Source organism: Pigmentiphaga litoralis (genome assembly GCF_014651835.1).
Classification (GTDB): domain Bacteria; phylum Pseudomonadota; class Gammaproteobacteria; order Burkholderiales; family Burkholderiaceae_B; genus Pigmentiphaga; species Pigmentiphaga litoralis.
Map to the genome: position 1 here is coordinate 343314 of NZ_BMXQ01000002.1, position 115343 is coordinate 458656.

The 115343-nt window shown below is 65.9% G+C and carries 93 protein-coding genes and 1 pseudogene (2 of these 94 cut by a window edge); 48 read left to right on the forward strand and 46 right to left on the reverse strand.

All coding sequences use genetic code 11. From position 1 onward, the window contains the following. From IE116_RS20045 to IE116_RS20055, 3 genes are all read left to right on the forward strand, one after another. A protein-coding gene (locus tag IE116_RS20045; protein ID WP_189615022.1) for a membrane-bound PQQ-dependent dehydrogenase, glucose/quinate/shikimate family crosses the window boundary here: on the forward strand, positions 1-1452 show its 3' portion. It extends 1062 nt beyond the left edge of the window; the window shows 1452 of its 2514 coding nt (coding positions 1063-2514); the start codon falls outside the window, past its left edge; its stop codon occupies positions 1450-1452. 285 nt (positions 1453-1737) lie between these two features. Continuing rightward, complete coding sequence (locus IE116_RS20050) at positions 1738-3282, forward strand: DUF1800 domain-containing protein (RefSeq protein WP_189615023.1); 1545 nt, start codon at positions 1738-1740, stop codon at positions 3280-3282. A gap of 98 nt (positions 3283-3380) precedes the next feature. Next, positions 3381-4823, forward strand: a complete 1443-nt coding sequence (locus tag IE116_RS20055; protein ID WP_229828585.1) for a DUF1501 domain-containing protein — start codon at positions 3381-3383, stop codon at positions 4821-4823. Positions 4824-4890: 67 nt separating this feature from the next. Here IE116_RS20055 and IE116_RS20060 read toward each other — a convergent pair whose 3' ends face one another. The 3 genes from IE116_RS20060 to IE116_RS20070 form a co-directional block, all read right to left on the reverse strand. Then, complete coding sequence (locus tag IE116_RS20060) at positions 4891-5709, reverse strand: SDR family NAD(P)-dependent oxidoreductase (protein WP_189615024.1); 819 nt, start codon at positions 5707-5709, stop codon at positions 4891-4893. Between the two features lie 10 nt (positions 5710-5719). Continuing rightward, positions 5720-6697, reverse strand: a complete 978-nt coding sequence (locus IE116_RS20065) for a Bug family tripartite tricarboxylate transporter substrate binding protein (protein ID WP_189615025.1) — start codon at positions 6695-6697, stop codon at positions 5720-5722. A gap of 149 nt (positions 6698-6846) precedes the next feature. Beyond that, positions 6847-8139, reverse strand: coding sequence for a Rieske 2Fe-2S domain-containing protein (locus IE116_RS20070; RefSeq protein WP_189615026.1), 1293 nt, complete (start codon positions 8137-8139; stop codon positions 6847-6849). Positions 8140-8318: 179 nt separating this feature from the next. Here IE116_RS20070 and IE116_RS20075 point away from each other — a divergent pair, with 179 nt between their 5' ends. Next, positions 8319-9083 carry an IclR family transcriptional regulator gene (locus IE116_RS20075; protein ID WP_229828587.1) on the forward strand — a complete coding sequence of 255 codons (765 nt, stop codon included), beginning with the start codon at positions 8319-8321 and terminating at the stop codon, positions 9081-9083. Between the two features lie 270 nt (positions 9084-9353). Here the strand turns inward: IE116_RS20075 and IE116_RS20080 are convergent, their stop codons facing one another. Together IE116_RS20080 and IE116_RS20085 are read right to left on the reverse strand one after the other, a co-directional pair. After that, positions 9354-10295: a DUF808 domain-containing protein gene (locus IE116_RS20080; RefSeq protein WP_189615028.1), complete on the reverse strand. Its 942-nt coding sequence runs from the start codon at positions 10293-10295 to the stop codon at positions 9354-9356. Between the two features lie 115 nt (positions 10296-10410). Continuing rightward, on the reverse strand, positions 10411-11244 hold the full coding sequence (locus IE116_RS20085; RefSeq protein ID WP_189615029.1) for a GntR family transcriptional regulator: 834 nt from the start codon (positions 11242-11244) through the stop codon (positions 10411-10413). A gap of 258 nt (positions 11245-11502) precedes the next feature. Here IE116_RS20085 and IE116_RS20090 point away from each other — a divergent pair, with 258 nt between their 5' ends. From IE116_RS20090 to IE116_RS20125, 8 genes are all read left to right on the forward strand, one after another. Further along, complete coding sequence (locus tag IE116_RS20090) at positions 11503-12288, forward strand: SDR family NAD(P)-dependent oxidoreductase (RefSeq protein ID WP_189615030.1); 786 nt, start codon at positions 11503-11505, stop codon at positions 12286-12288. Beyond that, on the forward strand, positions 12285-13046 hold the full coding sequence (locus IE116_RS20095; RefSeq protein ID WP_189615031.1) for an SDR family oxidoreductase: 762 nt from the start codon (positions 12285-12287) through the stop codon (positions 13044-13046). The genes IE116_RS20090 and IE116_RS20095 overlap by 4 nt, the downstream gene beginning before the upstream one ends. 2 nt (positions 13047-13048) lie before the next feature. Next, positions 13049-13942 (forward strand): beta-keto acid cleavage family enzyme, encoded by an 894-nt coding sequence (locus IE116_RS20100; RefSeq protein ID WP_189615032.1) that lies wholly within the window; start codon positions 13049-13051, stop codon positions 13940-13942. A 71-nt stretch (positions 13943-14013) separates the two neighbouring features. Next, positions 14014-16137, forward strand: a complete 2124-nt coding sequence (locus IE116_RS20105) for a hydantoinase/oxoprolinase family protein (RefSeq protein WP_189615033.1) — start codon at positions 14014-14016, stop codon at positions 16135-16137. A gap of 27 nt (positions 16138-16164) precedes the next feature. Next, a complete protein-coding gene (locus IE116_RS20110; protein WP_189615034.1) occupies positions 16165-18009 on the forward strand; it encodes a hydantoinase B/oxoprolinase family protein in 1845 nt (614 codons plus the stop codon). Between the two features lie 118 nt (positions 18010-18127). Then, positions 18128-19180 carry a porin gene (locus IE116_RS20115; protein ID WP_189615035.1) on the forward strand — a complete coding sequence of 351 codons (1053 nt, stop codon included), beginning with the start codon at positions 18128-18130 and terminating at the stop codon, positions 19178-19180. Between the two features lie 85 nt (positions 19181-19265). Beyond that, positions 19266-20357: a Bug family tripartite tricarboxylate transporter substrate binding protein gene (locus tag IE116_RS20120; RefSeq protein ID WP_189615036.1), complete on the forward strand. Its 1092-nt coding sequence runs from the start codon at positions 19266-19268 to the stop codon at positions 20355-20357. Positions 20358-20402: 45 nt separating this feature from the next. Beyond that, on the forward strand, positions 20403-21590 hold the full coding sequence (locus IE116_RS20125; RefSeq protein WP_189615037.1) for a serine hydrolase domain-containing protein: 1188 nt from the start codon (positions 20403-20405) through the stop codon (positions 21588-21590). Here the strand turns inward: IE116_RS20125 and IE116_RS20130 are convergent. Genes IE116_RS20130 through nirB form a run of 5 tightly spaced genes read right to left on the reverse strand, consistent with a single transcriptional unit; the run spans position 21503 to position 29391 of the window. Further along, positions 21503-22441 (reverse strand): RpnC/YadD family protein, encoded by a 939-nt coding sequence (locus tag IE116_RS20130; RefSeq protein ID WP_189615038.1) that lies wholly within the window; start codon positions 22439-22441, stop codon positions 21503-21505. The two genes, IE116_RS20125 and IE116_RS20130, sit on opposite strands and share 88 nt — an antisense overlap. A 24-nt stretch (positions 22442-22465) precedes the next feature. Beyond that, on the reverse strand, positions 22466-25234 hold the full coding sequence (locus IE116_RS20135) for a nitrate reductase (protein WP_373303069.1): 2769 nt from the start codon (positions 25232-25234) through the stop codon (positions 22466-22468). 16 nt (positions 25235-25250) lie between these two features. Further along, positions 25251-26486 (reverse strand): NAD(P)/FAD-dependent oxidoreductase, encoded by a 1236-nt coding sequence (locus IE116_RS20140; protein ID WP_189615040.1) that lies wholly within the window; start codon positions 26484-26486, stop codon positions 25251-25253. Continuing rightward, positions 26483-26836 carry a nitrite reductase small subunit NirD gene (gene nirD, locus IE116_RS20145; RefSeq protein ID WP_189615041.1) on the reverse strand — a complete coding sequence of 118 codons (354 nt, stop codon included), beginning with the start codon at positions 26834-26836 and terminating at the stop codon, positions 26483-26485. Before nirD ends, IE116_RS20140 begins: the two co-directional genes overlap by 4 nt. Next, positions 26836-29391, reverse strand: a complete 2556-nt coding sequence (gene nirB / locus IE116_RS20150; RefSeq protein WP_189615805.1) for a nitrite reductase large subunit NirB — start codon at positions 29389-29391, stop codon at positions 26836-26838. The genes nirD and nirB overlap by 1 nt, the downstream gene beginning before the upstream one ends. A 380-nt stretch (positions 29392-29771) precedes the next feature. Here nirB and IE116_RS20155 point away from each other — a divergent pair, with 380 nt between their 5' ends. The 3 genes from IE116_RS20155 to IE116_RS20165 are packed head-to-tail and all read left to right on the forward strand — an operon-like array spanning position 29772 to position 32535. Beyond that, entirely contained in the window at positions 29772-30305 is a 534-nt protein-coding gene (locus tag IE116_RS20155) for a MarR family winged helix-turn-helix transcriptional regulator (protein ID WP_189615042.1), read from the forward strand. Beyond that, the gene (locus IE116_RS20160) at positions 30305-32344 is read left to right on the forward strand and encodes an FUSC family protein (protein WP_189615043.1); all 2040 of its coding nucleotides are present in this window, start codon (positions 30305-30307) and stop codon (positions 32342-32344) included. Before IE116_RS20155 ends, IE116_RS20160 begins: the two co-directional genes overlap by 1 nt. A gap of 2 nt (positions 32345-32346) precedes the next feature. Beyond that, complete coding sequence (locus IE116_RS20165; protein ID WP_189615044.1) at positions 32347-32535, forward strand: hypothetical protein; 189 nt, start codon at positions 32347-32349, stop codon at positions 32533-32535. Between the two features lie 60 nt (positions 32536-32595). On the opposite strand, the gene IE116_RS20170 is transcribed toward IE116_RS20165, so the two are convergent. From IE116_RS20170 to IE116_RS20195, 6 genes are all read right to left on the reverse strand, one after another. Further along, entirely contained in the window at positions 32596-33573 is a 978-nt protein-coding gene (locus tag IE116_RS20170) for a Bug family tripartite tricarboxylate transporter substrate binding protein (RefSeq protein WP_189615045.1), read from the reverse strand. Between the two features lie 91 nt (positions 33574-33664). Continuing rightward, entirely contained in the window at positions 33665-35392 is a 1728-nt protein-coding gene (locus IE116_RS20175; RefSeq protein ID WP_308428264.1) for a thiamine pyrophosphate-requiring protein, read from the reverse strand. 40 nt (positions 35393-35432) lie between these two features. Then, positions 35433-36881, reverse strand: a complete 1449-nt coding sequence (locus IE116_RS20180) for an aldehyde dehydrogenase family protein (protein WP_189615047.1) — start codon at positions 36879-36881, stop codon at positions 35433-35435. 13 nt (positions 36882-36894) lie between these two features. Next, positions 36895-37533 carry a maleylacetoacetate isomerase gene (maiA, locus tag IE116_RS20185; RefSeq protein WP_189615048.1) on the reverse strand — a complete coding sequence of 213 codons (639 nt, stop codon included), beginning with the start codon at positions 37531-37533 and terminating at the stop codon, positions 36895-36897. Between the two features lie 218 nt (positions 37534-37751). Beyond that, complete coding sequence (locus tag IE116_RS20190; RefSeq protein ID WP_229828590.1) at positions 37752-38762, reverse strand: tripartite tricarboxylate transporter substrate binding protein; 1011 nt, start codon at positions 38760-38762, stop codon at positions 37752-37754. A gap of 73 nt (positions 38763-38835) precedes the next feature. Further along, positions 38836-39534 (reverse strand): fumarylacetoacetate hydrolase family protein, encoded by a 699-nt coding sequence (locus tag IE116_RS20195; RefSeq protein WP_189615049.1) that lies wholly within the window; start codon positions 39532-39534, stop codon positions 38836-38838. 288 nt (positions 39535-39822) lie between these two features. On the opposite strand from IE116_RS20195, the gene IE116_RS20200 reads away from it, so the two are divergent. Further along, complete coding sequence (locus IE116_RS20200) at positions 39823-40767, forward strand: LysR family transcriptional regulator (RefSeq protein ID WP_189615050.1); 945 nt, start codon at positions 39823-39825, stop codon at positions 40765-40767. Positions 40768-40832: 65 nt separating this feature from the next. Here IE116_RS20200 and IE116_RS20205 read toward each other — a convergent pair whose 3' ends face one another. From IE116_RS20205 to yjgA, 6 genes are all read right to left on the reverse strand, one after another. After that, on the reverse strand, positions 40833-41897 hold the full coding sequence (locus tag IE116_RS20205; RefSeq protein WP_189615051.1) for a serine hydrolase: 1065 nt from the start codon (positions 41895-41897) through the stop codon (positions 40833-40835). Then, positions 41836-42861: a serine hydrolase gene (locus tag IE116_RS20210; RefSeq protein ID WP_229828592.1), complete on the reverse strand. Its 1026-nt coding sequence runs from the start codon at positions 42859-42861 to the stop codon at positions 41836-41838. Before IE116_RS20210 ends, IE116_RS20205 begins: the two co-directional genes overlap by 62 nt. A gap of 484 nt (positions 42862-43345) precedes the next feature. Continuing rightward, positions 43346-43816, reverse strand: a complete 471-nt coding sequence (locus tag IE116_RS20215; RefSeq protein WP_189615052.1) for a universal stress protein — start codon at positions 43814-43816, stop codon at positions 43346-43348. Between the two features lie 58 nt (positions 43817-43874). Further along, positions 43875-44549, reverse strand: a complete 675-nt coding sequence (locus IE116_RS20220; protein ID WP_189615053.1) for an alpha/beta hydrolase — start codon at positions 44547-44549, stop codon at positions 43875-43877. A 42-nt stretch (positions 44550-44591) separates the two neighbouring features. Further along, a complete protein-coding gene (mog, locus tag IE116_RS20225) occupies positions 44592-45257 on the reverse strand; it encodes a molybdopterin adenylyltransferase (protein ID WP_189615054.1) in 666 nt (221 codons plus the stop codon). A 4-nt stretch (positions 45258-45261) separates the two neighbouring features. Continuing rightward, complete coding sequence (yjgA, locus tag IE116_RS20230; protein ID WP_189615055.1) at positions 45262-45888, reverse strand: ribosome biogenesis factor YjgA; 627 nt, start codon at positions 45886-45888, stop codon at positions 45262-45264. A gap of 92 nt (positions 45889-45980) precedes the next feature. Here yjgA and pmbA point away from each other — a divergent pair, with 92 nt between their 5' ends. After that, positions 45981-47417 (forward strand): metalloprotease PmbA, encoded by a 1437-nt coding sequence (pmbA, locus tag IE116_RS20235; protein WP_189615056.1) that lies wholly within the window; start codon positions 45981-45983, stop codon positions 47415-47417. 5 nt (positions 47418-47422) lie between these two features. Next, positions 47423-48727, forward strand: a complete 1305-nt coding sequence (locus IE116_RS20240; protein WP_189615057.1) for an NAD(P)/FAD-dependent oxidoreductase — start codon at positions 47423-47425, stop codon at positions 48725-48727. Between the two features lie 49 nt (positions 48728-48776). On the opposite strand, the gene IE116_RS20245 is transcribed toward IE116_RS20240, so the two are convergent. The 3 genes from IE116_RS20245 to IE116_RS20260 are packed head-to-tail and all read right to left on the reverse strand — an operon-like array spanning position 48777 to position 53479. Continuing rightward, positions 48777-49661 carry a fumarylacetoacetate hydrolase family protein gene (locus IE116_RS20245; protein ID WP_189615058.1) on the reverse strand — a complete coding sequence of 295 codons (885 nt, stop codon included), beginning with the start codon at positions 49659-49661 and terminating at the stop codon, positions 48777-48779. Next, positions 49658-52495, reverse strand: coding sequence for an FAD-dependent monooxygenase (locus tag IE116_RS25995; protein ID WP_229828596.1), 2838 nt, complete (start codon positions 52493-52495; stop codon positions 49658-49660). The genes IE116_RS20245 and IE116_RS25995 overlap by 4 nt, the downstream gene beginning before the upstream one ends. Before the next feature lie 9 nt (positions 52496-52504). Continuing rightward, positions 52505-53479 (reverse strand): Bug family tripartite tricarboxylate transporter substrate binding protein, encoded by a 975-nt coding sequence (locus tag IE116_RS20260; RefSeq protein ID WP_189615059.1) that lies wholly within the window; start codon positions 53477-53479, stop codon positions 52505-52507. 129 nt (positions 53480-53608) lie between these two features. On the opposite strand from IE116_RS20260, the gene IE116_RS20265 reads away from it, so the two are divergent. Further along, entirely contained in the window at positions 53609-54535 is a 927-nt protein-coding gene (locus IE116_RS20265) for a LysR substrate-binding domain-containing protein (RefSeq protein ID WP_189615060.1), read from the forward strand. Here IE116_RS20265 and moaC read toward each other — a convergent pair. Continuing rightward, positions 54509-54988, reverse strand: coding sequence for a cyclic pyranopterin monophosphate synthase MoaC (gene moaC, locus IE116_RS20270; RefSeq protein ID WP_189615061.1), 480 nt, complete (start codon positions 54986-54988; stop codon positions 54509-54511). The genes IE116_RS20265 and moaC overlap by 27 nt on opposite strands. 61 nt (positions 54989-55049) lie before the next feature. Here moaC and IE116_RS20275 point away from each other — a divergent pair, with 61 nt between their 5' ends. Next, positions 55050-56576 (forward strand): M48 family metalloprotease, encoded by a 1527-nt coding sequence (locus tag IE116_RS20275; protein ID WP_229828598.1) that lies wholly within the window; start codon positions 55050-55052, stop codon positions 56574-56576. 37 nt (positions 56577-56613) lie between these two features. Here the strand turns inward: IE116_RS20275 and IE116_RS20280 are convergent, their stop codons facing one another. Further along, positions 56614-57168, reverse strand: a complete 555-nt coding sequence (locus IE116_RS20280) for a sugar O-acetyltransferase (RefSeq protein ID WP_189615062.1) — start codon at positions 57166-57168, stop codon at positions 56614-56616. A 301-nt stretch (positions 57169-57469) separates the two neighbouring features. On the opposite strand from IE116_RS20280, the gene IE116_RS20285 reads away from it, so the two are divergent. After that, positions 57470-58483 (forward strand): Bug family tripartite tricarboxylate transporter substrate binding protein, encoded by a 1014-nt coding sequence (locus tag IE116_RS20285; protein ID WP_229828602.1) that lies wholly within the window; start codon positions 57470-57472, stop codon positions 58481-58483. Positions 58484-58592: 109 nt separating this feature from the next. Here the strand turns inward: IE116_RS20285 and IE116_RS20290 are convergent, their stop codons facing one another. Beyond that, complete coding sequence (locus IE116_RS20290; protein ID WP_189615064.1) at positions 58593-59276, reverse strand: DUF2946 family protein; 684 nt, start codon at positions 59274-59276, stop codon at positions 58593-58595. Between the two features lie 336 nt (positions 59277-59612). Here IE116_RS20290 and IE116_RS20295 point away from each other — a divergent pair, with 336 nt between their 5' ends. Then, positions 59613-60341: a hypothetical protein gene (locus IE116_RS20295; RefSeq protein ID WP_189615065.1), complete on the forward strand. Its 729-nt coding sequence runs from the start codon at positions 59613-59615 to the stop codon at positions 60339-60341. Between the two features lie 10 nt (positions 60342-60351). On the opposite strand, the gene IE116_RS20300 is transcribed toward IE116_RS20295, so the two are convergent. From IE116_RS20300 to IE116_RS20330, 7 genes are all read right to left on the reverse strand, one after another. Further along, on the reverse strand, positions 60352-62061 hold the full coding sequence (locus tag IE116_RS20300; RefSeq protein ID WP_189615066.1) for a thiamine pyrophosphate-binding protein: 1710 nt from the start codon (positions 62059-62061) through the stop codon (positions 60352-60354). 177 nt (positions 62062-62238) lie between these two features. Beyond that, on the reverse strand, positions 62239-63174 hold the full coding sequence (locus IE116_RS20305; protein WP_189615067.1) for a LysR family transcriptional regulator: 936 nt from the start codon (positions 63172-63174) through the stop codon (positions 62239-62241). A 56-nt stretch (positions 63175-63230) separates the two neighbouring features. After that, a complete protein-coding gene (locus tag IE116_RS20310) occupies positions 63231-64265 on the reverse strand; it encodes a YheT family hydrolase (protein WP_189615068.1) in 1035 nt (344 codons plus the stop codon). 17 nt (positions 64266-64282) lie between these two features. Then, the gene (locus tag IE116_RS20315; RefSeq protein WP_189615814.1) at positions 64283-64705 is read right to left on the reverse strand and encodes a YybH family protein; all 423 of its coding nucleotides are present in this window, start codon (positions 64703-64705) and stop codon (positions 64283-64285) included. Between the two features lie 23 nt (positions 64706-64728). Then, positions 64729-65583 carry a formyltetrahydrofolate deformylase gene (purU, locus tag IE116_RS20320; RefSeq protein WP_189615069.1) on the reverse strand — a complete coding sequence of 285 codons (855 nt, stop codon included), beginning with the start codon at positions 65581-65583 and terminating at the stop codon, positions 64729-64731. A 137-nt stretch (positions 65584-65720) separates the two neighbouring features. Further along, positions 65721-65921 (reverse strand): zinc-finger domain-containing protein, encoded by a 201-nt coding sequence (locus IE116_RS20325; protein WP_179589174.1) that lies wholly within the window; start codon positions 65919-65921, stop codon positions 65721-65723. A 13-nt stretch (positions 65922-65934) separates the two neighbouring features. After that, positions 65935-66855 carry a branched-chain amino acid transaminase gene (locus IE116_RS20330; protein WP_189615070.1) on the reverse strand — a complete coding sequence of 307 codons (921 nt, stop codon included), beginning with the start codon at positions 66853-66855 and terminating at the stop codon, positions 65935-65937. A gap of 330 nt (positions 66856-67185) precedes the next feature. On the opposite strand from IE116_RS20330, the gene IE116_RS20335 reads away from it, so the two are divergent. Both IE116_RS20335 and IE116_RS20340 read left to right on the forward strand, forming a co-directional pair. After that, positions 67186-67875, forward strand: a complete 690-nt coding sequence (locus IE116_RS20335) for an AzlC family ABC transporter permease (protein WP_229828807.1) — start codon at positions 67186-67188, stop codon at positions 67873-67875. Then, positions 67872-68222: an AzlD domain-containing protein gene (locus IE116_RS20340; RefSeq protein WP_229828605.1), complete on the forward strand. Its 351-nt coding sequence runs from the start codon at positions 67872-67874 to the stop codon at positions 68220-68222. The genes IE116_RS20335 and IE116_RS20340 overlap by 4 nt, the downstream gene beginning before the upstream one ends. Positions 68223-68254: 32 nt before the next feature. Here IE116_RS20340 and glnE read toward each other — a convergent pair whose 3' ends face one another. Next, positions 68255-71146 (reverse strand): bifunctional [glutamate--ammonia ligase]-adenylyl-L-tyrosine phosphorylase/[glutamate--ammonia-ligase] adenylyltransferase, encoded by a 2892-nt coding sequence (gene glnE / locus IE116_RS20345; RefSeq protein ID WP_189615072.1) that lies wholly within the window; start codon positions 71144-71146, stop codon positions 68255-68257. A gap of 212 nt (positions 71147-71358) precedes the next feature. Here glnE and IE116_RS20350 point away from each other — a divergent pair, with 212 nt between their 5' ends. From IE116_RS20350 to IE116_RS20380, 7 genes are all read left to right on the forward strand, one after another. Continuing rightward, positions 71359-75516, forward strand: coding sequence for a YhdP family protein (locus IE116_RS20350; protein ID WP_189615073.1), 4158 nt, complete (start codon positions 71359-71361; stop codon positions 75514-75516). A gap of 72 nt (positions 75517-75588) precedes the next feature. Then, positions 75589-76413, forward strand: a complete 825-nt coding sequence (locus IE116_RS20355) for a carbon-nitrogen hydrolase family protein (RefSeq protein WP_189615074.1) — start codon at positions 75589-75591, stop codon at positions 76411-76413. Positions 76414-76441: 28 nt separating this feature from the next. Continuing rightward, complete coding sequence (gene tldD / locus IE116_RS20360; RefSeq protein WP_189615075.1) at positions 76442-77902, forward strand: metalloprotease TldD; 1461 nt, start codon at positions 76442-76444, stop codon at positions 77900-77902. Between the two features lie 246 nt (positions 77903-78148). After that, a complete protein-coding gene (locus tag IE116_RS20365; protein ID WP_189615076.1) occupies positions 78149-78784 on the forward strand; it encodes a paraquat-inducible protein A in 636 nt (211 codons plus the stop codon). Next, positions 78772-79509, forward strand: a complete 738-nt coding sequence (locus IE116_RS20370) for a paraquat-inducible protein A (protein WP_229828607.1) — start codon at positions 78772-78774, stop codon at positions 79507-79509. Before IE116_RS20365 ends, IE116_RS20370 begins: the two co-directional genes overlap by 13 nt. Beyond that, positions 79493-81139 carry a PqiB family protein gene (locus IE116_RS20375; RefSeq protein ID WP_189615077.1) on the forward strand — a complete coding sequence of 549 codons (1647 nt, stop codon included), beginning with the start codon at positions 79493-79495 and terminating at the stop codon, positions 81137-81139. Before IE116_RS20370 ends, IE116_RS20375 begins: the two co-directional genes overlap by 17 nt. After that, the gene (locus IE116_RS20380) at positions 81136-81957 is read left to right on the forward strand and encodes a PqiC family protein (protein WP_189615078.1); all 822 of its coding nucleotides are present in this window, start codon (positions 81136-81138) and stop codon (positions 81955-81957) included. The genes IE116_RS20375 and IE116_RS20380 overlap by 4 nt, the downstream gene beginning before the upstream one ends. 69 nt (positions 81958-82026) lie before the next feature. Here the strand turns inward: IE116_RS20380 and IE116_RS20385 are convergent, their stop codons facing one another. Both IE116_RS20385 and IE116_RS20390 read right to left on the reverse strand, forming a co-directional pair. After that, positions 82027-82773: a pseudouridine synthase gene (locus IE116_RS20385; protein WP_189615079.1), complete on the reverse strand. Its 747-nt coding sequence runs from the start codon at positions 82771-82773 to the stop codon at positions 82027-82029. A gap of 65 nt (positions 82774-82838) precedes the next feature. Beyond that, positions 82839-83726: a hypothetical protein gene (locus tag IE116_RS20390; protein ID WP_189615080.1), complete on the reverse strand. Its 888-nt coding sequence runs from the start codon at positions 83724-83726 to the stop codon at positions 82839-82841. 181 nt (positions 83727-83907) lie between these two features. Between IE116_RS20390 and IE116_RS20395 the strand changes: the two genes are divergently transcribed. Further along, complete coding sequence (locus tag IE116_RS20395) at positions 83908-84783, forward strand: alpha/beta fold hydrolase (protein ID WP_229828610.1); 876 nt, start codon at positions 83908-83910, stop codon at positions 84781-84783. Between the two features lie 262 nt (positions 84784-85045). Next, positions 85046-86119, forward strand: coding sequence for a 3-deoxy-7-phosphoheptulonate synthase AroG (gene aroG, locus IE116_RS20400; protein ID WP_189615082.1), 1074 nt, complete (start codon positions 85046-85048; stop codon positions 86117-86119). Between the two features lie 19 nt (positions 86120-86138). Here aroG and IE116_RS20405 read toward each other — a convergent pair whose 3' ends face one another. Continuing rightward, positions 86139-86711, reverse strand: a complete 573-nt coding sequence (locus IE116_RS20405) for a cob(I)yrinic acid a,c-diamide adenosyltransferase (protein ID WP_189615083.1) — start codon at positions 86709-86711, stop codon at positions 86139-86141. A gap of 286 nt (positions 86712-86997) precedes the next feature. Between IE116_RS20405 and IE116_RS20410 the strand changes: the two genes are divergently transcribed. The 7 genes and pseudogenes from IE116_RS20410 (at position 86998) to pdeM (ending at position 98675) form a co-directional block, all read left to right on the forward strand. Then, a complete protein-coding gene (locus tag IE116_RS20410; protein WP_189615084.1) occupies positions 86998-88494 on the forward strand; it encodes an FAD-linked oxidase C-terminal domain-containing protein in 1497 nt (498 codons plus the stop codon). A gap of 63 nt (positions 88495-88557) precedes the next feature. Next, positions 88558-89643 carry a glycolate oxidase subunit GlcE gene (glcE, locus tag IE116_RS20415; RefSeq protein ID WP_189615085.1) on the forward strand — a complete coding sequence of 362 codons (1086 nt, stop codon included), beginning with the start codon at positions 88558-88560 and terminating at the stop codon, positions 89641-89643. Positions 89644-89664: 21 nt separating this feature from the next. Further along, the gene (gene glcF, locus IE116_RS20420) at positions 89665-90906 is read left to right on the forward strand and encodes a glycolate oxidase subunit GlcF (RefSeq protein WP_189615086.1); all 1242 of its coding nucleotides are present in this window, start codon (positions 89665-89667) and stop codon (positions 90904-90906) included. 281 nt (positions 90907-91187) lie between these two features. After that, positions 91188-92237, forward strand: a pseudogene (locus IE116_RS20425) (ligase-associated DNA damage response exonuclease); the annotation flags it as partial. A gap of 230 nt (positions 92238-92467) precedes the next feature. Beyond that, positions 92468-94114 carry an ATP-dependent DNA ligase gene (locus tag IE116_RS20430; protein ID WP_189615088.1) on the forward strand — a complete coding sequence of 549 codons (1647 nt, stop codon included), beginning with the start codon at positions 92468-92470 and terminating at the stop codon, positions 94112-94114. Positions 94115-94278: 164 nt separating this feature from the next. Beyond that, entirely contained in the window at positions 94279-97968 is a 3690-nt protein-coding gene (locus tag IE116_RS20435) for a ligase-associated DNA damage response DEXH box helicase (RefSeq protein WP_189615820.1), read from the forward strand. Between the two features lie 17 nt (positions 97969-97985). Continuing rightward, complete coding sequence (pdeM, locus tag IE116_RS20440; protein ID WP_189615089.1) at positions 97986-98675, forward strand: ligase-associated DNA damage response endonuclease PdeM; 690 nt, start codon at positions 97986-97988, stop codon at positions 98673-98675. A gap of 60 nt (positions 98676-98735) precedes the next feature. Here pdeM and IE116_RS20445 read toward each other — a convergent pair whose 3' ends face one another. The 3 genes from IE116_RS20445 to IE116_RS20455 are packed head-to-tail and all read right to left on the reverse strand — an operon-like array spanning position 98736 to position 101661. After that, entirely contained in the window at positions 98736-100169 is a 1434-nt protein-coding gene (locus IE116_RS20445) for an NAD(P)(+) transhydrogenase (Re/Si-specific) subunit beta (protein ID WP_229828614.1), read from the reverse strand. After that, positions 100169-100537 carry an NAD(P) transhydrogenase subunit alpha part 2 gene (locus IE116_RS20450; protein ID WP_189615090.1) on the reverse strand — a complete coding sequence of 123 codons (369 nt, stop codon included), beginning with the start codon at positions 100535-100537 and terminating at the stop codon, positions 100169-100171. The genes IE116_RS20445 and IE116_RS20450 overlap by 1 nt, the downstream gene beginning before the upstream one ends. Further along, a complete protein-coding gene (locus tag IE116_RS20455) occupies positions 100537-101661 on the reverse strand; it encodes a Re/Si-specific NAD(P)(+) transhydrogenase subunit alpha (protein ID WP_189615091.1) in 1125 nt (374 codons plus the stop codon). Before IE116_RS20455 ends, IE116_RS20450 begins: the two co-directional genes overlap by 1 nt. A 233-nt stretch (positions 101662-101894) precedes the next feature. Here IE116_RS20455 and IE116_RS20460 point away from each other — a divergent pair, with 233 nt between their 5' ends. The 4 genes from IE116_RS20460 to mnmA all read left to right on the forward strand — a co-directional run bounded on the left by IE116_RS20460 (position 101895) and on the right by mnmA (position 105583). After that, positions 101895-102599, forward strand: coding sequence for a FadR/GntR family transcriptional regulator (locus IE116_RS20460; RefSeq protein ID WP_189615092.1), 705 nt, complete (start codon positions 101895-101897; stop codon positions 102597-102599). 184 nt (positions 102600-102783) lie between these two features. Beyond that, the gene (locus IE116_RS20465; protein ID WP_189615093.1) at positions 102784-103710 is read left to right on the forward strand and encodes a dihydrodipicolinate synthase family protein; all 927 of its coding nucleotides are present in this window, start codon (positions 102784-102786) and stop codon (positions 103708-103710) included. Positions 103711-103891: 181 nt separating this feature from the next. Then, positions 103892-104443: an NUDIX hydrolase gene (locus IE116_RS20470; RefSeq protein ID WP_229828616.1), complete on the forward strand. Its 552-nt coding sequence runs from the start codon at positions 103892-103894 to the stop codon at positions 104441-104443. 27 nt (positions 104444-104470) lie between these two features. Continuing rightward, positions 104471-105583 carry a tRNA 2-thiouridine(34) synthase MnmA gene (gene mnmA, locus IE116_RS20475; protein WP_189615095.1) on the forward strand — a complete coding sequence of 371 codons (1113 nt, stop codon included), beginning with the start codon at positions 104471-104473 and terminating at the stop codon, positions 105581-105583. A 234-nt stretch (positions 105584-105817) separates the two neighbouring features. On the opposite strand, the gene IE116_RS20480 is transcribed toward mnmA, so the two are convergent. Together IE116_RS20480 and IE116_RS20485 are read right to left on the reverse strand one after the other, a co-directional pair. Then, positions 105818-107512 (reverse strand): FMN-binding glutamate synthase family protein, encoded by a 1695-nt coding sequence (locus IE116_RS20480; protein ID WP_189615096.1) that lies wholly within the window; start codon positions 107510-107512, stop codon positions 105818-105820. Between the two features lie 114 nt (positions 107513-107626). After that, positions 107627-108241 (reverse strand): glutathione S-transferase N-terminal domain-containing protein, encoded by a 615-nt coding sequence (locus IE116_RS20485; RefSeq protein ID WP_189615097.1) that lies wholly within the window; start codon positions 108239-108241, stop codon positions 107627-107629. Positions 108242-108406: 165 nt separating this feature from the next. Here IE116_RS20485 and purB point away from each other — a divergent pair, with 165 nt between their 5' ends. The 3 genes from purB (at position 108407) to IE116_RS26000 (ending at position 112514) form a co-directional block, all read left to right on the forward strand. Beyond that, complete coding sequence (gene purB, locus IE116_RS20490) at positions 108407-109783, forward strand: adenylosuccinate lyase (protein WP_189615098.1); 1377 nt, start codon at positions 108407-108409, stop codon at positions 109781-109783. Between the two features lie 159 nt (positions 109784-109942). Continuing rightward, positions 109943-110401, forward strand: coding sequence for a c-type cytochrome (locus tag IE116_RS20495; protein WP_189615099.1), 459 nt, complete (start codon positions 109943-109945; stop codon positions 110399-110401). Positions 110402-110612: 211 nt separating this feature from the next. Continuing rightward, on the forward strand, positions 110613-112514 hold the full coding sequence (locus tag IE116_RS26000) for a DUF3300 domain-containing protein (RefSeq protein WP_229828618.1): 1902 nt from the start codon (positions 110613-110615) through the stop codon (positions 112512-112514). Between the two features lie 23 nt (positions 112515-112537). Here the strand turns inward: IE116_RS26000 and IE116_RS20505 are convergent, their stop codons facing one another. Both IE116_RS20505 and IE116_RS20510 read right to left on the reverse strand, forming a co-directional pair. Then, the gene (locus tag IE116_RS20505; RefSeq protein WP_189615100.1) at positions 112538-113221 is read right to left on the reverse strand and encodes a cytochrome b/b6 domain-containing protein; all 684 of its coding nucleotides are present in this window, start codon (positions 113219-113221) and stop codon (positions 112538-112540) included. 93 nt (positions 113222-113314) lie between these two features. Beyond that, positions 113315-114196: a LysR family transcriptional regulator gene (locus tag IE116_RS20510; RefSeq protein ID WP_189615101.1), complete on the reverse strand. Its 882-nt coding sequence runs from the start codon at positions 114194-114196 to the stop codon at positions 113315-113317. A gap of 126 nt (positions 114197-114322) precedes the next feature. Here IE116_RS20510 and argH point away from each other — a divergent pair, with 126 nt between their 5' ends. Further along, positions 114323-115343, forward strand: the 5' portion of a protein-coding gene (gene argH, locus IE116_RS20515; protein WP_189615824.1) for an argininosuccinate lyase. The gene runs 488 nt beyond the window's last position; 1021 of the gene's 1509 nt are visible here — the first part of the coding sequence; the start codon lies at positions 114323-114325; its stop codon lies beyond the right edge, outside the window.

Consider the following 115343-nt stretch of genomic DNA (forward strand, 5'->3'; position numbering starts at 1 on the left):
GGAGAAGGCGGCTATGTCAACCTCCTCAAGGGCCTGACCCACATCCGCAAGTCGACCTACATGCAGACCTCGCCGCCGACCGTGACGCGCGACCTGGCCATCGTGGGCGGCTCGATCATCGACAACGCTTATGTGAACAACCCGTCGGGGGTGACGCGCGCCTTTGACGTGCGGACCGGCAAGCTGGTCTGGAACTTCGATGCGGGCAATCCTTCGGATACACGTCCATTGCCGGAAGGCCGGACCTACACGCCGAACTCGCCCACCAGCTGGACGATCTTTGCGGCGGACGAAGCGCTCGGCCTGGTCTACGTGCCGCTTGGCAACAAGTCGCCCGACCAGCTGGGTATCGACCGCTCGATGGATGACGAGGCCTATACCGACACGGTGGTGGCACTGGACCTGAAGACGGGATCGCCCATCTGGCGTTTCCAGACCTCGCACCATGACCTGTGGGACCGCGACAATCCGTCGCAGCCATCGCTGCTCGACCTGACCGTGCAAGGCGCCCAGGTGCCGTCGCTGGTGTTGCCCACCAAGGGCGGCAACCTGTTCGTGCTGGATCGCCGCAATGGCAAGCCCGTGCTGCCCGTGGAAGAGGTGAAGGTTTCGACCGAGACCGACGTGCCCGGCGAAAAGCCGTCGCCCACGCAACCGGTGTCATCCTTGAACTTCATTCCCCCCGCGCTGAAAGAACGCGACATGTGGGGCACGACGCCGATCGACCAGCTGATGTGCCGGATTACGTTCAACAAGCATCGCTACGACGGCAATCCCTGGACGCCGCCCACCATTGCCGGCTCGCTGATCTACCCGGGCAACATCGGGGTCTTCAACTGGGGCAGCGTCGCCGTGGACCCCGTGCGCCAGGTGCTCATCGGCACGCCGGTGCGTCTGGCCTACCTGTACCACTTCGTGGAACGGCCCGACTACCAGCAGAAGCCTGACGAACGTATGGTCACCAAGGAAGGCAAGCCGGTGTTCAACGAGAACTTCGGCGCGCGTTTCGCCATCAGCATCCAGCACTTCCGGTCCGGCCTGGGCCTGCCGTGCCAGGCACCGCCGTGGGGCACCATGGCCGGCGTCGACCTGAAGAGCGGCGAGACCGCGTGGGTGCGCCGCAACGGCACCGTCAAGGACCAGAAGACGAGCTTCCTGCCCTTCCCGTTCCCGATTCCGCTTCCCATGGGCATCATCAGCCATGGCGGCACGCTGATGACGGGCGGCGGCGTGTCGTTCACCGCGGCCACGCTGGACAACTACCTGCGTGCCTACAACGTCAGCACGGGCGAAGAGCTGTGGAAAGCCCGCCTGCCCGCAGGCGGCCAGGCCACGCCCATGACCTATCGCGGCGCCGACGGCAAGCAGTACGTCGTGCTGGCCGCAGGCGGCCACGGATCGATCGGCACCACGCCGGGTGATTCGGTGCTGGCCTATACGCTGGAAGAGTAGGTTCCCAACACGGCGGTGAAAGCCGTTACGACGAAAAGCCCGTGCCGGTGTGCACGGGCTTTTTTTCCACACGGCACCCGGTGCCGACGTGAAGAACTAGTACCAGGGATGAAGCCGGAAGCAGGACGCCATCCCGGCGGGCGTGTCCTACACTGGGAGTGACTCCTCTAACCGTTGCAGGTGGGCGTCCGACGTGCGGCCCGCCGCTGGCCACTTCCGGACACCATTCCCGCCTGCTGCCGCCTCGCTCGCGCCGGTTTTGCGCGGGCATCAGGACCGCTCACCATGCCACCCGATGTACGCGCCGACTCGGCGTCCACGCCCACGCGCGGCGCGGCCTCGCGTTTTCTTGCCCAAGCCACGTTTGGACCCACGCCCGAAGCGATCGATGCGGTCGTCAAGCAGGGCTATGCGCGCTGGCTCGATACGCAATTGGCCATGCCGCCGTCGATCACGCATTTCGACTGGCTGCTGTCGCAGAAAGTGAATACCGAGGCCTTCAAGGGCAACGGGATCAATGCGCCGCTGGACGCCACGATGTGGCGCGCGTTCATCAGCGCGCCCGACGCGGTGCGGGTGCGGGCGGCGTTTGCCTTGTCGGAAATCTTTGTCGTGAACGTGGCGGCGGTGACGGCGTCGTGGCCGCTGTTTGGCGCGGCGTCGTTCATGGACTTGCTGACCCGGCACGCGTTCGGCACGTTCCGCGAGCTGATCGAAGCGGTGTCGCGCAGCCTGTCGATGGCGGCGATGCTGACGTTTCGCGGCAACCGCAAGGAAGACGCGAAGACGGGCCGGCAGCCGGACGAGAATTACGCGCGCGAGGTAATGCAGCTGTTCACCATCGGCCTGTATCAGCTCAATCCCGATGGCACTCCCAAGCTGGTGAAGGGCAAGCCGGTGGACACCTACACCAATGCCGATGTACAGGGGCTGGCCAAAGTGTTCACGGGCTGGGACCTGAGCGGCGGGGAGGGCGATGTGGAGTTCCATCGCCGGCCCATGGCGCTGGATGCCGCGCAGCATTCGCCGGGCGAAAAGCGCTTTCTGGGCACGACGATCAAGGCGGGCACGGACGGCAACACGGCATTGCGGATGGCCATGGATACGCTGGCCGCGCATCCGAATGTCGGCCCGTTCATCGGGCGGCAGCTGATTCAAAGGTTGGTCACAAGCAACCCGTCGCCGGCCTATGTGCGGCGGATTGCCTCGGTGTTCGATGACGACGGCAAGGGCGTGCGCGGCAACCTGCGCGCGGTGTTCCGCGCCATTTTGCTGGACCAGGAAGCGCGGTCGCCGGACCTGTCATCGCCGACCTGGGGCAAGGTGCGTGAGCCTATCGTGCGTTTTGCGGCATGGGCGCGGGCTTTCAAGGCGACGTCGACCAATGGCAAGTGGTCGATGCCCGACACGTCGGACAATACGATCCGGCTGGCCCAGAGTCCGATGCGCTCGCCGTCGGTCTTCAACTTCTTCCGGCCGGGTTATTCGCCGCCGGGGGACAAGCTGGAACGCAAGGGGCTGGTCGCACCCGAATTGCAGATTACCGATGAGACCAGTGTGGCCGGGTACCTGAATTTCGTTGCCATCTACGTGGACCGGGGGTGGGAAGACCTGCAGACCAGGTATGAGGATGAGGTCAAGCTGGCCGGCGACACGCCCGCGCTGGTCAATCACATCGTCACCTTGCTGGCGGGGGACGCCTACAGCGACAAGACGGCGGGCCGGATCGCGAAAGCGGTCGCCGAGATTCCTGCCGATCGTCCCCAGGACCGGGTGCGCGCGGCCGTCATGCTGGTGGTGGCGAGCCCGGAATACCTGGTGCAGAAATAAGCAAATACGCGTAAGCCAACGCTGAACTTCTGCCTACGCAACCGTCCAATCCGCATCTGTCCAACAATTCCCAGCGCCAAGCACACATCTGGAGCGTCATGTCCGATTCATCCAAGCCATCGCGTCCTTCGCAGTCCTTCCGTGCGGCCAGCCTGGCGGGCGAGGCGCGCCGCACCTTCCTGAAGCAGATGTCGGCGCTGGGAGCCGGCGGCGTTGCCGGACCGTTGATCTCGGGGCTGGGCGCGGCCAGTCCGCTGGCGCTGGGCCTGGGCGCGATGAGCGAAGCGGCCGCGCAGTCGGCGACCGACTACAAGGCGCTGGTCTGCATTTTTCTGTACGGCGGCAACGATCCGTACAACACCATCGTTCCTTATGATGCGGCAGGCCATCGCAAGTACGCGGCCGCGCGTACGGACATTGCCTTGCCGCGCAACAGCCTGGAGGCGACGGCCTTGCGCCCGCAATCGCCCCTGGATGGCGATGCCGAGTTCGCGCTGGCGCCGGGCCTGGCGTCACTGAAGCCGCTGTTCGACAAGGGCCAGCTGGCGGTGCAACTGAACGTCGGGCCGCTGATGGTGCCGACGACGAAGGCGCAGTACATCTCGGGCAGCGTGCCTTTGCCGCCCAAGCTGTTTTCGCACAATGACCAGCAGGCCTACTGGCAGGCGCTGGCGCCGGAAGGCGCATCCACGGGCTGGGGCGGGCGGCTGGCCGATCTGTTTGCATCGGGCAAGGGCAAGAGCACGTTTGCCAACGTAACGGCGGGCGAGGGCGCGGTATTGCTGTCGGGCCGGCACGTGGCGGGCTACCGCGTTGGCATCGACGGGTCGACGCCGATCGAACTGCTGCGGCGGGACACGTATGGATCGAGCACCTGCACCGCCTTGCTGCGCGAGTTGATCACCCAGTCGCAGCAGCACGTGCTGGGCGACCTGCATGCGCAGACGGTGGCGCGGTCGATCGAGGCCGATGCGAAGCTGCGCGCGGCGCTGGAGCCGGTCACGGTGCAAGGCGATTTTGCGACGCCGTTCGCCAAGCAGCTGAAGGTGGTGGCGCGCATGATTGCGGCGCGGCGCAGTCTGGAAGTGAATCGGCAAGTGTTCGTGGTGACGCTCAACGGCTTTGACAATCACGATGGCCTGATGGGCGCGCACAAGGATCTGCTGACGCAGCTGGGGTCCGCCATGGCGGCATTCCAGCAGGCGATCGACGCCATGGGCATGGGCAAGCAGGTGACGACGTTCACGGCGTCGGAATTTGGCCGCACCTTGACGTCGAACGGGAACGGGTCGGACCACGGATGGGGCGGGCATCATCTGGTGATGGGCGGCGCCGTGCGTGGCGGGCGGTTCTATGGATCGCACCCGGATATCGATGTGGCAGGGCCGGGTTTTGTCGATCACGGGCGCATGTTGCCGTCCACGTCGGTGGAAACCTTTGCCGCCACCCTGGGTGGATGGTTTGGCGCAAGCGCCGGGGATCTGGACGACATCTTTCCGGCACTGCGGGAGTTTGGCGCGCGGAAGGCCGGCTTCGTCTGACACAGGCCGGCCGGGTCGTGGGCGGACGCGATCGATGGCCGCGTCCGCCTGCGTGGCCGTCCGTCTGCTACATCGCGGACAGGCCCCCATCGACCATCAGCGTCGCACCCGTGATGAACGACGCTTCATCAGAAGCCAGCCACAAGATCGGCCACGCGATTTCTTCGGGGCTGGCCCAGCGCCCGAGCATGGACGTGTCCTGGCGTTGCGTCTTGAGCACCTCCACCGATTTGCCGCTGGCTTGCGCGCGGCCGACATGGAAGTCGGTCAGCGTGGATCCCGGACACAGTGCATTGGCGCGCACGCCGTGGGCAGCTTCTTCGCATGCCAGGGTGCGTGTCATGGCAAGCAGGCCGGCCTTGGTCGTGTCGTACAGACCCATGCCCTTGCGCCCGGTCACGGCATAACACGACGACACGGTCACCACGCTGCCTTTGCCTGACGCACGCAGTGCGGGCAGGGCGGCCGCAATGTAGTTGGACGGACCAATCAGGTTCACGGCGACCATGGCCTGCCATGCCGCCGGGGTGACGTCGGCCAGCGCATCGTAATTGCGCATGGCCGCGTTGTTGACCAGGATGTCCAGGCCACCGAAACGCTGGATGGCTTGCGCCACGGCGTCGCGTGCGCGATCGGCATCGGATACGTCGGCCACGCAGGTCAGCACGTTGGAGGTCGGGTGCGCATCGCGCAGCGCCGCAGCCGTTCGCGCCAGGCCGTCCTCGCTGGCATCGACCAGCATCACCGATGCGCCTTCGGCGCAGAACACCCGTGCCGTTGCCGCGCCGATCCCACCGCCACCGCCGGTGATGAGCGCGCTTTTTCCGTGCAGCCGTCCACCGCGACGGGCGGGATCGGCAGATGAAGGGTTGTCTTGCTGTTGCATTGCGGGCTCCTCAGTCGGCCTTGGCGCCGGTGTCTTTGATGACCTTGCCCCAGCGCGGGATCTCGGTCTGTATCCAGTCGGCGAACTGACGCGGCGTGCTCGCCACCACATCGAACTCCATCTGTTCCAGCTTGGCCCGGATTTCCGGTTGCTTGAGGATCGCAACCAGTTCGCGGTTGTAGCGGTCGATGACCGGTTGCGGCGTGCCGCCCGGCGCAAAGAATCCGATCCACGACAGTGCGACAAAGCCGGGGTAGCCGGACTCGATCATGGTCGGGATGTTGGGCGTCGAGGCAAAACGTTTTTCGCCGGTGGACGCGATCAGGTGGATGCGGCCTTCTTTCGCGAATTGCTGCACGTTGCCGGGCACCATGAAGGCGGCATCGACCTGCCCGCCGACCAGGTCGACCACGGCCGGGCCGGCGCCTTTGTAGGGCACGTGCGCGATGTCGATCTTGGCTGCGGACTTGAGCATTTCCATGGTCAGGTGCGACGCGCTGCCGGTCGACACCGATGCGTAGGCCATGTTCCTGGTCTTGCTCAGCGCCACCAGCTCTGCCACGGTCTTGACCGGGACGTTGGCGTTGACCGCCAGGAACTGCGGCGACGTGACGGCCAGGGTGATGGGCGACAGGTCCTTGACCGGGTCGTAGGGCAGCTTGCTGTACAGGGTCGGGTTGATGGCGATCGGGCCATTGAAGCCGACCAGCAAGGTGTGGCCGTCGGGCGCGGACCGCGCGACTTCGGCCGTGCCGATATTGCCGCCGGCGCCGCCCTTGTTTTCAACGATCACGGTCTGGCCCAGCACGCGCTGCAGTTCGGGCGCGACCAGGCGAGCCAGCACGTCGTTGGTGCTGCCGACGATCGGCACCACGATGCGGACAAGTTTGGTGGGCGCCCAGTCGGCGGCCTGCGCGGCGGTCACCGGAAGCGTACAGGACAGCAGGGCGGCGGCCAGCAGCGCGCGGCGGAAGGGGAAGCGGGGCATGAAGGTGTCTCCGTAGGGGAAAGGCCGGGCGTCTGCGCGCCCGGTCCGGACGTCGTGCCAAGGCGCGGGTGCACCCTGGCAGAGGTGAGTCGCGGCGCCCGAAACCCCTGACCGGTGGCTACCGGTGGGGCTTTCGGGCGGGTAGGGGCCTAGATCGTGTAGACCGGCTGGTCCTTGCCGTCCGCCAGGTGGATGGCGGCCCAGTCCTGCGGGTCCTGATCGCGTGGCAGCAGCACGCCGGCGGCGCGCACCCGTTGCTTGTCGGCAGCCAGCGCGGGCGGGTCGGCCTGCTCCTGGGCCAGCGCGTTCGCGGCCTCAAACAACATGCGGCGCGCCATGACGATGGCGCGGTCGGTGGGCAACAGCTTTTCGTCGCTGAGATTCTGGATCAGTCCCATGCTTTCCTGCAGCGAAGAGTCCTGCACCGCGAAACCGAATACGCCGCTGTAGGCGCGCTTGTCTTTCTGCGCCTGGCGGTCCATCAGGTAGTCGTTGTCTTTGTTCGCCTTGGGCCGGAAGGTGCCGCCCGGCTGGTTGGTGCCTGCTTCGTACTCGCAGTGGATGCCCTTGCCGGCTTCCAGGTCGGCCATCTCTTCGTCGCTGAGCGGGCGTTCCGGGCGGAAATTGATGCTCCAGGCCCAGCAGGAATGGTCGTCGATGGGTACCCACACATGGCCTGCCAGCGAGTGGTCGCCGAACGGGGGGATCAGGGTGTACCAGGGGAACAGGAACTGCGTGATCCGCCAGTAGAAGGTATCGGCGTCGCCGTTGCGGCGGCCGAACAGGGTCAGCCCGAACGGTGTCTTTTCGATGTCGAAGATGACGTTGCCGTCGGCCTTGATGTAGTCGAGGGCCTTGGTGCCCTGGTGCATGGGGTCGGTATCGACTTCGTAACGGTGGACGTAAGACACATGGCTGGTATCGATGCCGCCTTCCATGGCCTGCAGGTAATTGCATTCCTGCAGGCGTTTGGACACAAAGACGTGACTGGGGGGCAGGGTGCACCACTCCACATCGGGTGGCGCGGGCATCTTGTCTTTCGGACCCATGTAGGCCCACACCAGGCCGGCCATTTCCATACAGGGATAGGCCGTAATGCCCATCGACTTGCAGGCCTGCGGGGCCGACGGCACGTCGACGCAATTGCCGTCACGGTCGAACTTCAGGCCGTGGTAGGCGCAGCGGATGCCGTTTTCTTCATTGCGGCCAAAGTACAGCGACACGCCGCGGTGCGAGCAGAACTCGCTGATCAAGGCGGCCTTGCCTTCGGTGTCGCGAAACGCCAGCAGCTTTTCACCCAGGATCTGCACCTTGACGGGTGGGCAGTCCGGCTCGGCAATTTCATTGGCCTGCAGCACGGGCACCCAGTAGCGCCGCATGACGTTGCCCATCGGGGTGCCCGGGCCGGTGCGAACCAGGGTCTCTGCCATCGTTTTGTCCATCGTGTCTCCTCAACCTGACCGCAGGTTGTCCGCTAAGTGATAATGGTGTCCATTGTACGGACAGATTTACCGGTGTCAATATCGACTCAGGTGGAGCCGGCGGACAGGGCGCGCGTCGCATGCAACGGGGCTGCGGCACGGGTTCAGTAACATGCAGGTTTTGCGGATGGCGGGGCGGCGTGGAAAACGACAAGGGGCAGGACAGCGTCCGGGCAGTGGACCGGGCCCTGGAAATTCTTTCGGCCTGGCGGCCCGGAGACGAAGGGCTGACGGTGGCCGAGCTGCTCAAGCGGGTCAAGCTGAGCCGGCCGACGCTGTATCGGCTGCTGGCGACGCTGGAGCAGAACCACTTCCTGGTGTCGTCGGGCGATCCGCAGCGCTTTCGCCTGGGAAGCGCTGTCGCGCGGCTGGCGCACGTGTGGCGCGCGAGTCTGAGCATCCACACCATCGCCGAACCCATGCTGACGCGGCTATGGGAAGCGACCGGCGAGACCGTCGCCCTGTTCGTGCCGGAGGGCGTGTACCGGCTGTGTGTCGAAGAGTTGCCCAGTGCGCAGCCCTTGAGCTTCAAGCGGGGCGTGGGGTATCGCGAGCGGCTGGTGCTGGGCGCCAGCGGCCGCTGCATCCTGGCCAACATGCCTTTGTCGGCGGAAGCGCTGGCGACCTATGCCGCGAGCATCGACATGGATCTGGCGACCTACCCGGCCCTGCTGGACGAGGTGCGCAAGCGGGGCTATGCCATGAGCCGCGACGAGTTGATCACCGGCGCGGTGGCGGTCGCAGCGCCGTTCTTTGATGGGTCGGACCGGGTGGCCGGATCGATCTGCATCTTCGGCCCTGGCGTGCGGCTGGATGCCGACGATGTGGCGTGCTTCGGCGCGCTGCTGATTGCCGAGGCGGCGGTGCTGTCCCGGGAACTGGGGCAGCAGCCGGCGAGCCGCTAAGACATCGGCAGCACGTCGTTCCGCAGTCGCCGCACGAGTCCAAGCGAGGGCCGTTCCGCCGCCAGCGCCGAATACCTGGGGCAGGGACGACGCGGCGTCGCTGATCTGTCCAAGGTGCCCGATGGGGCCGAATTCGGCTTCGGGCAGCGAGGTCATGATCGTGTGCATCAGGGCATCGAGATGGCCCGGATCGGTATGCAGCAGCAGCGTGCTGCGGCCACCCCGCCCATCGGAGCGTCAAGATGCCAGGGCGAACGCGTCAAGAAGGTGTCAATGCGCGGCCGTCTTGTTCTTCTTGAACAGCTTCTTGACGCCTTCCACCACCAGCATCACCGCGCCGCCCGCAACGATACCGAACAAGGCATTGCACACCGTCGGCAGACTGGCCTGAAGCAGCCAGCCGATGCCACCGATCGTGCCGGCCGCCGCCGCCCAGCCTTCAATGGTGTGCGCGACCACCGGAATGCCGTGGGTCAGGATCGATCCGCCCACCATGAACATGGCCGCCGTCCCGACGATGGACAGCGTCTTCATGAGCACCGGCGCTGCGCGCACGATGCCAGCGCCAACGGCCTTGGCCGTCGACGACGCTTTTTGCGTCAGGTACAGACCCAGGTCGTCGAGCTTGACGATACCGGCCACCAGCCCATACACCCCCACGGTCATCAGGATCGCAATGCCCGACAGCACGACCACCTGCTCGGTAAACGTGCCGGTGGCCACCGCGCCCAGGGTGATCGCGATGATTTCCGCGGACAGGATGAAGTCGGTGCGCACGGCGCCTTTGATCTTCTCCTTCTCGAACGCGACCATGTCGACCTGCGGATTCTTGAGCGCCTCGGCACGTTCCGCATGCGCGTGGTGACCGTTGCTGTCGGGCAGGAAACGGTGCGCCAGTTTTTCCGCGCCCTCGAAGCACAGATACGCGCCGCCCACCATCAGCAAGGGCGTGACGAGCCAGGGCGCAAAGGCGCTGATCGCCAGGGCCGACGGCACCAGGATCAGCTTGTTGATGAAGGATCCTCTTGCCACCGCCCACACCACGGGCAATTCGCGGTTCACGGGCACGCCGGTGACCTGCTGCGCGTTCAGGGCCAGGTCGTCACCCAGCACCCCGGCGGTCTTCTTCAATGCCACCTTCGTCATGATGGAGACGTCATCGAGCATCGTGGCGATGTCATCGAGCAAAGCGAAAAAACTGCTGCCGGCCATGGAAAGGCTTCCTGTTCAGGTGATCGTCAGGAGTCTACCTGGGTGCAATGACGACCGGTGCGCCGGTCAGCATGGCGTTACGGCTTGCTTACTGAAGAGACGTGCATGCAACGATTCAGGGCTGGTCATCGCCGTAGCGTGACAGGGCGCCGGGGTGGGTCAGATCCGCTCGGATCTCGGCGCGTGCCGCGGCGGCGTCATGGTTCTGGAAGGCCTTGATGATCCGGCCGTGGTGATCCCCGCTGCCTGCCGAAGTCAATTCGTGGTTCCCGGCCATGGCCGCCAGATTGACGGCCACCACGGGCGCCATGCGCAGCCACAACGCCTCGATCAGGGCCAGCAGCGGTTCGTTGTCGGCCACGCGGTAGATCAGGAAGTGGAATTCCATGTTCAGCGTGACATAAGCCGACAGATCCCCCGTTCGCAGCGCGTGCTGCATGGCCTTGTCGAGCGCCTGCAGCTGGTCGATGTGCCGCTTGGTCATGTTCTCGGCGGCCTGGGCTGCGGCCAGGCTTTCCAGTTCGACCCGCAATTCCAGGATCTGGCGGACCACTGCCTTCGACAGCACCGGAATGCGAGGGGAGCGGTTCGGCAGCGCTTCGAACGCGCCTTCTGCGGTCAGGCGCTTGAGGGCTTCGCGGATCGGCATGTCGCTGGTGCCCAGCATTTCGGACAGCTTGGCCAGCGTGACCGGCGTTCCGGGATAGAACTTGCCGCCCAGGATGGCCTTCTTCAAGGCCAGATAGGCCAGGTTCTGGGTCGTGTCGGGCGAGTCGTTGGTAAGGGGCGCAAGGGTGTACGCAGCCGGCGTGGCGCGTTTGCGGCGACGCGCCGGCGCGGCGGGGATGGACGCCGTGGCGGACGCAGCAGTGCCCGCCGCTGCCGGGTCGGGCGCGGTGTCGGACGTGCCGCGTGGCGCGTCGGCGCGCGGGGAAAGGACGTGCTTCATGGCATGGGTCTAGGGATGACAGGCGTGCGGACCGCGGGGCGAACCGCGGAGTCGACACAACGCGGGCGCAACCCGGTTGGCACGCCCTCGAAAATACCATTGATACAAAAATGCATCTGTGATTCAATTCTTCACGGCGCAATATTTGATCAAATATAGGTTATATGATCATAACATGCGCGTTTTCCCTAGGGCGGGTCACGCTGCAGTGATGCGCTCGACCGTCTTGTCGTCGAACTCTTCTGGGTCGAATCCTTCATGAAGCTGCTCAAGCACGTTGTCATCGTCACCGGAGGCTCGCAAGGCATTGGCGAAGCCATCGCCCTGCGATTCGCGCAGGAAGGCGCCGCGGTAGCCGTGGTCGCATCGTCCGACCTCGGCAAGGCGCGCGGCGTGTGTGACCGCATCACCAACGCCGGCGGCACCGCGCGGCCTTATGTCTGCGACGTGCGCAATGCCGCGTCGATGGCATCGCTGGTCGCTGATGTCGAACGGGACCTGGGTCCGGTCACGACGGCGCTGAGCGCAGCCGGCATGTTCTATCCGACCCCGGCCGGCGCCACGCCCGATGACGACTTCGACCGCATGATAGGCGTGAACCTGAAGGGCACGTGGAATCTGATCGGCGGCGTGGTGCCGGGCATGAAGGCGCGTGGCGCCGGCAGGATCATCTGCATTGCGTCGGTCGCGGCCGTGTATGGCGTCGCGCCCTTCTCGGTGTACTGCGCAACCAAGGCGGCCATCGTCCAGATGGTGCGTGCGCTGGCGCTCGAACTGGCGCCGGTCGGCATCCAGATCAACGCCATTGCCCCGGGCAATACCGCGACGCCCATGAACGCCGGCCTGCGCGCCGATCCCCGCGCCATGGCAGCGATTTCGGCGTCGACCCCCAGCGGCCGGCCCTTTTCCGCCGTGGAAGACATCGCCGCGATCGCGCTCTTTCTGGCGAGCGACGACAGCCGCGCCATGCACGGCAGCTGTCTGCTGGCCGATGAAGGCGTGTCGGCCGGGCTGGCCAGTTCGCTGAGCCAGGACGAGGCATGAGCGCCAACGTCCTGATCACCGGGGGCGCCGACAGTGTCGGCAAGGTCATGGCCCTGGCCTTCGCGGCCCGGGGCGACCGTGTCCACATCTGCGACGCCAATGCCGATGCGCTGGCCGCCACCCTGGCCGACTACCCCGGACTGCATGGCACCGTGTGTGATGTGGGCTCGCCCGATGACGTGGCGCGCCTGTTCCTGGAGGCGCGTGCCTGGATGGGCGACATCGACGTGCTGGTCAACAACGTGGGCATTGCGGGTCCGCGCGCGCTGATCGAAGACATTGCCGTCGCCGACTGGCAGCAGTCCATGAACGTGAACGTTGGGGGGATGCTGTATTGCATGCAGCAGGCCATCCCCTCGATGAAAGCCCGCCAGCACGGCGCGATCATTAATTTTTCGACTGGATCTACCCGCACCCGGCTGCCGCGGCGCACGGCCTATGTGGCGTCCAAATTCGCGGTGGAAGGACTGACCCTGAATGCGGCGCGCGAGCTCGGCCCCTTCAACGTGCGGTGCAACGCGATCCTGCCGGGCGCCATCAACAACGCACGCATGCGCAAGATCATCGGCGACCGCGCCGAAGAAGTGGGCCAACCGGTCGAGGCCGTCACCCGCGACATGCTGCGCTTCATTTCGATGCGGACCACCGTGGAACCGGAAGAGATCGCCGACATGGTGCTGTTCCTGGCGTCGGACGGCGCACAAAAAGTCACCGGGGAACTGATCTCCGTCAGCGGCAATGTGGAGTGGGAAGACTGAGCATGGACACCAAAACGATTCTGACCTGCGCGGTCAGCGGCAACGCGCCGTTCAACCGCAAGCACCCGAACTTTCCGGTCACGCCGGCGCAGATCGCGGCCAGCTGCCTGGAAGCGGCCGCGGCGGGGGCATCGGTCGTGCACATCCATGTGCGGGATCCGGAAACAGGCGAAGGCTCGCGCGATCCGGCCCTGTTCCGCGAAGTCGTCGACCGCATCCGCGACAGCGGTGTCGACATCCTGATCAACCTGACCTGTGGCCTGGGTGCGTTCTTTTTGCCCGACCCCGAGAACGAGGCACGCGGGCTGCCGGGCAGCGACATGCTGACTGCCAGCGAACGTGTGCGCCACCTGGCCGATTGCCTGCCGGACATCGCGTCCATGGACATCACCACGGGCAATCAGGAAGAAGGCGACACGCAGTTCGTCTACCTGAACACCACGCGCACCTTGCGCCAGATGGCCAGGCTGTTTCAGCAGCATGGGGTCAAGCCCGAGCTGGAAGTGTTCAGTGCCGGCGACATCCTGTTCGGCAATCAGATGGTGGCCGAAGGCCTGATCGACGATGCGCCGCTGTACCAGATGGTGCTGGGCGTGAAGTGGGCCGCGCCAAGCACGGTCGAGACCATCCTGTATCAGAAGAGCCTGCTCCCCGCGAATGCGCATTGGGCGGCCTTCGGGATAGGCCGCCAGCAGATGCCCATGGTGGCGCAGGCGGCGCTGCTGGGCGGCAACGTGCGGGTGGGCCTGGAAGACAACCTGTACCTGTCGCGCGGCGTATTCGCATCCAACGGCCAGCTGGTGGAGCGCGCCGTGACCATCATCGAGATGATCGGCAAGCAGGTGGCGACACCGGCCGAAGCCCGCATCCAGCTGGGCCTGGCGCCGCGCCGGTAAGGCGTGGTTTTCTGAAGGCTGGCTTGTCGTTCGATCCCTGCCGTCTTGTGTTGTCCCATTAGGAAGTCGCCATGCGCCTGGCTGTAGATACCGGCGGTACCTTCACCGACCTGCTTGTCGAAGATGACGCGCAGGTACTGCATATGTTCAAGGCGTCGACCACGCCCAGCGATCCCATGTGCGGCGTGATGGATGCCCTGGCCCTGGCCAGCACGCAGTTCGGCATGAGCCTGCAGACGCTGCTGGGCCGGTGCAGCATGTTCATCTATGGCACGACGCATGCGCTCAATGCCGTGGTGACAGGCAACACCGCACGTACCGCTTTCCTGACCTCGGTCGGCCATCCTGACGTGCTGACCCTTCGGGAAGGCGGCCGCGCCGATGCCTTCGATTTTACGGTAGCGTCGCCACCGCCGTATGTGCCGCGCGCGCTCACCTGGGAAATTCCGGGCCGCATGCTGGCCGACGGGCAGGAACACGCGCCCTTCGAAGAAGCCGTCGTGCTGCAGCTCCTTGATCAAATGCGCCAGAAGAAGGTGGAAGCGGTGGCGGTCTGCCTGTTGTGGTCCATCGTCAACCCGGCTCACGAACGCCGGCTGGGCGCCCTGTTGGCCGAGCATCTGCCCGGTGTGCCGTTCACGCTGTCGCATGAACTGAATCCGGCCTTGCGCGAATACCGGCGGGCGTCCTCCACGTGTATCGATGCGTCGCTCAAGCCGATGATGACGGCGTATCTGGAAACCTTGTCGCGGCGCCTGACCGACAACGGCTTTACCGGCCGCACCCTGGTCGTCACCTCGCAGGGCAGCGTGATGGACAGCGCCGATGTGGCGCGTGCACCGATCTATCTGATCAACTCCGGCCCGTCGATGGCGCCGGTGTCGGGCCGGCATTTTGCGCTGGCCGATGAAGGCACCGATACCGTCATCGTGGCCGATACCGGCGGCACCACCTACGACGTCAGCCTGGTGCGCAAGGGCGAAATCCCGTGGACGCGCGATTCGTGGATCGGCCTGCCGTACCGGGGCCACCTGAGTGGCTTTGCGTCGGTTGACGTGGTGAGCGTGGGCGCCGGCGGCGGATCGATTGCGTGGGTCGATGCGGGCGGCATGCTGCATGTCGGTCCGCAGAGCGCCGGTTCGCAGCCGGGCCCTGCGTGTTATGGCCGCGGCGGCGCCTTGCCGACCGTGACCGACGCGTCGGTCGTGCTTGGTCATCTGGATCCCGACTTCTTTCTGGGCGGCACCATGCAGCTGGACCGCGAGGCCGCACGGCGCGCGATTCAGGACCATGTGGCCCAGCCTCTGTCCCTGGGCGTGGAACAGGCCGCATCGGCCATTCTGCAACTGGCGACCGAGGCCATGGTGCAGGCCATCCTGGACACGTCGGTGGCCCAAGGAGTCGACCCGGTGGGCGCCGTGCTGATCGGCGGGGGCGGCGCGGCGGGTTTGAATTCGGTGTTGATCGCGCGGCGGCTGGGATCGCGCCGCCTGCTAATTCCCCAGGTGGGCGCGGCGTTGTCCGCGGCCGGCGCCTTGCTGTCCGACCTGTCGGCCCGCTTCCAGAGCATGGTCTACGCCCGCAGTGGCGACTTCGCCTATGACAAGGTGAACGCCGCGCTGGCCGATCTGGAAGGGCGGTGCCGCGACTTCATTGCGCGGCAGGGCGAGTCCGTGTCGGCCCCCACGCTGACCTTCTGGGCCGAGGCGCGCTACGTCGAGCAGGCGTGGGAAGTGCAGGTGGTGCTGCCGTCGCCCCGCATCGACGGGCCTCAGGCCCTGGCTGCGTTGCTCGACGCATTCCATGCGGCCCACGAAACGCTGTTTGCGGTGCGCGACGAAGGGTCCGAAGTCGAGGTGGTCGGGTGGGGGGCAACGTTGGCGTGTCCCGTCACGGGCGCAAGCCGGCAGGTGTTGCCCAATGGGGCGCCGTCTGCCGAAGGCCGGTCCGGTACCGGCCCTCCGGCGGAGGGGACCGCTTCGGCTGCCGTCACCGGCAAGACGCGCAAGGCCTGGTTCGATGCGCTCGGCCATGTCGATGCCGACGTCCATCGTTTCGAGACCCTGTCGCCCGCGCACGTCGTGCATGGGCCGGCGCTGATCGAATCGTCATTCACGACCGTGGTGCTGCATCCGGGCGCGAGCGCCCAGCGGCGGCCGTCGGGCAGTCTTGCCATCACGCCCGGTTCGGCCTGATCCGGCACCGCGCATAGGAAAGCGATCATGACGTCTGCGACTCCCGCCCTGTCCAAGCCTGCATCCGTCCCCGCCGCCGATGGCGTGCGGCTTGCCTTGCTGTCGAACCGCTTCGAAGGCATCGCCCGCAAGATGTCGAACACGCTGATGCGCTCGTCACGGTCAGGCGTGATCAACATTGCACGGGATTTCTCATGCTGCATCGTGACGGCCGACGACCAGCTGCTGGCCGCCGCGGAAAGCCTGCCAATCCACGTGCTGTCGGGTCCCGACCTGATGGCCCAGGCCATGCGCAGCTTCCATCCGGACCTGCGGCGGGGCGACGCCTTCCTGCACAACTCGCCGTATCACGGGTGTTCGCATGCAGCGGATCACACCATCCTGGTGCCGGTGATTGATGACGACGGGCGGCACCGCTACACCGTAGTCGCCAAGGCGCATCAGGCGGACTGCGGCAACTCGCAGCCCACCACCTATATGGGCATGGCCAGGGATGTGTACGAAGAAGGCGCGCTGATTTTTCCCGCCGTCAAGGTGCAGCAAAATTACCGCGACATCGACGACGTGCTGCGCATGTGCCGCATGCGCATCCGCGTACCCGCCCAGTGGCAGGGCGATTACCTGGCCATGGTGGGCGCGGCGCGTATCGGCGAGCGCGAACTGCAGGCCTTGGGGCGGGAGCTGGGATGGGATTTTCTGGCGGCATATGCCGACGAATATTTCGACTACAGCGAAGCGCGCATGGCGGCTGCGCTGGCCGCGATTCCGTCGGGGCGCATGTCGGAAACGAGTGTGCACGATGCCTTGCCGGGCATGCCGGCTGGGGGCATTCCGATACGCGTCGACATCCACGTCGATGCCGAGGCCGGCCGGGTCGAAATCGATGTGCGCCACAACCCTGACTGCATGCCCAATGGATTGAATCTGTCCGAAGCCTGCGCGCGCACGGCGGCGATGCTAGGCGTGTTCAACAGCATTGACCACAGCGTGCCCAAGAACGCCGGCAGCTTTCGCCGGCTGGACGTGGTGCTGCGCGACAACTGCATTGCCGGACGCCCGGTGCACCCGGCCTCGTGTTCGGCGGCGACGACCAACATCGCGGACCGCGTGGCCAACGCCGTGCAAAGCGCGATGGCGGGTCTGGCCGACGGAATCGGACTGGCCGAATGCGGAGGCGTGATTCCGGCATCGGGCGGGGTGGTGTCGGGAGTGCATCCGGTCACCGGCCGGCCCTTCGTCAACCAAGTGATCCTGGGCGTGTCGGGCGGCGCGGGCGCGCCATCGGCCGATGCGTGGCAACTGATCGGACACGTCGGCAACGCTGGCAAGATGTTCATCGACAGCATCGAGTTGGACGAGCTGCGCCAGCCCCTGCTGGTGCACCAACGGCGCTATGTGGCCGACAGCGAGGGCGCGGGCCGGCATGTCGGCGCGTCCAGCATCTATGTGGAATTCGGACCGGTGGGCGACGCGTCCATTGACGTGGCCTATGGCTGTGATGGGGTCGTGCATGCGCCGAAGGGCGTGCGCGGCGGCCATGCGGGCGCAACGGCGCAGCATGCGGTGCGGCGCGCCGACGGCCGGGTGCGTGGCCTGGAGGCCTGGGGTCAGGTCGCCCTGGCGCCGGGCGACCGGGTGCTGGTCGGCTCGTGCGGCGGCGGGGGGTATGGCGCGCCGGCCGAACGCGATCCGGGAGCGGTGGCACGCGATGTCGCCGAAGGACGCATCAGTGCCGCCCGCGCAAGGGAGGTATACCGCGTGGCCCTGCAGGCCGATGGAAAGGTGGACGCGGTGCAGACGCATGCGCTGCGCGAGCAGTGCGCCGGGCAGGACGAGCGCGCGCCAGCTGCGGTGCGCGGCAACGATATCTAGACGGGTCGTGGCGAGGCGTAGCGCTGCGAGCGGCGGCGCCGCCTCACGACTCGCAGTCCGGTCCGGCGCCCGCGGTTGCCGGGCATGTTCCCCCGTTTTTCCACCCACAGGAAATATCGTGAACCCATCGTGTCGCAAGCTCTTACGCCGTCATTCCCGCGTCCGTCAGGTCATGTTGTCGGCGGCGGTTGCTTCTACCTGCAGCAGCGCCTTCGCGCAGTCCGCCGTGTCGGTGTCCGGCGCGGTTGACGCCGGCATTGCCTACGTCAAGACCGACAGCGCTTCGCAGATGCAGTTGGCAACCGGCAGCATCGCGGCCAGCAGCCTGGTGTTCCAGGGCACCGAAAACCTGGGGCGAGGCTACAACGCCTTCTTCTTGCTGCGCACCCTGTTCTTTACCGATACCGGCGAAGTCAGCGCCAACCGCCTGTACGGTTCCGAGTCGAAGGTGGGCCTGTCGGGCCCGCAAGGCCGCATCGAAGCCGGGCGACTGTTCAACCCGACCCATCAGGCGCTGGTGTTCAAGTCGCCATCGCAGTCGAACTTTGCCGGCGCCTTCAACATGGCGATTGGCGGTTACCAGCCCTACTGGAACGACTCGCTGCGCTACACCACGCCCAATTTCCATGGCGCGACGCTGGCCGTGCAGCACAGCTTCGGCGACACGGGCGTCTCGGGCAACAACAATGCGGCCGGCACGGCCTACGCCATCAATTACGACCTGGGGAAGTTGTCGCTGTCGGGGATCTACGAGACGGTATCGACCGTGGCGCTGCCGGCCGTCAATTACCGCGCGAAGCGCAGCACCGTCATGGGGGTGTATGACTTTGGCTTCATGAAAGCCCACGCCGGCTTCTTCAATGAGAACCACGGCGGTGTGGGGGCGCCGCTCGAGTTCAACCTGGCCATCCTGGGCGTGAGCAAGGTGGTGACCGGCGCGCTGCGCGTCACTGCCGAATACGGGCACAAGGACTTCAAGAATTCGTCGAACCAGGCCAATTACGTTGGCCTGGCGGCGTTCTATTCGCTGTCCAAGCGCACCACGCTGTACTCGCAGATCAACCTGATCCACAACGGGGGCGCTGCGCAGCAGGGCGTGTACCGGGGCATCGTGCCGCGGCCCGGAGAAAATACCTCGGGGTACCTGGTCGGGATGCGGCATACGTTCTGACGTCCGTGTGCTCGAGCGCCGGCTTGCGTCCTTGGCCTTATTGCCCTGTCCGTTTCTGTTGTTTCCAGCCTAGCGAGGCCGCTTCATGATTCCGAATCGACGTTCCTTGATCCGTACAGCCTGTGTCTGGCTCGCCGCCGCGGCGGTCAGCCCGTGGGCCGTGCAGGCGCAATCCCCGGCGGGGTCGGGCTCCGCAGGCACGACTGCGGGCGCGGCGGCCACTGGGGCGGGCAGTGCCGGACCTGCTGGCGCGGCACCTGGGGGTGCTTCCGCCGGCGCCTGGCCGACGCGCCCCGTGCGCATCATCGCGCCGTTCGCTGCGGGCGGAACTGCCGATGTGTATGCCCGGCTGCTGGCCCAGCATCTGCAGACGGCGCTGGCGCAACCGGTTGTCGTCGACAATCGCCCGGGTGGCAACTTCGGCATTGGCACCGAAGCGGCCGCCCGTTCGGCGCCGGACGGCTACACCTTCGTCATGATCACCAGCTCGCATTCACTGATCGAGGCTTTCGGCGCCAACCGCCAGAAGTACCAGCTGATGCGCGACCTGGTACCGGTTGGCACGCTGACATCGGCGCAAAGCGTGCTGGTTGTGCATCCTTCCGTTCCGGCCCAGACGCTGGGCGAATTCATCACGCTGCTGCGCGCCCGGCCCGATCAACTGAGCTACGGGTCCACCGGCACCGGCGGCATGCTGCATGTGGCCGGCGAGCTGTTCAAATCCATGACGCGGACGCGCATGGTGCACGTGCCCTACAAGGTCGGCAGCACGGCGCGGGTCGATCTGCTCGAAGGGCGCGTCCAGGCCATGTTCGATACCCTGGGCGGCGCGGCGCCGTTCGTGCGCAGCGGCAAATTGCGCGCGCTTGGCGTGACGGGCCAGCAGCGGTCGCCGGCCTTGCCCGACGTGCCGACGATTGCCGACGCGGGCGTGCCAGGGTACGACGTGCAGGTGGTGATCGGCATCATGGCGCCGGCCGGCACCCCGCCCGCCATCATCGATCGTGTGAATCGCGAAATGGCCGCCATGGTGGCTTTGCCCGACGTGCGCGAGACCTTTACCAAGACCGATGGCGACCCGCTGGTCATGTCGCCGGCGGACTACGGCAAACTGCTCCATGCCGAGATCGCGAAGTGGACGTCGGTGATCGAGACGGCGCAGATCAAGATGGAATGACGCGGGTGTCCCGGTCATCTGGAAAGTTTCGTACAAGGAAGAGTCATGCACGGTCCCCTTTCATCGTCTGAGCCAGTGTCAGCCAAATCGTCGGCTGTGGCGCGATTACCGTCGTCCATTCCGCTGTCGGGCGAATGCGACCCGCGCTTTGACAAGGTGCGCGACGTGCTGGCGCGCAACATGGCTGCCGGCGACGAAGTCGGCTGCGCCGTCGCGGTCACGATCGATGGCCGCCCGGTAGTCGACCTGTGGGCCGGCTATCGCGACGCCGCCCGCACCTTGCCTTGGGAAGCCCACACGATCACCGACATGAAGTCGGTCGGCAAATCCATATTTGCGTTGAGCGTGCTGCGCCTGGTGGGCCAGGGAGTCATCGAGCTGGATGCCCCGGTGGCCCGCTATTGGCCCGACTTCGCCCAAGGCGGAAAAGCCGATCTGCCAGTACGCGTGCTGCTCGGCCACCTGGCAGGTTTGCCGTATGCCGATGCCGCGCCAATCGGCTCGCTGTACACCCCCGGCGTGCTGTCGGCCGCGCTGGCGGCGCAGACACCCGAATGGCCGCCCGGCACGCAGCACTGCTATCACTCGTTCACCTTTCCGCCGTTGTGCGCGGAACTGGTGCGGCATGCCAGCGGCCGCAGTGCGCACGACTTCCACCGTGACGAGATCGCGACCCCGCTGGGCGCCGAATACTGGCTGGGCCTGGACGATGCGCAGCACGCGTTGTGCGCCCAGTACATCGAAACGCCCGGCACGCCCAGCCTGGAAGGCATGAAGCGCATCACCACGTCGCCCTTGTATCGCGCGTGGCGTCCGCTGCCGCGTGACGAGGACTACAACTCGGCAGCCTGGCGGCGGTATGCCGGTCATGGCAACGCCCGGGGCATGGCGCGTATCTATGCGGCGCTGGCGATGGGCGGCACGATCGACGGCTACGAGGTGGTGTCGGCCGACGTGTTGCGCGAAGCCACCGCAGCCACCTGGCAAGGCCAGGACTTCATGACCAAGCGGCCGTTCAGCATGGGCCTGGGATTCATGCTGCCGGGCCCGTCATTTGCGATCGGCCAGGGCGCGCGCAACTTCGGGCACCCGGGCATGGGCGGCGCCATTGCGTTCGCCGATCCCGATCGCCGCATGAGCTTTGCCTACTCGCCCAACCGCATGTCGCCGGTGTCCGACATCGGACCCTGGGCCACGGCGTTGATCGAGGCGGTATACACCTGCGTGGACTGAGGCTCTGACGGTGCAGTGAACACCGCGTCCAGCGTAGGCGCGTCGATGGCCTTGTCCAGCCAGAGGTTCAGGGTGTCGAGCGGCGCCGTGGAGAGCCGGTCGTTAATGCCGGGGGGCAGCGGGGCGAAGCGGCGGGCGAGCAGGCGCTGCAGGATGGCGGACTGGTTGCGGCGAAGGGCGTCGCGCTCCAGTTCGCGGCCTTGCTCCAGCCCCTTGGCCACCCCTCGGGCTTCACCCAGCCGTTCAAACGTCGTCACGAATGGCACTTTCAATTCCTCTTCGATAGCCAGCCCGGCCTGCGCAAATCGCGTCTCGAGTCCAGGCGGCAGGGTGATCATCCAATCGACCAGTCGGATCAGCGCGCGGATGTCGTCGCGCGCATAACCGCTGCGGTACAGCAGGCGCAGAAGCTGGATCTTGCCGTCCAGCCGGCGCTCGGCGTCGTGGTCGTGCAGCGCCTGCAGTTGGGCCATCACAATGACCGCGAAAGGGTTGGTGGCTGTGAGGGTGATGAGTTCAGGCACGCGGGCGCGCCAGCGGCCCAGCGCCACGACGGGGAATGTGAATTCGGTGATGCAGGCGAGGCCTTCGTCACGGTAGCGCATCCACTCGGGCCCGGCGTCGTGACCTGTCAGAACTGCCAGGCTGTCAACGACCGGGCTGCCCCGGGCGTCCTTCAACAGCGCGTTGTAGCGGTACATGCGCGCCGGGAAGCGGGCGTCGGCGCGACCCTGGATCTCGATGTGGATCAGCACGCGGCGGGTGCCATGGCGGAAGGTGGCGACCTCGACCAGCTTGTCGACGTAGCTGCGGCCGGCCTCATCGCACAGCCGCCAAGCTCTCGGAGCCACCGCTTCAACAGAGAACCCGCTCCCTCAAGCCGCCACCTCGATCCGCGTCTCGTGGATCAGCTTCTTGATTTCGGGCACGCACGACCCGCAGTTGCCGCCGGCCTTCAGGCATGCGGTGACTTGCGCGGGCGTGGTCAGGCCGCCATCCACGATCGCGTTGCGCAGGGTGGTGCGCCCCACACCAAAGCACGAGCAGACAATGGGGCCCACATCCGCGCCGGGCGTCATGGCCTGGCCTGCGAGCAGGCCGATCCGGTCGATGTCGGCCAGCACATCCTGGTCGAACAAGGTGGCCAGCCACGCGCGTGAAGGCAGGGACGGGCGCGGCGACAGGAAGACGCAGGCTTCGATCCTGTCATCGACGACATAGGCGGCGCGGTAGACCCCGCCCGCCTGGTCGCGGTAGTCGAGCCAGTCGGCTTCGGGGTCGGTCGCGCCGAACAAGGCACGCGCCCAGGCCCGGGGGTCTTCCAGCACGGCGCGTCCGGCCAGTTCCAGCCGGGTGAACTGCTTGCCCTGGATGCGGGTCCAGTGGGCGGCGGGGTCGGGCGCGACGGCTGCGCGGCTCAACACGAAGCCGTACCAGGCCACCGGAAAATCTTCGATGCGGACCGGTGTGTGCTTGAACTCGGGCTCGCCGGATACGGGATCGACCACGGGGTTGACGACGGCGCCGATCCGCGCGTCGGATGCGAACTGGTCGTTCCAGTGGATCGGCACGAAGACGCTGCCGCGTGTCATGCCCCCGCCATGCTGCACCCGGGCCACCATGGCGCCCCACCGGCTTTCGATGCGCGCCAGGCCGCCTTCCCGCACGCCGTACCGCAAGGCGTCTTGCGGATGGATGTCGATGAAGGCTTCGGCAATGTGGCTGGCCAGGGTCGCCGATTTGCCCGTGCGCGTCATGGTGTGCCACTGATCGCGGACACGGCCCGTATTCAGCGTGAGCGGATATGCGTCATCGACGGGATGCTGCGGCGCGCGGGGCGGGGTCGGCACGAACCGCGCGCGGCCATCCGGAAAGGAAAACACATGATCGGCCAGCACGGGTGGCGCATCGGCCGACCCCGCGTCCCGTGCGGTGGGCACCGGCCATTGCACCGGCGCCAGCGCATCGAACTGCGCAGCCCCCATGCCACTCAACCCGTTCAGGTTCAGGACGCGTCTGATCGCTTGCGGACTCTCGACCTCATTGCGGTACCCGGTCAGCCGGACATGTTCATCAAAGATTTCGTGTGGTCCTGCAAAGTCGAAACCGTCGTAGCCCATCCGCGTGGCCACGTCGCACAGCACCTGCCAGTCGGCCCGCGCCTCACCCGGGGCGGGCAAAAAGGCGCGCTGGCGCGAGACGCGGCGTTCGGAACTCGTGACCGTGCCGTCCTTTTCGCCCCAGCCCAGCGCGGGGAGCAGCACATCGGCAAAGGCGCTGGTGTCAGTCTCGGCCATGATGTCCGACACGATCACCAGCTCGCACGTGGCCAGCGCGCGTTTGACTTGGTCGGCGTCTGGCAGGCTGACCACGGGATTGGTCGCGATGATCCACACGGCCTTGACGGTGCCCGCTTCGATCGCATGGAACAGATCCACCGCCTTCAAACCCGGCCGGCTCGCCATGGCGGGGGACGACCAGAAGGTCTGCACCAGATCCCGGTGATCGGCCTTGTCCAGGTCCAGGTGGGCCGCCAGCATGTTGGCCAGGCCGCCGACTTCGCGCCCGCCCATGGCATTGGGTTGCCCGGTGATGGAAAACGGCCCCGCACCCGGCCGGCCGATGCGGCCTGTCGCCAGATGGCAATTGATGATGGCGTTGACCTTGTCGGTGCCGGCCGACGACTGGTTCACGCCTTGCGAAAACGCGGTGATCGTGCGGTCGGTGTCGGCGAACATCCGGTAAAAATCAAGCAGCACGTCAAGGTCGATCTCGCACATGCGGGCGATCTTGGCCGGGTCTGAACCGTCCACGTCGGCGGCAGCCAACGCGTCCTTCCAGCCTGCCGTGTGCGCGTCCACAAACGCCGTGTCGACCGCCCCGGACCGTGTCAGATAACTGAGCAGCCCATTGAACAACCAGACATCGGTGCCGGCCTTGATCGGCAGGTGCACATCCGCGAGCTCGCAGGTGGCGGTACGCCGGGGGTCGATCACCACCAGCCGGGCCGACGGCCGCGCCTCGCGCATCTTGGCAATCCGCTGGAACAGGATGGGATGGCACCAGGCCGTGTTCGAGCCCACCAGCACGATCAGGTCTGCTACTTCCAGGTCGGCATAGGACACCGGGACCAGGTCTTCGCCAAACGCGCGCTTGTGCCCCGCGACCGCCGACGACATGCACAGCCGCGAATTGGTATCGATGTTGGCCGACCCGACATAGCCCTTCATCAGCTTGTTGGCGACGTAATAGTCTTCGGTCAGCAACTGGCCCGACACATACAAGGCCACGGCGTCGGGCCCATGGGTGTCGATGATGCGGCGCAGGCCGCCGGCCGCCGTCTCCAGCGCGGTGTCCCACGACACACGTTGCAGGCCATCGTCGGTGCGCTGCATGGGGTGCAGCAGCCGGCCTTCCAGGCCCACCGTTTCGCCCAGCGCCGATCCCTTCACGCAAAGGCGGCCAAAGTTGGACGGGTGCGCCGGATCGCCCGCCACGGTCACCGTGCCGTCGGACGCCACGCTGGCCTGCACGCCACAACCCACGCCGCAATAGGGGCAGGTGGTGGAGGTGACCGCCGATGCCGTCGACGTAGGCACGGACTTGGTCAGGACAGGGGCAGAAAAAATAGGAACGACGTTCACGATGGATTCCAGTCGATCAGGCGGCAAGCGCCTCGCAAAAGGTTCGGCCGAACAGCAGACGGTCACGCAGGGACGCCACGTCGGTCCGCTGCTGAATGAGGTCGAAGTACCACGGGCCATCGGCCACGTCGCCATAAAGCACCGCGCCCACCAGCACATGGCCGTCCAGGACGAGCCGCTTGTAGACGCCGCGCCGCGCATCGCGCAGCACGAGATCGGTGGTGCCGGCCGCACCAAGGATGTCGCCAGCCGAATACAGGTCGACCCCGGTCACCTTGAGCTTGGTGGCCGTGGCCTGCTGCACATAGCGTCGGTGGCCGGCGCCGGCCAGATGGGCCGCGCACACCCGCGCCTGTTCCCAGATCGGCGCGACCAGGCCGAAGGTGGCCGAACGATGCTGCACGCATTCGCCAACGGCATAGACGCGCGGGTCGAAGGTCTGCAGCGTGTCGTCGACCACGATGGCGCATTCGCAGTACAAACCGGCTTTTGCGGCCAGTTCGATATTGGGACGCACGCCCGCCGTCATCACGACCAGGTCAGCCGGCACCGTACTGCCGTCCTTGAAGCGCACGCCTTCAACGCGCGTGCTGCCGACGATTGCTTGCGTATGGGCTTCCAGCAAGAAGCGCAGGCCGCGGCGTTCCAGCGCGTGTTTCAGCAAGGCGGCCGCGGGCGCATCCAGTTGCCGGTTCATCAAGGCACCGGCCACATGCACCACCGTGACGGACATGCCCTGGCGCATCAGGCCGTTGGCCGCTTCCAGCCCGAGCAGTCCACCGCCGATCACGACGGCATGACGATGGTCGCGCGCCGCAGCCAGCATGGTGTCCACATCCTGGATGTCACGGAAGGCAATGACGCCGTCCAGGTCGTGGCCGGGCACGGGCAGGATCACCGGCTTGGATCCGGTTGCGATCAACAACCGGTCGTAGTGCACATCGACACCCGCGGCCGACCGCACGCGCCGCCGCGCACGATCGATGGCAATGACCGGGTCGCCGGCATGCAGCATGATGTCGTGCCGCGCATACCATTCGCGCGAGTTGAGCATGATGTCATCCAGCTGCTTTTCGCCCGACAGCAGCGGCGACAGCAGGATGCGGTTGTAATTGCCGTGCGGTTCCGCGCCGAACACCGTAATGTCGTAGCGGTCGGGCGCCAGCTTGAACAGCTCTTCGATGGTGCGCATGCCGGCCATGCCATTGCCGATCACGACCAGCGAAGGGCGTCGCGTGGGCGCGGCAGTCATGCGCCGATCCAGACCTGTCCGTCACGCACGTCGGCCGGCCAGGTCGACACGGAGTTCTCGGGCGCTTCCAGGCATTCGCCGGTGTTCAGGTCGAAGTGCTGCTTGTAGATCGGCGACGCAACCACGATGCGGTCGCCGAGATTGCCGACCAGCCCGCGCGACAGCACCGCGGCGTTCGAGTTCGGATCATAGTTGTCGATTGCAAATACTTTGTCGTCCAGCCTGGCCAGCCTGAAGATGGCCACCTGCCTGCCCGCCACCAGGGCGCACACGCCGGTGTCGGGCACGATGTCGGCCAGGGCGCAGACAGGCGTCCAGTGCAGGGGAAGGGTGTCGAGTTGGGCGGACATCAGACAAGCTCCTTGGCGGATTCGGTCACCACGGGAATATCGATCAGGCGCGCGCGGGGCCGCTCGGCCGGCGTGGCGGGGCGGATCTGGCCGCGTTCCTCCACGAACATCACGGTCGAATCCGCCTGGTCGCTGTTCACGAAATGGCGGAAGCGGCGGCGTGTTTCCGGATCGGTCACGGCACGCTTCCATTCGCATTCGTAGGCGTCGACCACGCGCTGCATGTCGGCTTCCAGTTCGTTGCCGATGCCCAGCGAGTCTTCCAGCACGACGCGCTTCAGGTAGTCCAGACCGCCTTCCAGGTTGTCGCGCCAGGTGCTGGTGCGCTGCAGGCGGTCGGCCGTGCGCACGTAAAACATCAGGAAGCGATCGATCATGCGGATCAGGGTGTCGCGATCCAGGTCGATCGCCAGCAGTTCGGCATGACGCGGCTTCATGCCGCCGTTGCCGCACACGTACAGGTTCCAGCCCTTTTCGGTCGCGATGATGCCGACGTCCTTGCTTTGCGCTTCGGCGCATTCGCGGGTGCAGCCCGACACGCCAAACTTGATCTTGTGGGGCGATCGCAGGCCCTTGTAGCGATTTTCGAGCTGGATCGCCATGCCGACACTGTCGTCCACGCCAAAGCGGCACCAGGTCGACCCCACGCAGGACTTCACGGTGCGCAGCGATTTGCCGTAGGCGTGGCCGGTCTCGAAACCGGCGGCGATCAGCTCTTCCCAGATTAGCGGCAGTTGCTCGACGCGCGCGCCGAACAGGTCCACCCGCTGACCGCCGGTGATCTTGGTGTACAGGCCATATTTCTTGGCCACCTGGCCCACCGCGATCAGGCCGTCGGGCGTAACTTCGCCGCCGGTCATGCGGGGCACGACTGAATAGGTGCCGTCTTTCTGGATGTTGCCCAGAAAGTAGTCGTTGCTGTCCTGAAGCGACGCATGTTCCTTCTTCAGCACGAAGTCATTCCAGCACGATGCCAGGATGCTGCTGGCGGTAGGCTTGCAGATGTCGCAGCCCAGTCCCTTGCCATGCTTGTCCAGCAGGTCGGCAAACGTGCGGATGTCGCCGACGCGCACCAGGTGGAACAGCTCCTGGCGGGAGTACGGAAAGTGTTCGCAGATATGGTTGTTGACGGCCATGCCCTGCTTTTTCATCTCGGCCTTCATCACCTGGGTGACGAGCGGCACGCAGCCGCCGCAGGTCGTGCCGGCCTGCGTGCAGGACTTGAGCGCGCCGATGGTCACGGCGCCGTCGGCCACGGCCTGGCACAGCTGGCCCTTCGAGACGTCGTTGCACGAGCAGATCTGCGCGGAGTCGGGCAGGGCGTCCACGCCCAGGCCAGGTCGCGCCGCGCCATCGCTTTGCGGCAGGATCAGAAACTCCGGGGACGCCGGCAGTTCGATGCGGTTCAACATCATCTGCAGCAGCGTGCCGTACTCGGTCGCATCGCCAATCATGACGCCCCCCAGCAGATACTTGCCGCAATCCGACACCACCAGCTTCTTGTAGACCTGCTTGCGTTCATCCGTGTACTGATAGGAACGGCAGCCCGGTGACGTGGCGTGCGGGTCGCCCAGGCTGGCGACGTCCACGCCCATCAGCTTGAGCTTGGTGCTCATGTCGGCGCCGGTGAAGGCGGCCGTCTGCCCGCGCAATTGCGCGGCCACGGTGCGGGCCATGTCGTAGCCCGGGGCCACCAGGCCAAAGATCTTGCCTTCCCACAGCGCGCATTCGCCAATCGCAAAAATGTCCGGGTCCGACGTGACACAAGCGTTGTCGATGACGATGCCGCCGCGCGCGCCGACCGTCAGGCCGCTGTGGCGCGCCAGGTCATCCCGCGGACGGATGCCCGCCGAGAACACGATCATGTCTGTGTCCAGGTGCGTGCCGTCGGCAAACTCCAGGCGATGCGTTCCGCTTTCGCCATCCACGATCCGCAGCGTGTTCTTCTGCGTGTGCACGGTCACGCCCAGCGCCTCGATCTTGCTGCGCAGCACCCGGCCACCGGCCTCGTCGATCTGCACGGCCATCAGGCGCGGCGCAAATTCGACCACATGCGTCTGCAGGCCCAGGTCGCGCAGCGCCTTGGCGCACTCCAGTCCCAGCAGTCCGCCGCCGATCACCACGCCCGTGCGCGACCGCGCGCCGCATTCACGCATCGCCTCCAGGTCCTCGATCGTGCGGTAGACAAAACAGTCCTTGCGATCGTTGCCCGGCACGGGCGGCACGAACGGCACCGATCCGGTCGCCATCACCAGCTTGTCGTAATGCAGCGTTTCGCCAGTCGACACCGTCACCGTCTTGTGGGCGGCGTCGATGGCCGTGGCACGCGCGTTCAGGCGCAGCAGCATGTTGCCGCGGTCGAAGAAGCCGGCCTTGACCAGCGACAGGTCTTCGGCCGTGCGTCCGGCGAAGAATTCGGACAGGTGCACGCGGTCATAGGCAGGCCGCGACTCTTCGCACAGCACGGTCACGTCGAGGCGATCGTCGCCCGCGTCAGCCAGCGACTCGAGCAGCTTGTGGCCCACCATGCCGTGGCCGATGACGATCAGTTTCATGGTGTCGCGCTCCTGGGGCAGTGCAGCCGGATGGTCCGGCGCGGATTGGGCAAGCGGTGTCGAACGTGTCATGTCGGATCCGTGAAAAACAAACGGCGTCCCGTGAGGAGGTCATTGACCACTTCAGGGGACGCCGTTGTCCGTAGCACCCGTTGGCCGGGCACTCGATAAATTGGGACGAATCTTCGTTGACTCGCGATCTTCTCGATGCAAAGACTGTGCCAATCGCAGAAATCGTTATGGATCAATGACTTGCGTCGGCGCTGCGCCGCGCGCCGCACCAGGATGATTCGAGGAAGGAGGCCGCTGCGGTGCGTGGGCACAACGCTGGTGCGAGGGATAATTGGTGACATACAAATAGATGGTATATCATCTAATTCATGAACTCAGCACCATCCAAAGCTTCCACCGCCCTGCCGGAATCGACAGCCAGGCCGGCTGCCGCGTCTGACCTTCCCTCAGACATCGCTTCCCGGCGCGAGCAGTTCGGCCGCCGCCTGTCGGCGCTGGCTCGACACTGGCGCCGCGCGATCGATCACGAGCTGGCCTCGCTGAACCTGACCGACGCCACCTGGCGCCCCCTGATTCACCTGCACCTTGTCGACCATCCCATCCGCCAGAAAGACCTGGCCGCCCGCCTGGGCCTGGACGGGTCGAGCGTGGTGCGCCTGCTCGACATCCTGTGCGCCGACGGTCTGGTCGAACGCACCGATGACGCCGCTGATCGCCGCGCCAAGCTGCTTAGCCTGACCGATGCCGGCCACGCCCTGGCGCGGCGTGTGCACGTGCGTATCCAGGCCTTTGAACACGACCTGCTGCGCGATATCGACGACAGCGACATTGCGCGGTTCAGCAAGGTGTTCGATCAGCTCGAGGCGGAACTGGAGCCCGAGCGCAACAAGGGCGCGGCGTGATGACGTTCGTTTCCAACGCCGTGCGGGGCGTGATCGACGGCTTCGACCGCCAACGGGTCCGCGCCACCCTGCGCACGGCCCTGGCTGCCCTCGTGGCACTGGTGCTGGCCAACGCCCTGGGCATCGACAGTCCGGGGTGGGCCGCCATGACCGTCTTTCTGGTCAGCCAGCCCACGCGCGGCCTGCTCAAGGCCCGCAGCTTCTATCGCGTTGCCGGCACGGTGGTTGGCGCCCTGGTCGGGGCGGGACTGATCGTAGTGACCGGCGGGTCGCCGTCATGGCTGGTGCTGTCGCTGGCGGCCTGGCTGGGCCTGTGCTGCTGGGCGGGCAATCTTGCGCGGCCCCTGCAGGCCTACGGCTACATGCTGTCGGGCTACACGGCGGGCATCGTCGCCTTGCTGTCGCTCAGTCACCATGGCAGCGTCGCGCATCTGGCCTTCGACCGGGTCGAAGGCGTGCTGCTGGGCGCGCTGGTGGCCGTGCTGGCCAATGGCTTGCTCACGCCTCGTTCCGGCACCTTGGCCCGGCTCGACAGCGTGCCGTTGCTGGTCAGCCAGACCCTGGGCTGGGCCGCCCGCGTCATTGCCGACGGTCCGACACCGGCCTTGATCGCCGAAGAACAAGCCCGCGTGCGGCAGATGGCCGACATCGAATTCGGCCTGGACGAAGCCGCCTTTGGTTCGCTGCGCAAGCGCCGCCGCATGGTGCAGGTGCGCCGCGTGTTCTCGGCGCTGCTGGCGCTGGCGACTGCCACGCGCACGGTCGTGGGTCACCTGGATCGTCTGGAAAGCGACGCGGCGCTGCGCACCTGGCGCGACGACCTGGATCACGGACTGCGGGCGGTGCAGGCCGCGCTGGATGCCGGGCAAGCAGCATCCGCCGCCCTTGCCCCGCTGCGCCAGCTGGTGGCGACGGCGCCGGCAAACAGCCGCCTGGCCGTGGCCCTGGCGGAACTGGAAACGGCGCTGGACGCGATGCTGCACGACGTGTCCGCCGGCGCGGTGCGCAATGACGACAGCTTCACGCTGCACCCGCACCGCGACTGGGTCGGCGCGCGCCAGGCCGCGTTCCGGACCGTGCTCGCCGTTTTGCTGGTGGGCGGCGTGTGGGTCGCAACGGGCTGGCACTACGGCCCGTACATGGTGCTGGGCACTGCCGTGTTCCTACCCCTGTTCTCGACCATGGAAACGCCGAGCGCCCTGATGCGCAACGTCGCCCTGGGATCGATCGCCGGCGTAAGCATGGCGGTGCTGTTCACCTGGCTCGTCCTGCCTTATGTCCACAGCGAAATCGCGCTGCTTGCCGCGGTGGGGGCAGTGCTGGCCATCGGCGCGCTGGCACTGGCCCATCGCACCACCGTGCCGTATGCGCTCGATTACTGCATGGGCTTTCTGCTGGTGCTGCATCCGTCCTGGCCCGTACACACCACGTTGGACGACTCCATCGGCGGCGCCCAGGCCATGGCCCTGGGCCTGACCGCGGCCTGGCTCGCCTTCCGCTACATCGCGCCGGTCGATCCGGCGCAGCGCCTGCGCGCGCTGGTCCGCCACATCGTCGGCGACATCGAAAGCATGGCGCGGTCGCGCACCCGCCTTCCGGAATGGAAGTGGCGCGCACGCATGCACCACCGCATTCTGCGGCTGGTGGCGCGAACCAATGATGCGCAATCGAGCCAGGTGGTGGGCGACGGGATGGCAGCCCTGCAAGTCGGCCATGCCGTGCTGCGCCTGCAATCCCTGCTGCGGGCCGACGACACGCCCTTCGACGTTCGTACCTCGATCCGGGGCGCCATTCACGCCATGGCGCGGGTGTCGCATCATCCGAACAATGCCGTCGCAGCCTTGCAGGAAGCGGCGCGCCAGATCGTTATGGCCGCGACGGCTTCGAATGGGACATCCCTGCATGACGTGCCCCGGGGGCACGACGCCGACCTGCTGCGCGATGCGGCAGCCAGCCTGATGGCCCATCGGACCTTCTTTGCGCTGGCCGCACGTGCAAAGCGGGAGGATGCGCAGTTGGGGGACCGGGTCAGGGCATGATCGTGCAGGCGGGCAGAGGCGTGGGGGGTGGGGTGGGTGGGATCACGCTGCTGCCCCATCGCCTGGCCCGCGTCTTTGTGCCGACATGGGGAGACGCCGAGTTTGCGAAGATCGACCGCCAGCTGGCCGAAGCTGTCCGTCTCGGGCTGCTGGCAAAGAAGCCGGACCGCCCCGTTTACACCCGTGTGTGACGGGGGGCCGGCAGTCAATCAGGCCCCGTGATGCCGAGGCAGCCACAGGGCGGGTCGGCCTCAGTCCGCGCTGATGTTGTTCTCTTTCGCGACCTTCTTCCAGAGCGGCACTTCTTGCTGGATGATCTTGGTGAACTCCGCCGACGTATTGCTGGTCGGGACCATGCCCAGCGCCTGGATGCGCTTCTTGACTTCGGGATCGGCCACGGCCCGGGCGATTTCCTGTTCCAGCTTGCGGATGATCGGCTCAGGCGTGCCCGCCGGCGCCAGCACGCCGCTCCACAACTCGACCTTCAGGTCGATGCCCAGCTCGCTCAACGTCGGCACATTCGGGTAGTCGGCCATGCGCTCGGCCGACGTCACGGCCAATGCCTTGGCGCGGTTGCCCTGCAACGCGGTCGATGCGGGACCCGGATCGACCAGCGTCATCGTGACGTCGCCTGCCATGACCGCGGCGACCGACTCGTTGCTGCCCTTGTACGGAATGCGGGTGAACTTGCCCCCCGTCTTGCTGTTGAACAGTTCGGACACCAGCTGGAAAGAAGCGGCGCTGGCGCCGTAGTTGGCTTTTTCGGGCGACTTGATGGAAAAGTCGACGAGTTCCTTGACGGTCTTGGCCGGATTGTTTGCCTGCGTCAGCAACACCAGCGGAAAGGTGGCCGCCAGCGACACCGGCGTGAAATCCTCCGGTTTGTAGCTGAGCTTGGAATAGAGCGCGGGATTGAACGAGATGGGGCCGCTTGCTCCCCATAGCAGCGTGTAGCCATCCGGTTTCGCCTTGGCCACGACGTTGGCGCCGATAATCGACGCGACGCCCGGCCGATTCTCGATGATCACGGGCTGGCCCATGTTGGAGGCCATGCGTTCGCCCACCACGCGCGCCAGCACGTCGTTACCGCCACCGGCGGCGTAGCCGACGATGATGGTGATGGGTTTGGTCGGAAACGCGGCCGGCGCGCTGGCCGAGTGCGCCAGTCCGAAAGGCGCCGCACAGATCAGGGCGGCGGTGGCAACGTGCCAGGCATGCTTCGTATACATATGTCTTCCTCCGGTACTGAAAAGATCGTTGTCTTTCCATGTCGTTGTGAGAACTGCTGCAAAGCGGATAAAGCGTCCCGGCGAGTACGGATCAGATGGACCCGATGCGCACGTTGAGTACGGCGGCCTGCCCGGCATCCACGGCTTGCAGGCAGCGGGCAATCGCGGCTTCGACCTCGGCCGGATCGTCGATGCACTCGCCATAGGCGCCGAACGCAGCGCCCACCTGTTCGAAGGCGCGAACGTTGTCGCCCACACCCAGCCTCGCCTGGAAGTCATTGCTGTCGGCCGCCGCGCCATCGGGGTAGACGCGCAGCACGGCTTCCTTGACGGCCTGCCAGCCACTGTTGTCGAGCACGATGGTGAAGATGGGAATGCCATAACGCTGCGCGGTCGCATAGACCGATGTGGGCGTCGAAAAATGGAAGCCGCCGTCGCCAACGATCTGGACCACGCGTGCATCCGGCTTCGCCAGCTTGGCGCCCAGCGCAATGCCGGCGCTGTATCCCAGGCCGCCGCCGGCGCAGCCGAGCAAGGACAAGGGTTCCGTGCGGGGGATCTGATTCAGTACCGCGAAGGTATTGCGCACGGCCTCGTTCACGACGATGTCCGTTGGCGCGATCAACTTGCCGAGCGTGGCGCACACGTGGGCTGGCGAAATTGCGCCCTTCGTGCCGATGTCCTGCGCGACGTTGGCAACGGCCAGTCGCCGCTGCGTATTGGCGCCTTCCCATCCTTCGATACGCGCGGCAACCGTCTGGCGAAACGCATCATCGGCGCGCTGTTCGACGATCTCGCTCACCTGCTGCAGGACGGTGGCGCAATCGGCCTGGATCCGCATGTCGGTGCGAAAGCCCCACATCGGAAAGTCTTTCTTGATGGTGTCGACGTCGACATGGATCCACTCGGTGGACGGATCTTCGTGCGCATACTTGGGCAGCCACGGCACGTCGACATCCAGCAGCAGGCCCAGGTCTGCGCCCGCCAGCGCCTTGCCCGGATCAAAGCCGCCGAAGCAGGGTGATTCGCGCGATACGCTGATCGTCGTCGGGCTGAACTCGTACACCTTGATGCCGCACAACATGGCCAGCTTCTCAAGGGCATGCACCGCCTCGGCTTTACGTCCCACGTACGACGTGATGACGATGGGTTCACGCGCCGCCATCAGGCGCGACGCAATGGCCTCGGCCACGGCGGGGGTCACGCCACCCGCCTGCACGGCACCGTAATGTTCGCCGCTGAAGTCGCGGATGCGATCCGCTTCCCATTCTTCGGCCAGCACTTCGCGCGGCAGCGTGAGATACACCGGGCCCGGTGGATCGCTCTGCATGACCGAGTGCGCGCGGCGCAGCACTTCCTTGGCGACCACGCCCGTGGGGAGCGAGTAGTCCCACTTCACATACGGGCGCACCAGGCTGGCGATGTCGAACGGGTCCTGCACGAAGTGGACATAGTTGTCGCGTGAACCGGGCAGCTCGCCGCGCAAGGTGTAGGGCGAACGTCCCGCCATCAGCATGACCGGGATCCGCGTGCGGAACATGTTGTGCATGCCCATCGCGGCGTTGGCCGTCCCTGCGTCGACGTGCACCATGACCGCCTGGCCCTTGCCGGTGACCGCGGCGTACCCCATGGCCATATGCATCGCGACGTTTTCATGTGGAACGAGCATGACGGTCGGATGCGCGCGGCCTTCTTTCTTCCACTGCGCAAAAGCTTCGATCAGCGACACATGGTCGGTGCCGAAGTTGGAGAAGATGTAATCGATGCCGAGGCCGGTCAGGCCTTCGACAAAGTAGTGGGCGCTGCTGCGCATGGACACGCTCCGCGAGGATGTTCAGGGTCGGTCAGGGGTGTGTCGATCAGACGCCCGTTTCGAAATAGAAGTGCTTGGTCTGCATGAAGTCGTTCAGGCCTTCCACGCCGTGCAGCTTGCCGTAGCCACTGTCGCGATAGCCGCCCGTCTCGATCTCGGCAAACAGCCGGTTATGGGTGTTGGACCACACGGTGCCCGACCGGATGCGCGTGGCGACCCGGCGCGCCTTGCGCATGTCGGTCGTCCAGACGCTGGCGGCCAGGCTGAAGCGCGTGGCGTTGGCGCGGTGCACGGCTTCGTCTTCGGTCGAAAAGCGCTCGATCACCAGCAGCGGGCCAAACAGTTCGTTCTGCACGAAGTTGCTGGTCAGGTCTTCGACTTCGACCAGACTGGGGGTGATGAACGCGCCACGTCCCAACGCACCTTCGGGGATGGCGCCGCGCAGCAGCACCTTTTGCGTGCGTTCAGCCGTTTCGACCAAGCCTGCAATACGGTCGCGGTTGGCGTTGTCGATCAGGCAGGCCATCTGTGACGAAGGATCATTGCCCGGCCCGACTTTCACTGCCTTCAAGGCTTGCGCAAGCCGGGCGGAAAAGTCGGTGTACACGCTGTCTTCGACCAGCACGCGTGCAACCGCGGTGCATTGCTGCCCTGCCATCACAAGACCACCGGCCACGATGCCTGCGATCGTCTTGTCGAGGTCGCAATCCTTGAACACCACGGCCGGCGCCTTGCCGCCCAGCTCAAGCGACAGCTTCTTGAGCGTGTCTGACGTCGCGCTGGCAATCTTCTTGCCGACGCCCGACGAACCGGTAAAGCTGATCACGTCCACATCCGGCGACTCGCACAGCCACCGCGATACCTCGGTGCCCGACTCGATGACGGAATTGATCACGCCCTTGGGCACGCGCGTGTCACTGACCAGACATTCGAGCACCAGGTTGTTCACCAGCGAGGTCTGATGCGCAGGCTTGATGACCACGGTGCATCCGGCGGCCAGGGCCGGCGCAAGCGAACGCACCAGCAGGGTGACAGGTGCATTCCACGGCAGGATGATGGCGGCGACCCCTGAAGGTTCGCGATCGAGCGACGAGAAGCAGCCCGGTTCGATTTCCAGGATGCGCCCGAACAGATTGCGCGCCAGGCCGGCGTAATAACGCAGCTCGGACACACCCGCGCCGATCTCGCCCAGGGCTTCGCGGCGCAGCTTGCCGTTCAGCGTGACGAGCCAGTCGGCAATGGTTTCTTTCTGTGCGTCCAGGCGGTCGGCAAACCCGAGCAGCACCTCGGCACGCAGCTTGGCCGAGTGTTTCCAGGGCGTGCCGTCAAAGGCGCGGACCGCAGCGGCGATGGCCGCTTCCGCTTCGGCCTTGCGACCATCCGCGAACTTTGCGGCGACTTCTGCGGTGGCGGGGTTGTAGCTTGGCGCGAGGGTCTCGCTGCCGCTGACGGAACCCAGCCACTCTCCGTCGATGTAATGTCGGGCGATTTGCATATTGGCTCCTGGATCAGGCGATGTAATCGGGTTGACGTGCCGGCTCGGCTGCCACGAACGCGGGCTGCGCCGAGGCGTGGGCATGGATGGCCATCACGCGGGCATAAGGGGAAAGGTCGCACTTCATGCGCAAGGCGTTGGCCACCTGCGGAACCAGGCAGCAATCGGCCAGGGTCGGCGCGTCGCCAAAGCAGTAAGGGCCGTCGCCATGACGCTCCAGCAGGGCGTTGACCCCGGAAAGGCCTTCGGCCACCCAGTGCCGGTACCACGCGTTGCGGCCGTCTTCGTCGACATTGAACTGGTCTTTCAGGTATCGAAGGATGCGCAGGTTGTTGACCGGGTGGATGTCGCATGCAATGGCGTTGGACACTTCCAGCACCCGCGCGCGCTGCACCGGATCGGCCGGAATCAGGCGGGGTTCGGGAAAGCGCGTGTCGAGGTAATCGATGATGGCCAGCGATTGCGACAAGGTCACCTCGTCGTCGACCAGCGACGGCACCACACCCGACGGATTGACCTCGAGATAGGCGGCGTCACGCTGCTGGCCGCTGCGCAGATTCACGCCTTGCGTGTCGTAGGTCTGGCCCTTGATGGCAAGCGCGATACGCACGCGGTAAGACGTGGAGCTGTTGAAGAAACTGTAGAGCTGCATGAAAGGGACACTCCGTGGAATACGGGCCGTGGAACGCAGGGCGCAGGCCGCGACGCGGCCAGAAAATGAGCAAGTTCAGACTTGAGCGAGTATCAACCCTTGCCGGGCATCCGTCCAGATGACGATTTTGTCCAATGGACGGAAGCAACCGATGGACCAAAACATCCATCGGTCGAAGTCCCATTGGACGTCTCCAGGCGAGTGCGCCCCTGCCGTTCTCACTCCGCGGTAATGTTGGATTTCTTGACGACGTCCGCCCAACGCTGCGCGTCTTTGCCAATCAGGTCACGGAACTGCGCCGGTGTCGACGTGGCGGGAACCATGCCTTGGGCCTCGAATGCGGTCGCCAAGTCTGGCGCCTTGAGGACTGCGGCGATTTCGCGATTCATGCGTTCGATGATGGCGGGCGGCGTTCCCTTGGGCGCCAGCACGCCGTACCACATGTCCACGTCGCCGCCCTTCAGGCCGGCTTCGGCCAGGGTGGGAACGTCGGGCAGTTGGGACAGGCGTTTGGCGCTGCCGGTAGCGATCACTTTGAGTTTGCCGGCCTTGATCTGCGGGAGGGCCACATGCACGGGAAGGAACATGTAGTTGATGCGGCCGCCAAGGAGGTCCGTCACGGCGCCGGCCGTGCCCTTGTAGGGCACCTGCATCATGTCTGCGCCGGTCTGCTGCAGGAACAGCGCCATCGACAGATGATGCGGCGTGCCCACTCCGGGCGTGCCGTAGTTGAGCTTGCCGGGCGCTGCCTTGGCCGCCGCCACGACTTCGGCAACGGTATTGGGCGCTTGCGACGGATTGGCCACCAGCAGCAGCGTGCCCCAGGACGTCAGCCCCACCGCGTCGAAGTCATTGACCGGGTCGTAAGGCAGCGATTTGTACAGGCTCCGGTTCATGACCAGGGTGTTGACCTGGACCATGAAGGTGTAGCCGTCGGGCTGCGCGCGGGCAGCGCGTTCGCTGCCGATGTTGCCGCTGGCGCCGGCCACGTTCTCGACCACCACGGTCTGCCCCAGCGTCTTGGGCAGGTGCGCGGCGAGCTGACGGGCCACCAGGTCGATGCCGGTCGCGGGGGTGTACGGCACGATGAAGGTAATCGGGCGCTCGGGCCACGCGGCCGATGCGGTCAGGCTGGCAAGCGCCAGCGCGACGCCCGCCAGCGGACGGGCCAGAGAAGCCAGGGGGCGGCCGGTCCACGCGAGCGGTCCGAACATGCGGTGAAGGTTCATGATGTCTCCGAATAGTTGTTATGAAGTCCAGCCGGACGGGCGGCCGGCCCGGGCGGGCCGCCGCCGCGCCGCGTCAAACGATCTTGACGGACAGACTGCCCAGGCCGTCGACCGTGGCCGTCATCGTCTCGCCCGGCTTGACCGCGCCCACGCCTTCGGGCGTGCCGGTAAAGATGATGTCGCCGGGTTCGAGCCGGAAATAGCGGGACAGGTCGGCCACGGTTTCCGCCACCGACCAGATCAGCATCGAGGTGCGGCTGTGCTGGCGCTGCGCGCCGTCGACATGCAGCGACAAGGCCGCGTCATGCGGATTGCCTGCAGCGGCGACCGGGCGCAGCGGGCCGACAGGCGCCGATGCGTCAAAGGCCTTCCCGATCTCCCAGGGGCGGCCCATTTCGCGCATCTTCATCTGCAGGTCCCGCCGGGTCATGTCCAGGCCGACGCCATAGCCCCAGACATGCTCCAGCGCCGATTCCACCGGAATGTTTTCGCCGCCCTTGCCTATGGCCGCCACCAGTTCGACTTCGAAGTGGTAGTTGCCGGTCAGGCTGGGATACGGAATCGACAGCGTGTCGCCCTCGGCCACGGGAATCACCGCGTCGGCCGGCTTGCAGAAGAAGAAGGGCGGCTCGCGATCGGGATCGAACCCCATTTCGCGCGCATGCGCACCGTAGTTGCGGCCCACGCAGTACACGCGGCGGACGGGAAAAAGGTCTTGCGACCCCACGACAGGGATGCTGACGGTGGGCGGCGGAGCGACGACGAAAGCCATGCGGGTGTCCTTGAAAGTGATCGGCGCAATGCGCCGCCAGCCTCGGGGACAGAAGGAGCGCCACCTTGGATTGCAAGGTGGCGGCCGACCGTGTCGGCATCGACAGGGGCCTGCATGCACGTGGAAGCCTGTCGGGCACCACGCTGTCTCCATCTGGCCACCGTGCATCGGCGGGCGCATTTTTCAGCAGTATGGCCAAACAGATATGCCAAAAACAATGATTGTTTATGATTATCTATACTGTGGAACGTATACCTAGACGTATGCCTATTTCGGAAGGGCCGCCTCATGGACTGGACTCACCGCCTGCGCCTGCGCAACCTGCAGATGCTGATCAGCCTGGCGAACACGCGGAACATCAGCCACTCCGCGGCCGCGCTCAATACCACGCAGCCCGGGCTGTCGAAGTGGCTCAAAGACCTGGAAGACGACATCGGTCTGCCGCTGTTCGAGCGGCACGCGCGTGGCCTGCGGCCCACCCCCCATGGCGAGGCCCTTATCGCCCATGCGAAGCGGCTCGACATGCAACTGGACCGCGCCCGTGCCGAAATGGATGCGCTGCGCGAAGGCGGAAGTGGGCAGGTGATGATCGGCACCTCGGGCGCGTCAGCGCCAGGTACCGTACCGCATGCGGTGCTGATGCTGCTGGAGCGGATGCCGCAAGTGCATGTGAAGCTGGTCGAGGGCACGCTGGATACCCTGCTCGAACAGCTGGCGCGCGGAGATCTGGATGTGGTGGTCGGCCGCAGTGCAACCGAGCATCTGGACCCGGCCATCCTTACCGAACGGCTGTATCGCGAGTCGATCCACTTCATTGCCCGGCCGGATCACCCGCTGTTCGATCTGGGCACCATGGATTGGGACGACGTTCTGGCCTATCGCTGGATCATGTGGCCGCGCGGCACCCCGATCCGCAACGCCCTGGACGCGGCCCTGGCTGCCGCGGGACGGGCGCCGCGCAACGACCTGGAGTCGGCATCGGCGACGCTGAACGTGACGCTGCTGTCGCACAGCGACATGATCGGGGTGGCGTCGCATGGCGCGGCGATACGGCACATGATGCTGAAGGCCCTGCGCATCCTGCCCATTCCACTGGAAGGCTACGGGTCGGTGTCGATGTATTGGCGAAACGACCCGTACCGGTCGGCGGCGGTGGACGAATTGGTCGATTGCGTGCGCAAGGCCGCGCAGGAACACGGCGAGCACCCGGTCGTGAACGCCGGCGAGGAATAAGCAGGACGACCGCTCGAGGCAGCCAGCCTGGCATCAGGCGGCGTGCCCGGCTGCCGCCCCGCGCATCACTTGCGGCTGGTCTGCTCTCCCAGCACCGTCTGCGTGATTGCGCGACCGACCTGCTCGAAGGCCTTGGCGGCGACCTTGGATTCGTCCATGTCTTCTGCGCAGGCCACGACCACGATGGCGTTGCGGCCGTTGTCCTGCGGATTGATCACGCCGGCATGGCATGCGCGTTCATGCTGCGTGCCGGTCTTGTGGATGAAACGCACGGTACGTGGCAGGCCTGCTTCCAGCCGGTAGGCATCGTAGCTGTCGTATTTCATATTCTTGTACAGCGCCGTCAGATTCTGCGGCTGCTTCAGGACCTTGCCGGTCACCAGCTTTTCCAGCATCTCGCCGTACGCGGTCAGCGTCACCGCGTTCATGTCTTTGGCGTAATACCGGTCATAGGCATCGTCCATGCTCGTCGCCTTGAGTTCGCCCGGCTCCAGCGACAGCGCACGACGGAAGGCCGTGACGCGTTCGGCCCCCATCGTCGCGCCCGCGACTTCCACCATTTGAATGTTGGTGAGCTTGCTGGCATCCGGATGCAGTTCGCCGTAGACGTCGTACCGGACCTGCGTGAAGTTGGTGATCTGCTTGAAGCCGCGCGAACCCAGATAGTCGCGCGCCCGGCGGTTGACCGTGTCTTCCCCGATGGTGCGCACCAGCATGTTTGCCGCGGTGTTGTCGCTTTCCATCAGCATCTTCTTCAGAAGCTGGTCCAGCGTGTAACGCGTGCCGCTCTTTTGCCACACCACGTTGCCCGACCCGTCGATCTTGTCGGTGTCCTGCAAGGTCAGGGATTCGTTCAGCCGGTGCGTGCCCGCTTCGACTTCCTGCAGTACGGCCAGGGCAATCGGCAGCTTGACGGCGGACCCCAGATACCAGAGGCGATCCGCTTCGTACTTCAGGGTTTTGCCGTCGTCCAGTCGCTTGACGTAGACGCCGATCTTGCCGGGCGTATCCTGGTCGATGCGCTCGATGCGCGATTCGAGGGCGTCGGTCCAGTCCGCATGGGCGGGCTCAAGGGCGAGCAGCCCCAGTGCGAGGGACAGCGACCGGAATAAGGTCTTCGGTGGGATCATGAAACCCTTCGATAGTGAGTAGCCCGGATGTCCGTAATGCCTGACCCACTTCTTTCAACGCCCGGTCCGAACGCGCCACCGAGATGTCCCCCCGTGTGCAGGCGGCGATGACGATCCGCTTGCCGGGATACGCCGTCGGCTCGGTAATGATTCCCGAGTCACAGGTACGCGCGCGCTGGGTGCCGGTCTTGTGTGCAAACACAGCAGGAGGCGCAAGGCCGGCCTTGATCCGATGCTGGCCGGTCTGCACCCGCCGCATGACGTCAAGCAGGTAGGCAGTGGACGTCGGAGCAAGAATCTTTCCCGCCATCAGCTTGGCCAGCAATTCCCCATAGGCATCGAGCCGCGCCGAGTTCAGGTGCGTCGCGTAATACGCTTCGAAGGCCGCGCCGACGGTTTTGACCTGAAACTGTTTGGGCGGCGTCTGGTAAAGATCGGCCAGGATTCCAAGGCGCGCTGAATCGGTGCGCTGTTTCTTGAGCAACAGGAAATCCGACCCCGACAGCTGCATGGCAGACGGCACGATCTGGCTGTAGGCATGCCGGCGCACGTCCGCCAGCGACGTAATGCGCTGAAAGCCTTTCGGAATGATTGCGCGCACCAGGGCATTGACTTCGTTGATGCCGACCATGTCGATCAGCATATCGCTGGCCGTGTTGTCGCTGTACACGATCATCTGTTCGATCAGATATCCCAGCGTCAGCTGGGTGCCGGGGGGATGACTGTTCGTTTCCCCTGTCCCGTCGACATAATCCGTCGCACGCAGGGTCAGCGTGCTGTCCAGGGTATGTTCGCCGCGCTCGATCGTGCGCAAAACGGTCAAGGCGATGGGAATCTTTACCGTCGACGCCAGGTACCAGGTTTCTTCGGCGTGATAGGACGCATCCACCCCCGTGTCCAGATCCCGCACGTAGACCCCGATGGCGCCGGGAAAGCGCGCATCGACGCGAGCCAGCTCGGTCACCAGCCGCGCCGGCCAGTCTGCCGTGGCGGCGGCTGTGGATGCGGCGGGTCCTGCAGGGATTGCCGGAGATCGGGGCAATGCCTGTGGCGCCGAGGGCACGGCTGGAGGCGCGACGGGCAGCGCAGTTGCCGCGGCGGGCGCCGGCGCTGCGGCAGCGTGCACGGTCGCCGCATGCGCAACATTCCACGTCAGGGCAAGCCCGACGCCAGACGCCGCAAGGGCACGTTGCAAGGCCCGCACGCGATGAAGACGACGGATACGAAGGGGCAAGGAATGGCGTTTCAGTGCAGGTCCTGTCAGCTGGGGAAAGAAGCTGTATATGACCCGAATGCTGCTCAGGCGTGCAGGGCCGCGCGTAAGCAGTTGTGACGACAGTCGAGTAAGGGCTGGAACAGGGGTCGGCTAGGCTTCGATGAAAACGGGGCCGACGAATCATTTCGTCGACCCCGCCTGACCCGCTGCCGCTCAATGCACCTGCCGCAGCCTACTTCTTGTCTTTCTCGTCCTTGACGCGATACACCAGCACGGCAGTACCCGCCAGCGACAGCACCTTGGCGGTCACGCTGCCGAGCAGCAGGCGCGAGAGGCCGCTGCGGCCGTGGCTGCCAATGAAGATCAGGTCGGCGCCGCATTCGGTGGCGGCCTGGACGATGCCATCGGCCACGTTGAAATTGGATACGGACAGGGACGTCGCCTTGACGTCCGCCGTATCGGCGCGGCTCATGACCGCGTCGATGTACTTGGCGGCCTGTTCGGACGAGGCCTTTTCATAGGCGTCATCCGTGATCGCGTAGGCAGCGGCCATGCCGTCGAAACCGATGGTGGCGGCAAAGGGCTGCGTGACGTGCAGCGCGACGACTTCGGCATTGACCGAGCGGGCGAACATCACGCCGGCATTGGCGGCTTGCGAGGACAGCGGCGAGCCGTCGGTGGGAATCAGGATCTTTTTGAACATGGTGCTACTCCTCACGGTGACTCATCAGGTGCAGGATACCCCGTTTGCGCTGCCCGCCCTAGGCAAGCACCTTGCGCAGGAACGCCGAGATGTCCGCCAGTTCCGGCACGCACACCGAATGCGGCATCGGATAGGTATGCCACTCTACCGGGTACCCCAGCGCGGTCAGGCGATCGCGCGACGCTTCGGCCCGTGCCAGGGGCACGACCGGATCGCTGGTGCCGTGGCCCATGAACACGGGCGTGGCGGCGTTGGCCGGGCTGCGTTCGGCGTCCAGCATGTCGGCGATCGGCAGGTAGCCCGACAGCGCGACCAGGCCCGCCAGCTTGTCCGGATGGCGCAGGCCGGTATGCAGCGTCATGGCGCAGCCTTGCGAAAAGCCGGCCAGCGCGATGTGTTCGGTGGCGATGCCGCGGGCGTTCTCGCGCGCGATCAGGCGTTCCACGTGCTGCTGCGACACCCGGATGCCGGCTTCGTCTTCGCGGCGCGTCAGGTCGGCCTGCTTGATGTCGTACCAGGACCGCATCGACATGCCGCCATTGATGGTGACGGGCTGGATCGTGGCGTGCGGAAACACGAAACGCACGGCGGGAATGCCCTGCAGCTTCAGTTCCGGGACGACCGGAAAGAAGTCATTGCCGTCGGCGCCCAGGCCGTGCAGGAAGATCACTGCACGGGTTGGCTCCGGGCCGGTCGTGGTTTCAATCGAATCGAGAAGCGGGGTATCGGTCATGGCGGATGCTGAAAAAAGGGGACGTGGAGGGCACGCGGCCCGTCAAGCCGGCCGCACGGCCGTCTTGGGGCGAAAGGCCTTGCACACCGCGGGATCGGTCTCGATGTACGGGCCGCTTATCAGCTGGATGCAGTAAGGCACCGCGGCGAAAATGCCGGCCGCGACCAGCGCCTGGTGGGCATCGCGCAGGCCTTCCAGCGTTTCGCGGATCGCCTTGGGCTGGCCCGGCAGGTTGATGATCAGCGTGGCGCCATCGGCGTCGGACGTGCCACGTTCGCGGATCACGGCCACCTGTCGCGACAGGATCGCCGTTGGCACGAAGCGCAGGGAGATCTGGCGCATCTGTTCGCCAAAGCCCGGCATTTCTTTCGTGCCCACCGCCAGCGTGGCTTCGGGGGTGACGTCGCGGCGCGACGGGCCGGTGCCGCCCGTGGTCAGGATCAGGTCGCAGCCCACGGTGTCGGCCAGTTCGGTCAGCGTGGCCGAGATGCCGGGCGCTTCATCGGGGATCAGCCGCTCGACAAACCGCACCGGCGTCGTCAGCGCGCCCTGCAGCCAGGTCTTGAGCGCCGGAATGCCTTGATCTTCATACACACCGCCCGATGCGCGATCGCTGATCGACACGAGGCCGCAGATCAGCTCATCGGGGTGCGAGCGCTCGATGCGCGCGGCGGTCGTGTCCTGGGGTTCATGCTGGGGGAAGGACATGGGGTCAATCGTCCTCGTCATCGTCGATGTCGGCGTCGGTGTCACGGCCGGTGTCGCCCTGCGCGTCGGCCTGCAGCCGCTTGATTTCCTGGAACAGCACGCGGAAATGCTTGCGCTGCGGCTCGTGGCCCTGCAGCAGCGCCTTGTTCGCAGCTTGCTCCTTGCGCGCGGCGCGGATCAGCGCGCGCATCTGCTGCGCGTCGGCGGCCGGATACAGATTCATGAATTTGGTGAAATGCTCGTCGTCCAGCAGCTTGTCGCGCCACAGCTCCAGTTGGTGGAACGCCGCGATTTCATCTTGCGAATCGCCTTCCCACTTGGCCAATTGAGCCTGGATCGGGTCGATCTGCGCGTCGCGCATCAGCTTGCCGACCAGCTGCATCTGCCGCCTCTTGGCTTCGTGCGACGTGATTTTTTGGGCCTCACGGATCGCCTGGTAGAGCAATTCGGCCAGCGGCAGCTGCTTGAGCCGCGCGGGCGACAGTTTCGTCAGCCTGACCCCGAGCTCCTGCAGCCGGGTCGAGTCGCGCTTGAGCTGCGACTTGCTGGGCGGGCGAAGGTCGGGATTGCCGTCCTCGTCGATGCGGACGGGCGGGTTGGTATCGATCGGAACGAAACTTTTGCGGGACATGGAAAGCCAATGGACAAAGAGAGGGTGTCACTTGTTGGCTATGATAACTGTCTCGCTCCGATGCCGGGGCCGCCTCCTTTGCAAAGACACCGATGGTCAAATCCTCCTCCCGCACCGACGCTTCGTCCCGTCCGGCCCGCAACGCGCCTCGCAGCGCCGCCCGCAGTGAACCGGTCCGCGAGCCGCTGATCGCCAACCATGCGCAGTTCCGCGACCTGGTCGCCCGTGTGCTGGACGAGTCCCGGCGCGTCGGCGCAACCGACGCCGCGGCTGAAGTGTCGGAAAGCCAGGGCCTGGCCGTGAACGTGCGCCAGGGCGATCTGGAAACGGTCGAACAAACGCGTGACCGCTCGCTCGACGTAACGGTGTACGTGGGTCAGCGCCGCGGATCGGCATCGACGTCGGACTTTTCGGACAAGGCCGTGCGCGATACGGTAGAAGCCGCTTTCCACATCGCCCGCCACACCGCCGAAGACCCGATGGCCGGCCTGCCCGATGACGACATGATGGCGACCGAGGCCGACATTCGCGACCTGGACCTGCATCACCCGTGGGACATTACGGCCGAAGAGGCCACTGAACTCGCGATCCGCGCCGAACGCGCCGCGCTGTCCACCGACAAGCGCGTCACCAATTCGGATGGTGCGTCGGTCTCGACTTACGAAGGCCACTTTGTCCTGGGCAACACGCGGGGCTTTCTGCACGGCTATCCGTATTCGCGTCACAGCCTGTCGGTGGCGCCTATCGCCGGCCGGGGCAATAACATGCAGCGCGACGACTGGTACACCAGCGATCGCCGCGCCGACCGTCTGGCCGATCCCGAAGCGGTGGGCCGGTATGCCGCCGAACGCGCGCTGTCGCGCCTGGGCGCCCGCCGCATCAAGACCGGCAAATTCCCGGTGCTGTTCGAAGCGCCCCTGGCTGCAGGCCTGCTGGGTTCGCTCACCCAGGCGCTGAGCGGCGGCGCGCTGTATCGCAAGTCCACCTTCCTGGTCGACAGCATGGGGCGGCAGATCCTGCCTGACCACATCGACGTCAACGAAGATCCGCATGTGCCCGGCGCACAGGGCAGCTCGCCCTTCGACGACGAAGGCGTGCGCACATCAGCCCGCAAGGTGATCAGCGGCGGTGTGGTCGAAGGCTATTTCCTGTCCACTTATACCGCGCGCAAGCTGGGCATGAAGACCACCGGCAACGCGGGCGGCTCGCACAACCTGACGCTGTCGTCGCGGCTCACGCGCCCCGAAGACGACTTTCGCGCCATGCTCAAGAAGATGGGCACCGGCCTGCTGGTGACCGAACTGATCGGGCAGGGCGTCAACTATGTGAGCGGCGATTACTCGCGCGGCGCCTTTGGTTACTGGGTCGAGAACGGCGAGATCCAGTACGCGGTGCAGGAAATCACGATCGCGGGGAATCTGAACGAGATGTACCGGGACCTGGTCGCCGTCGGCGCCGATACGCTGGTGCGCGGCACGAAACAGACCGGTTCGATCCTGCTCGCCAGCATGTCCATCGCCGGGAACTGACAGGTATGCGCAGCACGTCGCACCGTGTGGTTATCGTGGGCGGAGGCGCCGGGGGCCTGGAACTGGCGGTCCGTCTGGGACGTCGGTATGGCCGGGACAATGTGGTCCTTATCGATGCCAATCCCTTCCATATCTGGAAGCCGTCCCTGCACGAAGTCGCCGCCGGCACCCTGGACATCCATCGCGAAGGCCTGTCGTACGCCATGCTGGCCCACGATTCGGGCTTCCAGTTCCTGATCGGCCGCGTGGCCGGCGTGGACCGCGCGGCGCGCACTGTTGCCGTCGACGCCTTTGCCGACGCGCAAGGCGATCCCATCTTGCCCGCGCGCACGGTGCCCTATGACACCCTGGTGCTGGCGCTGGGCAGCTACGGCAACTTCTTCAACACGCCCGGCGCAGAGCTGCATGCCATCTCGCTGGATTCGACCGACTCTGCCGAGTTTTTCCGGATCGAATTGTTGAAGGCCATGGCGCGCGCCGATGCCGACGCGCAGGCGGGCGCACCGCGACAGGTCAATGTGGTGATCGTGGGCGGCGGTGCAACTGGCGTGGAACTGGCCGCCGAATTGCACGAGGCCGGACGCCGCATCTCGGACTACGGGCTGTCGCGCGACCGCGCGGCCGACGCCCTCAAGATCACCCTGATCGAAGGCGGGCCGCGCATCCTGGGCCCGCTGCCCGAACGGGTGTCCGACGCGGCACGCACGCTCCTGGTCCAGCGCGGCATCCAGGTCGAAACGAGCTGCCGGGTGTCCGAAGTCACCCAGCATGCCGTGCGTACGGCCGACCGTGAATTTCCGTCCGACCTGTGCGTGTGGGCGGCGGGCATCAAGGCTCCGGGGCTGCTCGAGACGCTGGGCCTGCCGTTGACGCCGCAACACATGATCCAGGTCGACGACCACCTGGTGACGTCCGACCCCAATGTGTACGCGCTGGGCGACTGCGCGGCGGCGCCCTGGGCCGGGACCGACAAGACCGTGCCGGCCCGCGCGCAGGCGGCGCACCAGCAGGCTTCGTATCTGTTCAAGGTGCTGTCGGCCCGCATGGACCAGTCGGCGCCGGTGGCAGAAGGGTTCCGGTTCCGCGACTTCGGTTCCCTGGTGTCGCTCGGGCATTCCGAAGGCGTGGGCAGCCTGATGGGCGGCTTGTCGGGCCCGAATCTGCAGGTGGAAGGCTGGGTCGCCCGGGTCATGTATGCCAGCTCGCACTGGACCCACTATGCGGCGGTGCTGGGCATCTGGGGCGCCACGATGCGGTCGCTGGCGCGGGTGCTGACGCGGCGGTCGCGGCCGCGCGTCAAGCTGCATTGAACGACGCCCGGACCCTGCGCAGCGTTTGCGTGTGGCCCGGGCGCGAGCTTCAGCGCATCACGGTGGATTCCGGCTCGGCCACCACGCGATTTTCGATGTGGCCAATGCCTTCCAGTTCCACCCGCATCACGTCCCCCACCTTCAGCCACGTGGGGGGCTGCATGGCCAGGCCCACGCCCGACGGCGTGCCGGTCGCGATGATGTCGCCCGGCTCCAGCGTCATCACGGTCGACAGGTGCGCAATCTGTTCCCACACATTGGCCAGCATCTGATCGGTCGTGATGTCCTGGCGGACTTCGCCATTGACCCGCATGCGCAGTCGCAGGCCGTGCGGATCGGGCAGCTCGTCCGCCGTGACGATCCACGGGCCGATCGGTCCATGCGTGTCCCACGACTTGCCCAGGGTGAAGGTGCTGGACCGCAACTGCCAGTCGCGCACCGACACGTCATTGGCGATCGTGTAGCCGAATACCACGTCTTTCGCGTGTTCCACCGGCACGTGGCGACAGCGGCGGCCGATCACCACCGCCAGTTCCGCTTCGTAATCCAGATGGTCCGATGCGCGCGGTTTGTGCACGTCGTCGAACGGGCCATTGATGCAGGACACCTGTTTGTTGAACCACACCTGCGTGTCGGGCACCTGCACACCCTTGCTCAGGGCTTCTTTGACATGGGCGCGGTAGTTCATGCCGATCGCCAGGTACTTGGACGGGGTCAGCACCGGGGCGTCCAGGTGCACGTCGGCCAACGCGAAAGACGGGGCGGTGCCGGTATCGATGGCGCGGATCCGGGCCAGGGCCTGATCGCCCGCGCGGATCAGGGCAATCATGTCCGTGGGCAGGGACGGGTCGGCTGCCGCCAGATCGATGACACGGTCGCCGGCAACCAGGCCGATCGTCTGGGCGCCGCGGTGGGTAAAGGTCACAAGTTTCATGCAGGGTCCTTGATGGGATGGAAGGTGTCGGCGGCTTGGGCAGTGCCCTGCTCGGCGGCCTCGGTGGCGGCATCGGCAATGCTGTCGGCAAGTGTGTCGGCGCCGGACGCCGTCGTGCCCAGGGCTGTCTGCGCATCCGGCCCATTGGCGTCGTCCACCTCGAAATTGGTGATGAAGTCGTGCGGCACGTCGGGCCCCCACACGTGCAGCGAGTCGGCCAAGGCATGGTCGCCGGCGGGCCAGCCCCTGTCGGCCGACACGTAGTCGATGTCGAACGAATATTCGGCGTAGCTTCCCCAGGGGTCGCGCACGTAGTAGAAATAGTTGGATCCCAGGAAGTGCCGGCCGACGCCCCAGCCGCGGTCATGGCCCGCGGCTTTCATGCGTTCGGCGCCCCAGCCGACATCGTCCACGCTGCCGACGTCCCAGCTGGTGTGATGCAGCCCCGGGTGCGAGGCCTTGGCAAAGGCCACCAGATGGTGGTCGCTGCCGTGCGGCGTGTGGATGAAGGCAATGACATCGGCGGCGCGGTCCGACAGCCGCAGGCCCAGCACGTCTTCGCTGAACCGCGTCATGCGCGGCACGTCGGGCGAAAAGCGCAGCACGTGCGACAGGCGGCGGGGGCGCACGACCGGGCCGCCGCTGCGGTTGTGGGCGCCGCGTCCGTCCGCATCCAGCACCTGCGGCGTCGGCACCGATTTGCTGTCGGGTGAACTCTTGGGTGCAACGACCAGTTGGACCGGCAGGCCGTCCGGGTCGCGCAGCCACAGGCCGCCGGGGTCGCCCAGAGGGTGGGGCGGGCAGGCAATGCCAAGGTCGTGGATGCGCCGGGCGAACGCTTCAACATCGTCTTCGAAGATACCGTAGACCACCGTCTGCAGGCGCTTGGGCTGCCCATTGGCATGAAGGGTGGCCCAGCACTGCGCATGGCCATAGGTGTAGAGGTCGAGCCGGTCATGAGATCGCCTGACGTCCAGGCCGAACGCGACATAAAAACGTTCGGCTTCGTCCAGATCGGGCACGGTGGTGACGACACGGTGCACGGAGTGCACGGCCAGGGCGCTGCGATGGCGCGCGGCGGCGCCGACAGCCTTGGAATCCGCTGCATCGGCGGCAGTGACGACGTTAACGACGGCGGCACGGCCGTCGGCATCACCCGCCGTCACCGCGCTGCCTAGCAACGAGTCTGCGCCGTGCCCCGTCGCACGCTTCAAGACGGCAGCCGCGTCTGCATCCACCGCTCCTCGCCACGCCACATGATGGTCCGGGCGAATCAGCACCGCCTCGGCGTCATACACCTGCCGCACGGCCGGATCGGACAGTCGAAGCACCCGCAGCGGCACGCCAAGCCCATCGGCCGCGGCCTGCCACCGCGCCGCATCCACGTCCGCCATCACCAGCAACGTAAGGTCCGGCCCGAAACGGTCGAACAGCGGGCCTCCAGGCAACGCGACATGCGGCGCCCGCGCCCCCGGGTAGGCCGACGGAACGTAGTGATTCGGTTCGTCCGGCGGCGGCGCGGTGACCTCCGTGGCAACCAGCGGACTGTCGCCATAACGCACCCCCAGCTGCAAGCCAGGAATATTGAATTCCGCGGCCACGTGCCGGGCCAGCGCCGTGCCCAGCGCAGCCCTTGCGGCATCGGCGTGGGCGCCGCCGGCTTCGACCAACGGGTCCACCGGCACCGTGCCGATGCTGTCGGCCATGCGCCGTGCAAACGCGGTGTTGCGCAAGGCAATCGGCCGCCGCTCCATGTCATAACTTGCAAGCAGTTGCGGACCGCCCCAGCCCTGTACCGCGCCGGCCAGCTTCCAGCCCAGGTTCACCACGTCGTCGATGCTGGTGTTGTAGCCCATGCCCCCGGTGGGGGTGAACAGATGCGCGGCGTCACCGGCCAGGAACAGGCGGCCCTTGGCCAGCGTGTCGGCCACCAGCGCATAGCCGGCGCTCCAGGGCATCGTGGCGATCGGCCGGAAATCGTGCGGCGCGCCCACCACCGCGCGAGACAGCGCGGCGCCATCCATGTCGGCCGCGGTCTTGCCGGGCGGCACCTGGACCAGCAACAGCCAGGTGTCGGCGCCATCGATCGATACCAGCAGGCCGCGCTGCTCCGGGTTGACGGCCCAATATTGCCAGGCGGGCCGTTTGCCCATCACCTGCGCCAGGTCACCGGACCGGAAATAGAAGGACAGCATCTGCCCGCCAAAAAAGTCGCGCGCTTCCTGGCTCTGGCCGCTGTAGGCAATGCCCATGGACTTGCGCACCAGGCTGCGCGGGCCGTCGCAGCCCACGGCGTAGCGGGCGCTCACCTGCCAGGCCGGTCCGCCGTCGGCAGGCGTCACCGTGACACGCACATGGTCGCCGCGATCCTCGACCGCCGTGGCGCGTTCGCCATACCGCGCATCCACGCTGGCATACCGCGCCGCCTGCTTGCGCAGGATGGGCTCGATCACCATCTGCTGCACCCGGTGCGGCAGCTCGGGCGTGGGCCAGGCCTGCTCGCCATAGTCGCCAAAGGACACGCCTGCCGCCGCGTCGGCTCGTGACGGGATCCGGAAGCGCGCCAGCTCATGCCCGGCCAGGCGCGTGCAATACACCACGTCTTGCGGGTAGTCCGGCGGCAGGCCCAGCGCGCGAATCTCGGCCGAAAAGCCCCGGCGCCGATAGTGCTCCATGGTGCGTGACGACGTGGCATTGGCCTTGGGAAAATCCGGCCCGTCCACGTCTTCTTCCAGCAGCACGCAGCGCACGCCGCGGCATCCCAGTTCGATCGCCAGCATCAGCCCGGCCGGTCCGCCGCCCACGATGGCGACATCGGTCATTACGGTGTCCATCACCGCTCCTCAGTCGGCCTGCGCACCGGTGCGCTTGATCATGTCGGCGTAGCGCGGCGTATCGGTGCGCATCCACGACATGACCTGCGCCCCCGTGCTGCCGGCTGGCGCAAATCCGAAGGTCGTCATGCGATCGCGCACTTCCCGCGAATCCAGTGCGGCGCGAAAGTGGGTGCTCAATGTCTCGGCGACGGCGGGGGGCAGGTCGCGCGGCCCCAGGAAGGTCACCCAGGTGGTGGCTTCGACGCCGGCTGGCCCGCCGCTCTGTTCCACTGTGGGCACCTCGGGCATGGCGGCCGACCGGTCCTTGTCGGCCACGGCCAGCAGGCGCAGCTTGGCGGCCTGCAGCAAGGGTCCGGCCGTGGCCAGGCTGCCCATCGCCCAGGTCACGTCGCCGGTGGCCACCGCGTTGTAGACCGCCGCCGTTTCCTTGAAGGGGACATGCAGCATCTGTACGCCTGCCGCCGTTTCGAGCTGGACGGCGCCCAGATGCAGCGGGCCGCCCACCGAGTTGGACCCGTAGGTGACCTTGCCGGGGTGCTGGCGCGCTTCGGCAACCAGGCCGCGAATGTCGCGTATCGGACTGTTCTGGCCAACGAACACAAAAAAGGCGGTGCGGTACACGCCGCTGATCTGCGTGAAGTCCGCCTCGGCGTCGTAGGGCAGCTTCTTGAACAGGGACGGATTGATGGCCAGGTGGCCCACGTCGGCCAGGCCCAGCTCGTAGCCGGTGGGCGCCGCGCGTTTGACGGCGTCCAGCGCGATGAAGCCATTGCCGCCCGGGCGAGCCTCGATGATGACGGTCTGGCCCAGCGATCGGGTCATTTTTTCCGCCGCGACGCGCACCACCACGTCCGGACCGCTGCCGGTCGGAAACGGGCTGATCACCCGGATCGGCCGGGAAGGGAAGGGCTGTTGCGCGTGCAGCGGGGCGCTAATTGCGGCCAGGCTGAGCAGCCCGGCCGCAAGGTGTCGCAGGTTCATGTCTCCACCTCTTGTTATGTCTATCCAGGGATCCTGGGCATCCTGGTTCGGATAGCCGGATAGTAGGCAGCGCGACTGCCCGCTGTGAGATGGCAAAATGACCCCAGCGATAACAACCAGGTATCAGCAATGAAACTGCACCACTTGCGGGATTTCGTGGCGATCGCCCAGACGCGCAGCCTGCGCGCGGCCGCCCGCAGCCTGGGCCTGGCGCAGCCGGCGCTGACACGCAGCCTGCGCGAACTGGAAGCCGAACTGGGCGCGGCGCTGGTGGAACGGCACGCGCGGGGCGTGCATCTGACCGAAGTCGGCGAGATCTATCTGGTGCGCGCGCAGGCCGCCATGGCGGAACTGCGGCGGGGCCGGGACGAAGTGGCGCAGCGCCAGGGTGAACTGACAGGCACCGTCGCACTGGGCGTATCGTCGGCCGCCTGCATGGCGCTGATGCCGCAGGTGTACGACGCCTTTCGCAGGCGTTTCCCGGGCGTGCGGCTGCAGATCGTGGAAGGATTCTTTCGAACGCTGGGGCAGCGCCTGGATGACGGGTCGCTCGACTTTCTGGTCGGCCCGCGTCCGGATCGGCCCACCGGCAAGCAGTTCCACATCGAACTGCTGTTCGAAAACGAACGGTACGTGGTGGGGCGGCACGATCACCCCTTGCGCCATGCCCGGCGCCTGGCGGACCTGGTCGGCGCGGAATGGCTGCTGACGGGCGTGCGGGATCAGGTCGGCAACGAGTTCGAGGAAGTCTTTACCGACAATGGCCTGACGCCGCCCGTCGCCTTGACGCAGTCGGACTCGATGATCGGTGTGGCGTCGCTGCTGTCCACGACCGATATGCTGGCGGTGCTGCCGCACCAGTGGGTGGACTCGCCCGTGCTGCGGCACGTGATCGAAACCATTCCGATCCAGGAACGTTTTCCCGGGCCGGATATTGTGCGCATCACCCGCGCCAACCTGCCGTTGACGCCGGCGGCCGAAGCCTTGTCGACCCTGATGGAGCGCGAGGCCGTCGCCAGTGCGGGGCGCTTACTCCTGCCGCAGCCACACCCCTGATTTGCCGCCGCGTTTTTCCAGCAGCCGCACGTTGTCGATGACCATGCCGCGGTCCACGGCCTTGCACATGTCGTAGATGGTCAGCAGCGCGACGTTCACGGCCGTCAGCGCTTCCATCTCGACGCCCGTGCCGCCGACCGTTTCAGCCTGCACCGTGCAGTGGACGGCCAAGGCAGCTTCGTCGATGTCGAAGTCGCAGGACACGTGCGTCAGCGGAATCGGGTGGCACAACGGAATCAGGTCCGACGTGCGTTTGGCCGCCATGATGGCGGCAATGCGGGCAATGCCCAGCACGTCGCCTTTCGTGGCATTGCCGTCGCGGATGCGTTCCAGGGTGGGCGCTTCCATGCGGATGCTGCCCCCGGCGCGCGCCACGCGGGCGGTGGCGGGCTTGGCGCCCACGTCTACCATATGGGCCTGTCCGGCGGCGTCGAAATGTGTCAGTCCTGACATACGCGGTCCAAATTAGATGCCCGGCGGGGAACCCGTCGGCGAAGCTGGCTATCATACTTGCATGGTGACACCGACCCGCTTCCCCATCCTTGCGCGCAATGCCATTGCATGCGCGCTGTTGCCCATGCTGCTGGCCATGCCGGCGCCTGCCTGGCTGCCCGGCGCAACTGTTGCGCACGCGCAGCCGGCGGGCCTGCCCGACCTGGGCGAGTCGTCGGCCGACGAATTGTCACCGCGCCTGGAACGCCGCCTGGGCGAGGCCATCATGGCGCAGTCATTGAGCGACCCGGATTACATCGACGATCCGGACATCTCCCAATACCTGAACGCCATGGCGTCGAACCTGTCGGCGCATGCCCCCTCGGACACCCAGCAGATCCATGTCTTCCCGGTGCGCGACGCCAGCGTCAACGCGTTCGCCATGCCCGGCGGATTCATCGGGATCAACGCGGGCCTGGTCGTGGCTGCGCAGTCCGAATCGGAACTGGCAGGCGTGATGGCCCATGAAATCGGCCACGTGGTGCAACGGCACGTGGCGCGCGGCCTGGTGCAGCAAAAGCAGACCAGCATCATCATGGTGGCTGCCTTGCTGGCCGCACTGGTGGCGGCGCGCGGCAATTCCCAGGCCCCGGAAGCGGCCATGGCCTTTGGTCAGGCCGCTGCGATCGACGCGCAGCTGGGCTTTTCGCGCGAGGCCGAGCGCGAGGCCGATCGCACCGGTTTCCAGATGCTGAGCGCGTCCGGCTATGACGTGAACGGCATGGCCAGCTTCTTTGGCCGGCTGATGGCCCTGTCGTCGGTCAACGAACGCACCAGCACCTCGTTCACGCGGACGCACCCGCTGTCGCTCGAGCGGATGTCGGACATGCAGAACCGCGCGCGCTCCCTCTCCACGGGCGCGGCGCCGCCGCCCAGTCCACCCGACTTCTACTTTGTTCGCGCGAAGCTGCGCGTGCTGCAGGCGGCCAGCGGGCAGGACACCATCGATGCGATCCGCTTGCTCGAAAGCCGGGCGATGGAGGCCACCGGTGTCGAGAAGGCGGCCGCCTATTACGGCGCGGGCGTAGGGTATCTGCGCCGCCGCGATTACGCCAAGGCCCAGGAAGCCTACGACCTGGCCACGTCGGGCGCGCGCGACCACGTCATGCTGGCCGGCCTGGCGATCGACATTGCGATGGCGCAAGGCAACGCCGACAAGGCGCTGACCTTGAGCAGAGCCGCGCGCGAGCGCTGGCCCCTGCAGACCAGCCTGGCCTATGACTATGCCGACGCCTTGCAACGCACGGGCCGCCATAGCGACGCGGTGGTTTTTCTGAACGAGCAGATTGCTCGCTACCCCGACCAGCCGCGTTTTCGCCAGATGCTGGCGACCAGCTACGGCGGCCTGCAGCAACCGGTGGCCGAGCGCCGCGCCATGGCCGAGTTCTATTCGCGCACGGGCGCCATGTCAGCCGCGGTTGAGTTGCTGACGCAGGCGCGCGCCCTGTCCAGGGACTTTTATGAACAGTCGCAGATCGACGCGCAACTGCGTGAACTGCAGCGGCGTGTCAAAGAAGAAAACGACATGTTGAAGCGCTTCAAGAGCTGAGCGTCGCGGTTCAAAAGCTCAGCCGGCCACAGGCGCATCACGCGCGTACGCGCGCTGGATTGCCCATGACGGTGGCGCCCGCGGGCACGTCCTTGGTGACCACACTGCCGGCGCCGATCAAGGCGTCATCCCCGATCGTCACGCCCGGCATGATCAGCGCGCCGCCGCCGATCCACACATTCCTGCCGATCACGATGGGACGGCCGAACTCCAGCATCTGCGCGCGCAGCGCGGGGTCGCGCGGATGGTCCGCGGTCAGGATCTGCGCCCCCGGTCCGATCTGCGTGTTGTCGCCGATCGTCACCTGCACCACGTCCAGAATGATGCAGTTGAAGTTCATGAACACGCCGTCGCCCAGCCGGATGTTGTAGCCATAGTCGCAGTGGAAGGGGGGCCGGATGTTCACGTGGTGGCCAACGGCGCCCAGCATTTCCTTGAGCAGCGCGTGGCGTTCGGCAGGCGGCAGGGCGATCGCCGCGTTATACCGTGCCATCCATTCCGACACGCGGCGATTGTCGGCCGCCAGTTCCGGGCAGTCCGCCACATACAGCTCGCCGGCCAGCATCTTCTGTTTTTCGGTGCGGTGGGACATGGGGTTTCCTGTTCGTGAATGCATGCCCTCATTGTCACTCCGGAAAATGGCCGGCCACGGCGCTTGTCACAGCTTTTACCTGGCCGGTTTTCCCGTCGTTCGAGGTCGACCGGGTCAGCCATTTGCTCAAGCTTGAGCGTGCTCAGCGGCGATTTTGTTCCCTTGATGAAACGTCTTGTGATGACGTGTCGTTATCGTGTCAAGTTTGCAGCTTTTCAGGCTGAATCCGGCATCAAATCGGGCCATTTCGGCGCGGAGTGCTGCTATGCTGCGGACGTACAAACACTTACCAGCAGCCGTCATGTCCCTCTGTAAAGCAGTGTCGAACAAACGCCATTTCCTGAAATTGGGTGCCGTTGCCGTCCTGGGCGCCGTAGGTCTGACCAGTGCCTTGCCGGCACTCGCGGCCGCGGCCTACCCGACGCAGCCTGTCACCATCGTGGTGGCCTACGCCGTGGGTGGCGACACCGACGCCATGGCCCGTCTGTTCGGCGAAAAGCTCGCGCAGAAACTGGGACAGCCGGTCATCATCGAAAACCGCGGCGGCGCCAGCGGCATCATCGGCAGCAACTTCGTGTCGCGCGCCAAACCCGACGGCTACACGCTGCTGCTCGCGCCCAACACCTTTGCGCTGGCCACCCTGGTGGTCAAGAGCAACGCCGCGACGACGTACAACCCGATCCGCGACTTCACGCCGATCACGCAGACCGCTACGCAGCCCCTGCTGCTGGTCGCCAGCCAGGGTTCGGGCTACACGTCGGTGCCGCAAGTCGTCAAAGACGCGCAGGCCGGCAAGGCGATCACCTACGCCACGCCAGGTTCGGGCTCGCCCATGCACATCCTGGGTGAAGTGTTCAACCGCGCTGCCGGCGTCAAGCTTGCGCACATTCCGTACAAGGGCGTCGCGCCTGCGGTAAACGACCTGCTGGGCGGCCACGTGGCGCTGAGCTGGATGACCTACGGTCCGGTCGAACCGCACCTGCAGTCCGGCAAGATCCGCATCCTGGCCAACGGCGCCGCCGAACGCACGCCGCTGGCGCCCGACGCACCGTCGATGCGCGAGCTGGGCTACAAGGACGTGGACGTGGCCGCATGGCAAGGCCTGTACGCGCCGAAGGGCACGCCCGACGCCATCGTGCAGCAGCTGAACGCCGCCATGGCCGACATCCTGAAGATGCCTGACGTGGTGTCGAAGATGCGCGTGTTCGGCGCGTTCGCCAAGAGCAGCACGCCTGACGCACTGGGCAAGTTGACGGCCGACGACCACGCGTATTACGCCAAGATCGTCAAAGAGTTCAACATCGAAGCCGACTGATCGGCTGATCGGTTGCTATAGACGATGAATGTAAAAAAACGCGGCCTTGGCCGCGTTTTTTATGGGTGCCGGCTGGGTTTGGCGAGTGCAGTCCAGACCCATGCCTGGCTTAGTGTGACCTTCCCGTCGCGTCGCCGCCGATCCCCTCGGTCAGCATGCTGGGCTGGCCATCCTTGCCGTCCAGCGCAGGCACCGCCACAAACCCCAGCACCTGTTCCCGATCCGCTTCGGCCAGCGGCTGCAAGAACGCCGCGCCATACGGTTCGGTATGAATCGCCAGCGGCGCGCTGCTGCGCATCGTGGCCGCGTCCGCTGCATCCAGCCAATCCGGCGGCGCATCCAGCACGCTGCGGCCATCGGCCAGTTCGAACGCCGCCAGCAGCGCCGCCATGTCCCGGTCATCGACCACGCCGGGGCCATGCTCGGTCGCCGCATACAGCCGGCCCGCCTCATCGACGTACCACTGCGCCACCTGCGTCACGTCCTGCCCGGAATGCGTCGTCAGCTGCGCGCCCTGGCCCGTCGCGCGCAATACCAACGGCGCGACGTCGATCCGCACGAACACCCGCTGCGGCCCGTTCTGGAAATACCAGCGACCCGTCACGTCCCGCACGTAATTGCGGTCCATGAACGCCAGGATCTGCGGATTCGAGATCGGCTCGCCCGGCCCGCCCTGGTCCGCATCCCCCAGCGGATGCAGCCGCCACCGGCCGCGCCGGTCCAACGAGAGCCACCCGCACACTGCGGGCACATTCGGCCAGCGGGCCATCGCGGCGATGACGTCGTCATCCATGATAAGAATCCGTCGAGTGGAGAGGGATCCAGCTTACCGTAAGGGTCTGTCCAGGCCTTCGTGTGCAGGTTGCCAAATCTGTAGGACAGTCACGGGATGTTGCTCCGCCTGACGGTACTGACAGTGTGCGGCGCATCGATCCCGTCGATACAGTAGAACGTTGCGCGTTGGGGATGCCTGCCCGGCGCCGCTGTTGAGGAAAACTTCGACCATCAAGGAATGTTAATGGTGTCTGCCAGAGCAGGTTGGATCGCAAGCATCGTGGCGCTGAGCCTGTCAGCGAGTTCATCGTTACGACCCGCCCGCGTGATGGTTGGGCCGCCAGAACGGGACTCGTTGGCCAAGGTGATCTGGAACGAGGCATCCGAGGCAATGACGCTGGCGGTGTTAGTGCTGCCCGGGCAGGTGAGCGTCGACATGCTGATTGCAGTGTTCAAGACGCGGTGGCTGAGCCCGGCAAATCAGGCCGTGATCGTAAGTGCCATCGGCGATGCGTATCGACCCGATTACAGCCTGGTGTCGCCCGCACCGGTGCAAACCACCGCCGACCGCAGTGCCAGCCCAGAATTTGGCTTGCCCGATGGGCGGGTGTCAATGGAAGGTCCCTACGCCCACGTGACGCGGCGCAATGCAAGAATCGTTGCCCTCTTGATGTCTGCCGCTGAGGACCCGGACGATCTCATCGCAACGGCCGCCGTGTGGTCGTATTCAGAGTTTGCGGAGGCCAGCGATGCCCTGCGGCTGGCTCGCCGTGCGTTTTACCGTGGCGGACTGTCAACCGGAACATTCATTCGACACGCGTTTGCCCTCCTTCCGAATCTGGACACGGCAAACCAGGAAGCGCTGATCGATGAAGTGATCAGCGCTGAACGCGCCGATCCGGAACGCACCGGCGACCCGTCGCTGCGGACTGCCATGATGGCGTTTTTCGGCCCGGATCAGGCGGGCATGGCATCCCTGAGTCCGGCAGGCCGGGCGTCGTTCCGGCGTTACCTCGACTCCGTAGGCCCCGATCCGCTCGCCGTCGAGTTCCTAAGGATGCAGGCCGCGCCTGCCTACCCGTGAACAGTCGGCCTCAGTCCACCGACCCCAACCGAACCGCCGGCGTGATCTGCTTCGGATCCACCCGCAATTCCAGCAGCGCCGGCCGGCCCGCCTTGCGTGCTCGCTCGAAAGCGGCCGGAAAATCTTCGGTCTTCTCAACCAACTCCGCATGCGCGCCAAACGCCGACGCCATCGCCACAAAATCCGGGTTCTGCAGTTTGGTGGCGCTGATGCGGCCGGGGAAGCGTTTTTCCTGGTGCATGCGGATCGTGCCGTACATGCCGTTGTTGACCACGATCGTCACGACATTGGCGCCGAATTGCAGGGCGGTGGCGAGTTCCTGCGGGTACATCAAAAAGCAGCCGTCACCGGCGAAGGCAATCACGTCACGTTCGGGGTAGCGCAGCTTGGCGGCGATGGCGGCAGGGAAGCCGTAGCCCATGGCGCCGCAGACGGGGGCCAGGCTGGTGCGGGGCTGGCGGAATTGGTAGAAGCGGTGGACCCATACCGTGTAGTTGCCCGCGCCGTTGGCCAGGATGGCGTCGTCAGGCAGCGTGGCGTTCAGGTGCGCCATGACGTCGGCCATGACCACGCCTTGATAGTCGTCTGCGGGCTTGGGTGCGGCGCTGAAGGCGACGTGGGCGGCGTGCGCGGCTTCGGTCCAGCCGGCCCATGGGGTGCTGCCCGCGGCGGCGGGGGCGTCCAGCGCACGCAGCATGGCGGCGGCGGGCGCCGGGGCGGCCTGCACGGCCAGAGTGGGACGGTAGACGCGGCCCAGCTCGGCGGCATCGACGTGGATGTGGATCAGTTGCTGCTTGGGCGTCGGCACCTCAAGCAGGGTGTAGGCGGCGGTGTTGATTTCGCCCAGCCGGGTGCCGACGGCCAGAATGACGTCGGCGGTCTGCACGCGTTCGGCCAGGGCGGGGTTCATGCCCAGGCTCAGGTGGCCCACGTACTGCGCGTCGCGGTTGTCGAACAGGTCCTGGCGGCGGAAGGATGCGGCAACGGGCAGGTTCCAGGCCTGCACAAAGGCCTTGAAGTCGGCGGCGGCCTGCGCGGGCCAGTTGGCGCCGCCCACGATCACCAGCGGCTGTTTGGCGGACGCCAGCAGCTTGGCAATGTCGGCGGCCTGGTCGGCGGTGGGCGCGGGCGACAGCACCCGGTAGGGCAGGGTGTCGGGAACGGTGGCGGTGTTGCCCAGCACGTCTTCCGGCAGGGCCAGCACGACCGGGCCCGGACGGCCGGACGTGGCGACCTGGAAAGCGCGGGCGATCATTTCCGGGATGCGCGCCGTGTCTTCGATCTGACCGGCCCATTTGGCCATCGAGCCGAAGGTGGCGGCGTAGTCGACTTCCTGGAAGGCTTCGCGGCCCAGGTGTTCGCGCGGCGCCTGGCCGACGAACAGGATCATGGGCGTGGAGTCCTGCTGCGCGATGTGGACGCCGATGGCGGCATGCGTCGCGCCGGGGCCGCGGGTCACGAAGCAGATGCCGGGGCGGCCCATGAGCTTGCCATCGGCCTCGGCCATGTTGGCGGCGGCGCCTTCATGTTTGGTGACGATGGTTTCGATGTCGGGATGGGCGTACAGCGCGTCCAGCACGTCCAGGTAGCTTTCTCCCGGTACGCAGAACACGCGGTCGACGCCTTGCACGGCAAGCGCATCGACCAGCAGTTGGCCGCCAGAGCGGGCAGTGGTGGCGTCAGAGGCGGCGGAACGGGATGCGGCGGAAGAGGCGGTCATGAAGGGGCGTCCAGCAAGGCAGGGTAGAGGCGCAGTGCGCCGACAGCCGCCATTGTGGACAGGGTTGGCGTCCGCCGCCATGATTCTGGCGCAGATCAGGTATGCGCTGGATGCATCCCGCGGCAAGTAGGCGGCTCTGGCGTGGGACAAGCGCACCCTGATCGACCGCAAGTGTGTCTACTTCTGCTCGATCAACGTCGCCCCGGGCCAACCACCATTCGCCACGATGGTCTGCACTTCGCGCCGGATGATCCGGGTGATGTCCCACTGTTCCGCCACGGGCGGCCGGTTGCGGGATGTCGCGAGCGCGACGTCCCGCTGCGGCGCCGGATCCGCCAGCGAGACCGCGGTGAGCCTGCCGGACGCCAATTCATCACTGACCGCGGCCAGCGGCAGCAGCGTGTAGCCGCAGCCTTCCTGCACCAGCCGTTTGGTCACGCTGGTGGACGCATCACACTCCAGCGCCACGTTCAGCGTGATGCCCAGCCGGCTTGCCAGCGATTCGGCCAGCAAGCGCAAGCCGTGCGGCGTGCCGGGCAGGATCAGCGGCACGTCGGCCAGGGCACGCAGCGGCCATTCGCCCGTCATGGCAGGGTCCCCGGGCGGCCCGACCAGACATAACTGTTCGTGCAGCAGCAGATCCACTTCCAGCCCGCCGGCGTGCGCGGGCAGGTACAGGATCGCGATGTCGATCTCGCCCGACGCCAGCCAGCCCACCATATGCGTCCCCAGCCCTTCAACGAAACGCAGGCGCGTGCGCGGAAACTGCCGCAGCAGCGCCTTGCCCACGGCGGCAAAGGTGGTGTTGGCGATGGTGGGTTGCGCCGCAATCACGATCTGCGCGGGGCCGTCGTCGGCGCAAGCCTGTAGCGTGCGCTGCGCGTCATCGAGCGCGGCGGCCACGCGTTGCGCGTGGGCCAGCAGCAGGCGGCCAGGTTCGGTCAGTTCGACCCCGCGGCCGCTGCGGTGGAACAGGCGGGTGCGTGCCTGGGTTTCCAGCCGCGCCATCTGCCGGCTGATGGTGGACTGGTCGCTGCCCAGTTCCACCGCCGCACGCGAAAAACTGCCGCAGGCAACGACGCGGGCAAAGCAGGCAAGGTCATCGGAGTTCATGTGGGGCTCCGGGATGGCGGGCGGCGGGACGTGGCTGTGCTGGCACAGGACAGCGCCTACGCGCCGGTACGAAAATACGTGGCAATGCGCTGCGGCAACCAGTTCAGGTTGCCAGGAAAGCGGCCGCTGGAAAAGCCGACATGGCCGCCCTGGGCCGGCTGGTGCAGCAGGACCTGGTTCGACGCTTCGTGCGTGCCCGGCAGGTAACGACCGGGCAGGAAGGGATCGTTGCGCGCGTTCAGCACCAGGGTCGGCACGGCAATATCGACCAGCACGGGCTTGCTCGACGCCCGCGTCCAGTAGTCGGCCGCGCCCGCAAAGCCGTGCACGGGGGCGGTGTAGGCGTCGTCGAACTCGTACAGATCACGTGCATTGGCCACCCGCAGGATATCGATCGTGCCGGGAAACATCTGCGACTTCTGCAGCGTCTTGGTCTTGAGCGTGCGCAGGAACATTTGCGTGTACACCTGCCGGTTGACGAAGCCCGTGCCCAGCGTCGTCCCCCCCGCCATCAGGTCCACGGGCGCGGAGATGCCTGCCGCCGCCGTCAGCCAGCGGGCCGCGGCGCCCGCTTCGCCCAGGTGCTTGAGCAGGGCATTGCCGCCCAGCGACACGCCCACGGCATGCCAGCGTGCGTCGGGCAGCCGGCGGCGCACGGTGTCCAGCATGAAACCGATCTCTTTGGAGTCGCCGGAATGGTAGGCGCGCGGCAAGCGGTTGGGCTCGCCCGAACACCCGCGAAAATGCGGCACGACCACCGTCCAGCCGCGGGATCGGAAGTACTGCGTCATGGCTTGCGCGTAGGGACTGCGGCTGCTGCCTTCCAGTCCGTGGAACAAGACCAGTGCGTTATCGGTCGGCTGCGGCAGGGGGTCGGGCAGGCGGGCGCCCGACGCGGCGGCCGCGGCAGGCACCAGGCCCGGCGCGGTCCAGTCCAGATCGATGAAGTCGCCATCGGGCGTGTCGACACGTTCGCGCACGAACGATGCATGATGGTGACGGGCAAACAGCGCCGCGAAGATCGTCTGACTGTGACCTTCGGGCAACCAGCGGGGGCTAGGGCAGGGCGCGGTGTCCAGGAGCGCGGGCATGCGTCGCGATCGGCTGCTCAGTGCAGCAGGTCGGGCATGTCCTGACGATCGGTGGGGCCAAGATCGTCCGGGGCCTGCGACGAATGATGCAGCACCAGCCGCCAGCCCGCCGTGCCCTTGTGGAACACGTTGGTCGCATAACAATTGACGATCTGCTGGCCCTGTTCCGTGTCGACGGTCAGTTGCTCGACCACGGTATGGACCGCATTCATCATGCTCTGCATGGCGTGCTGGCGCGTCGGCCGGATCGGCACCGGCGCGTTGCTCAGGATTTCCTGCCAGGAGCTCTGCACGGCGTCATGGCCGATCAGGCGCTGGCCGCCCGGGTGGATGCAGACGACTTCGTCGTCATCCGACCAGACTTCCATCAGCTGGGCCAGATCGCCCTTTTCGAGCGCTTCGTAAAAAGCGTGCTCGGCTTCGTCGGGGGTGGCGAACAGATTGGTTTTGCGTGGCGTCATGATCAGCGGAACACGATGGTCTTGTGACCGTTCAACAGGATACGGTGCTCGACATGCCAGCGTACCGCACGCGAGAGCACCAGGCATTCGACGTCGCGGCCGACGGCAGTGAGCGTTTCGGGCGACATGCTGTGATCCACCCGGGCAATGTCCTGCTCGATGATCGGACCTTCGTCCAGGTCGGCCGTCACGTAATGCGCCGTGGCGCCGATCAGCTTCACGCCGCGTTCATGCGCCTGGTAGTACGGGCGCGCGCCCTTGAAGCTGGGCAAGAAGCTGTGATGGATGTTGATGGCGCGGCCCGACAGCGCCTCGCACATCTCGCTCGACAAAATCTGCATGTAGCGCGCCAGCACCACCAGGTCGATCTTTTCGCGTTCCGCGATCTGCAGCACCTGGCGTTCCTGTTGCGCCTTGTCGCCATTGACGACGGGCAGGTGATAGAACGGGATGCCATAGGACGCCGACAGCAGCGCAAAGTCGGGATGGTTGGATACGATCGCCGGGATCTCGATCGGCAACTGGCCGCTCTTGACCCGGAACAGCAGGTCGTTCAGGCAATGCCCATGCTTGCTGACCATGAGCATGACGCGCGACTTGCGCTGCGCATCGCGGATCTGCCACTGCATGCTGAAGCGCGTCGCGACGGTCACGAACTGCGCCTGGATGTCGGCCGCCGTCATGGCGGCGGGCATCTCGAAGTGCACTCGCAGGAAGAACAGCCCCGTATCCTTGTCGCCGAACTGCTGCGAATCCAGGATGTTGCAGCCACGTTCAAACAGGAATTCCGAAACGTGAAAGACGATCCCGATCGAGTCCGGGCAAGCGAGCGTCAGGATATGGTCGTTTTGCTGCACGAAAGATTCCTGTAGAGATGAAGCGCGTCCGGCAAGCCGGAGGGGCGCCGATGAAACGACAAGCCCCGGAAGTCCGGGGCTGGCCGTTGCGGTCGGGCTGAGCGGTGGGCGCAAGCCCGTGCCAGGAGCGTCAGGCCTCAGTGGCCGTGGACCTTGGCGCCTGGCTTGAGCCGGTATTCCTGGCCACAGTACGAGCACATGGCCGCGCCGGTGGTCGCAACGTCAAGGAACACCTTGGGGTGCATGTTCCAGAGTGGCGTGTGCGGGCCGGGGCAGGAAATGGGCAGATCCTCGGCATCGACTTCGATGACGCCGGTGGGCGCATTCACATCAGACATGGTTGACTCCTGGTCAGACCTGCGTGAGCCAGTGTTGGTACTTGGGATTGCGGCCCGCGACCAGTTCGAAGAAGGCGCTTTGCAGGCGTTCGGTGACGGGACCGCGGCGGCCTTCGCCGATCGTGCGGTTATCCAGTTCGCGGATCGGCGTGATTTCGGCGGCGGTACCGCTGAAGAACGCTTCGTCGGCAATGTAGATGTCATCGCGCGTCAGGCGCTTGCTGACGATCTTCAGGCCCAGGTCTTCGGCCAGCGAATACACCGTCGCGCGGGTGATGCCCGACAGCGCCGATGCGATTTCCGGTTCGTAGATCACGCCGTCACGCACGATGAAGACGTTCTCGCCGGCGCCTTCGGCCACGAAGCCGTCGGTGTCCAGCAGCAGGGCTTCGTCGTAGCCGTTCTCGGTCGCTTCCATGTTGGCCAGGATCGAGTTGGCGTAGGTCGAGGCGAGCTTGGCGCGCGGCATCGTCACGTTCACGTGATGGCGGGCGAACGACGAAGTCTTGACGCGAATGCCCTTTTCGAGGCCTTCGGCGCCCAGGTAGGCACCCCATTCCCAGGCGGCGATCGCAACGTGGACCTTCGCGCCCTTGGGCGAGACACCCATCTTTTCGGAGCCGTAGAAGGCAATCGGACGCAGATAGCAGGACTCGAGCTTGTTCGCGCGGATCACTTCCTTCTGGGCTTCGATCAGCTGTTCCTTGCTGTAGGGCAGGGCCATCTGATAGATGCGGCCAGAGTTGACCAGGCGGTCGGTATGTTCCTTGACACGGAAAATCGAGGTGCCCGATTCCGTCTTGTACGCACGTACACCCTCGAATACCGCCAACCCATAGTGCAGGGAGTGTGTGAGCACGTGGGTATTGGCTTCACGCCAGGGTACGAGCTTGCCGTCGTACCAGATGAAGCCGTCGCGGTCTGCCATCGACATGTTGGATCTCCGAAATTAGCCGAGTATTGTAGCAACCAAGGCGGCAATTTGCTTTTTCGGGGCACAGCCGCTAGGGCGACCGTGGTTTTGCCGACAGGTCGGCCCTGCAGTGCCCAGTACACCGCCTAGTACAATCTGCTGCGCCCACCCCCCGCTGCACCCATCATGCCTTCCCCAGATTTGCACAAGAACGACAGCGCATCGCCCGCTGCCGGCCGAGACCCTTCCACGCTTTCCCCGTTGTCGGACGCCGCGGGTTCCCCGCATCCGGACGCTGCCCGGACGCCCGACGAGATCCGTCAGGTGCAGCGCGCCGCGTTCAAGGACGGCGTGCGCGCGCTGGCCCCCGCGTCGCTGGCGATCGGCGTGTGGGGCCTGGTGACCGGCGTCGCCATGGTCAAGGTGGGGCTCACGCAATCCCTGGCGCTGGGCATGACCCTGGTGGTGTATGCCGGATCCGCGCAGTTGACCTCGCTGCCGCTGATTCTGGCCGGCGCGCCGATCTGGCTGATCTTCCTGGCCTCGTTCGTGGTCAATCTGCGCTTCGTGATCTTTTCGGCTGCCTTCCATCCCTTCTTCCGACGCTATGGCGCCTGGAAGCGGCTGGTCATGGGCTACTTTTCGAGCGACATCGGCTTCGTGCTGTTCATGCCCCGCTACAGCGACGCACCCGTCAAGGGCACGGCGGAACAGACCGGCTTCTTCTGGGGCGTGGCGGTGGGCAACTGGCTGGTCTGGCAGGTCTCGTCGATCGTCGGGGTGGTGGTAGGGGCGCTGATTCCGGCGGCATGGTCGCTTGAATTCGCGGCCGTGCTGGCGCTGATGTCGATCGTGGTGCCGATGGCCAAGGGCCGGCCGGTGCTGGCCGCGATCGTTGCGGCTGCCGTGGTCGGGTGGGCCGGGCAACCGTTGCCGCTGCGGCTGGGGCTCGTCGCGGCGGTAATCGCCGGCGTGACGGCCGGCATGCTGGTGGAACGGGCAGAAGCCCGCAGCGCCGGGCGCACCGGAGCCGCATCATGACCCCGGCCATCTTTCCGCCGATCAACGACACCTTTTACGTGTGGCTCGCGATCATCGCTCTCGGCCTGTGCACGGCCGTGACGCGGGCCAGCTTCATGCTGCTGGGCGACCGGCTGCCCTTGCCCGACGTGGTGCGCCGCGCCTTGCGCTACGCCCCGGCCGCGGCCCTGGTCGCCATCATCGTGCCCGACCTGCTGCCGTGGTCGCCGGTGACCGGCCCGATGTTCGACATCAAGGTGATCGCGGCCGCGTTTGGCGTGGTCGCCATGGTCATGACGCGCAGCACGGTCGCCATGATCGTGGCGGGGATGCTGGCGCTGTGGGCGCTTCGGGCGATGCTGGGGTAGCAGGCCGCTCTGGCTGCGGCCTCGTCAACGCCTCAAGGCGTCGCCGCCTGCCGCGGCCCCATCACCGTCTCCCATAGTTCGATGACTGCGGCGCGTTCCACCGTCAGCATGTCCTGCGGCACCCGTGCCTTGTCCAGCCCCTGCAACCGCAGCGCGTGCTGCTCGCGCCGCAAGGTGCGGTAGGCGTCGCCGGCGCGCATGGCCAGCGGCTGCGGCAGCAGGCCGGCCTCGGCGGCCAGGCGCAGCAGCGTGATGTTGCCCAGGTTTTCCAGCAGGCGCGGGTGGTCGGCCGCGTAGCGCAGCACCAGGTATTGCGTCACGAATTCGACATCCACCATGCCGCCCGGATCGTGCTTCAGATCGAACAGGGGCGTGCGGTTCACGTGCCCTTCGTTCATCTTCTTGCGCATGTCGATCACGTCGCGCGCCAGCTTGTCGGGATCGCGCGGCATCAGCATCACTTGCCGGCGGATTGCTTCGAAGCGAGCACCCACATGCGGATCACCCACTGCGAAGCGGGCCCGTGTGATGGCCTGGTGTTCCCACGGCCACGCGTGTTCCTTCTGATAGCGCTCGAAGGCCTCGGTAGAAATCACCATCAGCCCGGCCTGGCCGTCGGGCCGCAGCCGCAGGTCGATTTCATACAGCCGGCCCGACGCAGTCAGGGACCCCAGCCACGACAGAATGCGCTGGCCGAAGCGGGCGTAGACCTCGCCGGCGTCTTCCCGGCTGTCTTCGAACAGGAACACCAGGTCCAGGTCCGACGCATAGCCCATTTCCTTGCCGCCATGCTTGCCGTAGGCGATCACGGCAAAGCGTGCGGGCGACGCGCCGCCATCGCGCGACACCTGCGGCCAAACGCGCTTCAGGGTCTCGCGCAGCAGCAAGTCGGCCAGCATGGACAGGAAGTCGCCCAGGCGTTCCACCGTCAGCTTGCCTTCCAGGTCCTGCGCCAGCAAGTGGAAGCCCCACTGGCGCTGCACGTCGCGCATGATGTTCATCTGCCGTTCGATATCCGGCGTGGGCGGCGTGCCTTCGATCACGCAGCGGTCCAGGTCGTTGCTCAGGGCCTGGGCGATCTGGTCGAAATTCGGCGGGGCCAGCAAGGTGCGCCAGTCCAGCAGTTCGTCCAGCAGGATGGGGTGACGGATCAGATACTGCGCCGCCCATTCGCTGGCAGCCATGATGCGTGCGACCCGGGCCAGGGTGTCGGGAAATTCCGTCAACAAGGCCATGTAGGCGCTGCGCTGCGCAATGTTTTCAATCAGGTCGGACATCCGCAAGAACGCGGGGCCCGGCGCCTTGGTGAGCGCCGCGGCCTGGATCACGGCCGGAAGCAGGGCGGACAGCCGGCGGCGGCTGGCGTCCGACAGGGTGCGGATGCGGCTGCCATTGAGCATGGCCAGCCCCCGCGGAAGCAGGTCGGCTTCCAGCGCCGGCAGGTGCAGGCGCAAATGCATGGCCAGTACCGTTTCGGGGTCGGAATCGGCCGCAGAGGGATCGCAGGCCAGCAGCGGAACGCCGTCGTTGTCGGGCGGGTAGTTACCGTTGGCGTCAGCGCAGGCCGGGCCTGATGGCGCCGGGTCGCCATTGGGCACTACCCCGGCCACCACGCCCTGGCGCCCGAACACATCCCTGAAGGTCTGTTCGACGAACTGCCGGTGCCCGGCCAGTTCCGCCTCGAAGGCATCCAGCGTCTCGAAGCCCATCGCGCGGGCCAGGTCCAGGCGGCGATCGGGCTCGTGCGGCAGCAGGTGGGTCTGCTGATCTTCCCGGTATTGCAGGGCGTGTTCGGTCCGGCGCAAAAAGCGGTAGGCCGCTTCCAGGCGCGCCGAATCCCCGTGCGACACCAGTCCGGTATCGGTTTCGACGCGCAGGGCCGCCAGCAGCCCCCGCGTCTGCAGCGACGGCTGTCGCCCGCCGCGTATCAGCTGCGACAGTTGCACCACGAACTCGATTTCGCGGATGCCGCCTTCGCCCAGCTTGATATTGTCGGCCTGCGTGGTGTCCGGCCCCGACCCCTTGAACGCCCGCCGGTTCCAGTCTTCGCGAATGCGTTCGCGCAGGCCGCGCAGGGCCGCCAACGCGTCAAAGTCGAAATACTTGCGGTAGACAAACGGCCGGCGCAGCGCTTCCAGCTGGGCCGCCTGGGACGACACGTCGCTGCCCTCGAACGCCGACACCTCGATCCGCCGCGCCTTCAGCCACGCATACCGTTCCCACTCCCGGCCCTGCGAGACCAGATAGTTCTCGAACGCATCCAGGCTCCAGGCCAGCGGTCCGGAATCGCCATCGGGCCGCAGCCGCAGGTCGGTCCGGAACACGTGCCCGTCGGCGTCGATCTCGGAAATCACCGGCATCATCCGCCGAGTCAGCCGGCCGTAGAACTCGTGATGCGAGATGGGCCGGCGGCCATCGGTTTCGCCTTCGTCCCCATACAGCATGACCAGGTCGATGTCGGACGACACATTCAACTCTTCGCCGCCCAGCTTGCCCATGCCGACGATCAGCATCTCCTGGGGCAGGCCGCTGGCGATCTCGCGCGGAATGCCGTGCACCTCGGCCAGTTCGGCGGCCACGCTGCGGTAGGCCTGCGTAATGGCCAGATCCGCCAGGCGCGTCATGGCCGTCACGACTTCTTCCAGCGGCGCCAGGCCGCCCAGGTCGCGAATCATGATCGTGCAGAACACCCGTTCGCGCAGTTGGCGCAGCACGGCCCGGCAATCGGCCACGGGCAGCGGGCCGGCCGGCGCGACGCCCCGGCGCGCGCACAGTTCTTCGAACCAGGTGGTCAGCGTCTCGCCGGTGAGCGGGTCCTGCGCGCCGTCGGCCAGGCCGTCCGCCCACTTGGGCTGCGCGTTCAGGCGCCGCCGCAGGTGGCCGGACCAGGCCAGGGCGGGAGCAAGAAGGGAAGAATCTGACATGGGCGGTCTCGTCAAAAGCATAAATAGACTGGCGTGAACAGACGGTCATGGCGGAAGTGGCCGCTTCGGTGTGGCCTATCCGCTGACACGATTGTCTCTCGTTACGCTGTTTTTGATCTGTAGCAGCATAAGCCAGGTTCTACGCGGTAAGCTTCGCCTCAGCCTCCGATCCGGCCTGCCCGGACCGCCGCATCCTCCCCTGTCCTTCCTACGTGCGTCTGTCTCCTCTGTACCGTCTCGTCGTTCGACCCGCCCTGTTGTTGCTGCTGGCCGGCTACTTCCTGTTCGCGTTCGCCGTGATCGCGCTCCGGTACGTGGTGCTGCCCGCGATCGACGACTACCGGCCGACGCTCGAGCGGCTGGTCAGCCGGCAGGCCGGCGTGCCGGTACGCATTGGCGCCATCGACGCCAACTGGATGGGACTGCACCCCCGGCTGGTGCTGCGCGATGTCGACGTGCTCGATGCCCAAGGGCGGGTCGCCCTGGCCTTGCCGCGCATCGCCACCCTGTTTTCGTGGCGCAGCCTGCTGGTCTTCGAACCGCGTCTGCTGCAATTGCAGCTCGAGGCGCCCCACATCGATATCCGGCGCGATAGCGGCGGCCGCATCTGGGTTGCGGGGGTGTCGTTCGACCCGCATGAACCCGGATCGCATGAGGCCAGCCGATGGCTGCTGGCGCAGCGCGACGTGTCCATGCGTGGCGGCACCGTACGCTGGCTGGACGAAATGGCCGACGCGCCGGCGCTGGACTTTCACGACGTCGCGTTCAGGCTGCGCAACAACGGCCGGCGGCACCGTGCGGCGCTGCTCGCCACGCCGCCGCCGGCCCTGGCCTCCACCATCGACGTGCGCGCCGAGTTTTCCCACCGCCTGTTCGAAACCCAGCCGACTGACATGACGCGCTGGCGCGGCACGATCTACGGCAACGCCGATTTCATCGACCTGCTGGAATGGCGGTCGTGGTTGCCGCTGTCGCAGACGGTGCTCAATGGCTACGGCGCGCTGCGTGGGTGGGCCGATTTTCGCGATGGGCGGGTGCACCATGTGCTGGCCGACGTGGCCCTGCATGATCTCGACCTGCAACTGGTGCACGGCCAGCCCGCCTTGCCCTTGCGGGATCTGGTGGCCCGGGTGGACGCCGGCAAGGATGCCTCCGGCCACCGCGTGACCCTGACCCACCCGCGCATGCAGATCGGCGCGGGCGAGGCCATGACGCCGGGCACGGTCACGGCCAGCTACGCCGCCGACACCGATGCCGGGGAGTTGCGGATGCCGATGCTGTCGCTGGGCGCGCTCCGCGACATGGCGCCTAGCCTGCCCTTGCCCGAGACGACCCGCACGCGCATTGCGCAGGCCCAGCCCGCGGGGCGGCTGGATGACGTGATCCTGACATGGCAGGGAGACCCGCTGAAGGTGCTGCCGGCTGCCGGCGGGGCCTCGCCAACCGCATCGGCGCCCGCTGTTGCATCTCCGCCCGCTGTCGCGTCGGCGCCTGCAAGTCGCGCCGGCGATTTCCCTTTGCACACGTTTCACCTGCAGACCCGCTTTTCCGGCCTGTCCCTGACGGCCGCGCCGGTGCCGACCGGCAAAGACGTCCACCACGCGCAGCGCCCGGGCGTCACCAACCTGAGCGGCACGCTGGACGCCGGTCCGCGCGCCGCCACGCTGTCCATCGACGCGTCCGACCTCACCCTGACCCTGCCAGGCGTGTTTGCAGCGCCCCTTGTACCCGTGCAGCGGCTGGTCGGCGACATTCGGATCGACCGGCCCGAACAGGGGCCCATGACCGTCACGATGTCCAAGGTCGAATTCGAGCAGGCACGCAATCGGGGCCATGTGCAGGCGACCTGGACCGCGCGCGGCCGCACCCCGGCAGGCTCGCTGGACCTGAGCGGGCAGCTGACCCGCGCCGATCCACGCGACGTGCATCGTTTCATACCCACAGTCGTGCCCGACGACGTGCGCGTCTGGCTCAGGAACGCCTTGCTGGCTGGCACCGCGTCCGACGTCGACTTCCGCGTCAAGGGCGACCTGGCCGATTTTCCGTATGGAGACGGCAAGGCGGGCGAATTCCATGTGGCCGGCAAGTTCCAGGGCGTGACGCTGGAAGCGGCCGGTTCCGCGATGGGCAAGCCCGATATCTGGCCGCCCATCGACGACATCGCCGGGGATTTCGTGTTCGATCGCGTATCGATGGCGCTGCGCACGCGGGGCGGCAAGGTGCGGACGGCGCCGGATTCCTCGGTCATCCTGGGCGAGTCCGACGTTCGTATCGCCCATCTGGAAAAAGCCCCGCTGCTCGAGCTCGATACCGAGGCGCGGGGTACGGCCACCGACTTCCTGCGCTTCGTGCGCGAGACGCCTCTGGCGCGTACGGGCGGCCAGGTTCTGAACGACGCCAGCGCGACCGGCAACCTGGTGGTGCCGCTCAGCCTGCGGCTGCCACTCGAGCACGTCGATTTTGTGCGCGTCGAAGGCGACATCCAGCTGGCCGGCAACACCTTCCGCTTCAATGCGGACAGTCCGCCCCTGAGCCGGCTTGCCGGCACGCTGCATTTTTCCAATGATGGGATTTCCCCCAAGGACGTGACCGGCACGCTGCTTGAAGGCCCGGTCACGCTGTCGGGCGGGCCAGGCGCCAATGGCGTCAATGAACTGGTGGCGAGCGGCACGGTGCCGGCGCGCGGCCTGCAGACCTTGTGGCCCGCGCCGGGCATGACGCGCCTGAGCGGGCAGGCGGCCTACCGCGCCACCGTGCAGGTTGCGACCGGCAAGCCGCCGCGCGCCGTGATCGAGTCCACCCTGCAGGGCCTGGGCCTGGACTTGCCCGTGCCGCTGCGCAAGGCGCCTGCCGACTCGTTGCCCTTGCGCGCCGAATGGGGCCCGCAAGAGCAGGCCGGCGCCAACGGCGACTGGCTGGCGGCCAGTGTGGGCGGCAGCCTGGTCAATCTGCACATTGAACGGGACCTGACCCTAGGCAGTGGCCAGTTGCGAGGGTTGCGCGGCGCACTGGGTGTGAACCGCGCGGCCACCCTGTCGGGACCGGGCTTCGGGCTGGCCATCGATCTGCCCGTGCTGGATGTGGATCGCTGGCGCACGGTTATGGCCGAATTCGTGTCGCCCGCGCCTGCGCCGGTAGCGACCGCCCTGGATCCCGCCACCGCCCGGCTGTTCAGCCTGAATCGCGTCAACCTCAAGACCGGGTCCCTGCAACTGCACGGCCGGCACCTGGACAACGTCACCCTGTACGCCGCCCGCCAGGGCGCGGCCCCGCCCCGGCTGCCGCCGACCGCCTTGCCCGCCGCCCAGCCCGCGCAGGTCGAAACCGGCGACTGGCGTGTCGACATCGACTCTGACCAGGTGGCGGGCCGCCTGTCGTGGAATGAAGGCCCGGACGGCATCGCCGGCAAACTGACCGCGCGCCTGCGCCGACTGGTGGTGCAAGACGAACCGGGCGCGGGTGACGGCAGCGACATCGTGGCCGACCCCAAGCCGGTCGACGTGCCCGAAGTGGACCTGATCGCCGACCGGTTCGACCTGTATGGCAAGTCGCTGGGCCGGCTCGAAGTCCAGGCGCAGACGGTCGACCGCGGGCTGGAATGGCAGCTGCGCCACCTGACCGTCAAGAATGACGATGCGACGCTGGACGGTTCGGGCGTCTGGCGCGTGGAGCCGGGCGATAACCGCACCACGCGCCGCCGCATGACGCTCGATGCGTCTCTGGACCTGGTCGATACCGGCAAATTCCTGGACCGCATGGGCCTGCCGGCCACCATCGCCGGCGGAGCGGGCAGGGTCAACTCGAAAGTGTCGTGGCTGGGCATGCCCTACTCGATCGACATGCCCACCCTGAGCGGCACGGTTGAACTCGACATCGGCAAGGGCCAATTCCTGAAAGCGGACCCGGGTATTGCCAAGCTGCTGGGCGTGCTGTCGCTGCAGTCGCTGCCGCGCCGCGTCAGCCTGGACTTTCGCGACGTCTTCAGTGAAGGCTTTGCGTTCGACAGCCTGCGCGGCAATGCGGCCATCCGCAGCGGCGTCGCGCATACCGAAGACTTCCGCATGAACGGCATTTCGGCCACCGTCATGATGGCCGGCGACACCGACCTTGTGCATGAAACGCAAAAGCTGCGCGTGGTCGTGGTGCCCAAGCTGGACGCGGGCGGTGCGACGCTGCTGTACGGCCTGATCAATCCCGTGTTGGGCTTGAGCATGTTCGTGGCGCAACTGCTGCTGCGCGAACCGCTCGGCGCGGCGTTCACCTATCAGTACGGAATTTCCGGCAGTTGGGCCGATCCGGTCATCGCACGCATTTCCAACGCCACCCCGCGGCCCGGGCCGGTAGTCGACGAACCGGTTCCGGCGCCGTGATCGCGGCGCCATCGGTTGCCACCCCCGTTCTGCGTCACAATACCGTTTTCGACCGCCGGATCGCCGCCTGCCATGCCAGAACCCGCTGACGTTTCCTCGCTCACGCGCGTCGCCGCGCTGCAAATGGTGTCCACGCCCGACGTCCAGGAAAACCTGGACACGGCGGCCGAACTCATCGCCCAGGCGGTGGGGCGGGGCGCCAGGCTCGTGGCGCTGCCCGAATACTTCTGCTTCATGGGCCGGGCCGACCGGGAAAAAGTCGCGATCCGCGAGCCCGAAGGCCATGGACCCATCCAGGACTTCCTGGCGGGCCAGGCCAGCCAGCACGGCATCATCCTGGCAGGCGGCACCTTGCCGCTGGCCTGTCCCGACCCCGACCGCGTGTTCAACACGGCCTTTGTCTACGGCCCCGACGGCGCGGTACTGGCGCGCTACGACAAGATCCACCTTTTCAGTTTCAAGCGCGAGGACGAGTCCTACGACGAGTCCATCAGCATCCGTCCGGGCGGCCAGCCGGTCGCGTTCGACGCGCCGTTCGGCCGGGTCGGCATGTCCACCTGCTACGACCTGCGCTTTCCCGAGCTGTACCGGGCGTTGGGCGATACGGCCTTGATTTTGGTGCCCGCCGCCTTCACCTACACCACAGGCAAGGCCCATTGGGAACTGCTGCTGCGCGCCCGCGCGGTCGAAAACCAGTGTTACGTGCTGGCGCCGGCGCAGGGCGGCCGGCACCCCAATGGCCGCAGTACCTGGGGCCACGCCATGCTGGTCGATCCCTGGGGCACGGTGATCGATGTCTTGCCGGAAGGGCCCGGCGTGGTCTGTGGCAACATCGATCCTGCCCGCATTGCCGACGTCCGCAGTTCCTTGCCCGCCTTGCGTCACCGCGTGATGTAACCGTCACGCATTCATCAGAGCTTCCTTCATGCACATCGTAGAACCCAATATCCAGGCCTTTGCGACCGCCAAGTCCTTGCTGCTCGACCCCTGGGGCCTGACCGAGGCTGACCTGTCGCGCGCGATCGGCGAGATTTTCACGCACAAGGTGGACTATGCCGACCTGTACTTCCAGTACACCCGCAGCGAAGGCTGGAGCCTGGAAGAAGGCATCGTCAAGACCGGCAGTTTTTCGATCGGGCAGGGCGTGGGAGTGCGCGCGCTGAGCGGCGAAAAAACGGCCTTTGCCTATTCCGACACCCTGTCGCCCGAAGCCCTGATGTCGTCGTCCCGCGCGGTGCGTACCATCGCGCGCCAGGGCGCCGGCAAGATCAAGGTCCCGAACCGGTATGCGCAGGGCGACTCGCGCTCGCTGTATTCGGCGCTGGATCCCATCGGTTCACTCGAAGCCGCCGACAAGGTGGCCTTGCTTGAACGTTTCGAAAAGATGGCGCGTGCCAAGGACCCCCGCATCGTGCAGGTCATGGCCAGCCTGGGCGCCGAATACGACGTGGTGCTGGTCGCAGGCAGCGACGGGCGCCTGGCGGCCGACGTGCGCCCACTGGTGCGCCTGTCGCTCACGGTGATCGCCGAGCAGAACGGCCGGCGTGAAATGGGCCATGGCGGCGGCGGTGGCCGCACCGGCTTCGAATACTTTACCGACGACGTGCTGGAAGGCTATGTGGAACGCGCCGTGCACGAAGCGCTGATCAATCTCGAAGCCCGCCCCGCGCCGGCGGGTGAGATGACCGTCGTGCTGGGTTCGGGCTGGCCCGGCATCCTGCTGCACGAAGCGGTCGGCCACGGTCTGGAAGGCGACTTCAACCGCAAGGGGTCCAGCGTGTTCTCGGGCCGTATCGGTGAACGCGTCGCGTCCAAGGGCGTGACCGTGGTCGATGACGGCACGCTGCCCGATCGCCGCGGCTCGCTCAATGTCGACGACGAAGGCAATGTCTCGCAGCGCAATGTGCTGATCGAAGACGGCATCTTGAAGGGTTACATGCAGGACTCGCTCAATGCGCGGCTGATGAAGACCCCGGTGACCGGCAACGGCCGCCGCGAATCCTTCGCGCACCTGCCCATGCCCCGCATGACCAACACCTACATGATGAACGGCGACAAAGACCCCGAAGAGATCATCAAGTCGGTCAAACGCGGCCTGTACGCCGTCAACTTCGGCGGCGGCCAGGTCGACATCACCAACGGCAAGTTCGTATTCTCGACGTCCGAGGCCTACATGATCGAAGACGGCAAGATCTCGTATCCGGTCAAGGGCGCGACGCTGATCGGCAGCGGTCCGGAAGCCATGACCCAGGTCAGCATGATCGGCAACGACATGCGTCTGGACTCGGGCGTCGGCACCTGCGGCAAGGATGGCCAGAGCGTGCCCGTCGGTGTAGGCCAGCCGACGCTGCGCATGGACGGCCTGACGGTGGGCGGCACCGCGTAAACCCTCTCCGCCACCCGGATACCACCACCGGATGAGGAAAATGTCGCGCCCTGTTGCCATTTCGCGGGCGCGGCGCCTGCGGGCGCCACAGCTTCTGGCACGCCTTGGGATATGATTGGACGGCTTTACATACACTGTTGTTTGTAAATAGCCCCTGGTCGGGCGCGGCGCGATAGCCGCCCCTGCCGGCCCCGTTCCACGAATCACTCCCTCCGGGTCCGTCTCTTTGGCACCCGGGCTTGCGCGATGACCGAAACCGGTTTGCCCGATGCGCCCGATGGCGCTGCATTGAAGGTATGTGAACATTGCGATGCGGTCTATCGCAGGGTTCCCCTCGCGCGTAAAGAAGTGGCCTATTGCGAGCGCTGCGGCACCGAGCTCTATCACGACACGGAACGCCAGTATCAGCGGCTGCTGCCCATCGTCATCGCCTGCCTGATCGTCTTCTGCATATGTAACGCCTTTCCCATCGTCTCGATGGAAATCCAGGGCATCCGCGCCCAGACGACCGCATGGGAATCCGTGCTGGTGCTGCTGGATGAAGACATGTTCCTGGTGGCGACGCTGGTCTTTGCCACCACCATCTTCTTTCCCTTCCTTGAACTGGCCCTGCTGCTGTACGTGCTGGCGCCCCTGGCGGCCGGCCACGTGCCGCCGGGGTTCGGGCTGGTCATTCGCGCGATTCGTATGGGAAGGCCCTGGGGCATGATCGAAGTGTTCATGCTGGGGATCGTCGCTGCGCTGGTGAAGTTGTCGACCATGGCGACCATCGTGCCAGGCATCTCCTTGTGGTCGTTCGCGTTGCTGACGCTGCTGCTCACGTCCGTGCTCAGCTACGACCCCGCCGAACTGTGGGACCGGGCGGATCGATGCCAGAACTGACCATCCCGCATCCGCCGCCCATGCGTCCGGACGCCTCGGGTCCCGCGCCTTCCGGCACGCCCGCCGTCACCCCTCACAGCACCCCCGTGGACGACCACGCGCCGGTGCGCACGGCGGCCGAAGCGGGCGTGGTCGAGTGCACGCACTGCGGCGCCGTGCATCCGGCCGCCGTGGTGGAAACGCCCTGCGGCCGTTGCGGCGCGCAGGTCCACGCGCGCAAGGTGGCCAGCATCGAGCGCACCTGGGCCTTCCTGATTGCTGCGCTGATCCTCTATATCCCCGCCAACCTGCTGCCGATCATGACGACCGGGACGCTCCTCAGCTCCCAGACCAACACGATCATGAGCGGCGTCGTCTATCTGTGGCTGGATGGCTCGTATTTCGTGGCGGCGGTGGTGTTCATCGCCAGTATCGTGGTCCCTGTTTTCAAGCTCGCGGTGCTGACCATGCTGGTCATCACCACGCAGCGTCGCTCGACCTGGCGTCCGTACGAACGCACGCGGCTGTACCGCATGGTCGAAGCCGTCGGCCGCTGGTCGATGGTCGATATTTTCGTGGTGGCGCTGCTGGCGTCGCTGGTGCGGCTCGATGCGCTGGCCATGGTGACGCCGGAACCCGGCGCCCTGGCATTCGGCGCGGTCGTCGTCCTCACCATGTTCGCTTCGCTCAGCTTCGACCCACGCCTTATTTGGGACCCGGTGGATACGCATGACACAACAGACTGAACCGCAAACGACCCGCCCGGTGCCCGAGCCCGCGCGCCGCCCCCGCAAGGGCTGGCTGCCTTCGCTGGTATGGCTGATCCCGATCGTCGCGGCCGTGGCCGGCCTGTCGTTCATGTTCAACATCCTGTCCAAGCACGGGCCGTCGGTGGACATCACCTTCCGCACGGCCGAAGGCCTGGAAGCCGGCAAGACCAAGATCCGCTACAAGGACGTGGACATTGGCCAGGTGCAATCGATCCGCCTGGTGCGCGACCGCACCCACGTCATCGTCAATGTCGAACTGACCAAGGACGCGGAAACCTTCGCGGTCGAAGGATCGCGCTTCTGGGTCGTCAAGCCGCGCGTCGCAGCCAGCGGCGTGACCGGCTTGAACACTCTGTTATCGGGCGCCTACATCGGCGTGGACCCGGGCAAATCCGAAGAACGCGTGACGGATTTCACGGGCCTGGAAGTCCCACCCATCGTGACTACCGACACCCCGGGCAAGCAGTTCGTGCTGCGCGCAACCGACCTGGGTTCGCTGGACCTGGGTTCCCCGGTGTACTACCGCCGCATCAATGTGGGGCAGGTCGTTGCGTATGACCTCGATCCCGACGGCACAGGCATCACGTTGCGTGTCTTCGTCAACGCGCCGTATGACAAGTTTGTCACGGCCAACACCCGCTTCTGGCACGCCAGCGGCGTCAACGTCCAGCTCAATGCCGATGGCCTGAAGCTGCAGACACAGTCGCTTGCCACCGTGGTGCTGGGGGGCGTGTCCTTCCAGGCCTCGCCCTTCCTGCCCGCGTCCGATCCGGCGCCCGACGACGCGACCTTTGCGCTGTTCGGCGACCAGGACATGGCCCTCAAGCCCGAAGACGGCGCGCCGACCAGTGTTGTCATGTACTTCGAGCAGTCGGTCCGCGGCCTGTCGCCGGGCGCCCCGGTGGACTTCCGCGGCGTCGTGATCGGCCAGGTCCGCTCCATCGGCATCGAGTTCCGGCGCGACAAACGGGCCTTCGTCTTGCCTGTGGTGGTGGACCTGTACCCGCAACGCCTGGGCCTGGGCAGCCGATCGCAGGGCGGCAAGACCGCCAACGACATGGACCAGAAGCAGATCTACGAAGGCCTCGTCAGGAATGGCATGCGGGCGCAACTGCGCAACGGCAACTTGCTGACCGGCCAGATGTACGTGGCGATCGACTTCTTCCCGGGCACCAAGGCGCCGACGCTGAACCCGAACGGCAAGTCGACCTTGCCTGAATTCCCGACCGTGCCAGGTACGTTCAACGAACTGCAGACGCGTATTGCCGAAATCGTCGACAAGATCGGCAAGTTCCCGTTCGACACCATGGGCCAGGACATTGCCGCGACACTGGCCAGCCTGCGCACCACCATGGCCACGACGGAGCAACTGGTCAGCACACTGAACGGCAAGGTTGCGCCGGAAATCACGGCCACCATGCAGGATGCCCGCAACACGCTGCGCGCCGCCGAGCAGACCTTCTCGTCCGACGCGCCGCTGCAGCAGGACGTGCGCCGCGCCATGCAGGAACTGATGCGCACCTCGAACTCGCTGCGTCAGCTGACCGATTATCTTGAACAGAATCCCCAGTCGCTGATCCGGGGCAAACCGAAGGACGAACGATGACACCAGTAGCTGCACCACGCCGGACGAACACGGAACTGGCGTCTTCGAGCTGGGACGCATGTCGTCGCAAGGCTTTGCGTGTCGGGGCGGCGGGTGCCGCGTCCGGGGCTACCGGGGCGCAGCCGGCCGGAAGGGGTCGCCTGCGGTCGGGCCTGGCCGTCTTGGCCCTGGGCGTATCTGCCCTTGGCCTGGCGGCATGCGCCGGTCCTTCCGCGCCGCGCATCTACACGCTGCAGGATTCGTCTGCCATCCAGGGCGGTGCGCAGATGGCGCCAGGTACCGACCGCATGGCCTCGTCCGCCCTGGTTGGCGGCGCGTCCACCGCGGGCCCGACCCGCTTCATCGACGTCGCCCCCGTCATCATTCCGGAACGCCTGCGCCGCCGCCAGGTCGTGCTGCGCACCGACGCCACGCAGTTGCGGGTGCTGGAAGAAGACCGTTGGTCCGCATCGCTGGCCGACGAACTGCACGACGCGATTTCGTTCGGTTTGCAATCCCAGCTGAACGCCGCCGACGTCTCGCAGACCGGCCTGGCCGGCAAGGCGCCGTCTTACCGCATCTCGATCGAGTTCAATCAGATCGACGCGCAACAGGGTGGGGCGGTGCGGGCCAACGTGTCATGGCTCGTCAAGCAGGTATCCGGCCCCAACGGCCGGGTATGCCAGGCCCGCTTCGAAGCCCCCGCCGGCGCGCAGGTCGCCGATGTGATCGTGGCGCATCAGCGTGTTGTTGGGCAGGTGGTCGAGGCCGTCGCGGCAAGCCAGCGCGCGCTGGAAAGCGGCGGCGCCGCGCCGTATTGCTCGGCGTCGGTGGGGTAGCGTCGGTGCAGTGAACGAAAAAAATGCCGCGCAGTGCGCGGCATTTTTCATGGGCTGGTCAAGACCAGCCTAGAAGCTTTCGTCCGCCCCCAGATACCGCCATTCGCCCGTGGGCAGATCCCCCAGCGTCACCTTGCCGATCCGCACGCGTTTCAGCCCGACCACACGCAAGCCCACGGCTTCGCACATGCGGCGGATCTGGCGCTTCTTGCCTTCGCGCAAGGTAAAGCTCAACTGATCTTCGTTTTGCCAGTAGACCTTGGCTTCCTTAAGCGGCTTGCCGTCCATCGTCAATCCGTGATTGAGCAACGCCAGATCCGATTCCGGCAGGCGTCCGGCCTTGTGGTACTGCACACGCACCAAATATTCCTTGTCCACGTCGGACGTTTCGCCAATCAGATGCTTGGCGATGCGGCCGTCTTGCGTCAGCACCAGCAACCCGACCGAATCGATGTCCAGCCGGCCCGCGGGCACCAGATTGCGCAGCTGGTTGGGCTGGAATTGCGTCGGTGACCGATCCATCTTCCAGCGCGTGCGCGAACTGATCAGCGACACGGCGGGCCGATACCCGTCTTCGGCCTGACCGCTGACAAAGCCCACGGGCTTGTTGATCAGGATGGTGACGCGGCGCGCCTGCTCGTTGCTGGCCTGCCGCTCCACGGTGATCTTCTGCTCGGGCAACACCTTGCTGCCCAGAGTCGACACGACGACGCCATCTACGCGCACCCACCCCCGTTCGATCCATTCATCGGCTTCGCGGCGGGAGCACAGGCCGAGTTCGGACATGCGTTTGGACAGGCGTAGGGGTTCGGACATGCTCAACAGATCAAAGAGGGGTAACGGGGCATTTTAGTCGCATAAGCCGTGGCACACCCGCGGCATTACGCCCGACGCTTCATGAACCAGCCTGCGGCCGCGCACAACAGCAGGAACAGGATGCCGGCGATCCACACTGACTGGGTCGCCTGATACGCCAACACAGTGGGCACGCCCACGGCCACCGCAACCAGCCAACCGACCAGCTTGTTCTCGCGCCTGGCGGGTGGCTCGGACCGGATGGGCGCAGCGGGGGCGTCGGCAACCGGAGCCGCGCGCGCAGTCTCCGCGCGATTCACCCTGGCCGGCTCAGCCACCTCGGCATCCACCGGCAGCTCCACTGCCGTGACCTCGGGCTCCGGCTCGGCCTGCGTGAAGTCGTGGCCGTGGCCGGTCAGCAGGTGCATGCGGTCAGGGCGCAGCAGGCCCCGCGTATGGTTGATATCTGCAACGATCGCGTTATCGGGCCCGGCGTCGCCCGACCGCGTCAACGTATCAAAGTCTTCCAGGGCCTTCTGCAGTTCCGGACCGAATTCCTCGACATCAGGCAGGCCGCTGGTCCGGCAGAGCACGTACGGGCCGTAGTGAAGACGCAGGTGCCGCGCAAAGTTGTCGACGATGGGGGCAACGTCCGCCCCCAGGCGCGCCACCAGCAAGGGCGCGCGCTGCCCCAATGTCGCGAGCGCCCGTTCCAGCGACGTCACCAGATAGGGATACTGCGTGTCGCCATACTCCATCATGTCTTCGCGCGCGTCGCTGTCCAGGTCCTCGTCATCGATCAGCCGCGCCCAGTGCAGGTCCATCGGCGTGAACAGCGCCATCCACAAGATCGGAATGTGCGCGTTGGCCTCCAGCTCCGGGCCGCCCTCCAGGAAAAACGCCTCCCACTCGCGGCTGCTGCCATCGGGCATGCGGGGATGGGACGTGGCGTTGAGAAAGACGGGATGGCTCATGGCAAAGGTCGGTAAAGGAACAGGTGTTCCTTATACGCTATGCCGACAGGCCCTTGGAACCCACGGGTGCCTCGGCCGCGCGATATTGCCAGCGCCGGCAAGGCGACCAGGATCGAAACCCCGATGGTACGATTCCCGCGTCCCCCACCCACCGCGCGGGTCTTTGTCACCCGCCTTGCCCGTGTCCCTGCCTGCCCAATTGTCGCCCCCAACCCCCGTCACCGACTTTGCCGAAGCCGCCGCGATCATCGCGCGCCTGGAATCCCTGACCACCCGCCACGACGTCCACGCCTTGGGCGAGCATGTCACCTGGCGCAGCCTGGGCAGCGGCACGCCGCTGGTGCTGATCCACGGCGGCCATGGCAGCTGGCTGCATTGGGTGCGCAACATCGAAACGCTTGCGCAGCAGCACACCGTGTACGTTCCGGACCTGCCCGGCTATGGCGCATCGGGCCCGATGACGGCGTCGCCGGACGACCTTGATCACCTGGTGCGCGTGACCATCGCCAGCCTGGACCAACTGATAGGCGAATCAACACCCCTGCACCTTGCCGGCTTTTCTTTCGGTGGCCTGGTGGCCTCGCACATCGCCGCGCAACGTGGCCAGGTGCGCAAGCTGGCCTTGCTCGGCTCGGCCGGCCACGGCACGCCTCGGCGCCAGACCCTGGCCATGGTGAACTGGCGGCGGTCGACCGACGAGGCGGCCATGCTGGACGACCTGCGCCACAACCTGCAGGCGCTGATGATTCACGATCCGGCGCAGATCGATGCATTGGCATTGACGGTGCATCGCGATGCCTGCGTGAACACGCATTTCCGGTCCAAGAAACTGTCGCAGTCGGCGTCGGTGCCGGCCGTGCTGGCGCCGCTGACCGTGCCGATGCGGTGTGTGTGGGGCGAGTTCGATGCGACGGCGCAGGCGGACCTGGCGGGGCCGGTGCTGCAGGACGGGCGCTCGGAAAGGGCCTGGGACGCCATGCCGGGCGCCGGGCACTGGCTGATGTTCGAACGGCCCGACGCGGTCAATTCCCTGATGCTTGCGTGGTTTACGGATTGACCCATGCGCGAAAAAACGACAGGATTCTCGGTTGCTCGGCCGCAAAGGGCCTGCTAGTATCAATCCCATGAACGCCGCTTCCCGCCATTTTTATTTTTACTTTTTTGGATTTCCAATGCCGCTGGCGGAGGAAAGGAAGCGTCGTACGTAACGAATTCCTGCCCCAAAAAAGCCGCCAGCTACCCTGGCGGCTTTTTTTATGCGCCGCCAGATCGCACACCCCCTTCAAAACAAGATCCGCCGCCCCTCCAGGAGAACACCCGTGTCGCACAATACCGATGACTTGCGCATTCGTGAAGTCAAGGAACTCGCTCCCCCCTCGCACCTGATGCGCGAGTTGCCGTGCAGCACCGACGTCGCCACCACGGTGTACAACGCCCGTCAGGCGTCGCACCGCATCCTGCACGGCATGGACGACCGGCTGATCGTGGTGATTGGCCCCTGCTCGATCCACGACACCCAGGCCGCGCTTGATTACGCCAGGCGTCTGAAGGTCCAGCGCGACCTGTATGAAGGCGAACTCGAAATCATCATGCGGGTGTATTTCGAAAAGCCGCGCACCACGGTGGGCTGGAAGGGGCTGATCAACGATCCGGATCTGGATGGCAGCTTCGCCATCAACCGCGGCCTGCGCACGGCGCGCCAGGTGCTGCTCGAAATCAATGAGCTGGGACTATCGGCAGGGTGCGAATACCTGGACATGATCACGCCGCAGTACATTGCCGACCTGGTGGCGTGGGGCGCGATTGGCGCACGCACGACCGAGAGCCAGGTGCATCGCGAACTGGCATCGGGACTGTCGTGCCCGGTGGGCTTCAAGAACGGCACCGACGGCAACGTCAAGATTGCCGTCGACGCCATCAAGGCCGCCTCGCAGCCGCATCATTTCCTGTCGGTCACCAAGGGCGGCGTGTCGGCCATCGTGTCGACCAATGGCAATGAAGACTGCCACCTCATTTTGCGCGGCGGCAAGGCGCCGAACTTCGACGCCGCCAGTGTCGAAGCCGCGTCCATGGACATGGCCAAGGCCGGTCTGGCGCCGCGCATCATGATCGATGCCAGCCATGCCAACAGCAGCAAGAAACCGGAAAACCAGCCGCAGGTGATCGACGACGTCGCGCGCCAGATGGAAGCTGGCGACACCCGCATCGTGGGCGTGATGGTGGAAAGCCACCTGGTGGCAGGTCGCCAGGACCTGATCCCGGGCCAGCCGCTGATGTATGGCCAGAGCATTACCGACGGCTGCATCGACTGGGACAGTTCGGTGCAGGTGCTGCAACGCCTGTCGCAAGCAGTCAAGGCGCGCCGGCTGGCCGTGGGTCAGTCCGGCAAATAGTCAGCCCACGCCGACCGGGTCAGTCCTGCTCGGCGGCGGCACGCGCGTTGCGTTCCGACCGCCACAGCACATCGTTGCCGCCGTTCATCCGGTTCAGGGTGCGCGCCAGCACGAACATCAGGTCCGACAGGCGGTTCAGGTAGTGACGCAGGGTGTCGTTGATGGGCTCGTTGGCCTCCAGCGATACCACGCTGCGTTCAGCACGCCGGCACACGGTGCGCGCCACGTGGGCCATGGCCGCCGCGCGTGAACCGCCGGGCAGGATGAATTCACGCAAGGCCGGCAGCGGCGCGTTGTAACGCGCCAGCCATTCGTCCAGACGCACCACCTGCTCGGGCTTGAGCAGCGTGAACCCCGGAATGCTGAGCTCGCCGCCCAGATCGAACAGGTCGTGCTGGATGTCGAACAGATCGCGCGCCACGTCGTCGGGCAGGTCTTCGGTCAACAGCAGGCCGATTGTGCTGTTGAGTTCGTCGACATCTCCCATGGCCTGTACGCGCAGGGCGTCCTTGACGGTGCGCGACCCGTCGCCAAGTCCGGTCGTGCCGTCGTCGCCCGTGCGTGTGGCGATGGCGGAGAGTCGGTTACCCATGCAGTACTCCAATCAGATGGCGCGTCCAACGCGCAAGCAGCGATTTTGGCACTGTTTGCCGATGCAACGGTTACCGGTTGTTGGGACGACCATGAATCGGCCGCCAGCCAATCGGAAGATGCCGCCTATCACCGCTTGGAACGGCGCTCATCGTTAACCCAGGGCCATCGGCCCGTGGCCTGCGTCCTGTCACGTTTTGTGGCGCACACGCCGCAAATCCTGCGGGTTTATCCGCTGTGCGTTCCAGGGCGCGCAAGCTATCTTCAAGGGGTCATGGAGATTGCGGATGAACGCCCCTTTGGACGTTGGGCATACCCTGGGCATAGCCGCCCGTCAGGCAGAAGTCGTGGAAGCGTTGCGGCGGGTCGTTCCCCCGCATTGCGTGCTCTACCGCGAAGAGCAGACACGCCCCTACGAATGTGATGGCCTTGCGCTGTTCCGGCAGTTGCCGATGGTGGTCGTCCTGCCCGAAACCGAAGCGCAAGTGCAAGACGTCTTGCGTCTGTGCAAACGGCTGGCCGTGCCCGTCGTGGCGCGCGGTGCGGGCACCGGGCTGTCGGGCGGGTCGATGCCGCATGCCGAAGGCGTGCTGCTCGGTCTGGCCAAGTTCAATCGCATCAAACGGATCGACCCCACGGCACGGCTGGCGGTGGTCGAACCTGGCGTGCGCAACATTGCCATTTCCGAAGCGGCCGCGCCCCACAAGCTCTATTACGCGCCCGACCCATCAAGCCAGATCGCCTGCACCATTGGCGGCAACGTGGCCGAGAACTCGGGCGGCGTGCACTGCCTCAAATACGGTCTGACTGTTCATAACGTGATGGCGGTCCGTGTCGTCACCATCGATGGCGACGTGGTCCAATTCGGATCCGAAGCGCTCGATGCGCCCGGCCTGGATCTGCTGTCCGTGTTCATCGGGTCCGAAGGCATGCTGGGTGTCGTGACCGAAGTGACCGTCAAGCTCGTGCCCAAGCCTGCACTGGCGCAAGTGATCATGGCCAGCTTTCCCACGGTCGAAGCCGCCGGCGATGCGGTCGCCAACATCATCGGGGCCGGCATCATTCCGGCAGGCCTGGAGATGATGGACAAGCGCGCGACCGGCATGGTGGAACCCTTCGTGCAGGCGGGCTATGACCTGGACGCGGCCAGCATTCTGCTGTGCGAATCCGATGGCACGCCTGAAGAAGTCGCGCACGAAATCGCCCACATGATTGCGGTTTTCGAAGGCAGTGGCGCAACGCGCATCCAGGTGTCGCGCAACGAGACCGAACGCCTGCTGTTCTGGGCGGGCCGCAAGAACGCCTTTCCGGCCGCCGGCCGCATCTCGCCCGACTACTATTGCATGGACGGCACCATTCCGCGACGTCACCTGAGCCGGGTGCTGTCGGCGATCGAAGCGATGGAAGAAAAATATGCCTTGCGCTGCGCCAACGTGTTTCACGCGGGCGACGGCAATCTGCATCCGCTGATCCTGTTCGATGCGAACGATCCGGACGAGGTCCAGCGCGCCGAGCAGTTCGGCGCCGAGATCCTCGAGCTGTGCGTGGAAGTCGGTGGCACGGTTACCGGCGAGCATGGCGTCGGCATGGAAAAGATCAACCAGATGTGCGTCCAGTTCGCGCGTGAAGAACTCGATGTCTTCTTTTCGGTAAAGCATGCCTTCGACGCCAGCGGGCTGCTCAATCCGGGCAAGGCCATTCCCACCCTGGCGCGTTGCAACGAGTACGGCCGCAGTCACACCCATTCCGCAAACGTCCGGTTTCCCGAGATCCCGCGTTTCTGAATCTTTCGTCTACTGCAGCGTGCCGGTGCGTGGGCGCTGCTTTCTTTTTGGCCACGCGTTGCTATGGATGTCTTGTTATCGGATGTGCGGGCAAGGGTGATCCTTGCGAATGCGGCAAGCAAGCCGCTGACGATCCGCGGGGGCGGCACGAAGTCCTTCTACGGCAATCCGCCGCCCAGGGGGGCCAGCGTGCTGGACATGTCCAGCTATGCCGGCATCATCAGCTACGAGCCCACTGAACTGGTCATTACCGCGCGTGCAGGCACGCGGCTTGCCGACCTCGAAGCCGAACTGGCCAGCCGCCATCAGATGCTGGCGTTCGAACCCCCGCATTTCGCGGTGGGCGCCACGCTGGGGGGGTGTGTTGCGGCGGCGCTGGCCGGACCGCGGCGGGCCACCTCGGGCGGCGTGCGGGACTACGTGCTTGGTGTAAGGATGATGGATGCACAGGGCAGGGTGCTGCGCTTTGGCGGCGAGGTCATCAAGAACGTGGCGGGCTACGACGTGTCGCGCTTGCTGACCGGATCGCTCGGCACCTTGGGGATCCTGCTTGATGTGTCGCTGAAGGTGCTGCCGCGGCCGGCGATCGAAACGACCTTGTGTCTGCCGATGACCGAGTCCCAGGCCCTGCACGCCATGAACCAATGGGCCGGGCAGCCCGTGCCCATCAGCGCCACGGCATGGGTGGGAGAAGGCACTGAAGGGGGCACGTTGCACGTGCGGCTGTCGGGTTCGACCGCGGCGGTCACGGCGGCGCGGGCCCGGATCGGCGGCGATGTGATGGATGATGGCGACGTGCTGTGGCGGTCCTTGCGGGACCATCGCCATCCGTTCCTGACGGCCTGTCCGCTGTGGCGCGTGTCGGTACCGTCGACGACACCTGCCCTGAACCTCGGGCCGACGTTGATCGAATGGGGTGGGGCGCAGCGATGGCTGACCGGCCCGCATCTGGCCCGGCCGCTGCGCGCGCAGGCGCGCGACCTGGGCGGGCATGTGACGCTGTTTCGCGCGGCGTCGGAAGCGCAAGCGCAGGAAGTGGGCGTGTTCCAGCCGCTGACGGCGGGCCTGGCGGCGATCCACCATCGCCTGAAAAACGAATTCGATCCCTCGGGGGTGTTCAACCCGGGGCGGATGTATCCCGGCCTGTAGGCCGAAGGCGTACCCACTGTCATGCAGACCCAGCTTGCCGAATCCCTGAAAGACACCGCCGACGGCCAGGAAGCCGACGCGATCCTGCGCAAGTGCGTCCATTGCGGCTTCTGCACGGCCACCTGCCCGACCTACCAGGTCACGGGCAATGAACTCGACAGTCCGCGCGGGCGCATCTACCTGATCAAGCAGATGCTGGAAGGCGAGCCCGTCACTGCCGAAACGCAAGGCCATCTGGACAGTTGCCTGACCTGCCGCAATTGCGAATCGACCTGCCCGTCGGGCGTGCAGTACGGCCATCTGGTCGACATCGGTCGCAAGATCGTCAATGAACGCGTGCCCCGCTCGCGTACCGATCGGTTCAAACGCGCCGTGCTCAAAGAGGTGATCGGATCGCCTGCGTTCAACCTGGCGATGCAGGCCGGGCAGGCGTTGCGGCCCATGCTGCCGGCGGTGCTCGCCGCCAAGGTGCCGACGCGGCGCCCTGCAGGCAATGTCCGCGTGGCCAGACATGCCAGCAACGTGCTCATGCTGGCCGGCTGCGTGCAGCCCGCCATGATCCCGGCTATCGACGCCGCGACCATCCGGGTGCTCGACGCCATCGGGCTGGGCGTGCGGGTGGCGGCGGGATCGGGCTGTTGCGGCGCGGTGCGTTTCCACCTGGACGACCAGGAGGGCGCCCGGACGCAGATGCGCGCGAACATCGACGCATGGTGGCCCGATATCGAGGCGGGCACCATCGACGCGATCGTCATGAATGCATCGGGCTGCGGCGCCATGGTGCGCGAGTATGCGCATCACCTGCGTCACGACCCGGTCTATTCGGGCAAGGCGATCCGGGTGTCGGACATGGTTCGCGACATCGCCGAGATCCTTGCCCCCCACGCCGAGGCTCTGCGCCCGCGCGTGACGGCAGGCCTGCCGGCCGGATCGACCGGGCGGGTGGCTTTTCATCCGCCGTGCACCCTGCAGCACTGGCAGCGCCTGCGGCCTGTCACTGAAAAGCTGCTGGTCGACCTGGGCCTGACCTTGCAGCCGTTTGCCGACAGCCACCTCTGCTGCGGGTCGGCCGGGACGTATTCGGTGTTGCAGCCAGCCATGGCGGGCGAACTGCGGCGCAGAAAGCTCGACGCCATCGAGGCCGGCGATCCCGAGATGATCCTGTCATCCAATATCGGTTGCCTGACCCACCTCCAGGGCGGCACGAAGATTCCGGTGCGGCACTGGGTCGAACTGGTGGACACCGCGTTGGCCGCGGGCTAACTCCGGGCTGACTCCACGGGCCAAGTCCGAGCGCAATTCAACCGCGCCGTTCCGATTTCACACCATGATGCGCCCCCGGGCGCATTTCCTGCTGAGCCAACGTAGTACCTGGGCAGGCACTGGCGCCGCAGCTTGTTTTGCCGCCAGCCGCACCCACGTAGATCAGGCGCAAAAGCAGCAACACAGCGCATGTTTTCAACAAGAGCACCGCGGATCTGGCTTTGCCAGTCCGCCAGTGCTGCCCCTGGGGGAGGCGCGCAGCGCCCCGGGGGGGAGAGTTCATGAATCTCGTTATTGCGACCCCGCAAGGCCTGTATTGCCCACCCGGCGATTTCTACATCGACCCGTGGCGGCCGGTTGACCGTGCCGTGATCACGCATGCCCATGCCGACCATGCACGGCGTGGGCACCGTCACTATCTGGCCGCGGCGCCGGGTGAGGGGGTACTGCGGTCCCGCATGGGCGAGATCTCGCTGGATGCCTTGCCCTATGGTCAGAAGGTCGTGCACAACGGCGTGACCATCTCGCTGCACCCGGCCGGCCACGTGCTGGGATCGTCGCAGGTGCGCATTGAATACCGCGGTGAAGTCTGGGTCGCATCGGGCGACTACAAGATCGGCACCGATCCCACCTGCCTGCCGTTCGAGCCGGTGCGCTGCCACACCTTCATCACCGAATCGACCTTTGGCCTGCCCATCTACCGGTGGCAAAGCGACGACGACCTGTTTGCCGAGATCAACGCCTGGTGGCGCGACAACGCCGACGCCGGGCGTGCCTCCGTGGTGTATGCGTACGCCTTTGGCAAGGCGCAGCGGGTGATCGCGGGCGTGGACCCATCGATCGGCACGATTGTGATCCATGGCGCGGTGGATCCCCTCAACACGGCCTATCGCGCCGCGGGCGTGCCGCTGCCGCCTGCGTTCAAGGTGACGGATATCGAGGACAAGGCACTGCTGCGGCGTTGCCTGGTTGTTGCGCCGCCGTCGGCCCAGGGCACGCCGTGGCTGCGGCGGTTTGGTGAATATTCCGATGGTTTTGCCAGCGGCTGGATGCAGGTGCGCGGCGCGCAGCGGCGGCGCGGGGTCGATCGTGGCTTTGTCATGTCGGATCACGCGGACTGGCCCGGGCTGCAGTACGCCATCAAGGAAAGCGGCGCCGACACGGTGTATGTGACGCACGGCAGCGTGGGGCCGATGGTGCGGTGGCTGACCGAGCAAGGCTATGAGGCGCTGTCCTTCACAACGGAATACGGCGATGAGGAAGACGACGCGCAGGCCGGTGGGGATGCGGCACCGGCTGAACCAGAAGCCGAGCCGGCCGGGGGCGCGGCGTCGGATACGGCGGAGGTGGATGCTGCAAATGCGGATGCCGCAGGGGTTGATACCGCAGGGGTTGATACCGCAGGGGTTGTTGCCGCAGCGGGCAGTGCGGCGTCCATCGTGGATGCTGGCAAGCAGCCTGAAGCCACTTTGAACGCGCCGTCCGACGTGCTTGAAGCGGTGACCGAACTGAAGGCGCCCATGGCGAAGGATGCCGCGCCCAACGAGCCTGGCACCTCGTCATGAAAGCGTTTGTCGACCTCTATACGGCGCTTGACAGCACGACGTCGAGCAAGAACAAGCTCAAGGCGCTGACCGACTACTTCCGCGCCGTCCCGCCCGAAGACGGCGCCTGGGCAGTCTACTTTCTGGCCGGCGGCAAGCCGCGGCAGATCATCCCGGTCAAGTTCCTGCGCGAATTCGCGCGCGAAGCGGCCGGCATTCCTGAATGGCTGTTTGACGAGAGCTATCACGCCGTCGGCGACCTGGCCGAAACCATTGCATTGCTGCTGCCCGAGTCGGAACATGGCGAAGACCGTGGCCTGGCGCAATGGATGTCCGAAGCCCTGTTGCCGCTGCGCGGCATGGCGCCCGATGTGGCCCGTCCGTTGCTGCTCGACATGTGGTCGCGGCTCGACGCGCGGGGCCGTCTGGTCGGCACCAAGCTCATCACCGGCAGCTTTCGGGTGGGCGTATCGAAGCTGCTCGTGACCCGCGCCCTGGCCGAAGTCAGTGGCGTGGACGCCAAGCGTATTGCGCAGCGGCTGGTCGGCTACACCGATCTGTCGGCGCGGCCCGATGCCGACATGTTCCGTGCATTGATTGCCGAAGAAACCGGCGACGAATCGCTGCGCCAGCACAGCGGCCACCCGTATCCCTTCTTCCTTGCGCATCCCCTGCAGGCCGACGTGGCGACGTTTCCCACCGTGTTGGGGCCACCCGCCAACTGGCAGATTGAATGGAAGTGGGACGGCATTCGCGGCCAGCTCGTCAAACGTGCGGGCCAGACGTGGATCTGGTCGCGGGGGGAAGACCTCGTCACCGACCGGTTTCCAGAACTCGTCGCCATTGGCGAATCGCTGCCAGACGGCACAGTGATCGATGGCGAAATCGTCGTCTGGCAGGACGGCAAGGTGCAGCCCTTTGCGATCCTGCAGCAGCGCATCGGCCGCAAGACACTCGGCCCGAAAATCCTGCGCGATGCGCCGGTCGGCCTGCTTGCCTACGACGTGCTGGAATGGAAGGGCGTCGACTGGCGCACCCAGCCGCAACATGCGCGGCGCGCCCAGCTCGATCGCATTGTCGAATCGCATCCGCACCCGGCCCTGCACGCCAGCCCTTTGCTCAGTGGCGCGGAATGGTCCGACCTGGCCACGCTGCGCGAGCAGTCGCGCGACCTGGGTGTGGAAGGCATGATGCTCAAGGCACGCGATGCCCACTACGGCGTGGGCCGCACCAAGGATGTGGGCGTGTGGTGGAAATGGAAGATCGACCCCTTCACCATCGACGCCGTCCTGATCTATGGGCAGCGCGGCCACGGTCGCCGCGCCAGCCTGTATTCCGACTACACGTTTGCCGTGTGGGACGGCGAGCCCGGCGACCCCGATCGCAAGCTCGTGCCCTTTGCCAAGGCGTACTCAGGACTGACTGACGAAGAGATCGGCAAGGTCGACAACATTATCCGCAAGACCACCATTGAAAGCTTCGGTCCCGTGCGCAGCGTCAAGCCGACCATGGTGTTTGAACTCGGCTTTGAAGGCATCGCGCGCAGCACGCGTCACAAAAGTGGCATCGCCGTGCGCTTTCCGCGCATGCTGCGCTGGCGCACCGACAAGCCGGTGGAAGAAGCGGATACGCTGACGACGCTATCGGCGCTGCTGCCGTCATGACAAAGAAGGTGGACGCGCCAGTTGCTCGGCCGGCGAAGGTGGATGCGCCGGCTGCCCGCCCGGCTAAGGACGGTGGGACGCGGCCAACGCGCGCCGCTGCGGGCCCTGCCACGGCTCGCCCCCGCGCACGCCGGCGCGTGGTGCCCAAGCTGCTTGCGCCCTGGATGGCGGCGCGGGGCTGGTCGCCATTCCGTTTCCAGCAGGACGCATGGGACGCGATCATCGGCGGCCAGTCCGGTCTGCTGCATGCCACGACCGGCGCGGGCAAGACCTATGCAATCTGGCTGGGAGCCTTGCTGGCATTTGGCGCGAAAGCCGTGCATCCGCCAGTGCTGGATGCGACGGGCGATGCGGCATCGCATGCTGCAACCACTGCATCGGGCGATGACGATGCAGTGGCCGCAGACGAGACCGCGCCGCGCAAGCGGCCACGCGCCACGCATTTTGACGCGGTGGCCGGGCTCGATGACGATGATGTGGAGGAAGAGGGGGACGCCGGACCGGGCGGCGACGGCGGGCAGGATCCACCTATCGTCGGCCAGGCCGATGGCGGTCGACCCGGGCGCGGCAACGCCGGGCGCTCGCACGTCGACCACGATCCGGCCGATGACGATCTGGACGACGGCGATCCAGGTCAGGGCAGCGGCGCTTCGTCAGCGTTATCGGGCGCCCCGCCCGAGCCTCGGCGTGTGCCACGCGATCGCCGTCGCGGCTCGCAAGCCACACGTCGCCGCGCGCTGGATGCGGCGCTCGGGCTGAGCGCGCCCAACCCGGCGTTTGAACGCGGAACGCTTGAATCCCAGGACAGGGCAGGCACCCCCGCCACCGCACAAGGCCCCGGCAGCTACGCCGCCTGGGCGCAGGCTCGCGCAGAAAAGGCCGCAGCCGAAGCCGCGGCGCGCGCTGCCGCCGAGGCCGCCGCGAAAGTCCCTGGCAAGGCGGGCGGTAAGGCAGCCGGTACAGCGGCCGGTAGCGCAGCAGGCACGGCAGGTCGTACAGCTGGTGGTACAGCTGGTGGTACAGCTGGTGGTACAGCTGGTGGTACAGCAGGCGGCAAGGCAGCCGGTATGGCAGCTGGCGAAGCAGGCGGCAAAGCAGCCGGTACAGCGGCCGCTAAAGCAGGCGGCGAGGCAGGCGGCACGGCAGCCGGCAAGGCAGGCAGCACGGTAGAAGCAAGCTCTGCAGAGACGCCGTCGGCCGCTGAAACCGCAATCTTTGCACCGACCCGCGAACCCCGGTCGATCGACGACCTGGAGACGCAAGCCGCGGTCAACCCTGGCGCCATCATGCGAGCCGCGTCGTCGGCCATGCGGCGCGCGATCGCCGCCAGCCGCGCCGCGCATGCCGCCGCCTCGGCGCCGTCCACCTCGGTTGCCGTCGCCCCGCCCCCCTCGCGCATCCGCAGCCGCGCCTTCCCCCCACCGCCGCTGACGGTGCTGTGGCTGACGCCCATGCGCGCGCTGGCCGCCGACACCTACAAGGCGCTCAATACCCCGGTCGATGCCCTGAGGCTCGACTGGACCGTCGGCCAGCGCACCGGCGACACCAGCAGCAGCGACCGCGCGGCGCAAGCCCGTCGCCTGCCTACCGCGCTGATCACCACGCCGGAAAGCCTGTCGCTGATGCTCGCTCGCAATGACGCCGAAGCGACGTTGTCCACGGTACGCATGGTGGTCGTGGATGAATGGCACGAGCTCCTTGGCAACAAACGCGGCGTCCAGGTCCAGCTCGCACTGGCCCGCCTGCGCCGGTGGAACCCGCAACTGCAGGTCTGGGGCCTGTCCGCGACGCTGGGCAATCTTGATGAGGCGATGCAGACGCTGCTGGGCGCCAACATGGCCGGCAGTGTGAGTGCGGTGGACGGGCGCGATGCTACCGATGCAGCTGTTGCTGCTGGGAGCGACGCTGCTCGCACCGCCACCGCCGCCAGCAGCGCAATCATCGACCCCGACAAGCGCGGTGTGCTCGTCCGCGGTCAGGAACCCAAGACCCTCACCATCGACACCTTGCTCCCCGACGCCGTTGAACGCTTCGCATGGGCCGGCCACCTGGGCCTGCGCATGCTGCCCAAGGTCATCGACGAGATCGCATCGTCGTCCAACACCCTGGTCTTTACCAACACCCGTTCGCAGGCCGAGCTCTGGTATCAGGCGCTGCTCGACGCCAAACCGGAATGGGCGGGCGAGATCGCCTTGCATCACGGGTCGCTCGACAAAGCGGTGCGCGACTGGGTCGAAGACGGCCTCAAGACCGGCAGCCTGCGGGCCGTCGTCTGCACGTCCAGCCTGGATCTCGGCGTCGATTTCCTGCCAGTGGACCGGGTGCTGCAGATCGGTTCCGCCAAGGGCGTCGCGCGCCTGCTGCAACGCGCCGGCCGCTCGGGGCATGCCCCGGGCCGCCCCTCGCGGGTCACCCTGGTTCCGACGCACAGCATCGAGGTGATCGAAGGCGCCGCAGCGCGTGAGGCCGTGCGCGAAGGCCATGTCGAAGCGCGCACGGCGCCCGACCAACCGCTCGATGTGCTCGTCCAGCACCTCGTCACCGTCGCGCTGGGCGGGGGCTTCACGCCCGACAGCCTCTACAAGGAAGTGCGTAGCGCCTGGTCCTACCGGTCCTTGTCACGCGAGTCCTGGCAATGGTGCCTGGACTTCGTGCGGCAAGGCGGTGAGTCGCTGGCCGCCTATCCCGACTATCGCCGCGTGGTGCCCGACGACGCCGGCGTGTGGCGCGTGCCCGATGCCCGGCTGGCGCGCCGCCACCGCATGAGCGTCGGCACCATTGTCAGCGACGCCAGCATGCAGGTGCGCTACTGGACCGCCAAGGGCGGCGGCGGGCGCCTGGGCACCATCGAAGAAGGCTTCATCGCGCGGCTCAAGCCCGGCGAAGGCTTTCTGTTCGCGGGCAAGGTCCTGGAACTGGTGCGCGTGCATGAAATGACCGCCTTCGTGAAGCGCGCGTCCGCCCGCAAGCCTGCAGTGCCGCGCTGGAACGGCGGCAAGATGCCCATGTCGTCCACGCTGGCCGACGCCGTGGTCGATCAGCTCGAGGCCGCGTCCAAGGGGCATTACGACAGTCCGGAACTGCGGCTGGCCAAGCCCTTGCTCGACATACAGCAGCGGTGGTCCGCATTGCCGACGGCACACAGCCTGCTGGCCGAAACGCTCAAGTCGCGCGAAGGCTGGCACCTGTTCCTGTATCCGTTTGCCGGCCGCCATGTGCACCTGGGCATCGCCAGCCTGCTCGCCTGGCGTGCGGCGCAATTGCAGCCCGCCACCTTTTCCATGGCGGTGAACGACTACGGCCTGGAGCTGCTGTCGTCGACGCCGGTCGATTGGGTCAATGCCTTGCCGCGCATCCTGGAAACGCGGCTGCCGCCAGGCGTTGCCCCACCCGTCCTGCCCGACGATCTGCTCAAAGAAATCCTGGACAGCATGAACGCGGGCGAACTTGCGCAGCGCCGCTTCCGCGAAATCGCGCGCGTGTCCGGCCTGATCTTCCAGGGCTTTCCGGGCGCGGCCAAGAGCATGCGGCAGGTGCAGGCGTCGTCGGGCCTGTTCTACGACGTATTCCGCAAATACGATCCCGGCAACCTGCTGCTGACCCAGGCCGAACGCGAGGTACTCAGCCAGGAACTCGACATCGCCCGCCTGCAGCACACGCTGGAACGGCTGCGCGAACGCGAACTGGATCTGCGCATTCTTGAGCGGCCGACGCCCTTTGGCTTTCCGCTGCTGGTGGAACGTTTCCGCGAAAAGTTGTCGAACGAATCACTGGCCGACCGCGTAGCCCGCATGGTCCAGAATCTCGAACAGGTCGCCGACGCGCCCGTCAAGACGCGCCGCGCGGCCTCCTAGTATTGGAATTGCCCGCTTTGAATCTTCCTGTTCATGTCGAGATCGACTGCCACGGCGAATCCCTGTGGCTGCTGGCCGATCACGCCATCTGGTGGCCCGCGCAGCACACCTTGCTGATTGCCGACGCCCACTTCGGCAAGGCCGCGACCTACCGCGTGCTGGGCCAGCCCGTGCCTCACGGCACGACCCAACATAATGTCGAACGCATCGACGCCTTGCTCGACCGCTATCCGGCCGCGCATATCGTCTTTCTAGGTGACTTCCTGCATGGCCCGCAGGTGCATCGTTCCACCGGACCGACCTTCGACACCCTGCTGGCATGGCGGGCGCGGCACCCCGACCTGCAGTGCACGCTGGTGCGGGGCAACCACGATGCCCGCGCCGGGGATCCGCCCAGGGCCTTGCGGTTCGAAGTCGTGAACGAGCCCTTCCTGATGGGGGCGCTCGCGCTGTGCCACCATCCCCAGCGCCATCCGACCCACTATGTGCTGGCCGGCCATGAGCACCCCGTGTTCGTGCTGCGCGGACGCGGCCGGGACAGTCTTCGGCTGCCCGGTTTCGTGTTCGACGACGGCACCGCCGTGCTCCCCGCGTTCGGGGACTTTACCGGCGGCTATCCGGTGCAGCACGCGCCCGGCCGGCGGATCTACGTGACCGGTGGCGGCGGGGTGTGGCAGGTGCAGGGGCAAGTGCAGGTGCAGGTGTAGGTGCAGCTGCAGCTGTAGATGCCTGGCGCGGCAGGGGGCCGCACCTGGCATCCGCCTGCGTCACTCCACCGCTTTCACCATGTCTTCCACGACCTTCTTTGCGTCGCCAAACACCATCATGGTCTTGTCGAGGTAGAAGAGCTCATTGTCCAGACCCGCATACCCCGCAGCCATCGACCGTTTGTTCACGATCACGGTCCGCGCCTTGTAGGCTTCCAGGATGGGCATGCCGGCAATGGCGGACTTCGGGTCTGTTTTCGCGGCCGGGTTCACCACATCGTTCGCGCCCAGCACCAGCACCACGTCCACCTGCCCGAACTCGCTGTTGATGTCGTCCATCTCGAACACCTGTTCGTAGGGCACTTCGGCTTCGGCCAGCAGCACGTTCATGTGCCCCGGCATGCGGCCCGCCACCGGGTGGATCGCATATTTCACGTCCACGCCGCGCGCCACCAGCTTGCTGGTCAGCTCTTTCAGCGCATGCTGCGCGCGTGCCACGGCCAGGCCGTAACCCGGCACGATCACCACCGTTTCGGCATTGGTCAGCATGAAGGCCGCATCGTCGGGGCTGCCCGACTTGACCGGGCGCTGCACCTGCTCGCCCGCCGCTGCGCCACTGTTGGCTTCGCCACCAAAGCCCCCCAGGATCACGTTGAAGAACGACCGGTTCATCGCCTTGCACATGATGTAGGACAGGATGGCCCCGGACGAACCCACCAATGATCCGGCAATGATCAGCATCGGGTTGTTCAGCGAGAACCCGATCCCTGCCGCCGCCCAGCCCGAGTAGCTGTTCAGCATCGACACGACCACCGGCATGTCGGCCCCGCCGATCGGGATGATGATCAGCACGCCCAGCACGAAGGCAATGGCCAGCATCAGCACGAACGGCGTCCAGCCTTGCGTGAGCACGAACCACACGCCGCAGGCCAGCATTGCCACGCCCAGCAGCAGGTTGAGCATGTGCTGCCCCGCAAACTGCACCGGCGCGCCGCGGAACACCCGAAGCTTGTACTTTCCCGACAGCTTGCCGAAGGCGATGACTGAGCCCGAGAACGTGATGGCGCCCACAAAGCTGCCAATGAACAGCTCGATCCGGTTGCCGAAGGGGATAGGCGTGCCGACCGCCGCGATACCGAAGGCATGCGGTTCAGCCACCGCGGCAATCGCGATGAACACCGCCGCCAGGCCGATCATGCTGTGCATGAAGGCGACCAGCTCCGGCATTTTGGTCATCTCGACGCGTCTGGCCATGATGGTGCCGGCCGTTCCGCCGACCAGCAGGCCCACCAGCACCCAGGCCAGCCCGATCGCAGGCGCCTGGCTGAGCCGCGCGATCAGTGCGCCGGTGGTCAGCACCGCGATGGTCATGCCGATCATGCCAAAGGCATTGCCCCGCCGCGACGTGGTCGGATGGGACAGGCCCTTGAGCGCCTGGATGAAGCAGACCGATGCCACCAGATAGAGCAGGGTGACCACATTGAGTGACAGCATCAGTGCGTCTCCTTGACTGCGGCATCGGCAGACTTGGCGCCGGGCTTACCGGCATCACTGCCCACGGCGCGCGGCGTCTTGTCCTTCTTGCGGAACATTTCCAGCATCCGGCGCGTGACCAGGAAGCCGCCGAACACATTGACCGCCGCCAGCGCCACGGCCAGCACCCCCATGGTCTTGCCCAGGGGCGTATCGGTCAGCGCCGCGGCCAGCATGGCCCCCACGATGATGATGGCCGAAATGGCATTGGTTACCGCCATGAGCGGCGTGTGCAAGGCAGGCGTGACGTTCCAGACCACGTGATACCCGACGTAGATCGCCAGCACGAAAATGATCAGGTTGATGACGGTGTGATCGATCAGGTCCATCAGAGGCTCCTTGTCACGCGGTTGGCGTCGGCCACCATGCAGGCGGCCACGATCTCGTCTTCGCGCTGGATCGCCAGCGCGCCTTCCTTGTCAAGGATCAGCTTCAGGAAGTCCAGCACATTGCGGGCATACAGGGCGGACGCATCCGTACCCACCATGGCGGGCAGATTCGTGTAGCCGATCAGGGTCACCCCATGCGCAACGACCACCTCGTCAGGCCGCGACAGCGGGCAGTTGCCACCGCGTTCCACTGCAAGGTCGACGATGACCGACCCCGGCTTCATGGCCTTGACCGTGTCTTCGGACACCAGCACGGGTGCGGGCCGGCCCGGTATCAAGGCTGTCGTGATGACGATGTCGGCCTGCTTGCACCGCTCGGCCACCAGGCCCGCCTGCCGTGCCATCCACGCCGCGGGCATGGGCCGCGCGTAGCCGCCGACGCCTTGCGCGATCTGGCGTTCTTCGTCGGTGTCGAAGGGCACGTCGATGAACTTGGCGCCCAGCGATTCGATCTGTTCCTTGGCGGCGGGCCGGACGTCGGATGCCTCGACGACCGCACCAAGCCGCTTGGCCGTGGCGATCGCCTGCAAACCGGCCACGCCCGCGCCAAGCACCACCACGCGCGCGGCCTTGACCGTGCCGGCCGCCGTCATCAGCATCGGCATGAACCGGCCGTACGCATTGGCAGCCAGCAGCACCGCCTTGTAGCCGGCAATGTTGGCCTGCGAAGACAGCACGTCCAGGCTTTGCGCGCGCGTGATCCGCGGCGCGGCTTCCAGGGCGAACGCCGTGACGCCCGTTGCGGCCAGTGCCGACAGGCCATCGGTGTCGAAGGGGTTCAACATGCCGACCAGCACCTGACCCGGGCGCAGAAGCGCGCGTTCGTCGGCAGAGGGCGCCTGCACCTTGAGCACCACATCGGCCTGGGCATACAGGTCGGCCACCGTTGGCGCGACCTGCGCGCCGGCCGCACGGTAAGCGTCGTCGAGGTACTGCGATGCCTGCCCGGCGCCCGCCTGGATCAGGACCTGCGCGCCGGAAGCACACAATTTCTTGACCGTTTCGGGGGTGGCGGCTACGCGCGTCTCTCCAGACCGGGTTTCGGTCGGGATACCGATCTTCATGGTGCGGACTCCTCGGGTGGGCGACGCATCGCAGATGACGCGCCGGTCATTCTTCTTTTTATGCCAGGGCATCCTAGCACGCAGAACACGTTTGCTTACATGCTTTCTTTCCCGCGGCAGGACGGAAATGTCCTGGTATCCGGTCACCCCTGCAGTTGACTGGTTGTATGATGACCGGGTAAGGTACAGCCTCTTTCAAGCGCCTTTACGCGACCTTCTGCACCACCCCCTCCATGACCATTTCCGCACTGCGCAGCAGCAACCTCGTCGAACAATTGAGTCAGGCGCTCACTACCCAGATCGTCTCGGGTGAACGTGTGGCGGGCAGCCGCTTGCCGACGGAGGAAAAGCTGGCCACCGATTACGGCGTCAGCCGCACCGTGGTGCGCGAGGCCATTTCGCGGCTGAAGTCCGACGGATTGGTGATCACGAAGCAGGGCCTGGGCGCCTTCGTGGCCAGTTCGCTGCGGAACACGCCTTTTCGTATCGACGGCGACCGGAAGGACAGCCACAAGCTGGTGCAGGAAGTGTTTGAGCTGCGTATTGGTGTCGAGACCGAAGCGGCGGCGCTGGCGGCGGAGCGCGGGACTTCCCCGCAGATCAAGGCCATCCGCACGGCACTGAACACGCTCAATCGCGCCAGCGAGATCGGGTCCAACGGCGTGGAAGAAGACCTGCACTTTCACCGTGCAATCGCGCGCGCGGCCAACAACGCGCTGTATGACGGCTTCGTTGAATTCCTGGAGCGCCACACGCGGGAGCAGCTGTCGATCAGCCGCGTGAACTGTGAGATCGCCGGCTGGTTGCGGGACATCCAGCTGGAACACCAGGCGATCTTTGACGCGATCGCCGCCCATGACCCGGCGGCGGCAAGGGTTGCCGCGCACGCGCACCTGCGCAACGGCATGACCCGCCTGCGACGAATCGAAACGCACTAGGGACGGAGCCCCCCGGGGCGCTTCGCGCCTCCCCCAGGGGCGGCACTGGCGGACTGGCAGAGCCAGATCCGCTGTGCCCTGGGGCTGTGCTTGCCTAGGTTTGATCTACTCGATTTTTGTTCTTTTTGCTTTAAGCCATTCAACTCTGATCCGCATCGCGTGATCACTTTTTTCGGATGAACCCATGTCGACGTCTACCCGCCTGGAAGGTGTTCTTGCACCGGTTGTCACGCCCTTCAAACCTGATTACGCGCCCGAAGCATCGCGGTTCGTGAAGCATTGCCAGTGGCTGCTGGACAGTGGCTGCGCGGGGTTGGCGGTGTTTGGCACGAATAGTGAAGCGAACTCGTTGTCGGTCAATGAAAAGACCGCGTTGCTGGATGCGCTGGTGGGCTCGGGCGTGCCTGCGCAGACGCTGATGCCCGGCACCGGCGCGTCGAGCCTGACGGACGCCATTACCATGACGGCGCATGCCGCCAAGCTCGGTTGCGGTGGCGTGCTGATGCTGCCGCCCTTCTTCTACAAGGGCGTGTCCGACGAAGGCCTGTTCCGCTACTACAGCACCGTGATCGAAACGGTGGCGAGCGATGCGCTGCAGGTCTACCTGTATCACATCCCCCCGGTTTCGCAGGTCGGCATCTCGCTCAAGCTGGTCGAGCGTCTGCTCAAGGCCTACCCCAAGAACATTGCCGGCCTGAAGGATTCGTCGGGCGACTGGAGCAACACCAAGGCGCTGCTGGACGAGTTCTCCAAGTCGGGCTTTGACGTGTTCGCCGGCAGCGAAGTGTTTCTGCTTGAGAACATGCGTCATGGCGGCAAGGGCTGCATCACGGCCACGGGCAACGTCAATCCGGGTGCGATTGCCAACGTGTACCGCAACTGGCAGACGGCCGAAGCCGACGCGCTCCAGCAAGGCATTACCTCAACGCGCGAACTGGTCCAGAAGTACTCGATGATACCGGCGCTCAAGGCCATCATTGCCGACTTCTCGGGCGACTCGGCATGGCGCACCGTGCGTCCGCCGCTGGTCGAACTGCCTGGCGATCAGGAAGCCGACATGCTGGCCAAGCTCAAGGCAACGGGCTTCACGATGCCTGGCCTGCGCGCCTGAGAGCTGGTCGCAAATGGCGTGACGATGCAGGGGTGACTCGCAGCCGTCCCGCCGCAGTCCCGCATACCTCTGCGGGACTGCCCAGCGTCCATCCGCACTGACGCTGGGCCTGACAGCGTATCGAGCGCACCCCGCCCGGTACGCCGTCCGTTCCCGGGTGAAGTAAAATCCCCGGATGAACTTGAACGACACCCACGTCTGGACGCCTCGCGCCACCGTTGCTGCCGTGATCGAGCGTGACGGCGCCTTCCTGATGGTCGAAGAAGACACCGAAGACGGTGTGCGGCTGAATCAGCCTGCTGGTCACCTTGAACCCGGCGAGTCCCTTGCCGCGGCGGCCATCCGCGAAACCCTCGAAGAAACCGCGCATGTGCTGCAGCCTGTCGGTCTGCTCGGCACCTATTTGTGGCGCACGGGGGGTGACAATGCGCGCAATGGCACCACATATCTACGGTTCGCGTTCGTTGGCACCGTGGGCGAGCCCGATCCCAGCCGGAAGCTGGATGTCGGCATTCGCCGCGCGCTGTGGATGACGGCCGATGCGCTGCGGGCCTGTCCGGCCCTGCATCGCAGTCCGCTGGTCATGCAGTGCGTGGACCACTACCTGGCCGGTCGTGCCAGCGGCAAAGGCTGGATTCCGCTGACGGCGCTCCATACTCATTCGTCCGTTTCCGATGCAGTCGTTTCCGATGCGCCGGTGCCGGATGCATCCGACGCCGGGTCCGACCGGTAATTTCACTCGCAGCATTGGCAATTCATCATGGCAAACAAGGGTCGTATCGTCGTTGGCATGTCCGGGGGAGTCGATTCCTCGGTCAGCGCGTGGCTGCTCAAGCAGCAAGGCTACGAGGTGGTCGGCCTGTTCATGAAGAATTGGGAAGATGACGACGACTCCGAATACTGCTCGACCCGGCAGGATTGGCTGGATGCGGTCAGTGTGGCCGACATGATCGGCGTCGATATCGAAGCCGTGAACTTCGCAGCCGAATACAAGGACCGGGTGTTCGCGGAATTCCTGACGGAGTATTCCGCGGGCCGGACCCCCAATCCCGACGTGCTGTGCAACGCCGAGATCAAATTCAAGGCCTTCCTGGACCACGCCATGGCGCTGGGCGCCGAACAGATCGCCACCGGCCATTACGCCCGTGTGCGACAGGTCACGGACGGCCCGGACGCGGGCCGCTTCCAGTTGCTGAAGGCGCTGGACGCCAGCAAGGACCAGAGCTATTTCCTGCATCGGCTGAATCAGCAGCAGCTGTCCCGGACGGTGTTTCCACTAGGCGAGATCCCTAAGACCGAAGTGCGCCGTATCGCGCATGAACAGGGTCTGTCGAATGCGGCAAAGAAGGACTCGACCGGCATCTGCTTCATTGGCGAGCGGCCGTTCCGCGACTTCCTGAACCGCTATCTGCCCACCAAGCCGGGTCCCATCAAGACGCCCGAAGGCGATCTGATCGGTGAACACGTCGGCCTGTCGTTCTACACGCTGGGCCAGCGCAAGGGGCTGGGCATTGGCGGCGTGAAAGGCAAGCAGCATGATGACGGCACCAGCGACGCCTGGTACGTGGCACGCAAGGACATCCCGAGCAACACGCTGTACGTGGTGCAGGGGCATGATCACCCGTGGCTGCTGAGCCGTTCCTTGCAGGCGCAGAACGCGTCGTGGGTGGCGGGCGATGCACCAGGGCTGGCGAATCAATACGGATCCAAGACCCGCTACCGCCAAAGCGACTCGCCGGCCATATTGAACGCAGCCAGCGGCGCCGAATTCGCCCTCGACTTCTCAGCCGCGCAGTGGGCCGTCACGCCAGGCCAATCGGCCGTGCTGTACGACGGCGACGTCTGCCTGGGCGGCGGCATCATCGCGTCCTGAGCGCGTACTGAGCGCATTGAGCAGCAACGCCAACGCCAGTGCCCCAAGCCGGCAGCATCGCAGACCCTAGCCGCCGTCACAACCTATCCAGGACACCGCCGATCCGGCTTTGCCGGTCCGCTGGTGTCGCCCCTGGGGGAGGCGCGAAGCGCCCAGGGGGGGGCAGACCCTCGGCTTCGCCGGTCCGCTGGTGTCGCCCTTGGGGGAGGCGCGCAGCGTCCGGGGGGGACTCCCTTATGCGCTCATCTTCTCCACCACGGCTTCGCTCACCGTCTGCTTGGGCTGACCGGTGCCGCTGCGCTCACCCGCACCCGTACCCGTCTCCGGCTTGACTGGCTCGAACGAATTGGCCTGCGCCATCGGCCAGAAGGTCCGGTACACGGCATAGTCGACATCGCCGTCCAGCAGTTCACCCGGCTTCAGGAACGGGAACAGACCGGCCAGCAGCTTGACCTCATTGCCCGACAGCCGCCGCACGATGTGCTCCGGCCCCAGCTTGTTCGGATGCGGCAGTCCGGCGGCGGACACCAGTTCGGACAGTGCCCGCAGCGTGTTCCGGTGAAAGTTGTAGACCCGTTCGCCCTTGTCGGGCACGACGATGGCGCGCTGGCGCACCGGGTCTTGCGTGGTGACGCCCGTCGGGCAGGTGCCCGTGTGGCAGGTCTGCGCCTGGATGCACCCCACCGCAAACATGAAGCCGCGCGCGCTGTTGCACCAGTCGGCGCCCATGGACATGGTCCGCGCAATGTCGAACGCAGTAATGATCTTGCCGGATGCGCCCAGCTTGATGCGGTCGCGCAGCCGCGTTCCCACCAGGGTGTTGTGAACCAGGAGGAGGGCGTCCTGCAGTGGCACGCCGACATGGTCGGTGAATTCCACGGGCGCCGCGCCCGTGCCGCCCTCGGCCCCGTCCACGACGATAAAGTCCGGCGTGATGCCGGTTTCCAGCATCGCCTTGACGATGGCGAACCATTCCCACGGGTGGCCCAGGCACAGCTTGAAGCCAACCGGCTTGCCGCCCGACAGGGTGCGCAGGCGCTTGACGAACTGCATCAGCCCGATCGGCGTGCTGAATTCCCCATGCGCCGACGGTGAGTTGCAGTCCACACCCACCAGCACGCCGCGTGCTTCGGCGATCTCGGCCGTGACCTTGCTGCCCGGCAGGATGCCGCCATGGCCCGGCTTGGCGCCTTGTGACAGCTTGATCTCGATCATGCGCACGTTGGGCTGCGTGGCGTTGCGCATGAAGGCTTCTTCATTGAAGCGTCCTTCGGCGTCGCGGCAGCCGAAATAGCCGGAGCCAATGTTCCAGATCAGGTCGCCGCCCGGTTTGCGGTGGTAGCTGCTGATGCCGCCTTCGCCAGTGTCATGCGCAAAATTGCCTTTCTTGGCGCCGGTGTTCAGCGCCAGCACGGCGTTGGCCGACAGCGAGCCGAAACTCATCGCCGAAATATTGAAGATCGACGCGTTGTAGGGTTGCGTACAGTCCGGCCCGCCCACCGTCACGCGGAAGTCGAAGTTTTCGATATGCACCGGCGCCATCGAATGGTTGATCCATTCGTAGCGGGTGTTGTAGACGTCTTCCTGGGTGCCGAACGGACGCTTGTCCAGTTCCTGCTTGGCCCGCTGATAGACGATCGACCGCTGGTTGCGCGAGAACGGTTGCGCATTGGTGTCGTCTTCCAGGAAGTACTGACGCACTTCGGGGCGCACCAGTTCGAACAGGAAGCGCAGGTTGCCGATGATGGGGTAGTTGCGCAGGATGGCGTGCTGCCGCTGGCGCAGGTCAAAGATGCCGACGGCGACCAGGAGGGCGCAGATCAGGGCGGCCATTGCCCAGCCGGGCCGTTCGAACGCGATGGCGCCAAAAACGAGGGTGCCAAGAACGGAGAGCCAGAGCGTGGCGTATCGGGGAGCAAACCAGGCCATGCACACTTCCTTGGGTCAGCGAATCAGCCGACTAGGATAGCAGCGCGCGATCACCGGAAGATGAACGCCCGGACGAACCTGGCTATATGAGGAAAGACCTTCAGCCGCAACCCGTCACGCCACAGGCGGGCGTGTATCCATGAACGACGGACGCTGGCTCAGCTTGTCGAGCAGGCGTGCCAGATTCAGGTGGCGGCTGCGCCAGTCCAGGTCCGGAAAACGGAAATCCAGATAGCCCAGCGCGCACCCGGTAGCCACGTCGGCCAAGGTGTAGTTGTTGCCGACACAGAAGGGCTTTTCGGCCAGGCCGTTGGCCATGGCGTCGAGCGATGCGCGGATCTTGCCGTGCTGGCGGGCGATCCAGGTGGCGCTGCGCAAGGATGGGTCGCGCTGCGTGTATTCGGCGCGGATCAGGATGGCGGCGTCGAGCAGGCCGTCGGCCAGCGCTTCCCAGCATTTGACTTCGGCGCGCTCGCGGCCCGACTGGGGCAGCAGGCGGCAGACCGGGCTCATGGTGTCCAGGTACTCGGCAATGACACGCGAGTCGAACACGGCGCCAGCGTCTTCCATGACCAGGCACGGGACCTTGCCGAGCGGGTTGGAATCCTGGATACGCGTATCAGGGGCCCATACATCTTCCAGCTCGAACTGGTAGTCGAGTTTTTTCTCGGCCATCACGATCCGCACTTTGCGAACGAAGGGGCTGGCCAGGGAACCGATCAGTTTCATAGTGCAGCAGATCAGAAAAAAGATGATAAAAGGGACGACTGAATACGTGTCCGCACGCGTGTTTGCATGGACCTTGAACACAGCTCAAACGGGCGCCGAGTATATCATCCGGCATGTATCCCATGATGCGCCGGTGCTACAATTTCTTTTTACTATCAAGCGCTTATGAAAACTTCCGACCAGCTCAGCCCACTCAATGCATTGTCGCCGCTGGACGGTCGCTATGCCAGCCGGGGCGCCGTTCTGCGCCCGCTCCTTTCCGAAGCCGGCTTCATGCTGCACCGGGTCCAGGTCGAAGTCACGTGGCTCGAAGCGCTGTCCGACGCGGGCCTGCCCGAACTGCCTGCTTTCTCGGCCGACGCCCGCGCGCGCCTGAAGGCGCTGGTCGCGGATTTTACCGAAGCCGACGCGCAGCGCATCAAGGACATCGAACGCGTCACCAATCATGACGTCAAAGCCGTCGAATACTGGTTGAAGGAAAAGGTCGCCGATCACGCCGAACTGTCGGGCGCGGCCGAATTCATCCACTTCGCCTGCACGTCCGAAGACATCAACAACACGTCGCACGCGCTGATGCTGAACGCCGCGCGCAAGGAAGGCCTGCTGCCCGCGCTGCAGGGTCTGCACGACAAGCTGGTGGCGCTCGCCAACGACCATGCCGACCAGCCGCTGCTGTCGCGCACGCACGGCCAGCCCGCCAGCCCGACCACCATGGGCAAGGAATTCGCGAACATGGCTGCCCGCCTGGGCCGCGCGATCGCGGAAATCGCCCGGGTCGAACCCCTCGCAAAAATGAATGGCGCCGTCGGCAACTACAACGCGCACCTGTCGGCCTATCCGGAAATCGATTGGGAAGGCTTCAGCGCCAAGGTGCTGACCTCGCTGGGCCTGACGCAAAACCGTCACACCATCCAGATCGAACCGCACGACTGGATGTCGCAACTGTTCGATGCCGTGTCGCGTGCCAATGTGATCCTGCTGGACGTGAACCGCGACATCTGGGGCTACATTGCCCTGGGCTACTTCAAGCAGCGCCTGAAAGAAGGCGAGATCGGATCGTCGACCATGCCGCACAAGGTCAACCCGATCGATTTCGAAAACTCCGAAGGCAACCTGGGCCTGGCCAACGCCACGCTGCGCCACATGGCCGACAAGCTGCCCGTGTCCCGCTGGCAGCGCGACCTGACCGATTCCACCGTGCTGCGCAACCTGGGCGTGGGATTCGGGTACTCGCTGGTGGCGTACGACGCCTGCCTGCGTGGTCTGAACAAGCTCGAAATCAACAGCGCGGCCATCGACGCCGATATCGACGCCTGCTGGGAAGTGCTGGCCGAACCGGTCCAGACGGTCATGCGCCGTTATGGTCTGCCACAGCCGTATGAACAGCTCAAGGCGCTCACGCGCGGCAAAGGCATCACCGAAGAAGCGTTGCGCGAATTCGTCAGCGCACTCGAATTGCCGGAAGAACCCAAGGCACGCTTGATGGCCATGACCCCCCGCAGCTACATTGGGCTTGCGGCTGAGCTGGCACGCAAGCTGTAGCGGGGTTTCGGCAGGTGGCTCACGGCCTTCTTTCACGGTAGGCTTGAGCCCTGCTGTGGGTAATCACTCCGCAGCCTGTCGATGTCCTGATTTGGTTTGCTGCTATCCGTTCACGCCATCTTTCTCGCGTTCCCGCTAGCTTTCTCTGGAGTTTCCCGCATGAAGAATCTGTCTCGTGTGCTGCTGGTGGCCTGTACGGTCGCCGCGCCGATGCTCTATTCCGCAACCGCGGCTGCTCAATTTGCCAAACCTGAAGACGCCATCGATTACCGCCAGTCGGCGCTGACCATCATGGGCACGCACTTTGGCCGCATCGGGGCCATCGTCAAGGGCGAACGCCCGTTCGACGCTGCCACGGTGCAGGCGGACGCCGCCCTCGTGGCGTCCATGTCCAAGCTGCCGTGGGCTGCGTTTGGCCCGGGCACGCAGGGCGGCAAGGCTCGGCCTGAAGTCTGGTCCGACAACGCCAAGTTCGTGCAAGCGTCGCAGCGTCTGGACGGCGACGTCGCCAAGCTCCAGACCGCCGCGCAATCGGGCGACATCGCCCAGATTCGCACGGCCTTCGGCGCAGTCGGCGCCAGCTGCAAGAACTGCCACGACAGCTTCCGCGCCCGTTGATTTCCGAGGGCTTCGACGCAAGTGCAGCGATGCGGTAGAACCCGCGTGGTTGCTGGGTTATTCGCACGTTTGCGGGCAGTCTGATCGCCTGTAATCGATCGCAATACCTTTGAAGCGCTTTTGGGCGCCTGTTGCAAAAAAAGCCGGATGATTTCTGGCTTTTTTTGCGCCCCGGCGGTCGAATGGGATATCCCTTCAAGGAGGAGCCATCATGGTCTCCGTGTCCCGAATCGCCGTCTGCGTCGCCGCTGCACTGTCGACGCTTGCCGTGCCGTTGCAAGGCATCGCGCAGGAAACCGTCGTCCAGACGGCGCCGGGCAATCCCACGTATGCGGAGCCCGGTCAGCTCGAACAATTGGTCGCGCCAATCGCGCTTTATCCGGACTCCCTGCTGTCGCAGGTGTTGATGGCGTCCACCTATCCTCTGGAAGTGGTGGAGGCGGCGCGCTGGCGCCGGGCGCATCCCGGGTTGACGGGCGCGGCGCTGGAAGACGCCGTGCAGCAGGAAGACTGGGACCCCAGCGTCAAATCGCTGGTCGCCTTTCCGAGCGTGCTGGACATGATGAACGACCACCTGCGCTGGACGTCCGACCTGGGCGATGCCTTCCTGTCGCAGCAGACGGCCGTCATGGACAAGGTGCAAGAGATGCGCTATCGGGCGCAATCCGCTGGCAACTTGCAATCGACGCCGCAGCAAAACGTGATCGTGGCCGAAACCGCGCCACGCACGATCATCCGCATCGAACCCGCGCAGCCCGACGTGATCTATGTGCCGACCTACAACCCCCAGGTGGTGTACGGCGCGTGGGCCTACCCGGCCTACACCCCGTTTTACTGGTCGCCGCCGGGGTATGTGGCGGCAGGCGCCATCTTCGGGTTTGCGTCGGGCATTTTTGTTGGCCACGCGCTCTGGGGCGGGTATGACTGGCGCCGGCACAGCGTGAAGGTGGTCAACGTCACCAACTACAACCGCTTCAACCGCACCTCGTGGGCCGGCGGACCGTGGCGGCATGACCCGGGACATCGCGGGGCGGTCGGATACCGGGGATACGGCCCGGGGGGTGGGTATCGCGATGCCGGGTTCCGGGATGGTGAGCCGGGCAACCGGTTCGGGTCGCGTGAACAGTTCCGGCCACGTGCCGATGCCGGGCGCGGCGATCTGGGACGGGTGGATCGCGGGGCGTATGGCGGGGAACGGGGCGGTGATCGAGGCGGTGATCGGGGGGGTGATCGCTTCGGTGATCGTGGTGACCGTGGCGGTGACCGCGGCAACGCCGGTGGCGGCCGTGGACCGGGAGGCCCTGGTGGCCCCGGCGGCGGGTCGCAGTTCAGCGGCGGTGGCGGTCCCGGCGGCGCGCAAGGTTTCTATGGCGGCGGAGGCGGCCGAGGTCCCGGCGGCGGCCGGGGCGGCTTTCCGCAAACCGGCCCCTTGAACCCGCAGACAGGACCCCTCAACCCGCAAACCGCGCCGGGCAATCCGCAAACGGGGCCCGGCAACTTCCAGACAGCACCCGGCAACCCGCGGACGGCGCCGGGCAACCCGCAAACGACCGGCGGTTCGCGCATGTCTTCGTTCGGCGACGCCGCCAGCCGGCCCGACCGCGGCTTTCCGCAGACCGGCCAGGGCGGCGACGGACGGTCCTTGCGCGCCGGGTCCCCCCAGTTCATCGGCGGATCCGGGCGCGGCGATGGCAGTGCGCCGCAAATAAGCGGCGGCCCCCGCTTCAATGGTGGCGGCGCCGCGCCCCAGATCGGCGGCGGCTCACGCTACGGCGATGGCGCCGCCCCGCGGATCAACGGCGGCCAGCGTTTCAATGGTGGGGCGTCCGAACGCGGCGTCAGTGCCGGGGGCGGCTACTCGCGCGGCCCGGCGCCCCAGGTCGGTGGCGGTGGCGCGCCGCAAATGAGCGGCGGCTTCCAACGTAGCGGCGGCGGAGGCGGGCCGTCCATGAACGGCGGCGGCTTCCAGCGCGGCGGCGGAGGCGGCGCACCCGGCATGGTCGGCGGTGGAGGTGGGGGCGGCCGCGGTGGTGGCGGTGGCGGCTTCGGAGGCGGCGGCCCTGGCGGTGGCGGTCACGGCGGCGGCGGCCACAGTGGCGGCGGCCGCTCCTGAGGGGACTGCGAGCAGCCCCCTCGTCAATACCCCGACGACACCCGCAAGGTCGTAATCCAATACACCACCCCCGCCGCGACCACCGCGATCACAACGGCCAGTCCGCGCACCTTCCAGGTGTCCCGCGTCGGCTCGGCTGCCGAATGGAACTCATCCGCCGGGGCATCCCCGGTAATCATCGCAGCCGCCAGCTTCTGCTTCCTGGCCACCCGGTAATAGATGATCGCCAGCACATGCAGCGCCACCAGGATCAGGATCGGCCACTCGTCCAGCTTGTGCAGCCCGGTCAAGGTGCTCGCCAGATCATTGCTCACCCGCGCCGACAGCGGGCCCGAACTCAAGATGTCATCCGTCGCAAACAAGCCCGTCACGGCCTGGTAGCCCAGCAGCGCCAGCATCGCCACGACCGACAGCGCGCCCAGCGGGTTGGGCCCCGTATCCCGCACCCGCGTGCCCTTCAGGTAAGCCATCACCGCCCCCGGCCCGCGCACGAAGTGCCGGAAGCGCACCGGCTCCGGCCCCACGAATCCCCACACAATGCGGAACAGGATCAGGCCCAGCGTCGTGTACCCGAACAGCATGTGGTAATCGAGCCAGAGCCCACCCACCTTGATGGTGACGTAGGCGCCGACGATACAGACCACGAGCAGCCAGTGGAACAGTCGGGTGGGAAGGTCCCAGACGCGGATTTTTCGTGGGGTAGCCATGGTGGGGGACCTGAGGAGGGATGACGCCGTCATTTTGCCACTGCATTGCTCGGACTTTGCAATGTTCTCTGGGAAACGCTGATCGTGCGGCGCCTAGGTAGACAGCGTCCACGCCTGGTCTAGGCACTCGAGAAAGAAGTTGGCAAGTCGCGTCGCCGGAAACTGCGGTGCCCGAACCACATAGCTGCGGAACTCAACAGCAGGATCGAAGGGAATCGCTCGTATCCCCGGCAGCTTCAAACTGCGCGTCACGATCGGGTTGACGATGCCGACGCCCAGGCCCATGTTGACCATCGTGCAGATCGTTGCGGCAAAGGGCGTCTCGACCGTCAGCAGACGGCGGTCGGGATCGAAGGCTGCGTCGGTCGCCAGCCGGGTGGCGCTGCCGTAAGGAAGCGAGATGAATCGCTCGCCATCCAGATCACTGGCGCGAATGCGTCGTCGCCTTGCCAGACGGTGCGTTCCCGGGGCGACACAGACGCCGTTCTCCTTCCGCAACAAGGTGATGTCGACGCCCGGAATGTCCGATGTGTAAGACACCAGGCCGATATCGCAAAAATGGGTCGCGGTCCATTTGGCCACCGTGGCAGAGGATCCGGTGTGCACGACGATAGGGACGTCGGGATACGCAGCGCCGAATGCGCGAATGGCCAAGGGGACGACGCTCATTGCAATGGAACCTGCCGCCCCGATGCGCAATGTGCCGGTGCCCAATCTGCGAATCGACCGTGCAGAGTCGCGCAGATTATCCAGCCCGATGAAGGCCCGCTCGACATCCCGGAACAGGGCTTCGGCTTCCTCCGTCGGCGCCAGGCGGCCCGCTACGCGCTCGAACAGCGGAAAGCCGACTTCCTTTTCGAGCTGACCGATGACACGGCTCACGTTGGGCTGGGACGTGTGCAGCTGGGTGGCCGCCATCGTCATGGAACGTGTGAGCATGACCGACCGGAAGGTCTCGATCTGTTTGAAGTTCATGGTTCAAGGAAAAGAAAAGGCGAGCTTCAAAGGTATATCAAATATGCATGGAATAGGCCAATCTGCGAATTTGACGTTACGTGCCCCGATTTTCATACTGCTTTCACACCTGAAGCGGAGAACATCTTGGAATCGAAAGTCAGTCGTCGCCTGAAAGAAGCCATTGCCCCAGAGGTCCTGGAGTACATGTTCCTTCCACGCTTGAACCGTGAGTTCACCAACAACTTTGGCCATCTCACGGACATCAATCAGGCGCACCTGTTGATGCTGCACGCCGTCGGCCTCATGCCGACCGGCACCTCGGCGGCGCTTGCTTCCGCGCTGATCCAGATGGAAGAAGAGGGCATGGAGGCAGTACCGCTCGATGCGCGGCGCGAAGAGGCGTACTTCAACTACGAAGCCCGCTTGATGGATATCGCAGGACGCGACGCAGGCGGTCGGCTGCACATGGCACGTAGCCGCAATGACATTGGCGCCACGGTCGACCGGATGCGCTCGCGCGCGCTTGCGCTGGATGTGCTGGACGCCATGGGCGCAGCGGCCAAGGCTGCGCTCGATCGGGCAGATCGGTTCGCCGAGGTCGTCATGCCTGGCTACACGCATATGCAAGCTGCGCAGCCCATCACCTATGGCTTCTATCTGTCGGCAGTGGCAGATGCAATCGGCCGTGATATGGCTCGGCTGCGCCAGGGCCTTGCGGGTCTGGACGCCTGCCCCCTTGGCGCCGGCGCGTTGGCTGGCACGGCATTTCCCATCCGTCGCGAAGCGGTGGCCCAATGGCTGGGCTTTTCAGGCGTTGTCGAGAACGCACTGGATGCCGTCGCGTCGCGGGACTTCGCGTGGGAGCTCATGTCGGCGCTGACCATCAACGCCGTGACCTGGAGCCGGGTGGCGCAAGACTTCTATATCTGGTCCACACCGGAATTTGGCCTGCTTGAATTTCCCGACCGGGTCGCAAGCACGTCGAGCATCATGCCGCAGAAGAAGAATCCTGCGGTCCTGGAACATCTCAGGGGCAAGGCGGGACACCTGATCGGCTTGCTGACGGCGTCGCTGGCAACGGTCAAAGGTTGCAACTTTACGCATACCGGGGACGGCAGCCGCGAAAGCATGCGCAGTTTTTATGAAGCCGCTGAAGAAAGCCGGC

Bases quoted from the DNA above. Each gene is read 5' to 3' on its own strand.
- IE116_RS20050 (WP_189615023.1), top strand. From the start codon at position 1,738: ATGCCACCCGATGTACGCGCCGACTCGGCGTCCACGCCCACGCGCGGC.
- IE116_RS20055 (WP_229828585.1), top strand. From the start codon at position 3,381: ATGTCCGATTCATCCAAGCCATCGCGTCCTTCGCAGTCCTTCCGTGCG.
- IE116_RS20060 (WP_189615024.1), bottom strand. From the start codon at position 5,709: ATGCAACAGCAAGACAACCCTTCATCTGCCGATCCCGCCCGTCGCGGT.
- IE116_RS20065 (WP_189615025.1), bottom strand. From the start codon at position 6,697: ATGCCCCGCTTCCCCTTCCGCCGCGCGCTGCTGGCCGCCGCCCTGCTG.
- IE116_RS20070 (WP_189615026.1), bottom strand. From the start codon at position 8,139: ATGGACAAAACGATGGCAGAGACCCTGGTTCGCACCGGCCCGGGCACC.
- IE116_RS20080 (WP_189615028.1), bottom strand. From the start codon at position 10,295: ATGGCCGGCAGCAGTTTTTTCGCTTTGCTCGATGACATCGCCACGATG.
- IE116_RS20085 (WP_189615029.1), bottom strand. From the start codon at position 11,244: ATGAAGCACGTCCTTTCCCCGCGCGCCGACGCGCCACGCGGCACGTCC.
- IE116_RS20090 (WP_189615030.1), top strand. From the start codon at position 11,503: ATGAAGCTGCTCAAGCACGTTGTCATCGTCACCGGAGGCTCGCAAGGC.
- IE116_RS20095 (WP_189615031.1), top strand. From the start codon at position 12,285: ATGAGCGCCAACGTCCTGATCACCGGGGGCGCCGACAGTGTCGGCAAG.
- IE116_RS20100 (WP_189615032.1), top strand. From the start codon at position 13,049: ATGGACACCAAAACGATTCTGACCTGCGCGGTCAGCGGCAACGCGCCG.
- IE116_RS20105 (WP_189615033.1), top strand. From the start codon at position 14,014: ATGCGCCTGGCTGTAGATACCGGCGGTACCTTCACCGACCTGCTTGTC.
- IE116_RS20110 (WP_189615034.1), top strand. From the start codon at position 16,165: ATGACGTCTGCGACTCCCGCCCTGTCCAAGCCTGCATCCGTCCCCGCC.
- IE116_RS20120 (WP_189615036.1), top strand. From the start codon at position 19,266: ATGATTCCGAATCGACGTTCCTTGATCCGTACAGCCTGTGTCTGGCTC.
- IE116_RS20125 (WP_189615037.1), top strand. From the start codon at position 20,403: ATGCACGGTCCCCTTTCATCGTCTGAGCCAGTGTCAGCCAAATCGTCG.
- IE116_RS20140 (WP_189615040.1), bottom strand. From the start codon at position 26,486: ATGACTGCCGCGCCCACGCGACGCCCTTCGCTGGTCGTGATCGGCAAT.
- nirD (WP_189615041.1), bottom strand. From the start codon at position 26,836: ATGTCCGCCCAACTCGACACCCTTCCCCTGCACTGGACGCCTGTCTGC.
- nirB (WP_189615805.1), bottom strand. From the start codon at position 29,391: ATGAAACTGATCGTCATCGGCCACGGCATGGTGGGCCACAAGCTGCTC.
- IE116_RS20155 (WP_189615042.1), top strand. From the start codon at position 29,772: ATGAACTCAGCACCATCCAAAGCTTCCACCGCCCTGCCGGAATCGACA.
- IE116_RS20160 (WP_189615043.1), top strand. From the start codon at position 30,305: ATGACGTTCGTTTCCAACGCCGTGCGGGGCGTGATCGACGGCTTCGAC.
- IE116_RS20170 (WP_189615045.1), bottom strand. From the start codon at position 33,573: ATGTATACGAAGCATGCCTGGCACGTTGCCACCGCCGCCCTGATCTGT.
- IE116_RS20180 (WP_189615047.1), bottom strand. From the start codon at position 36,881: ATGCAAATCGCCCGACATTACATCGACGGAGAGTGGCTGGGTTCCGTC.
- maiA (WP_189615048.1), bottom strand. From the start codon at position 37,533: ATGCAGCTCTACAGTTTCTTCAACAGCTCCACGTCTTACCGCGTGCGT.
- IE116_RS20190 (WP_229828590.1), bottom strand. From the start codon at position 38,762: ATGAACCTTCACCGCATGTTCGGACCGCTCGCGTGGACCGGCCGCCCC.
- IE116_RS20195 (WP_189615049.1), bottom strand. From the start codon at position 39,534: ATGGCTTTCGTCGTCGCTCCGCCGCCCACCGTCAGCATCCCTGTCGTG.
- IE116_RS20200 (WP_189615050.1), top strand. From the start codon at position 39,823: ATGGACTGGACTCACCGCCTGCGCCTGCGCAACCTGCAGATGCTGATC.
- IE116_RS20205 (WP_189615051.1), bottom strand. From the start codon at position 41,897: ATGATCCCACCGAAGACCTTATTCCGGTCGCTGTCCCTCGCACTGGGG.
- IE116_RS20215 (WP_189615052.1), bottom strand. From the start codon at position 43,816: ATGTTCAAAAAGATCCTGATTCCCACCGACGGCTCGCCGCTGTCCTCG.
- IE116_RS20220 (WP_189615053.1), bottom strand. From the start codon at position 44,549: ATGACCGATACCCCGCTTCTCGATTCGATTGAAACCACGACCGGCCCG.
- mog (WP_189615054.1), bottom strand. From the start codon at position 45,257: ATGTCCTTCCCCCAGCATGAACCCCAGGACACGACCGCCGCGCGCATC.
- yjgA (WP_189615055.1), bottom strand. From the start codon at position 45,888: ATGTCCCGCAAAAGTTTCGTTCCGATCGATACCAACCCGCCCGTCCGC.
- pmbA (WP_189615056.1), top strand. From the start codon at position 45,981: ATGGTCAAATCCTCCTCCCGCACCGACGCTTCGTCCCGTCCGGCCCGC.
- IE116_RS20240 (WP_189615057.1), top strand. From the start codon at position 47,423: ATGCGCAGCACGTCGCACCGTGTGGTTATCGTGGGCGGAGGCGCCGGG.
- IE116_RS20245 (WP_189615058.1), bottom strand. From the start codon at position 49,661: ATGAAACTTGTGACCTTTACCCACCGCGGCGCCCAGACGATCGGCCTG.
- IE116_RS25995 (WP_229828596.1), bottom strand. From the start codon at position 52,495: ATGGACACCGTAATGACCGATGTCGCCATCGTGGGCGGCGGACCGGCC.
- IE116_RS20260 (WP_189615059.1), bottom strand. From the start codon at position 53,479: ATGAACCTGCGACACCTTGCGGCCGGGCTGCTCAGCCTGGCCGCAATT.
- IE116_RS20265 (WP_189615060.1), top strand. From the start codon at position 53,609: ATGAAACTGCACCACTTGCGGGATTTCGTGGCGATCGCCCAGACGCGC.
- moaC (WP_189615061.1), bottom strand. From the start codon at position 54,988: ATGTCAGGACTGACACATTTCGACGCCGCCGGACAGGCCCATATGGTA.
- IE116_RS20275 (WP_229828598.1), top strand. From the start codon at position 55,050: ATGGTGACACCGACCCGCTTCCCCATCCTTGCGCGCAATGCCATTGCA.
- IE116_RS20280 (WP_189615062.1), bottom strand. From the start codon at position 57,168: ATGTCCCACCGCACCGAAAAACAGAAGATGCTGGCCGGCGAGCTGTAT.
- IE116_RS20285 (WP_229828602.1), top strand. From the start codon at position 57,470: ATGTCCCTCTGTAAAGCAGTGTCGAACAAACGCCATTTCCTGAAATTG.
- IE116_RS20290 (WP_189615064.1), bottom strand. From the start codon at position 59,276: ATGGATGACGACGTCATCGCCGCGATGGCCCGCTGGCCGAATGTGCCC.
- IE116_RS20300 (WP_189615066.1), bottom strand. From the start codon at position 62,061: ATGACCGCCTCTTCCGCCGCATCCCGTTCCGCCGCCTCTGACGCCACC.
- IE116_RS20305 (WP_189615067.1), bottom strand. From the start codon at position 63,174: ATGAACTCCGATGACCTTGCCTGCTTTGCCCGCGTCGTTGCCTGCGGC.
- IE116_RS20310 (WP_189615068.1), bottom strand. From the start codon at position 64,265: ATGCCCGCGCTCCTGGACACCGCGCCCTGCCCTAGCCCCCGCTGGTTG.
- IE116_RS20325 (WP_179589174.1), bottom strand. From the start codon at position 65,921: ATGTCTGATGTGAATGCGCCCACCGGCGTCATCGAAGTCGATGCCGAG.
- IE116_RS20330 (WP_189615070.1), bottom strand. From the start codon at position 66,855: ATGTCGATGGCAGACCGCGACGGCTTCATCTGGTACGACGGCAAGCTC.
- IE116_RS20340 (WP_229828605.1), top strand. From the start codon at position 67,872: ATGACCCCGGCCATCTTTCCGCCGATCAACGACACCTTTTACGTGTGG.
- glnE (WP_189615072.1), bottom strand. From the start codon at position 71,146: ATGTCAGATTCTTCCCTTCTTGCTCCCGCCCTGGCCTGGTCCGGCCAC.
- IE116_RS20355 (WP_189615074.1), top strand. From the start codon at position 75,589: ATGCCAGAACCCGCTGACGTTTCCTCGCTCACGCGCGTCGCCGCGCTG.
- tldD (WP_189615075.1), top strand. From the start codon at position 76,442: ATGCACATCGTAGAACCCAATATCCAGGCCTTTGCGACCGCCAAGTCC.
- IE116_RS20365 (WP_189615076.1), top strand. From the start codon at position 78,149: ATGACCGAAACCGGTTTGCCCGATGCGCCCGATGGCGCTGCATTGAAG.
- IE116_RS20370 (WP_229828607.1), top strand. From the start codon at position 78,772: ATGCCAGAACTGACCATCCCGCATCCGCCGCCCATGCGTCCGGACGCC.
- IE116_RS20375 (WP_189615077.1), top strand. From the start codon at position 79,493: ATGACACAACAGACTGAACCGCAAACGACCCGCCCGGTGCCCGAGCCC.
- IE116_RS20380 (WP_189615078.1), top strand. From the start codon at position 81,136: ATGACACCAGTAGCTGCACCACGCCGGACGAACACGGAACTGGCGTCT.
- IE116_RS20385 (WP_189615079.1), bottom strand. From the start codon at position 82,773: ATGTCCGAACCCCTACGCCTGTCCAAACGCATGTCCGAACTCGGCCTG.
- IE116_RS20390 (WP_189615080.1), bottom strand. From the start codon at position 83,726: ATGAGCCATCCCGTCTTTCTCAACGCCACGTCCCATCCCCGCATGCCC.
- IE116_RS20405 (WP_189615083.1), bottom strand. From the start codon at position 86,711: ATGGGTAACCGACTCTCCGCCATCGCCACACGCACGGGCGACGACGGC.
- IE116_RS20410 (WP_189615084.1), top strand. From the start codon at position 86,998: ATGAACGCCCCTTTGGACGTTGGGCATACCCTGGGCATAGCCGCCCGT.
- glcE (WP_189615085.1), top strand. From the start codon at position 88,558: ATGGATGTCTTGTTATCGGATGTGCGGGCAAGGGTGATCCTTGCGAAT.
- glcF (WP_189615086.1), top strand. From the start codon at position 89,665: ATGCAGACCCAGCTTGCCGAATCCCTGAAAGACACCGCCGACGGCCAG.
- IE116_RS20430 (WP_189615088.1), top strand. From the start codon at position 92,468: ATGAAAGCGTTTGTCGACCTCTATACGGCGCTTGACAGCACGACGTCG.
- IE116_RS20435 (WP_189615820.1), top strand. From the start codon at position 94,279: ATGGCGGCGCGGGGCTGGTCGCCATTCCGTTTCCAGCAGGACGCATGG.
- IE116_RS20445 (WP_229828614.1), bottom strand. From the start codon at position 100,169: ATGCTGTCACTCAATGTGGTCACCCTGCTCTATCTGGTGGCATCGGTC.
- IE116_RS20450 (WP_189615090.1), bottom strand. From the start codon at position 100,537: ATGGACCTGATCGATCACACCGTCATCAACCTGATCATTTTCGTGCTG.
- IE116_RS20455 (WP_189615091.1), bottom strand. From the start codon at position 101,661: ATGAAGATCGGTATCCCGACCGAAACCCGGTCTGGAGAGACGCGCGTA.
- IE116_RS20460 (WP_189615092.1), top strand. From the start codon at position 101,895: ATGACCATTTCCGCACTGCGCAGCAGCAACCTCGTCGAACAATTGAGT.
- IE116_RS20465 (WP_189615093.1), top strand. From the start codon at position 102,784: ATGTCGACGTCTACCCGCCTGGAAGGTGTTCTTGCACCGGTTGTCACG.
- mnmA (WP_189615095.1), top strand. From the start codon at position 104,471: ATGGCAAACAAGGGTCGTATCGTCGTTGGCATGTCCGGGGGAGTCGAT.
- IE116_RS20480 (WP_189615096.1), bottom strand. From the start codon at position 107,512: ATGGCCTGGTTTGCTCCCCGATACGCCACGCTCTGGCTCTCCGTTCTT.
- IE116_RS20485 (WP_189615097.1), bottom strand. From the start codon at position 108,241: ATGAAACTGATCGGTTCCCTGGCCAGCCCCTTCGTTCGCAAAGTGCGG.
- purB (WP_189615098.1), top strand. From the start codon at position 108,407: ATGAAAACTTCCGACCAGCTCAGCCCACTCAATGCATTGTCGCCGCTG.
- IE116_RS20495 (WP_189615099.1), top strand. From the start codon at position 109,943: ATGAAGAATCTGTCTCGTGTGCTGCTGGTGGCCTGTACGGTCGCCGCG.
- IE116_RS26000 (WP_229828618.1), top strand. From the start codon at position 110,613: ATGGTCTCCGTGTCCCGAATCGCCGTCTGCGTCGCCGCTGCACTGTCG.
- IE116_RS20505 (WP_189615100.1), bottom strand. From the start codon at position 113,221: ATGGCTACCCCACGAAAAATCCGCGTCTGGGACCTTCCCACCCGACTG.
- IE116_RS20510 (WP_189615101.1), bottom strand. From the start codon at position 114,196: ATGAACTTCAAACAGATCGAGACCTTCCGGTCGGTCATGCTCACACGT.